General features: G+C 67.5%; 114 protein-coding genes, 2 tRNA genes and 1 pseudogene (1 of these 117 running past the window's edge). 62 read left to right on the top strand and 55 right to left on the bottom strand.

What is annotated here, in order from left to right; all coding sequences use genetic code 11:
• The 4 genes from LZK98_RS09310 to LZK98_RS09295 all read left to right on the top strand — a co-directional run.
• Positions 1-354: the 3' portion of an 8'-apo-carotenoid 13,14-cleaving dioxygenase gene (locus tag LZK98_RS09310; RefSeq protein WP_233786264.1), read on the top strand. The gene continues 1,077 nt to the left of window position 1, outside the view; only the last 354 of its 1,431 coding nucleotides appear in the window; its start codon lies beyond the left edge, outside the window; the stop codon is at positions 352-354.
• Positions 355-1,470: 1,116 nt separating this feature from the next.
• A complete protein-coding gene (locus LZK98_RS09305; RefSeq protein WP_233786543.1) occupies positions 1,471-2,841 on the top strand; it encodes a class II 3-deoxy-7-phosphoheptulonate synthase in 1,371 nt (456 codons plus the stop codon).
• Between the two features lie 173 nt (positions 2,842-3,014).
• Positions 3,015-8,486 (top strand): autotransporter outer membrane beta-barrel domain-containing protein, encoded by a 5,472-nt coding sequence (locus LZK98_RS09300; protein WP_233786263.1) that lies wholly within the window; start codon positions 3,015-3,017, stop codon positions 8,484-8,486.
• 131 nt (positions 8,487-8,617) lie between these two features.
• The gene (locus tag LZK98_RS09295; RefSeq protein WP_406694184.1) at positions 8,618-9,118 is read left to right on the top strand and encodes a group III truncated hemoglobin; all 501 of its coding nucleotides are present in this window, start codon (positions 8,618-8,620) and stop codon (positions 9,116-9,118) included.
• A gap of 26 nt (positions 9,119-9,144) precedes the next feature.
• On the opposite strand, the gene LZK98_RS09290 is transcribed toward LZK98_RS09295, so the two are convergent.
• Positions 9,145-9,474 carry a hypothetical protein gene (locus LZK98_RS09290; RefSeq protein WP_233786261.1) on the bottom strand — a complete coding sequence of 110 codons (330 nt, stop codon included), beginning with the start codon at positions 9,472-9,474 and terminating at the stop codon, positions 9,145-9,147.
• 107 nt (positions 9,475-9,581) lie between these two features.
• Between LZK98_RS09290 and LZK98_RS09285 the strand changes: the two genes are divergently transcribed.
• The 4 genes from LZK98_RS09285 to LZK98_RS09270 are packed head-to-tail and all read left to right on the top strand — an operon-like array spanning position 9,582 to position 13,535.
• Complete coding sequence (locus LZK98_RS09285; protein ID WP_233786260.1) at positions 9,582-10,991, top strand: circularly permuted type 2 ATP-grasp protein; 1,410 nt, start codon at positions 9,582-9,584, stop codon at positions 10,989-10,991.
• 1 nt (position 10,992) lies between these two features.
• Positions 10,993-11,928 (top strand): alpha-E domain-containing protein, encoded by a 936-nt coding sequence (locus LZK98_RS09280; protein WP_233786259.1) that lies wholly within the window; start codon positions 10,993-10,995, stop codon positions 11,926-11,928.
• A 1-nt stretch (position 11,929) separates the two neighbouring features.
• Positions 11,930-12,772, top strand: a complete 843-nt coding sequence (locus tag LZK98_RS09275) for a transglutaminase family protein (protein WP_233786258.1) — start codon at positions 11,930-11,932, stop codon at positions 12,770-12,772.
• 19 nt (positions 12,773-12,791) lie between these two features.
• On the top strand, positions 12,792-13,535 hold the full coding sequence (locus LZK98_RS09270) for a peptidase (protein ID WP_233786256.1): 744 nt from the start codon (positions 12,792-12,794) through the stop codon (positions 13,533-13,535).
• A gap of 87 nt (positions 13,536-13,622) precedes the next feature.
• On the opposite strand, the gene pdxR is transcribed toward LZK98_RS09270, so the two are convergent.
• The gene (pdxR, locus tag LZK98_RS09265; RefSeq protein WP_233786254.1) at positions 13,623-15,005 is read right to left on the bottom strand and encodes a MocR-like pyridoxine biosynthesis transcription factor PdxR; all 1,383 of its coding nucleotides are present in this window, start codon (positions 15,003-15,005) and stop codon (positions 13,623-13,625) included.
• Positions 15,006-15,116: 111 nt separating this feature from the next.
• Here pdxR and LZK98_RS09260 point away from each other — a divergent pair, with 111 nt between their 5' ends.
• From LZK98_RS09260 to LZK98_RS09245, 4 genes and pseudogenes are all read left to right on the top strand, one after another.
• Entirely contained in the window at positions 15,117-16,295 is a 1,179-nt protein-coding gene (locus LZK98_RS09260; RefSeq protein WP_233786252.1) for an MFS transporter, read from the top strand.
• A gap of 187 nt (positions 16,296-16,482) precedes the next feature.
• Positions 16,483-17,982, top strand: a complete 1,500-nt coding sequence (locus LZK98_RS09255; RefSeq protein WP_233786250.1) for a glycoside hydrolase family 30 protein — start codon at positions 16,483-16,485, stop codon at positions 17,980-17,982.
• A gap of 154 nt (positions 17,983-18,136) precedes the next feature.
• Positions 18,137-20,923: a TonB-dependent receptor gene (locus tag LZK98_RS09250; RefSeq protein ID WP_233786248.1), complete on the top strand. Its 2,787-nt coding sequence runs from the start codon at positions 18,137-18,139 to the stop codon at positions 20,921-20,923.
• 10 nt (positions 20,924-20,933) lie between these two features.
• Positions 20,934-21,201: pseudogene (locus tag LZK98_RS09245) on the top strand (arsenical resistance protein ArsH); the annotation flags it as partial.
• 350 nt (positions 21,202-21,551) lie between these two features.
• Here LZK98_RS09245 and LZK98_RS09240 read toward each other — a convergent pair.
• Entirely contained in the window at positions 21,552-22,388 is an 837-nt protein-coding gene (locus tag LZK98_RS09240; RefSeq protein ID WP_233786246.1) for a hypothetical protein, read from the bottom strand.
• Positions 22,339-22,647, bottom strand: a complete 309-nt coding sequence (locus LZK98_RS09235; RefSeq protein ID WP_233786244.1) for a hypothetical protein — start codon at positions 22,645-22,647, stop codon at positions 22,339-22,341. The genes LZK98_RS09240 and LZK98_RS09235 overlap by 50 nt, the downstream gene beginning before the upstream one ends.
• Positions 22,648-23,076: 429 nt before the next feature.
• On the opposite strand from LZK98_RS09235, the gene LZK98_RS09230 reads away from it, so the two are divergent.
• The 3 genes from LZK98_RS09230 (at position 23,077) to LZK98_RS09220 (ending at position 24,337) form a co-directional block, all read left to right on the top strand.
• On the top strand, positions 23,077-23,271 hold the full coding sequence (locus tag LZK98_RS09230) for a hypothetical protein (protein WP_233786242.1): 195 nt from the start codon (positions 23,077-23,079) through the stop codon (positions 23,269-23,271).
• 12 nt (positions 23,272-23,283) lie between these two features.
• The gene (locus LZK98_RS09225; RefSeq protein ID WP_233786240.1) at positions 23,284-23,433 is read left to right on the top strand and encodes a hypothetical protein; all 150 of its coding nucleotides are present in this window, start codon (positions 23,284-23,286) and stop codon (positions 23,431-23,433) included.
• Positions 23,434-23,686: 253 nt separating this feature from the next.
• Complete coding sequence (locus tag LZK98_RS09220) at positions 23,687-24,337, top strand: PilZ domain-containing protein (RefSeq protein WP_233786238.1); 651 nt, start codon at positions 23,687-23,689, stop codon at positions 24,335-24,337.
• Positions 24,338-24,424: 87 nt separating this feature from the next.
• On the opposite strand, the gene LZK98_RS09215 is transcribed toward LZK98_RS09220, so the two are convergent.
• The 4 genes from LZK98_RS09215 to LZK98_RS09200 form a co-directional block, all read right to left on the bottom strand.
• Positions 24,425-24,763, bottom strand: coding sequence for a hypothetical protein (locus LZK98_RS09215; protein ID WP_233786236.1), 339 nt, complete (start codon positions 24,761-24,763; stop codon positions 24,425-24,427).
• Positions 24,764-25,250: 487 nt separating this feature from the next.
• Positions 25,251-25,326: transfer RNA gene (locus tag LZK98_RS09210), tRNA-Glu, on the bottom strand.
• Positions 25,327-25,370: 44 nt separating this feature from the next.
• Entirely contained in the window at positions 25,371-26,834 is a 1,464-nt protein-coding gene (locus LZK98_RS09205) for a CehA/McbA family metallohydrolase (RefSeq protein ID WP_233786234.1), read from the bottom strand.
• Positions 26,834-29,293, bottom strand: coding sequence for a TonB-dependent receptor (locus tag LZK98_RS09200; RefSeq protein WP_233786232.1), 2,460 nt, complete (start codon positions 29,291-29,293; stop codon positions 26,834-26,836). The genes LZK98_RS09205 and LZK98_RS09200 overlap by 1 nt, the downstream gene beginning before the upstream one ends.
• Positions 29,294-29,560: 267 nt before the next feature.
• On the opposite strand from LZK98_RS09200, the gene LZK98_RS09195 reads away from it, so the two are divergent.
• From LZK98_RS09195 to dcd, 3 genes are all read left to right on the top strand, one after another.
• Complete coding sequence (locus LZK98_RS09195; protein ID WP_233786231.1) at positions 29,561-30,043, top strand: UPF0262 family protein; 483 nt, start codon at positions 29,561-29,563, stop codon at positions 30,041-30,043.
• On the top strand, positions 30,043-30,483 hold the full coding sequence (locus LZK98_RS09190; RefSeq protein WP_233786230.1) for a cytidine deaminase: 441 nt from the start codon (positions 30,043-30,045) through the stop codon (positions 30,481-30,483). The genes LZK98_RS09195 and LZK98_RS09190 overlap by 1 nt, the downstream gene beginning before the upstream one ends.
• 62 nt (positions 30,484-30,545) lie before the next feature.
• On the top strand, positions 30,546-31,100 hold the full coding sequence (gene dcd / locus LZK98_RS09185; RefSeq protein WP_233786229.1) for a dCTP deaminase: 555 nt from the start codon (positions 30,546-30,548) through the stop codon (positions 31,098-31,100).
• Between the two features lie 6 nt (positions 31,101-31,106).
• Here the strand turns inward: dcd and LZK98_RS09180 are convergent, their stop codons facing one another.
• The 7 genes from LZK98_RS09180 to LZK98_RS09150 all read right to left on the bottom strand — a co-directional run bounded on the left by LZK98_RS09180 (position 31,107) and on the right by LZK98_RS09150 (position 36,312).
• Positions 31,107-32,351 carry a S41 family peptidase gene (locus LZK98_RS09180; RefSeq protein WP_233786228.1) on the bottom strand — a complete coding sequence of 415 codons (1,245 nt, stop codon included), beginning with the start codon at positions 32,349-32,351 and terminating at the stop codon, positions 31,107-31,109.
• 119 nt (positions 32,352-32,470) lie between these two features.
• Positions 32,471-32,950 (bottom strand): MarR family winged helix-turn-helix transcriptional regulator, encoded by a 480-nt coding sequence (locus LZK98_RS09175; RefSeq protein WP_233786227.1) that lies wholly within the window; start codon positions 32,948-32,950, stop codon positions 32,471-32,473.
• 247 nt (positions 32,951-33,197) lie between these two features.
• Positions 33,198-33,563: a tetratricopeptide repeat protein gene (locus LZK98_RS09170; protein ID WP_233786226.1), complete on the bottom strand. Its 366-nt coding sequence runs from the start codon at positions 33,561-33,563 to the stop codon at positions 33,198-33,200.
• A gap of 161 nt (positions 33,564-33,724) precedes the next feature.
• Positions 33,725-34,150: an ExbD/TolR family protein gene (locus LZK98_RS09165; protein ID WP_233786225.1), complete on the bottom strand. Its 426-nt coding sequence runs from the start codon at positions 34,148-34,150 to the stop codon at positions 33,725-33,727.
• A gap of 30 nt (positions 34,151-34,180) precedes the next feature.
• A complete protein-coding gene (locus LZK98_RS09160; protein WP_233786224.1) occupies positions 34,181-34,660 on the bottom strand; it encodes an ExbD/TolR family protein in 480 nt (159 codons plus the stop codon).
• Between the two features lie 94 nt (positions 34,661-34,754).
• Positions 34,755-35,558: a MotA/TolQ/ExbB proton channel family protein gene (locus LZK98_RS09155; protein WP_233786223.1), complete on the bottom strand. Its 804-nt coding sequence runs from the start codon at positions 35,556-35,558 to the stop codon at positions 34,755-34,757.
• A gap of 79 nt (positions 35,559-35,637) precedes the next feature.
• On the bottom strand, positions 35,638-36,312 hold the full coding sequence (locus LZK98_RS09150) for an energy transducer TonB (protein ID WP_233786222.1): 675 nt from the start codon (positions 36,310-36,312) through the stop codon (positions 35,638-35,640).
• 224 nt (positions 36,313-36,536) lie between these two features.
• Here LZK98_RS09150 and LZK98_RS09145 point away from each other — a divergent pair, with 224 nt between their 5' ends.
• Positions 36,537-37,376, top strand: coding sequence for a hypothetical protein (locus LZK98_RS09145; protein ID WP_406694094.1), 840 nt, complete (start codon positions 36,537-36,539; stop codon positions 37,374-37,376).
• A gap of 3 nt (positions 37,377-37,379) precedes the next feature.
• Here the strand turns inward: LZK98_RS09145 and LZK98_RS09140 are convergent, their stop codons facing one another.
• Together LZK98_RS09140 and LZK98_RS09135 are read right to left on the bottom strand one after the other, a co-directional pair.
• Positions 37,380-38,120, bottom strand: a complete 741-nt coding sequence (locus LZK98_RS09140) for an SDR family oxidoreductase (RefSeq protein WP_233786220.1) — start codon at positions 38,118-38,120, stop codon at positions 37,380-37,382.
• Positions 38,120-38,491 (bottom strand): dihydroneopterin aldolase, encoded by a 372-nt coding sequence (locus LZK98_RS09135; protein ID WP_233786219.1) that lies wholly within the window; start codon positions 38,489-38,491, stop codon positions 38,120-38,122. The genes LZK98_RS09140 and LZK98_RS09135 overlap by 1 nt, the downstream gene beginning before the upstream one ends.
• An 80-nt stretch (positions 38,492-38,571) precedes the next feature.
• On the opposite strand from LZK98_RS09135, the gene LZK98_RS09130 reads away from it, so the two are divergent.
• The 4 genes from LZK98_RS09130 to LZK98_RS09115 are packed head-to-tail and all read left to right on the top strand — an operon-like array spanning position 38,572 to position 41,469.
• Positions 38,572-39,087 carry a GNAT family N-acetyltransferase gene (locus tag LZK98_RS09130; protein ID WP_233786218.1) on the top strand — a complete coding sequence of 172 codons (516 nt, stop codon included), beginning with the start codon at positions 38,572-38,574 and terminating at the stop codon, positions 39,085-39,087.
• Positions 39,088-39,125: 38 nt separating this feature from the next.
• A complete protein-coding gene (locus LZK98_RS09125) occupies positions 39,126-39,689 on the top strand; it encodes a DUF1285 domain-containing protein (protein ID WP_233786216.1) in 564 nt (187 codons plus the stop codon).
• Entirely contained in the window at positions 39,686-40,282 is a 597-nt protein-coding gene (locus LZK98_RS09120) for a CoA pyrophosphatase (RefSeq protein WP_233786214.1), read from the top strand. The genes LZK98_RS09125 and LZK98_RS09120 overlap by 4 nt, the downstream gene beginning before the upstream one ends.
• Positions 40,276-41,469, top strand: coding sequence for a CCA tRNA nucleotidyltransferase (locus LZK98_RS09115; protein ID WP_233786212.1), 1,194 nt, complete (start codon positions 40,276-40,278; stop codon positions 41,467-41,469). The genes LZK98_RS09120 and LZK98_RS09115 overlap by 7 nt, the downstream gene beginning before the upstream one ends.
• On the opposite strand, the gene LZK98_RS09110 is transcribed toward LZK98_RS09115, so the two are convergent.
• From LZK98_RS09110 to LZK98_RS09100, 3 genes are all read right to left on the bottom strand, one after another.
• A complete protein-coding gene (locus LZK98_RS09110; RefSeq protein WP_406694091.1) occupies positions 41,439-43,154 on the bottom strand; it encodes a putative bifunctional diguanylate cyclase/phosphodiesterase in 1,716 nt (571 codons plus the stop codon). The two genes, LZK98_RS09115 and LZK98_RS09110, sit on opposite strands and share 31 nt — an antisense overlap.
• Before the next feature lie 64 nt (positions 43,155-43,218).
• Entirely contained in the window at positions 43,219-45,456 is a 2,238-nt protein-coding gene (gene parC, locus LZK98_RS09105; RefSeq protein WP_233786210.1) for a DNA topoisomerase IV subunit A, read from the bottom strand.
• Positions 45,457-45,503: 47 nt separating this feature from the next.
• Positions 45,504-46,430, bottom strand: coding sequence for a LysR substrate-binding domain-containing protein (locus LZK98_RS09100; protein WP_233786208.1), 927 nt, complete (start codon positions 46,428-46,430; stop codon positions 45,504-45,506).
• Positions 46,431-46,545: 115 nt separating this feature from the next.
• Here LZK98_RS09100 and LZK98_RS09095 point away from each other — a divergent pair, with 115 nt between their 5' ends.
• Positions 46,546-46,860, top strand: a complete 315-nt coding sequence (locus LZK98_RS09095) for a UrcA family protein (RefSeq protein WP_233786206.1) — start codon at positions 46,546-46,548, stop codon at positions 46,858-46,860.
• Positions 46,861-46,957: 97 nt separating this feature from the next.
• On the opposite strand, the gene LZK98_RS09090 is transcribed toward LZK98_RS09095, so the two are convergent.
• Both LZK98_RS09090 and gcvA read right to left on the bottom strand, forming a co-directional pair.
• A complete protein-coding gene (locus LZK98_RS09090; protein ID WP_233786204.1) occupies positions 46,958-47,389 on the bottom strand; it encodes a nuclear transport factor 2 family protein in 432 nt (143 codons plus the stop codon).
• A 59-nt stretch (positions 47,390-47,448) separates the two neighbouring features.
• Entirely contained in the window at positions 47,449-48,363 is a 915-nt protein-coding gene (gcvA, locus tag LZK98_RS09085) for a transcriptional regulator GcvA (RefSeq protein WP_233786541.1), read from the bottom strand.
• Positions 48,364-48,481: 118 nt separating this feature from the next.
• On the opposite strand from gcvA, the gene LZK98_RS09080 reads away from it, so the two are divergent.
• On the top strand, positions 48,482-48,646 hold the full coding sequence (locus LZK98_RS09080; RefSeq protein WP_233786202.1) for a hypothetical protein: 165 nt from the start codon (positions 48,482-48,484) through the stop codon (positions 48,644-48,646).
• 82 nt (positions 48,647-48,728) lie between these two features.
• Positions 48,729-49,562, top strand: coding sequence for an alpha/beta hydrolase family protein (locus LZK98_RS09075; RefSeq protein WP_233786200.1), 834 nt, complete (start codon positions 48,729-48,731; stop codon positions 49,560-49,562).
• Between the two features lie 7 nt (positions 49,563-49,569).
• On the opposite strand, the gene LZK98_RS09070 is transcribed toward LZK98_RS09075, so the two are convergent.
• Genes LZK98_RS09070 through LZK98_RS09055 form a run of 4 tightly spaced genes read right to left on the bottom strand, consistent with a single transcriptional unit; the run spans position 49,570 to position 54,276 of the window.
• Positions 49,570-51,111 carry a DHA2 family efflux MFS transporter permease subunit gene (locus tag LZK98_RS09070; RefSeq protein WP_233786198.1) on the bottom strand — a complete coding sequence of 514 codons (1,542 nt, stop codon included), beginning with the start codon at positions 51,109-51,111 and terminating at the stop codon, positions 49,570-49,572.
• A complete protein-coding gene (locus tag LZK98_RS09065) occupies positions 51,108-52,361 on the bottom strand; it encodes an HlyD family secretion protein (protein WP_233786196.1) in 1,254 nt (417 codons plus the stop codon). Before LZK98_RS09065 ends, LZK98_RS09070 begins: the two co-directional genes overlap by 4 nt.
• The gene (locus LZK98_RS09060; RefSeq protein WP_233786194.1) at positions 52,358-53,791 is read right to left on the bottom strand and encodes an efflux transporter outer membrane subunit; all 1,434 of its coding nucleotides are present in this window, start codon (positions 53,789-53,791) and stop codon (positions 52,358-52,360) included. The genes LZK98_RS09065 and LZK98_RS09060 overlap by 4 nt, the downstream gene beginning before the upstream one ends.
• Complete coding sequence (locus tag LZK98_RS09055) at positions 53,788-54,276, bottom strand: MarR family winged helix-turn-helix transcriptional regulator (protein ID WP_233786192.1); 489 nt, start codon at positions 54,274-54,276, stop codon at positions 53,788-53,790. The genes LZK98_RS09060 and LZK98_RS09055 overlap by 4 nt, the downstream gene beginning before the upstream one ends.
• 193 nt (positions 54,277-54,469) lie before the next feature.
• Here LZK98_RS09055 and LZK98_RS09050 point away from each other — a divergent pair, with 193 nt between their 5' ends.
• Positions 54,470-54,994: a gamma carbonic anhydrase family protein gene (locus LZK98_RS09050; protein WP_233786190.1), complete on the top strand. Its 525-nt coding sequence runs from the start codon at positions 54,470-54,472 to the stop codon at positions 54,992-54,994.
• A gap of 111 nt (positions 54,995-55,105) precedes the next feature.
• Here LZK98_RS09050 and LZK98_RS09045 read toward each other — a convergent pair whose 3' ends face one another.
• Positions 55,106-57,691 (bottom strand): M1 family metallopeptidase, encoded by a 2,586-nt coding sequence (locus tag LZK98_RS09045; protein ID WP_233786188.1) that lies wholly within the window; start codon positions 57,689-57,691, stop codon positions 55,106-55,108.
• Positions 57,692-57,831: 140 nt separating this feature from the next.
• Here LZK98_RS09045 and LZK98_RS09040 point away from each other — a divergent pair, with 140 nt between their 5' ends.
• Entirely contained in the window at positions 57,832-58,785 is a 954-nt protein-coding gene (locus LZK98_RS09040; protein ID WP_233786186.1) for an NAD(P)H-dependent flavin oxidoreductase, read from the top strand.
• Between the two features lie 122 nt (positions 58,786-58,907).
• Here the strand turns inward: LZK98_RS09040 and LZK98_RS09035 are convergent, their stop codons facing one another.
• Positions 58,908-59,363 (bottom strand): DUF1465 family protein, encoded by a 456-nt coding sequence (locus LZK98_RS09035; RefSeq protein WP_233786184.1) that lies wholly within the window; start codon positions 59,361-59,363, stop codon positions 58,908-58,910.
• An 85-nt stretch (positions 59,364-59,448) separates the two neighbouring features.
• Entirely contained in the window at positions 59,449-59,646 is a 198-nt protein-coding gene (locus LZK98_RS09030; protein ID WP_233786182.1) for a DUF465 domain-containing protein, read from the bottom strand.
• A 140-nt stretch (positions 59,647-59,786) separates the two neighbouring features.
• On the opposite strand from LZK98_RS09030, the gene LZK98_RS09025 reads away from it, so the two are divergent.
• Entirely contained in the window at positions 59,787-59,942 is a 156-nt protein-coding gene (locus LZK98_RS09025) for a YdcH family protein (RefSeq protein WP_233786181.1), read from the top strand.
• A gap of 8 nt (positions 59,943-59,950) precedes the next feature.
• Here the strand turns inward: LZK98_RS09025 and LZK98_RS09020 are convergent, their stop codons facing one another.
• Together LZK98_RS09020 and dksA are read right to left on the bottom strand one after the other, a co-directional pair.
• Entirely contained in the window at positions 59,951-60,316 is a 366-nt protein-coding gene (locus LZK98_RS09020; RefSeq protein WP_233786179.1) for a PilZ domain-containing protein, read from the bottom strand.
• Positions 60,317-60,398: 82 nt separating this feature from the next.
• Entirely contained in the window at positions 60,399-60,866 is a 468-nt protein-coding gene (gene dksA / locus LZK98_RS09015; RefSeq protein ID WP_233786177.1) for an RNA polymerase-binding protein DksA, read from the bottom strand.
• A gap of 398 nt (positions 60,867-61,264) precedes the next feature.
• Here dksA and LZK98_RS09010 point away from each other — a divergent pair, with 398 nt between their 5' ends.
• Complete coding sequence (locus LZK98_RS09010; RefSeq protein WP_233786175.1) at positions 61,265-62,305, top strand: PEP-CTERM sorting domain-containing protein; 1,041 nt, start codon at positions 61,265-61,267, stop codon at positions 62,303-62,305.
• 15 nt (positions 62,306-62,320) lie between these two features.
• Here the strand turns inward: LZK98_RS09010 and LZK98_RS09005 are convergent, their stop codons facing one another.
• Entirely contained in the window at positions 62,321-62,833 is a 513-nt protein-coding gene (locus tag LZK98_RS09005; RefSeq protein WP_233786173.1) for a host attachment family protein, read from the bottom strand.
• 89 nt (positions 62,834-62,922) lie between these two features.
• Between LZK98_RS09005 and serS the strand changes: the two genes are divergently transcribed.
• From serS to LZK98_RS08980, 5 genes are all read left to right on the top strand, one after another.
• Positions 62,923-64,203 (top strand): serine--tRNA ligase, encoded by a 1,281-nt coding sequence (gene serS, locus LZK98_RS09000; protein ID WP_233786171.1) that lies wholly within the window; start codon positions 62,923-62,925, stop codon positions 64,201-64,203.
• 8 nt (positions 64,204-64,211) lie between these two features.
• A complete protein-coding gene (locus LZK98_RS08995) occupies positions 64,212-64,556 on the top strand; it encodes a DMT family protein (protein WP_233786169.1) in 345 nt (114 codons plus the stop codon).
• A gap of 36 nt (positions 64,557-64,592) precedes the next feature.
• Entirely contained in the window at positions 64,593-65,924 is a 1,332-nt protein-coding gene (gene rimO, locus LZK98_RS08990) for a 30S ribosomal protein S12 methylthiotransferase RimO (protein WP_233786167.1), read from the top strand.
• Between the two features lie 51 nt (positions 65,925-65,975).
• Entirely contained in the window at positions 65,976-66,911 is a 936-nt protein-coding gene (locus LZK98_RS08985) for a hypothetical protein (protein WP_233786166.1), read from the top strand.
• A 103-nt stretch (positions 66,912-67,014) separates the two neighbouring features.
• Complete coding sequence (locus LZK98_RS08980; protein ID WP_233786164.1) at positions 67,015-67,374, top strand: YbaN family protein; 360 nt, start codon at positions 67,015-67,017, stop codon at positions 67,372-67,374.
• 9 nt (positions 67,375-67,383) lie between these two features.
• On the opposite strand, the gene LZK98_RS08975 is transcribed toward LZK98_RS08980, so the two are convergent.
• Both LZK98_RS08975 and tpiA read right to left on the bottom strand, forming a co-directional pair.
• Positions 67,384-67,578: a hypothetical protein gene (locus LZK98_RS08975; RefSeq protein WP_233786162.1), complete on the bottom strand. Its 195-nt coding sequence runs from the start codon at positions 67,576-67,578 to the stop codon at positions 67,384-67,386.
• Between the two features lie 266 nt (positions 67,579-67,844).
• Positions 67,845-68,594, bottom strand: a complete 750-nt coding sequence (gene tpiA / locus LZK98_RS08970) for a triose-phosphate isomerase (RefSeq protein ID WP_233786160.1) — start codon at positions 68,592-68,594, stop codon at positions 67,845-67,847.
• A gap of 100 nt (positions 68,595-68,694) precedes the next feature.
• Here tpiA and LZK98_RS08965 point away from each other — a divergent pair, with 100 nt between their 5' ends.
• Positions 68,695-70,662 carry a SurA N-terminal domain-containing protein gene (locus LZK98_RS08965; RefSeq protein WP_233786158.1) on the top strand — a complete coding sequence of 656 codons (1,968 nt, stop codon included), beginning with the start codon at positions 68,695-68,697 and terminating at the stop codon, positions 70,660-70,662.
• A gap of 1 nt (position 70,663) precedes the next feature.
• Positions 70,664-72,151 carry an anthranilate synthase component I gene (gene trpE / locus LZK98_RS08960; protein WP_406694083.1) on the top strand — a complete coding sequence of 496 codons (1,488 nt, stop codon included), beginning with the start codon at positions 70,664-70,666 and terminating at the stop codon, positions 72,149-72,151.
• A 116-nt stretch (positions 72,152-72,267) separates the two neighbouring features.
• Here trpE and LZK98_RS08955 read toward each other — a convergent pair whose 3' ends face one another.
• Complete coding sequence (locus tag LZK98_RS08955; RefSeq protein ID WP_233786156.1) at positions 72,268-72,720, bottom strand: hypothetical protein; 453 nt, start codon at positions 72,718-72,720, stop codon at positions 72,268-72,270.
• 79 nt (positions 72,721-72,799) lie between these two features.
• On the opposite strand from LZK98_RS08955, the gene LZK98_RS08950 reads away from it, so the two are divergent.
• Genes LZK98_RS08950 through moaC form a run of 4 tightly spaced genes read left to right on the top strand, consistent with a single transcriptional unit; the run spans position 72,800 to position 75,637 of the window.
• On the top strand, positions 72,800-73,384 hold the full coding sequence (locus LZK98_RS08950; protein ID WP_233786154.1) for an anthranilate synthase component II: 585 nt from the start codon (positions 72,800-72,802) through the stop codon (positions 73,382-73,384).
• The gene (gene trpD / locus LZK98_RS08945; protein WP_233786152.1) at positions 73,381-74,376 is read left to right on the top strand and encodes an anthranilate phosphoribosyltransferase; all 996 of its coding nucleotides are present in this window, start codon (positions 73,381-73,383) and stop codon (positions 74,374-74,376) included. The genes LZK98_RS08950 and trpD overlap by 4 nt, the downstream gene beginning before the upstream one ends.
• Entirely contained in the window at positions 74,373-75,158 is a 786-nt protein-coding gene (gene trpC, locus LZK98_RS08940) for an indole-3-glycerol phosphate synthase TrpC (RefSeq protein ID WP_233786150.1), read from the top strand. The genes trpD and trpC overlap by 4 nt, the downstream gene beginning before the upstream one ends.
• On the top strand, positions 75,155-75,637 hold the full coding sequence (moaC, locus tag LZK98_RS08935) for a cyclic pyranopterin monophosphate synthase MoaC (protein WP_233786148.1): 483 nt from the start codon (positions 75,155-75,157) through the stop codon (positions 75,635-75,637). Before trpC ends, moaC begins: the two co-directional genes overlap by 4 nt.
• A 123-nt stretch (positions 75,638-75,760) precedes the next feature.
• On the opposite strand, the gene LZK98_RS08930 is transcribed toward moaC, so the two are convergent.
• Entirely contained in the window at positions 75,761-76,216 is a 456-nt protein-coding gene (locus LZK98_RS08930; RefSeq protein WP_233786146.1) for a VOC family protein, read from the bottom strand.
• A gap of 238 nt (positions 76,217-76,454) precedes the next feature.
• On the opposite strand from LZK98_RS08930, the gene LZK98_RS08925 reads away from it, so the two are divergent.
• Positions 76,455-77,015: a hypothetical protein gene (locus tag LZK98_RS08925; protein ID WP_233786144.1), complete on the top strand. Its 561-nt coding sequence runs from the start codon at positions 76,455-76,457 to the stop codon at positions 77,013-77,015.
• A 75-nt stretch (positions 77,016-77,090) separates the two neighbouring features.
• Here the strand turns inward: LZK98_RS08925 and LZK98_RS08920 are convergent, their stop codons facing one another.
• Positions 77,091-77,498 carry a DUF3597 family protein gene (locus tag LZK98_RS08920; RefSeq protein WP_233786143.1) on the bottom strand — a complete coding sequence of 136 codons (408 nt, stop codon included), beginning with the start codon at positions 77,496-77,498 and terminating at the stop codon, positions 77,091-77,093.
• Positions 77,499-77,635: 137 nt separating this feature from the next.
• Here LZK98_RS08920 and LZK98_RS08915 point away from each other — a divergent pair, with 137 nt between their 5' ends.
• Positions 77,636-78,193, top strand: coding sequence for a DUF4142 domain-containing protein (locus LZK98_RS08915; protein ID WP_233786142.1), 558 nt, complete (start codon positions 77,636-77,638; stop codon positions 78,191-78,193).
• Positions 78,194-78,242: 49 nt separating this feature from the next.
• On the opposite strand, the gene LZK98_RS08910 is transcribed toward LZK98_RS08915, so the two are convergent.
• A tRNA-Ser gene (locus LZK98_RS08910) sits at positions 78,243-78,332 on the bottom strand.
• A gap of 133 nt (positions 78,333-78,465) precedes the next feature.
• On the opposite strand from LZK98_RS08910, the gene hspQ reads away from it, so the two are divergent.
• The 14 genes from hspQ to lptG all read left to right on the top strand — a co-directional run bounded on the left by hspQ (position 78,466) and on the right by lptG (position 92,816).
• A complete protein-coding gene (gene hspQ, locus LZK98_RS08905; protein WP_233786141.1) occupies positions 78,466-78,846 on the top strand; it encodes a heat shock protein HspQ in 381 nt (126 codons plus the stop codon).
• Between the two features lie 172 nt (positions 78,847-79,018).
• Positions 79,019-81,448 carry a TonB-dependent receptor plug domain-containing protein gene (locus LZK98_RS08900; protein ID WP_233786140.1) on the top strand — a complete coding sequence of 810 codons (2,430 nt, stop codon included), beginning with the start codon at positions 79,019-79,021 and terminating at the stop codon, positions 81,446-81,448.
• A gap of 134 nt (positions 81,449-81,582) precedes the next feature.
• Entirely contained in the window at positions 81,583-81,966 is a 384-nt protein-coding gene (rplU, locus tag LZK98_RS08895) for a 50S ribosomal protein L21 (protein ID WP_233786139.1), read from the top strand.
• Between the two features lie 24 nt (positions 81,967-81,990).
• Positions 81,991-82,260 (top strand): 50S ribosomal protein L27, encoded by a 270-nt coding sequence (gene rpmA, locus LZK98_RS08890; RefSeq protein WP_233786138.1) that lies wholly within the window; start codon positions 81,991-81,993, stop codon positions 82,258-82,260.
• A 145-nt stretch (positions 82,261-82,405) separates the two neighbouring features.
• Positions 82,406-82,960: a GNAT family N-acetyltransferase gene (locus LZK98_RS08885; protein ID WP_233786137.1), complete on the top strand. Its 555-nt coding sequence runs from the start codon at positions 82,406-82,408 to the stop codon at positions 82,958-82,960.
• Positions 82,961-83,138: 178 nt separating this feature from the next.
• The gene (locus tag LZK98_RS08880; RefSeq protein WP_233786135.1) at positions 83,139-83,717 is read left to right on the top strand and encodes a TetR/AcrR family transcriptional regulator; all 579 of its coding nucleotides are present in this window, start codon (positions 83,139-83,141) and stop codon (positions 83,715-83,717) included.
• Between the two features lie 7 nt (positions 83,718-83,724).
• A complete protein-coding gene (gene obgE / locus LZK98_RS08875; protein ID WP_233786133.1) occupies positions 83,725-84,777 on the top strand; it encodes a GTPase ObgE in 1,053 nt (350 codons plus the stop codon).
• Entirely contained in the window at positions 84,762-85,889 is a 1,128-nt protein-coding gene (proB, locus tag LZK98_RS08870; RefSeq protein WP_233786132.1) for a glutamate 5-kinase, read from the top strand. Before obgE ends, proB begins: the two co-directional genes overlap by 16 nt.
• On the top strand, positions 85,886-86,785 hold the full coding sequence (locus LZK98_RS08865) for an NAD(P)H-binding protein (protein ID WP_233786130.1): 900 nt from the start codon (positions 85,886-85,888) through the stop codon (positions 86,783-86,785). The genes proB and LZK98_RS08865 overlap by 4 nt, the downstream gene beginning before the upstream one ends.
• 68 nt (positions 86,786-86,853) lie before the next feature.
• Positions 86,854-87,099, top strand: a complete 246-nt coding sequence (locus LZK98_RS08860) for an acyl carrier protein (protein WP_233786128.1) — start codon at positions 86,854-86,856, stop codon at positions 87,097-87,099.
• Positions 87,100-87,148: 49 nt separating this feature from the next.
• Positions 87,149-88,363 carry a serine palmitoyltransferase gene (spt, locus tag LZK98_RS08855; protein ID WP_406694181.1) on the top strand — a complete coding sequence of 405 codons (1,215 nt, stop codon included), beginning with the start codon at positions 87,149-87,151 and terminating at the stop codon, positions 88,361-88,363.
• Positions 88,364-88,418: 55 nt separating this feature from the next.
• Entirely contained in the window at positions 88,419-90,395 is a 1,977-nt protein-coding gene (locus tag LZK98_RS08850; protein ID WP_233786126.1) for an ATP-binding protein, read from the top strand.
• A 124-nt stretch (positions 90,396-90,519) separates the two neighbouring features.
• On the top strand, positions 90,520-91,719 hold the full coding sequence (lptF, locus tag LZK98_RS08845; protein ID WP_233786124.1) for an LPS export ABC transporter permease LptF: 1,200 nt from the start codon (positions 90,520-90,522) through the stop codon (positions 91,717-91,719).
• A 5-nt stretch (positions 91,720-91,724) separates the two neighbouring features.
• Positions 91,725-92,816, top strand: a complete 1,092-nt coding sequence (gene lptG / locus LZK98_RS08840) for an LPS export ABC transporter permease LptG (protein WP_233786538.1) — start codon at positions 91,725-91,727, stop codon at positions 92,814-92,816.
• A gap of 92 nt (positions 92,817-92,908) precedes the next feature.
• Here lptG and LZK98_RS08835 read toward each other — a convergent pair whose 3' ends face one another.
• Entirely contained in the window at positions 92,909-94,018 is a 1,110-nt protein-coding gene (locus LZK98_RS08835; protein WP_233786123.1) for a fatty acid desaturase family protein, read from the bottom strand.
• 121 nt (positions 94,019-94,139) lie between these two features.
• Here LZK98_RS08835 and LZK98_RS08830 point away from each other — a divergent pair, with 121 nt between their 5' ends.
• Positions 94,140-95,291, top strand: a complete 1,152-nt coding sequence (locus tag LZK98_RS08830; RefSeq protein ID WP_233786121.1) for a GNAT family N-acetyltransferase — start codon at positions 94,140-94,142, stop codon at positions 95,289-95,291.
• Between the two features lie 36 nt (positions 95,292-95,327).
• On the opposite strand, the gene LZK98_RS08825 is transcribed toward LZK98_RS08830, so the two are convergent.
• The 7 genes from LZK98_RS08825 to LZK98_RS08795 all read right to left on the bottom strand — a co-directional run bounded on the left by LZK98_RS08825 (position 95,328) and on the right by LZK98_RS08795 (position 102,212).
• On the bottom strand, positions 95,328-95,606 hold the full coding sequence (locus tag LZK98_RS08825; RefSeq protein ID WP_233786119.1) for a hypothetical protein: 279 nt from the start codon (positions 95,604-95,606) through the stop codon (positions 95,328-95,330).
• A gap of 204 nt (positions 95,607-95,810) precedes the next feature.
• Entirely contained in the window at positions 95,811-96,584 is a 774-nt protein-coding gene (xth, locus tag LZK98_RS08820; protein ID WP_233786117.1) for an exodeoxyribonuclease III, read from the bottom strand.
• 10 nt (positions 96,585-96,594) lie between these two features.
• The gene (gene erpA / locus LZK98_RS08815) at positions 96,595-96,936 is read right to left on the bottom strand and encodes an iron-sulfur cluster insertion protein ErpA (RefSeq protein ID WP_233786115.1); all 342 of its coding nucleotides are present in this window, start codon (positions 96,934-96,936) and stop codon (positions 96,595-96,597) included.
• A gap of 47 nt (positions 96,937-96,983) precedes the next feature.
• Positions 96,984-98,177 (bottom strand): M23 family metallopeptidase, encoded by a 1,194-nt coding sequence (locus tag LZK98_RS08810; RefSeq protein WP_233786113.1) that lies wholly within the window; start codon positions 98,175-98,177, stop codon positions 96,984-96,986.
• 113 nt (positions 98,178-98,290) lie between these two features.
• Positions 98,291-99,085 (bottom strand): ferritin-like domain-containing protein, encoded by a 795-nt coding sequence (locus LZK98_RS08805; protein ID WP_233786111.1) that lies wholly within the window; start codon positions 99,083-99,085, stop codon positions 98,291-98,293.
• A complete protein-coding gene (locus LZK98_RS08800; RefSeq protein WP_233786110.1) occupies positions 99,082-99,543 on the bottom strand; it encodes a peroxiredoxin in 462 nt (153 codons plus the stop codon). Before LZK98_RS08800 ends, LZK98_RS08805 begins: the two co-directional genes overlap by 4 nt.
• Complete coding sequence (locus LZK98_RS08795) at positions 99,543-102,212, bottom strand: bifunctional [glutamine synthetase] adenylyltransferase/[glutamine synthetase]-adenylyl-L-tyrosine phosphorylase (protein ID WP_233786108.1); 2,670 nt, start codon at positions 102,210-102,212, stop codon at positions 99,543-99,545. Before LZK98_RS08795 ends, LZK98_RS08800 begins: the two co-directional genes overlap by 1 nt.
• A 79-nt stretch (positions 102,213-102,291) precedes the next feature.
• Between LZK98_RS08795 and LZK98_RS08790 the strand changes: the two genes are divergently transcribed.
• Positions 102,292-102,474 (top strand): hypothetical protein, encoded by a 183-nt coding sequence (locus LZK98_RS08790; RefSeq protein ID WP_233786106.1) that lies wholly within the window; start codon positions 102,292-102,294, stop codon positions 102,472-102,474.
• On the opposite strand, the gene LZK98_RS08785 is transcribed toward LZK98_RS08790, so the two are convergent.
• The 3 genes from LZK98_RS08785 to LZK98_RS08775 form a co-directional block, all read right to left on the bottom strand.
• The gene (locus tag LZK98_RS08785; protein ID WP_233786105.1) at positions 102,458-103,093 is read right to left on the bottom strand and encodes a sigma-70 family RNA polymerase sigma factor; all 636 of its coding nucleotides are present in this window, start codon (positions 103,091-103,093) and stop codon (positions 102,458-102,460) included. The two genes, LZK98_RS08790 and LZK98_RS08785, sit on opposite strands and share 17 nt — an antisense overlap.
• 78 nt (positions 103,094-103,171) lie before the next feature.
• Entirely contained in the window at positions 103,172-103,318 is a 147-nt protein-coding gene (locus tag LZK98_RS08780) for a hypothetical protein (protein WP_233786104.1), read from the bottom strand.
• 43 nt (positions 103,319-103,361) lie between these two features.
• Positions 103,362-104,162: a response regulator gene (locus LZK98_RS08775; RefSeq protein WP_233786103.1), complete on the bottom strand. Its 801-nt coding sequence runs from the start codon at positions 104,160-104,162 to the stop codon at positions 103,362-103,364.
• 239 nt (positions 104,163-104,401) lie between these two features.
• Here LZK98_RS08775 and LZK98_RS08770 point away from each other — a divergent pair, with 239 nt between their 5' ends.
• The 3 genes from LZK98_RS08770 (at position 104,402) to LZK98_RS08760 (ending at position 106,564) form a co-directional block, all read left to right on the top strand.
• A complete protein-coding gene (locus LZK98_RS08770; RefSeq protein WP_233786102.1) occupies positions 104,402-104,569 on the top strand; it encodes a NepR family anti-sigma factor in 168 nt (55 codons plus the stop codon).
• A gap of 10 nt (positions 104,570-104,579) precedes the next feature.
• Positions 104,580-106,151, top strand: coding sequence for a sensor histidine kinase (locus LZK98_RS08765; RefSeq protein WP_233786101.1), 1,572 nt, complete (start codon positions 104,580-104,582; stop codon positions 106,149-106,151).
• A gap of 278 nt (positions 106,152-106,429) precedes the next feature.
• Positions 106,430-106,564 carry an entericidin A/B family lipoprotein gene (locus tag LZK98_RS08760; RefSeq protein ID WP_233786100.1) on the top strand — a complete coding sequence of 45 codons (135 nt, stop codon included), beginning with the start codon at positions 106,430-106,432 and terminating at the stop codon, positions 106,562-106,564.
• A 39-nt stretch (positions 106,565-106,603) separates the two neighbouring features.
• Here the strand turns inward: LZK98_RS08760 and tatC are convergent, their stop codons facing one another.
• Genes tatC through nagZ form a run of 6 tightly spaced genes read right to left on the bottom strand, consistent with a single transcriptional unit; the run spans position 106,604 to position 110,413 of the window.
• Positions 106,604-107,383, bottom strand: a complete 780-nt coding sequence (gene tatC, locus LZK98_RS08755) for a twin-arginine translocase subunit TatC (protein WP_233786099.1) — start codon at positions 107,381-107,383, stop codon at positions 106,604-106,606.
• Positions 107,380-107,778, bottom strand: coding sequence for a Sec-independent protein translocase protein TatB (tatB, locus tag LZK98_RS08750; protein ID WP_233786097.1), 399 nt, complete (start codon positions 107,776-107,778; stop codon positions 107,380-107,382). Before tatB ends, tatC begins: the two co-directional genes overlap by 4 nt.
• A 58-nt stretch (positions 107,779-107,836) precedes the next feature.
• The gene (locus LZK98_RS08745; RefSeq protein WP_233786096.1) at positions 107,837-108,061 is read right to left on the bottom strand and encodes a twin-arginine translocase TatA/TatE family subunit; all 225 of its coding nucleotides are present in this window, start codon (positions 108,059-108,061) and stop codon (positions 107,837-107,839) included.
• 28 nt (positions 108,062-108,089) lie between these two features.
• Positions 108,090-108,665, bottom strand: coding sequence for an SMC-Scp complex subunit ScpB (scpB, locus tag LZK98_RS08740; RefSeq protein WP_233786094.1), 576 nt, complete (start codon positions 108,663-108,665; stop codon positions 108,090-108,092).
• Positions 108,662-109,390: a segregation and condensation protein A gene (locus LZK98_RS08735; RefSeq protein ID WP_233786092.1), complete on the bottom strand. Its 729-nt coding sequence runs from the start codon at positions 109,388-109,390 to the stop codon at positions 108,662-108,664. The genes scpB and LZK98_RS08735 overlap by 4 nt, the downstream gene beginning before the upstream one ends.
• 18 nt (positions 109,391-109,408) lie before the next feature.
• On the bottom strand, positions 109,409-110,413 hold the full coding sequence (gene nagZ, locus LZK98_RS08730; RefSeq protein ID WP_233786091.1) for a beta-N-acetylhexosaminidase: 1,005 nt from the start codon (positions 110,411-110,413) through the stop codon (positions 109,409-109,411).
• Between the last annotated feature and the right edge of the window lie 121 nt (positions 110,414-110,534).

Genomic DNA, 110,534 nt, shown 5'->3' with positions numbered 1-110,534 from the left:
GACGAACGCCGCTTCGGCCGGCGCTATCGCTACGCCTATACGCTGGGCGTGCCGCAAAGCTCGGAAGGGTTCATCGGCGATACGCGGCTCTACAAGCACGATCTCGATGCCGGCACGCGCCAGACGCATGATTTCGGTGAAGGCCGCTACCCGGGCGAGTTCGTGTTCGTCCCAGCTTCTGCCGAGGCGGCGGAGGACGAAGGCTGGCTGATCGGCCTGGTGGTCGACCTTCCGAACGAAACGACCGACCTCGTCATCCTCGATGCGCAGGATTTCGAGAAAGAACCGCAGGCCAGCATCCGCGTCCCCCACCGCGTTCCACCAGGCTTCCACGGCAATTGGGTGGCGAGCTAGCAAACACTGTCCCTCTCCCTCTGAGAGAGGGAAGGCGGGAGGGTGAGGGTGACCAGGGCCTGATCCATCCGGCGTGAAGCAGCTGTTCCCCGGCGAAGGCCGGGCCCAGCTGCAAGCGGTTCGAGACTGGCCCCCGGCCTTCGCCGGGGAACAGATTCAAACTGGCTGAATTCCACTCTAGGGCGATCGACATTCAGATCGGCGGAAAGCGCAGCCCCTTTTATCCTCCCCCGCCAGGGGGAGGTGGCACGCGAAGCGTGACGGAGGGGGAGGAAGCACGCCGATAGTTTGTCGCCATCCTCCCCCTCGTCAGTCCCCGCCTTCGCGGGGACTGACACCTCCCCCTGGCGGGGGAGGATTGAACGTCGATCCGACTCTAGGCCAGCGAGGGCGCCCTCACCCTCCCTCGGCTCCGCCCAAGCGGGTCTCTCCCTATCCGGCAAGGCGCCTCGGGAAGGGGCTTGCAATGTAGGATTTCCCCTGCTCGTTTGACGCGCTCCGGCACCTCACGGCCGGCCGCTCTTTGATCCCGTTCATCCCGACAATCGCCGGAGGCAACGCCCTCTCGACGTCAAGGGCGCAGGTGCCGCGCACCTGTCGCTCAGCCGTCGCGCCGACGTCGCCTACATGGAGCTGAGATGGCGCGCATGTGTGACCCAACTGTCGCGTCGGCGTCGCGCCAGTGTCGCGTTGGTGGCGCATCGGCGGCGCGCTGGTGTCGCGTCCGTGTCGCATCCCTGCGGCGTTCCTGCCGCGTTGCCGTCGCGTTCCCTCGGAGCCGCTCGCAACACCGCGTCCCGCGTCAATTTAGTCAACATTTCTCCGGCGCCAGCGTTCGCCTTACCCAGTCCGGGAAATTTTCCTTGCACCTCATTACCCCATCGGGGTAAGCGCGCCGGCATGACGACTCTCGCCGGTGCCAAGATCCGCCGCTTCCGCGAAGACCGCGGCCTCACCCGGGCCGCGTTCGGCGCCTGGTATGATTCGCCGGGCAGCACCGTCCAGGGCTGGGAGGAAGACGGCAAGCGCGCCAGTCCCAAGATCGTCAACCAGATCGCCGCCAACGGCATCGCCGATCACGCCGACTGGTTCGTGAGCGTGACGCAGGAGAATGACATGGCCCAATGGTCCCCCGACAGCTGGACGGCGCACGAGGCGCGCCAGCTTCCGATCTATCCCGACCAGGCGGCGCTTGATGCCGTGACCGGCCAGCTTGCCAGCTATCCGCCGCTGGTGTTCGCGGGCGAGGCGCGCAACCTCACCGCCGACCTGGCGGACGTGGCCGCCGGCCGCGCCTTCCTGCTCCAGGGTGGCGACTGCGCGGAGAGCTTCGCCGAGTTCCATCCGAACAACATCCGCGACACCTTCCGCGTCATCCTGCAGATGGCGGTGGTGCTGACCTTCGCCTCCAAGCTGCCGATCGTGAAGGTCGGCCGCATGGCGGGCCAGTTCGCCAAGCCGCGTTCGGCCGACACCGAAGTGCAGGACGGCGTCGAGCTGCCCAGCTACCGCGGCGACAACGTCAACGACATCGCCTTCACGCCGGAGGCGCGCACACCCGATCCGCAGCGGCTGATCCAGGGCTATCTCCAGTCGGCGGCGACGCTCAACCTGCTGCGCGCCTTCTCGACCGGCGGCTATGCCGACCTCCATCAGGTCCATCGCTGGACGCACGACTTCATGGGCCGCAGCCCCTGGGCGCAGCGCTATTCGGAAATGGCCGACCGCATCGGCGAGGCGCTCGAGTTCATGGCCGCCTGCGGCATCGATTCGGAACGCGTGCCGCAGCTCGCCGCGACCAACTTCTACACCAGCCACGAAGCGCTGCTGCTTCCCTATGAGCAGGCGCTCACCCGGCAGGATTCGCTGACCGGGGACTGGTACGACACCAGCGCGCACTTCCTGTGGATCGGCGACCGCACCCGCTTCGAGGGCTCGGCGCACGTCGAGTTCCTGCGCGGCATCGGCAATCCGATCGGCGTGAAATGCGGCCCCAGCCTGGAGCCGGACGTGCTGCTGAAGCTGCTCGACACGCTCAACCCGTCGCGCACGCCGGGGCGGATCACGCTGATCACCCGCTACGGCCACGACAAGATCGAGGCCGGGCTGCCGAAGCTCGTCCGCGCGGTGCAGCGTGAAGGCCATCCGGTGGTGTGGAGCTGCGACCCGATGCACGGCAACACGATCAAGGCGGCGACCGGCTACAAGACCCGCCCGTTCGAGCGCATCCTCGCCGAAGTGCGCGGCTTCTTCGCGGTGCACCGCGCCGAGGGCAGCTTCGCCGGCGGCATCCATGCCGAGATGACCGGGCAGAACGTCACCGAGTGCACCGGCGGCGCGGTGGCGGTGACCGAACAGGGCCTCGCCGACCGCTACCATACCCACTGCGATCCGCGCCTCAACGCGGGCCAGAGCCTGGAGCTGGCATTCCTGCTGGCGGAGATGCTGAACGCGGAGCTCTCGGAGCGAAGACAGGCGGCCGCCTGAGAATAGTCGGAAGCTCTCACGGCCACGTTACGGCGGCTTAATACAAGTGGTTAGGATGATCCGCCCGCAAGCCGATAAACTTCCTAGAATTATTTGTTGCGTCCTGTGCAATCCGAAATCATAACCTAGCCAAAAGGGGGGGGGTGAACTTGGTGCTTTGAGGAGGAGCATCCATGCGCACCCGCCTGTATCCCGTTCTCTTGCGTCCGAGGCTTGCCTCTTCGCTCTGGCTCGCGAGCGCCAGCCTGACGGCCATTGCGCTGTCTTCCACCCAGGCCCGGGCGGACTGCACGCCGGCGCCGACGGCGGGCAACGACGTGATCACCTGCACCGCGGCGGCGCCCAATCCTTCGACGCCGCCGGCCAACCTTCAGGCGGGCGACGACACGATCAACCTCCAGGGCGGAACGCTCAACGGCTCCATCACCGGCTCCACCGGTAACGACACCTTCAACCTGACCGGCGCCGCGGTGAACGGCACCTTGTTCGGCGGCGAGGATTCCGGCTCCACCAGCGATGACATCTTCAACCTGAGCGCCGGATCGGCCGGCGACGGCACAGAGGCGATCGTCGGCGAGCGCGGCAACGACACGATCAACATCGGCGGGACGGTCGTGCTCAACGGCCGCGTCTCGGGCAGCCAGGGCGCCGATGTCATCACCATGACCGGCGGCACGGTGAACGGCAACATCGCCGGGGAAGGCCAGACCTTCTTCCCGGGCACCGGCGCAAGCGATGCCGATACGATCACGCTGAGCGGCGGCACCGTCACCGGATCGGTGAGCGGCAACGACGGCAACGACAGCATCACGCTCGACGGCGCGACGGTGAACGGGACGCTGACCGGCGACGCCGGCGACGATGTGATCGCGGTGCAGTCCGGCTCGACCGCGGGCGTCTCCGGCGGCGACGGCGCCGACCAGATCACCGTCTCCGGCGGCAGCGCCGGGGCGCTCAACGGCGGCGTCGGCAACGACCAGTTCACCATCACCGGCGGCACGGTCGCGAGCGTCACCGATGCGGTCGGCAACAACACGCTGACGCTGCCCGCGGGCAGCACGGGCGTGATCACGGGCAACGTCGGCTTCGGCGATGGCCGCGATACCATCACCATGGCCGGCGGCGAGATCCAGGGCACGGTCAGCCAGGGCAATGGCATCGACACGCTGAACCTGTCCGGCGGCACCATCAACGAGGTCTTCCAGGGCGGCGATCTCGACCAGGCGAACATCTCCGGCGGGCGCATCATCAACGGGCTCAGCGACGGCGATTTCGTGACGATCACCGGCGGACGGATCGGCTTCGTCGACATGAACATCGCCAACAATGTCGTCACCATGTCGGGCGGTCAGATCGACGGCGACCTCAGCGCCAGCTTCCAGAACGATACGCTCAACCTCTCGGGCGGCACGATCGGCGGGAGCGTCAACTTCGGGCGCGGCGCCAATGTCATCAACATGACCGGCGGCGCGATCGCCGGCACGATCAACACCGGCGACGGCATCGACACCTATACGATCAGCGGCGGTTCGACCGCCGGGGTCAATGCCGGTGCGGGCAACGACGTGATCGGCCTCTCCGGCACCGGAAGCGCCGGCTTCCTCAACGGCGAGGCCGGGGCGGACGCCATCACTGTCTCCGGCGGCACGGTGACCACGGTGGACGGCGGCGCGGACGACGACGCCATTACCATCAGCGGTGGCACGGTCACCACCGCGCTCGGCGGCGCCGGCAACGATGCGCTGGCCGTCTCGGGCGGTACGGCGGCGACGCTCGACGGCGGCGACGGCAACGATGCCTATACCGTGTCGGGCGGCAGCGTGACGGCGATCACCGACCTGCTCGGCAACAGCACATTGACCATGCCGGCAGGCGGCACCGGCACGATCGCCGACGTCACCTTTGGCGCCGGCACCGACAGTATCGACGTCGCCGGCGGCCAGATCACCGGCACCGCCAGCCTCGGCGACGGCGTCGATACCTATACCCAATCGGGCGGCACCGTCGCGACGGTCTCGCTCGGCGCCGGTGCGGACGTCGCGACGGTCTCTGGCGGTACGCTCGCCAGCCTCGGCGGCGACGATGGCGACGACCAGCTCGCCGTCAGCGGCGGTACGGTCACCGATGTCCTCGGCGGGCTCGGCAATGATGCGCTGACGGTCTCCGGCGGCGCGGTGACGACGCTCGACGGCGGCGACGGCGATGACGCCTATACCGTTTCCGGCGGCACCGTTGCCGATATCACCGATCTTGCCGGCAACAACAGCCTGACCATGCCGGCGGGCGGTACCGGCTCGATCACCGACGTGACCTTCGGCGCAGGCACCGACAGCATTAACGTCGCCAGCGGCCAGATCACCGGCACCGCCAGCCTCGGCGACGGGATCGACACCTACACCCAATCGGGTGGCGCCGTTGCCACGGTCTCGCTCGGTGCAGGCGACGATACGGCGACCATCTCCGGCGGCACACTCACGGCCATCAACGGAGGCGACGGCAACGATCAATATACCGTCTCCGGAGGCACCGTCGGCACCTTCACGGACCTGGCGGGCAACAACACGCTGACGCTGCCCGCAGGCGGTACGGGTACGATCACGGGCAACGTCACCTTCGGCGCGGGCGTCGATACGGTGAACGTCGCCTCGGGCCAGATCCAGGGATCGGTGATCCAGGGCGACGGCGAGGATGTGCTGACCGTGTCGGGCGGCGAGATCAACGAGGTCTTCCAGGGCGGCGGGCTCGACACCGCCACCATCTCGGGCGGGCGGATCGTCAACGGCCTGGAGGATGGCGATTTCGTGACGATCACCGGCGGGCGGATCGGCTTCGTCGACATGAACATCGCCAACAACGTCGTCACCATGTCGGGCGGGCAGATCGACGGCGACCTGCTGGCCAGTTTCCAGAACGACACGCTGAATCTTTCCGGCGGCACGATCGGCGGCAACGTCAACTTCGGGCGCGGCGCCAATGTGATCAACATGACGGGCGGTACGGTCGTCGGCACCATCACCACCGGCGACGGTGTCGACACCTACACCGTCTCGGGCGGCTCGACGGCCGGCATCAACGCCGGCGCCGGCAACGACAGCATCGCGCTGTCAGGCGCGGGCAGCGTGGGCATGATCAACGCGGGTGACGGCGACGATGCCTTCAGCTGGACCGGCGGGACGCTCGGCAGCTTCAATGGCGGCATCGGCAGTGACACCGCACTGGTCACCGGCGGGGCGGACCTCTCGCAGCTGACTCTGCTCGACGGCGGCGACGATGCGAGCGCTGCCGACGGCTGGGTCGACGTGCTGACCTTCCAGGGCGTCTCGGCGAGCCTGCCGACCCTCACCAACTGGGAGCAGACCAACCTCACCCAGAACACCCACATCGCCATCACGCCTGGCGGTGCCGATTTCGGCGACGGCAACGTCTCGATCGACGAGACGTCGAGCGTGACGGGCGGCACGGACGCCGGCGGCGAAGTGCACGTCGGCGGCGACCTCGACAACGCCGGCGAGGTCGTGAGCGAGGCGCCGGTCGACGTGGTCGTGGACGGCAATCTCGACAACAGCGGCACGATCGATCCGGGCGGCGGCAGCCTCACCGTCGATGGCGAGACCCAGAACAGCGGCACGATCACCTCGGAAACCCCGGTCGATATCGCCACCGGCAGCCTGGACAACAGCGGCACCATCGACCTGCCGAGCGGCGGCACGATCACCGTCACGGACGACGTCGTGAACACCGCGGACATCACCGCCGATGCCCCGACCGTGATCGACATCGGCGGCGACCTCAACAACAGCGGCACGATCGACCCGAGCGGCGGCAGCCTCGCCGTCGACGGCGCAATCGAGAACAGCGGTACGATCACCTCGGAGACGCCGGTCGACATCGCGGCGGGCTCGCTCGACAACAGCGGCACCGTTGATCTCGCTGGCGGCGGCACGATCGACGTCACCAACGATGTCGTGAACACCGACGAGATCAAGACCGAGGCGCCTGTCGCCATCGACATCGGCGGCAATCTCGACAATCGCGGCACCACCGATATCGGCGGAGGCGGCACCGTCGACGTCGGCGGCAACCTCACCAACGGCGGCGACCTAATCGTCTCGGACGGCGGGACCGCCATCACCGTCGACGGCAACGTCGTCAACGACGGCACCATCGATCTCAACGGCCCCGGCAACACGCTCGACGTCGGCGGCAACCTCACCAACAACGACACGATCGACGTGACCGACAGCGACGCGGTGGTCACCGTCGACGGCACGCTCACCAATCAGGGCGTCATCGCCGGAGGTGGCGGCGCCGCGGTGATCGATACCGGCCAGGGCCTGGTCAACAACGGCACCATCGACTTGACCGGCGGCGGTGCGGGCGACAGCCTGACCATCGTCGGGAACGTGACCGGCAACGGCACGGTCCTCGTCGATACCGACATCAGCGCCACCGGCGGCACCGCCGACACGGTGACAGTCGAAGGCACGCTCGGCGGCACGGTCGATACCGCGATCAACAATATTGGCGGACCGATCACCTCGCCGCCGCAGGAAGGCTCCGGCGCGACGATCATCACGGCGACGGGCGGCTCCAACGCCACCTTCACCCTCAACGAGCCGTTCGGTTATGCCGCGATCGGCCCGTGGCGGTACGAGCTGGCCCAAAACGGCGGCGAGGTCCGGCTGGCGCCGCGCTTCGACGAGGAGGACGGAGCCCCCCTCGCCGCGTTCACGCCTTCCGCGGCCGGCGCCACCGTCGCGCCGGAGGCAGTGCTCGGGATCACCGACATGCTGCTCCCCCACATCCGCGAGCGCGAAGGCCAGGCGCTGATCTCCAGCCACGGCCTCAGCGGCTGGATGCGGATCGAGGGAAGCCGCAGCCAACTCGACGGAAAGGATTATCGCGTCGGCTATCGCCAGCGCACCGGCATCGCCCAGATCGGCTTCGGCGTCGCTGAGCCCTCGTCCAATGGCGACATGCTGATGATCGGCGGCACGGCCGGATTGGCCCGCGGCGACTGGCATCCGCGCCTGCGTAGCGCCCGTGCCGATCTTGATGTCGATGGCTACGCCTTCGGCCTCTACGCGACCTGGTTCGAGAAGGCCGACCAATCGGGCGGCTGGTACGTCGACTTCGTGACCCAGATGGGCATATTCGATTTCGATCTCAAAATCCCGGCGGCGCGCATCGCCAAATATGACGGGAACAGCCTCGCCGGGTCGCTGGAGGTCGGCTATATCCTGCAGGCGGGCGGCTGGCGGATCGAGCCCAAGGCGCGCTTCACCTATCTCTCCAGCGACGTTGATGGCTTCCTGGGCGCGGACGGCCTGCAGGCGCAGGCCAACCGGAACGACCGTTACCGCGGTCGGCTCGCGGTGCGCGCATCGAGCGACATGCCGATGGGGAACATGGTGCTGACGCCCGCCGTGACCCTGGGCGTGTCCTACGACCTCAAGCGCGACCGCGGCGTGCTCGCCGGGTTCGACAGCCTCGAAGCCAACAGCCCGCGCACGGTGGCGGAGGGCTCCGCTGGCGTCAGCCTGCGCCTCGGCAACGGCTCGATGCTCTTCGCCGAAGGTCAGGGACGGCTCGGAAGCGACTATTGGCAGGCAGGCGTGCGGGGCGGCGTCAGCTTCCGCTGGTAGCCAGCTTGCCGATTGGAGCGGCGCGGCGAGGACGCGCCGCTCCCGAACGCGCCATCGCAGCCAAAACCGCTCCAGCGGTGGAAATTCTTCGCGCCCCACCCTACCATGTGTCTGTGAGCGAAGAATTTTCCCTGGAAACCGACGACATCACCGAAGAGCGGTTGAAGGCGCTGGTCGAGCGTTTCTACGATCGCGTGCGCCAGGACCCGCTGATCGGTCCGGTGTTCAACGACGCGATCGAGGATTGGCCGGAGCACCTCGAAAAGCTCCAGGCATTCTGGTCGTCAGTGATGCTGTCGAGCGGCCGCTACAAGGGCCGCCCGCTGCCGGTTCACGCCAGGCACGGCGAGAGGATCTCGGCCGCCTCGTTCGACCGCTGGCTCACGCTCTGGCGTGAAACGACCGAGCAGATGATGCCGCCGTGCGCGGCCGCGGCCATGCAGGAAAAGGCCGCGCGCATCGCCGAGAGCCTATCGCTAGGCATCGCTTTTTGCGCGGGGCGAAGGGACCGGGCTGCTTCATGTCCGCCAGTAATCGATGGAAACTCGCCGCCGATCATTGCGATGTCCCAATCGGCCGCCGAGAAACCGCGGCATTTCAAGGTAGTGCTCCCTACAGGAGGCACCGTATGACATTGATAAACAAATAGAGATTTTCTTCATTGAACGTGGTGCCATCGGGAGCACCATTGGATATCTTCGTATGGTATCGCTCCGAGCTGGGAGGGGATCGGCGCGGTGCCGATCGCGGTGGCGATGCCCTGGCGCATCTCGCGCCGGTCGACGCTCATCTGCCGGTCGAGCTGGGCCAGCGCGCGCGGCCCGAAATCGGAGAGCGCAAGATTGCCCGATGCGTCCGAGGTCACATAGCGCAGATCGCCCGATTGCGCTGCCCGATCACCGCGACCGACTGAACTTCCGGCAGGCGAACCGGGCGCCGGATCGCTGTGAGGGCACGAAGTCGCCTGTGACCAAACTTTCGGATCCATCAGCGGAGGCCTGAGCGTCCGATCTCGAAGGTTGAGAGAAGGGCACCAATTAGCTCTTGCGTATTCCGTTGTGCAGCGCATCATTGCGGTGCGGCGACGGAGGGCGGATGGGCTTTTTCGAGATGACCGATCGGTCGGGTGCGGTGCGGTCCTGCTACGCTCAGGTCCAGCGCTGGGTCGACGAGGTCGGCATCGACGGGCTCCAATTGCGCCTTAAAGAGGCCGAGACGATCTTCCGGCGCATCGGCATCACCTTCGCGGTTTATGGAGAAGGCGGCGACCCGGAGCGGCTGATTCCGTTCGACCTGCTGCCGCGGATTTTCTCGGCTGCGGAATGGCGCGTGCTCGACCGCGGTATCCGGCAGCGGGCGCGGGCGCTCAACGCGTTCCTGTACGACGTCTATCACCGCGGCGAGATCATCCGCGCGGGAGTCGTGCCGGGCGAGCTCGTGTATCGGAATCGCGCGTTCGAGCCGGAAATGATCGGCTTCGACCCGCCGGGACGCGTCTACAGCCATATCGTCGGCATCGACATCATCCGCACCGACGAGGACGGCTTCCAGGTGCTGGAGGACAATTGCCGCACGCCCTCCGGCGTCAGCTACATGCTCGAGAATCGCGAGATCATGCAGCGCATGTTCCCCGAGCTGTTCGCGTCGACCCGTGTAGCCCCGGTCGACTCCTACCCCAACGACCTGCTCGCGACGCTCAAGGAAGTGGCCCCGGCAGGCGCCGGCAGCGATCCGACGGTGGTCGTGCTGACGCCGGGCTCGTTCAACTCGGCCTATTACGAGCACAGCTTCCTCGCCGACCTGATGGGCGTCGAGCTGGTCGAGCCAATGGACCTCTATGTCGACGACGACAAGGTGTGGATGAAGACCACCCACGGTCCGAAGCGCGTCGACGTGATCTATCGGCGGATCGACGACGACTTCATCGATCCCCTCACCTTCCGGCCCGATTCCATGCTCGGCGTGGCCGGCCTGTTCGGCGCCTATCGCGCGGGCGGCGTCACCCTGTGCTCGGCACCCGGCGCAGGCATTGCCGACGACAAGGCGATCTATCTGTTCGTGCCGGACATGATCCGCTTCTACCTTTCCGAAGCGCCGATCCTGCAGAACGTGCCGACCTGGCGGTGCGCGCTGCCCGACGAATGCGCCTATGTGGTCGAGCATCTCCACGAACTTGTCGCCAAGGAGGTGCACGGCTCGGGCGGCTACGGCATGTTGATCGGCCCGAAGGCGACCCGGGCGGAGATCGCCGCCTATGCCGAGCGGATCCGGGCCGCCCCCGCCGACTTCATCGCCCAGCCGACGCTGGACCTTTCGACCGCCCCGGTGCTGGGCACGAGGGAGATCGTCGGACGTCATGTCGACTTCCGGCCCTATTGCCTGGTCGGCAAGCGGATGCGCCTCGCCCCGGGCGGGCTGACGCGCGTGGCGCTGACCGAGGGGTCGCTCGTCGTCAATTCATCGCAGGGCGGCGGCGTCAAGGACACCTGGGTGCTGGACGACTGACATGCTGAGCCGCACCGCCGAGAACATCTTCTGGATGGCCCGCTACATCGAGCGGGCGGAAAGCACGGCGCGGCTGATCCAGATGGGGCAGCGCATGGCGATCCTGCCCGGACCGATCCACCGCGAGGAATGGCGATCGGTGCTGCGCGTGACCGGATGCGACGGCCTGATCGAGGGCGACCGCCCAGTAGCGGAGGCCGACATCGTCCATCTGCTGCTGCTCGATGAAGGCAACCCGTCATCGATCCGCGCCTGCCTGCAGCGCGCCCGCAACAACGGCCGCGCCGTGCGCACCGCGCTCACGCAGGATATGTGGGAGGCACTCAACGAGGACTGGCGGCGGCTGGAGCACTACGATCTCGCGCGGGCCCGTCGCGATCTCGCCGAGCTGATCGATTGGGTGAAGACCCGGGCGTCCACGTTCCGCGGCGCGGTCGAGACGGGGCAGCTGCGCAACGAAGGCCATGATTTCCTGCGCATCGGCGGCGCGCTCGAGCGCGCGGAGATGACGCTCCGGCTGCTCGACGTGAAATATTATGTGCTGCTGCCCGAGACCGCAGTCGTCGGCGGCGTGCGCGATCATTATCAGTGGACGTCGGTCCTGCACGCCTTGTCGGCGGCGCGCGCCTATCATCACGTCTATGGCGGCGGCGACTATACCCCCTGGCGGATCGCGGACCTGTTGTTCCTCAATCCGCAATTCCCGCGGTCGGTGTCGTTCTGCTTCGGCCAGATCGGATGGCATCTCGAACGGCTCGCGCGCGCACATGGCCGGCGCAGCGCCGCGCATGACACCGCGGCGACCATGCTGTCCGAACTGCACGGCCGCGAGAGCGGTGAGATTTTCGAGGGCGGCCTGCACGAATTCGTCCAGACCGCCCTCGCCGTCACCAACCGGCTGTCGCGCGAGATCGCGCAGGCCTATCACTTCGCCTGACATGCTGCTCGTCGTCCGCCACCTGACCCATATGCGCTATCTCGAAGGCGCGGCCGGCCTGGCGCTGCGGCTCAGACTATTTCCGCAGAGCTTCGAGGGCCAGCGGGTTACGGACTGGCATGTCGAGGTCGACGGCGAGGAGATCGCGCCCTCGATCGTCGGCGGCTATGGCGAGCGTTTCGCGCAGTGGCTGAGCCCGGGACACCGCGACCAGCTGGAGATCGTCGCCCATGGCTGCATCGAGACCGAGGACAAGGCCGGCATCGTCCAGGGGCTGCGCCATGCGTGCCCGCCGGCGATCTTCCTCCGCGACACGCCGTTGACGGCGGCGGATGGGGCGATCACCGCGCTCGGCGACGGCTTGAGCCAAGGGGCGGACGTGCTCGCCGGCCTCCACGCGCTGAGCGCCCGCGTAAGGGACGCACTGCCCTATCGCGGCGGCATCACCGACAGCGGGACATCGGCCGCCGCCGCGCTCGCCGGTGGCGGCGGCGTGTGCCAGGATCACGCGCATATCTTCATCGCCGCGGCGCGGGCCCGGGGAGTGCCGGCACGATATGTCGCGGGCTATCTGCTGGCCGGCGACGAAACGGACCAGCAGTTCGAGACGCACGCCTGGACCGAAGCGTTCGTCGAGAATCTCGGCTGGATCGGCTTCGACGTGACGAACGGTATCTGCCCGACCGAGCGGTACGTCCGGCTGTGCACGGGGCTTGACGCCCGCGATGCCGCGCCCGTACGCGGGATCGTGACCGGCGGCGGGCCGGGCACCGTCTCCGCCGATGTCCGCATCGCTCGCGGCGAGGGCGACATCGCAGCGATCCAGCAGCAACAGCAGCAATGAGCCGGGGGCCCCACATCACATGACCTATTGCGTCGCGGTGCGGGTCGCCGAGGGGCTCGTGCTGCTGTCGGACACGCGGACCAATGCCGGCGTCGACAACATCTCGCGATTCTCCAAGATGTTCATCTGGGAGGCCGCGGACGAGCGCGCGATCGGCATGATGACCTCCGGCAATCTGTCGATCACCCAGGGCGTCATCAACCGGATCAACACGGCGATCGAGAAATCGGGCGAGGACGCCTCGGTCGAGACGATCCTCAATGCCGACAGCATGTACCGCGTCGCGGAACTGGTCGGCGAGGCGATGCAGGGACTGCAGGACCGCTATCGCAGCTCGATCCAGGCGGAGGGCTCGGGCGCCGACGCGACGATCCTCGTCGCCGGCCAGTGCAAGGGCGGGCAGCACCGCCTGTTCATGGTCTATTCGGCGGGCAATTTCGTCGAGGCGACCGAGGATACCCCCTATTTCCAGATCGGCGAGCACAAGTACGGCAAGCCGATCCTCGATCGCGTTCTCTCGATCGAGATGCCGCTCGACGAGGTGGTGAAGGCGGCCTGCGTATCGATGGATTCGACATTGCGCTCGAACCTGTCGGTCGGGATGCCGCTCGACCTGGCCGTGATGCGCCGGGACAGCCTGGCGTTCGACACGCGGGAGCGGATCGAGGCCGACGATCCGCGCTTCCTGGCCATCTCACAGCATTGGGGCGAGGCACTCCGCAAGGCGTTCAAGGGCCTGCCGGAGATCGGTTCGAGCGCTTAGACGTTGACCCACAAACGGTACTCGGTCCGAACGGCAATATAACGGCGCAAATCAGCTCTCCCGCTCGAGAGTAAATGCCATCAGCGGTTATCTGCTATGCCCTCGACCGCCTAGGATAACCTCGCTCAGTATCCGGATGCTGTGATCGATGCCGCTCTCCGATATTCGACCATAGCCGAGAAACAGTCTGCGTGGACCGGCTGCGGTGTCGCTGTAGCGTCGGAGTCCTTCGGCCGCGAGGCCTCGGCGCAGCAATGCCGCGAGGATCGCCGTCTCTCCGTTCGCATCGATCTTCTCCGGCAGCCGCACCGTGACGTGCAGACCGGCGGCCGCGCCTTCCACTTCGAGCCCGGGCAAGGCATCCTCGAGCCGCGACAGCAGGTGATTGCGGCGATCGCGGTATAGACGCCGCATCCTGCGCAAATGGCGGTCATAGCCGCCCGAAACGATCAGATCCGCAAGCGCATCCTGGTCGATACGCGGAGGGCCTTCGCTCCAGCGGCGCAGCTCCGTATTCATCAGGCCGACGAAGCCGGGCGGGACGACGAGCCATCCGAGACGCAAGGCCGGCGCCAGGGTCTTGCTGGCGGTGCCGGCATAGACGATCCGATCCGGTGCCAGTCCCTGAAGTGCGCCGACCGGCGCCTGATCGTATCGGAACTCGGCGTCGTAATCATCCTCGAGTGCCAGCGCATCCCGATCGCGCAGCCATCGAACGAGATACTGGCGTCGGCCGGCGCTGAGAACGCCGCCGATCGGAAACTGATGCGCCGGCGTGACGAAAGCCGCCTCGGCGTCCGAGCTCGCCAGCGCCTCGACCTGCATCCCCTGCGGGTCGACCGGCACCGGGATGCGGGAGAGGCCGGCCTTGTCCACGGCGATCCAGTCGCTGTAGCTCGGATCCTCGACCGCGAGACGGCGAATGCCGCGCGCGTGGAACGCCGCACAAACCAGCGCGCGCGCCTCGGCAAATCCGCTGGTGATGAAGATACGCGACGGATCGGCGATCACACCACGCACCCGTCCGAGATAGTCCGCCAGCGCGCGGCGTAGGAGCGGGCTGCCGCGCAGGTCGCCATAACCAAGGTCGTTTGCCGAAAGGTCGCGGAGCACCGTCCGGATCGCGCTAACCCATGCCTTGCGCGGGAACAGAGTGACATCGGGCATTGCAGGCCGGTGATCGAAACGGATGGGATCACCCGTCGATGGCGGCGGAGGCTCTGTTATGGGCGCACCGCTGCCGTCGGCAATCACCACCGGCCGGGCCCCCTGCCGAAGAGCAAGATAGCCCTCAGCGGCGAGCTGGGCATAGGCGTCGACGACGAGCGGGCGAGAAATACCCAGCTGTGCGGCGAGCGCGCGCGTCGAGGGAAGGCGAACGCCGCTGCGGAGCGCACCCGAGCGGATTGCCTCGAGCAGGCGCCGCCGGAGCTGCGATCCGAGGCTCTCGGCTGCACCGCGGTCGAGCACCAGTGGTAGGTCAGGCGTTAAACTGGTCAATGATTTTCAATCTACACTGGTCATGTTTGCAGATCCAGTAGCACGATAAACACGACCTCCACAGTCACGCTGGAGAGGAAAATGGCGACGATCCCCCTGGAGGCACCGGTTCCAGCCGGCCGTGCAGAACCCCTTCTCACACGATCCATGCTTGCATTGTCCGGTCTGATGCTGGCGGCGATGAGCGGCTTCTATCTGCTGCTTTCGGCCGTTCCCGCACATAGTGCCACCCTCGACGGCGACTTCGCAGCAGGGCTGGCGACGAGCGTGCTCATGGCGACGACGATCGCGGGAGAGCTCTACGCCCCCCGCATCATTTCCCGGCTCGACCGCAAGACTGCGATGATGGTGGCATTGCTAGTACTGGCGGTTCCCGCCCCGGCAAGCTTCTCGGAGAGCCTGGTGCTGGTACTGCTGAGCTGCGCGGCACGGGGGCTCGGGCTTGGCGTCCTGCTAGTGGCGGCATGCGGTCTCGCTGCGGCGCTCGCGCCGCCGACCCGGCGCGCAGAAGCCATGGGCGTCTACGGGCTGGCCTCGGCAATCCCCGCGATCCTGTGCGTACCGCTCGGCCCCTGGGTGCTGGCGCAACTCGGACCCGGCGCGATCGGCGTGGTCGCGGCCGCAGTGACCCTGCCTGGTCTTGCCTGCCTCGTCGCGCTGCCCCGCCATGGCAATCAGCCCGAACAAGCGCCTCACTCACACCGCCTGCCGCAGTTGCGCGGCGCGGCCTGGCCAGCGGTCGCGATCGCGCTGAGCGCGATCGTCATCGGTGCCACCATCACTTTCCTGCCGCTGGCGCACAAGGAGATAGGCACCGGCACAATCGTGCTTGCCCTGCTGCTGCAGGGGCTGGGCTCGGCGGTCGCCCGCTGGGCGTCGGGACGGCCGGTCGATCGCCACGGCCCACAAGGGGCGATGACGATCGGCCTCGCCCTTGCGGTAGGCGCGATTGTGGTGCTCGCCTTCGAAGGCAGCACCGCAGTGCTCGCCGGCGTGACGCTCAGCGGTGTCGCATTCGGTATCGTACAGACGGCGAGCCTCGCACAACTGCTTGATCGTACCCCTGCGGGCCAGGCCGATGGCGCGAGCGCTCTGTGGAATGCCGCCTATGACGCCGGACTCGGGATGGGCGGCTTCGTCCTCGGAGCTCTCGCCACCACCTCGGGCTATGCCGCCGCCTTCGCGATCACCGGCGGTGGAATCGCGGTGGTCGCCTTGCTCGTCCTCCAGCTTTTCGAAGCGCCGAGAGCGGCCTGCTGAGGCGCCCCTTTCTGTACGGAGGCGCCGGCGCACTGCTCAACCCTGCATCGCACCTTTCGGAACCAGCATTGGTGTTTCCTTGGGGGATAAACGTGCCTACCGTCGCCGGGTTCAGAAACCAGCAAGGGGTGAGCTGCCGGATGAGCGCGGGCACGCTGTCGAACACCGGGAAAGCGAGGCTTGGGGTGTGTGGCGCACGCGTGCCGCAGCCGGCATGATCCCGCTGGCACTGCTTGCCGCGCTGATGCTCCCGCTCCCGGCCGCGGCGCAGCAGCCTCCCCCGACGGCCGAGGCGGAGGTCGTGATTACGATCCGGCCCGCGGTCGAACGGCCCGGAACCGAGTTCGAGGGCTGGGGTACCGCGCTTGCCTGGTTCGCCCATGTGACCGGCGGCTGGCCGGAGGCCGACCGCGCCCGGCTCGCCGACCTCTTCTATGGCCCGGACGGGCTCGGCTGGACGATCGCGCGCTACAATATCGGCGGCGGCAATGCGGCGGCGACGCCGCCCTATCTGCGCGTCGGCGCCGCGGTGCCCGGCTTCTGGCGTCAGTCGGCGAGCGGGAGCGGCAAGGATTGGTGGCGGCCCGACCATCCGGCGATGTGGGACTGGTCGCAGGACGCCAACCAGCGCTGGTGGCTCGACGCGGTCCGCGAACGGGTGAAGGCGCCAATCTTCGAGGCCTTCTCCAACTCGCCGCCATGGTTTATGACGGTGAGCGGCCGCGTCTCGGGCGCGGAGAAGGCGACCGACGACAATCTGCGCCCCGGTCAGGAGAGGGCGTTCGCCGCCTATCTGGCGCGCGTCGTCGACGAATTGCAGCGCCGGCACGGCATCGCCTTCCGTACGCTCTCGCCGTTCAACGAGCCCAACACCGACTATTGGTACGCCGCTAACACGCAGGAGGGCACCCACTGGAGCCCGGAGCGCCAGGCTAAGATGATCGATGCTGCGGACGCGGCGCTGAAGGCGCGCCGCCTCGCCACGCGCATCGCCGCCCCGGACGAGACCAATTCACATCTGTTCGTCGAGGATTGGGCGGCCTATCCGCCGGCGACACGCGCGCGGATCGGGCAGCTCAACGTCCACAGCTACGGCTCCGTCCACCAGACCGCTGTGCGCGATATCGCCCGCACCTCCGGCATCCGGCTGTGGATGAGCGAGAACGACACGCCGCTGCCCAAGGACCCGGAGGACTTCGACGGGATCGCCTCGGCGCTCGCCCTCGCCGAGCACATCGTCGAGGATCTAAAGCGGCTGGAGCCCGGGGCCTGGGTGTTCTGGCAGGCGGTCGAGACCTTGAGCGCACGCGACGGCAAGCCGGGAAGCAATTGGGGCCTCGTCAAGGCGGACCTCGGCGCGCCCGCCACGGGGTCGCATATGCTCTACGTCACGCGGAAATATTGGGCGATGGCGCAGTTCAGCCGCTATATCCGGCCGGGATACCGGCTGGTCGCGATCGACGATCCCGACACCGCCGGCGCGCTCTCACCCGACGGGCGGACGCTGGTGCTGATCCACGTCAACGGCGGACTTTCACCGCGCCGGCTCGATGCGGCCCTGTCGGGCAACTGGAGCGCCGAGACGATCGTCACCGATGCCAGCCGCCGCGCGGAGCGGATCGCCGCCGGTGAAGCATTGCGCGCGCCGCCGCGCTCGATCGCGACCTTCCTCCTCCGCCGCCGCTGATGCATCGTTCGCGTTCGGCCGTTCCTGCCGCGCGATCAGGCGACTATCCGAACCTGATTTGAAATCTTTTGTCGGACAATAATTCCTGCGATAAAGTCGGACAAATAAGACATATGTGTCCACGGCTGACGCGTACCAAGGAGGAGGCTGCCCGATGAAAGTGGTTTGCGTTCGTTATCTGCTCGGTGCGTCCGTTGCCGCGTTGGGGATCGCCGTCGCGCAGCCGGTGCTCGCGCAGGACCAGAGCGGTGCGCCCGGCGCCGCGGAACCGACCGGCGATATCGTCGTCACCGGCGTCCGGGCGAGCCTCAGCTCGGCGCAGGCGATCAAGCGCAACGCCGACCAGATCGTCGATTCGGTCCAGGCACAGGACATCGGCAAGCTTCCCGACGCCAACACCACCGAGGCGCTGCAGCGCATCACCGGCGTGCAGATCCAGCGCCGCTACGGCGAAGGCGCCACCGACTTCGACCACCGCACTCAGCCTGCGATCACGGTTCGCGGCCTGACCCAGGTGCAGAATTTCCTTGACGGGCGGGCGGTCTATTCAGCTTCGGGCGGCCGCGCCTTCGACCTCGAGGGCGTCCCGCCGGAACTGCTGGCCGGCATCGACGTCTACAAGAATGCCCCCGCCAACATCATCGAGGGCGGCGTCGGCGGCGCGGTGAACCTGCGCACGCGCAAACCGTTCGATTCGCCCGGCCAGGTCATGAGCGTCACCGTGCGGGGCAACTATTACGACCGCGTCGACAAGTTCGGCGGCAGCATCTCGGGCCTCTACAGCAACCGCTTCGAGACCGGGATCGGCGAGATCGGCATCCTGGTGAACGCAGTCTACAGCAAGAGCCAGTATCGCCAGGACGGCCTGCTCGCCGGTCCGTTCGCGGAGATCGAGCCCGGATCGATCGCGGGGGCGCCGGCCAACGCGCAGGTCCCCTATGGCTTCGAGATCTACGACGACAAGGGCGACCGCAAGCGCTTCGGCATGGCGGCCGCACTGCAATGGCAGGCAAGCGACAACCTGCTCGTGACCGCGCAGTACCAGGGCAACAAATACTGGTTCAACCGCACCGGCGCCTATTATTACGACTACAACAACCGCACGAACGTCAAGGACGCGCAGGGCAACATCACCAGCTACGGAACCGCCCCTCTCCCGGGCGCGGCCTTCGAGTTCAATGACGAGGGCTATGCGACCAAGGGCTCGCTGCAGCACCAGACGTTCGAGACCGGCCGCTACGACCAGCAGCTGTGGAGCGCGAGCCAGAATTACACGCTGAACCTGGCGTGGCAGGCGACCGACCGGATCAAGATCAACGTCGATGCCCAGTATCTGAAGTCATATTACAACGCCGACCGCAACGGGCACGTGCTGTCGCTCTACAGCGAGTCCGGGCAGACCGGCCTTACCGCACCGCATCCGAGCATCGTCGATTTCGACCTGACAGGAAAATATCCGCGGTGGAACGTGCGCGACCCCGCGGTGCTCACCAATCCGGCCAACTACACCACGCCCTATATCGCCGACGCGCTCCAGCGGAACGACGCCGACACGCTCGCGTTCGCCTATGACGTGGAATATGACGTCGGCGGCGGTTTCCTGTCCAAGCTGCGCGGCGGCCTGCGTTATGCCGACAGCAGCGTCGACCTGCGCGGGACGTGGCACGGCGTCTGCGTGACGTCGCTCGGCGCCGATCCGAGCTGCTCGGCGCCGGCCGGAACCCCGCTCGTGCCGCTGACGCAGAATCCGGAGCTGTCGATGCCGGGACCGTCGAAGAACTGGTTCGACGGCAAGACCGTTCCGGGCGGCCTGCTCTATCCGGCGTTCCCCAAAGGCGACGGCGTGTGGGAGCAGACCAAGGCGCTCTATGCGCTGCTCGGCGCGCAGACCCAGGACTATTTCCGGCCCAATGATCTCAACAGCCAGACCGAGAAGACGTATACCGCCTGGGGCGTCGCCGATTATGCCTTCGAGCTCGGCGGCATCCGCTTCGACGGCGGCGCCGGCGTGCGCCTGGTGAAGACCAAGGCGACGTCGATCGGCACCCAGTTCAACACGGACGGCACGCTTGCGCCGATTGCCGTGGACAACAGCTATACGCGGGCTCTGCCGAGCTTCAATCTGCGCGCGAAGCTCACCGACAGCTTCCAGATGCGCTTTGCCTATTCGAAAGGACTGGCGCGGCCCAATTTCGACCAGCTTTCGACCAACGTCACGCTCAATCCGCCCAACGGCACCAATCCGCGGCCGACCGCGAATTCGGGCAATCCTTATCTGAAGCCGATTGAATCGGATAATTTCGACGTGACGGCGGAATGGTATTTCTCATCCAGCGGATCGCTCACCGCCGGCCTGTTCTACAAGAAGGTCAAGGGCTTCCTTGCCGGAGGTATCGTTCCCAGAACCTTCAATGGGATCACCTACGACGTGAGCACGACTGTCAACTCGGGCGACGGCGAGGTGAAGGGCGCCGAGATCGGCTATCAGCAGTTCTTCGACTTCCTGCCCGGCGTGCTGAGCGGCCTCGGTCTCCAGGCCAACTACACCTATGTCGACAGCAGCGTCACCAATCCGTTCGCGACGCCGGGATCGAACATCCCCGAGCAGGTGCCGCTCGAGAAGCTGTCGAAGCACAGCTACAACGTCATCGGCCTGTACGAGAAGGGCCCGGTCACCGCGCGCGTCGCCTGGAGCTGGCGCTCGAGCTACCTCGACCAGACGACCGGCAGCGGCGCCAACGGCATTCCGCAATATGCCAGGCCCTATGCTTCGCTGGATGCGTCGCTGAGCTTCGACATCACCAAGCATGTCGCGGTGTCGGTCGACGCGGTGAACCTCAACAACCGGATGAACGTGCTCTACATCGGCACGCCGGCCGCACCGCTGCAGTATCAGCTCAACGACCGCCGCTTCGGCATCTCGCTGCGGGCGACCTATTGATCGTCGAGAGCGGCTGCTCGCGCGGTGGATGCGGATGTTCACCTCCCCAACCGGTCGAGTGTCGCAAAGGCGTTCCAGGAGTTCGACGAGAACGGCCGCATGAAGCCGTCGAGCTATTATGATCGCATCGTCGACGTGATAGAGGAGCTGGTGCGTTCACCGTGCTGCTCAGCCCGCACGCCGACCAGCTCGTCGATCGCTATTCCGAGCGCAAATTGGCGAAGACCGTCGTCGATCCGACCAAGGACCTGTCGAGCATCGCAATGTGCCGAAGCTGAGGCGGCGCGATCTCAGCCCGATAGTCGATCGCGCCGAACAAGTCGGTCGGGCGTTAGGTGTGGCGAAACTCGACTAACATCGTCGACCCTATCTCTGACTCTCCCCCGGTGACGATGGCGCAGCAGTCCACTTTGACGAAACGCCGGCGCTGCTCGATTGATTGCGGCCGAGTTCGGCCCGGCTTGAGCGATCCGGCTCCCGCTCGGCGCTATGATGGTGCAGCCTTTGGTAGTCACCCAGGGAGGAAACCCTCCTTGCATCGGCGCGGGCAGTCCGAATGTCTCTTCCGCGGCGGAGGCGGCATGGAGGAAAACTTGTTCCCGCGCAGAACTTACTCTGGCCTCCTTGATCACTGCCAAAAGCAGGAACGGCGTCCCCAGCCGCGCATCGCGTTGAGCCGACGGAGATCTTCAGCAGTTCGAGGCCCGCCATTGTAGGAGATCAGGACCCTCCTCCTGCTAAGGAAACTCTCCGAAAAGACGATCGCCTCTGCTTCAGGGTTGGCGGCGCAATCCGGGCTCTGACTCGAAATGGGCTGGTCGGCCATGCGGTCGAACCAGGCGAAGAAATCGCTGTCGACACCCGCGTTCCGCAGCATCGCATTCTGACGGGCGACGTCCCTCTCGAGCTTCTTTCGCCACTCCCGCGCCAATCGATCGAAATCCGCCCCGGGGTTGGCAGCGAGGAATTTCTCCCTGTCGTTCTCGAACTTCTCGGCAAGGGTAAGGGATGCGCCGCCGTGAAAGGCAACAACTGCGTCATCGAGGATGATCCGTCTTCGCGCGGGCAGGAAGATGCTGTTCGCGCAGCCCGAGCCACAGAGGGTGTGGACCACGACTGTCACATCCCGGCCCGCGAGCGCGTCGGAGACGTCCAGACTCTCCGAGATTCCTCCGCCCTGCGACCTGACAACGATCAATACCGGCCTGTTCGCCGGGACAGGTTTAAGGGCGGCAGTCAGCGCAGCCGATCCAGTCGAATCGATGAGACCGTCGAAGCAGAAGGATCCCCTGGACGTTTTCAGCACCGCGGGATCGGAGCCGGACGTTCGGCTGGCAAACCACGCCGAGCAGGCTCGAACGACGGTCGATATCTCGTTCGGTAATCCGGTCGAGCCTTGCTCATGGATGGGGCGTTCAGCGGCTATGAAATTGGCGATCAAGACGAGGATGATTGCATAGAACATAGCGGCTCCCCGATTGACCAGCCGGCGGCATCATTCTTGAAATCCTCTCCTGGCGCCAGCCAGCAATTCTGGGTGAGCGCCGTGCCCGCAATCCTTCTCTCCCGGCGCGGCGGCGGGCTACCGCTCCGATTACGACCTCCTGATCATCGTCAATCACCAGCGCATCGTTGATGGCGATTTCTGGTGGAAAACCGACAGATATTTCGTCGATCTCCTTATTCGCAACGTCGTGAAACTGCCTGTCAAAATCATCGTTCATTCGCGGCAGCACTTCAACAGCTCGCTCGCCGATGGTCGCTACTTCTTCGTCGATGTCGCACGTGATGGCATCGCTTTTGTCTCAGGATGACGGCAAGCCGTTCCCCAAGCCGCGACCGAAGACTTCGGAACGTGAGCTCGTGCTCGCACGGGAGTATTTCGAGAAATGGCATCCCGACGCCGGGGAGCTTTACGATGATTAGGTAGCGAACTTGCGGAAGACAGGATTCAAGAAGGCAGCATTCGAGTCACATCAATGCGTCGAACAACTGTACCATACCACACTTTTGGTGACGACGCTTTATACTCCTCATGTCCATAACGTAGGATATCTGCGGGACCAAGCGGCCAAGATCGACCGCCGATTCCTATGTCTGGCCCGAGGATACGCATTGGCAACGCCGCGTTCAATTTGCTGAAGGAGGCATATGTGAAGGCGCGCTACTCAAAGCATTACAGCATCACGGGCGAGCAATTGCATTGGCTCGGCGATCTGGCGCAGGAACTCGCGCGCTTGGTGGAGACTGTATGCAAGGAGCGGATCGGCGAACTCGAACAAATTGCGAGCGGCGGTATGCAGGAGGATCGAGGCGATGAAGGAGGTGGCCTCGTCGCCCGAGGCTGATAGGTTGGATCGATGAAATCAGGGCTCGACCATCTTCCGGAGCAGAAGCGGCAGGAGATCGATCGCATCCTGCAGATCATCTTCGAGGAGTTCGAGGATGCCCTGAGCCTTGCCAGCCAGGAATGGAAAACCGGCGGACGCATCCTCAAGATCATCCTCTAGGGTCCTCATACAGCTTGCACCGGTCCGCAGACAGGATGGGGTGACGCCAGCATCCGCCTGCGGAACGCTTCGTCGCGAATGATTCCATAATTCTCGACGCGACCGATTACCACGAGATCCGCATAACTCACGTCCTCGACCTTAGGAGGGACGAACATCCTGCATTCGCCTACGCCGATGACATTCCGGCGTTGTATCGCACATGTGCGAAGGCGAAATCAGACTTCCAAGATACTGAGTCGGAGACAGTTTCGTGGACGATCATCAACCAGACGGCGAGGATAAACGACGGGCGCCGCGGGCGGCATTGTTTCTCGCTGCCTCGATTGAGGGAGGAGGAACGAGAAGCACCGTCCGCATCCGAAACTTGTCGGAGACGGGCGCTCTCCTGGAAGGTCCTGCGTTCCCCCCGGTTGGGACCATCATAACCCTCACGCGGCAAGAGCTGCAGGTTGAGGCCAAAGTGGTATGGATTGCAGCCCCGCGCTGCGGCGTGGAGTTCCGTGGGCGGATATTTGTTCTGGATTGGATCGCCGGCAAGCGAGGGGCGACGCCCGCCGGGCAAGCCAGAGTCGACGCGATCCAGACCGCGGCGCGCATCGGCACGCCTCTGGCTGAACTCGCCGAGACGAGCAGGAACAGCGAGTATGTCCAGGAAGGCCTCGACGAGCGACTGGCGCGGGAAGTCTCCTACGTTCGGCGCCTTCTTGAAGACGTAAGCTCTCAACTGATCCGAGATCCGGCAATCCTCAACCGGCACGCTCCTATGCTACAAAACTTTGACATTGCCGATCAGATGCTCGGCCATCTGGCGAGAGTCCTGATCGCGCCCGACCGGGAGGCGGCTATCCGAGCGATCGGAATCGCGGAGATGCAATCCAGGCTGCTCGGCAAATCGATGTGAATCGCCGCGGCCGCTCCACATCGATCTTTGGAGGGTGGCGGGCAGGCGATCAAACCACTGAGCGCCCGTCGCTCTCATGTCTAAAGCTCAGCTCGCTTGATGATGCCTTTCCAGCGCTCGCTGGTAACCCGTCTTCGTCGTCTCCTGCATGACGCGCGAAAGGAGATCCCGCCCTCGCTTTTCGACCTCCTCAAGATCGGCGACGGTGAACGACTTCATCTCGTTCTTGAACCAGGCCACCGTTTCATCGGCGTTGATGTCGGTCTCGCTGGGCCGCTTCGGGAAAGAGCGGCATACGCTCGGCCGGAAAATGAAGTACGCCCGTTTTCGCGGCGCTTTATCCGCCCCGAGCGGTGCCATGTAGCTGTACGACGACATTTTTTGCGCGCCGATCGCGGCCTCTCGGCGGACGATCGTAAACGCCAATGATTATCGCTCGACGGGTCACTCGGGTAATCACTCGGCGCGGCGGCGGCGCCGAGAAGAGCCGGGTTGCGACGCGAAACAATCAGCTGAAGCTTGTCCTCACCGCAATAACGTAGCGCCCCGGAGCCGCCCCGGCAGAACTTGCCTTGAACGAAAGGGATGGAAACCTTGTTGCGGCAACCGAGCGACACGAACGTAGTTGGGAAGGCGCTTGCGGTGTGGCCCTCGCCCAGATCGGCGATCGAGATTGTCGGGCGCTTCTGCGAGCTCCAATTCGACGGCTCCGTCGCGAAGACTGAGATGTTGCGCGCGACCTCGCGCCGAAACGATTGCGGCCAGTCCTCGACACGGCCAGCTGTTGTCTTGAGCGTTGTGTTCGCGGTTGCTTCGAAGCGCGCGACAGCCTAGCGGATCGTCTCCGGCGCTCCCGGCCCGATCGGGTCGATACCTCGTTCGATCGCCAGCACCGCTAAGTCATTGATTTTATTGGTGACCCCTACGGGAATCGAACCCGTGTTTCAGCCGTGAAAGGGCCGCGTCCTAGACCGCTAGACGAAGGGGCCACGTTGCCGTGGTGGCGGGGCACTAGGCAAAGCGCTCCTCCGGGTCAAGCCGGGCAGCGCAGGTAGATCGGATTGCCGATCAGGGCCGGCTTGCCCGAGGACAGCACCACGTTGACGCTCACCCAGCCGCATGGCTGTGCCGGGCCGAGCATCAGCGTAGTGTGCTGGTCGGCGCTCGTCACCGGCGTGCGGGCGCTCTGGACGGGTGTGCCGTTGGTGATGAGCTCGATCGCGCCGCCCTGCGTGCCGACAACGTGGACTGCGAGGGTCACCGTCCCCGTTGGCTTCAGCTCGCCGCCCATCACAGCGCGCTGGCTGCCCGTGCTGGCCTCGACCTCCAGCAGCCGGTCGCGCGTGCCCTCGACGTCGATGAAGACGTTGCCGGCGCGGATGCCGTCCTGGATGCCGCGGAGCGAGAGCTCGCGGGCATGCACCACCGTGGTCGGGCGGCCGATCCGCGTCCGCTCCGGCGGCGCGTCGGCATCGTGGTTGTCGCTGCCGCCGATGCCGGTCAGGCGATGACCCTCGTTGAGTCGCGCATACCAGAAGCCGGTCCCGGCCAGCGGCCCCGTCGCGGTATCGGCATTGATCGCCTCGATCGCGGTGATGCCCGACCAGTCGGTATCCCAGGTCCAGCCGCAGCCCATGCACGCCTCGCCAGTGGGGAGCGCGGGATGGTTGACCGATATGATCGCGCCGGCCGCCGCGACCGACCGCTCCAGCGCGCGGGCATCGGGCACCGCCGGCGTGCCGACGCGGAAATCGACGAAGCGCGACGGCCCGAAGATGTTGGCATGGCCGCGGAAGGTGGTGATCTCGACTCCCGGGATCAGCAGCAGCTTGTCGAACCAGGGCTGGAGCTCGCGGAGACCGTCGAAGTGCGAAACCGTGTTGTGGTCGGTGACGGCGATGAAATCGAGCCCGGCCGCTGCCGCCGCCTCGACGGTGCGGTAGAGCGGGCACGGCACGCGCTTGCCGGTTTGGCTGGTGCAGCTTCCGTCGCTGTTGGCGTCGTGCATGTGGAGGTCGCCGCGGTACCAGCCCTCCCCCGCCCGGATCGGCGGATCGGCGATCGCTGCGGTGGCGTTGGCAGCGCCCTTGCGATTGAAGAAGATGTCGACGGTATAAGCGCTGCTGCTTCCCTGGCGCGCATTGGGGACACCCATCAGCACGCGCCAGCGGCCCGGCGTCACCGGGCCCGGGAGGTAGCCGGGCGTCGCGTCGCTCGCGCTGATCGTGAAGCGGTCGCGCCTACCGCCGCTCCAGCCGCGGAAGCCGTCGGGGCCGAGCACGCCGAGATCGATCACCGTCTTGTTCGACCTGTCGTAGGCGAGCGCGACGGTGATCCGCTCGACGCCCGCGGGAACGTCGAACGGCACCTCCTTGTAATGCTGCGCATCCTCGCCAGTGACAGTGCCGGTGACGTGGACGTCGGCCTTGGGCGCCTCCTCGGCCGCCGCGGGCAGTGCCGCGGCAAGCGCGAGGAGCAGCGCGAGCATCGTCCGCATCAGAAGGCGAAATCCACGGCGAAGCGGAAGTTCCGTCCCACGATCGGCCGGCCGATGAACAGGAGGTCGTTGGCCTGGCCGCTGGTCAGTTCGCCGGCACGCGGATTGCCCTCGGTGAGGCCGAGCGCGTTGGTGAGATTGTCGCCATAGGCCCATAGCGAAATCTGCGGCGTCACGTTGAAGCGGACGCTGGCGTTGAGCACGGTATAGGCCGGCAGCTTCGAGGTGTTGGCGGCGTCGGCATAGCGCTTGGTATAATGCTCGACGTCGAGCTGTGCGCGGATGCGGTCGCCCCACAGGGTCACCGCCGGCGTCGCCCTCAACGCGAGCCGCGGCACGCGCAGCAGCTGGTTGCCCGAATAGTCGCGGTCGACGATGGTCTGCTGGCCGTTGACGGTCGTAACCTCGCCGAAGCGCAGGTTGCGGAAGGTCGGGTCCTGCCAGGTCGCGTTGAGCGTGAAGTCGAACCACCTGACCGGCCGCACCGTGCCCTCGAACTCGACGCCGTAGGAACGGGTATCAGTATAGATGGTCTGCGTGACGAACTTCAGCGTCGTGGGATCGAGGAAGGTGTTGCCGATCGAATAGGAGTCGAAATCGGTGAGGAACCCCGTCGCATAGACGCTGAGCAGCGGCGTCGCATATTTGATCCCCGCCTCCCACATCTTGATGCCTTGTGTCACCGGCATTGCGCTCGCGTTGGTAATGAAGCTGCCGACGCTGGGCAGGCGGAAGGTCGAGGTATAGCGGGCGAACACCCCGGCGGTGCGGCCGAACTGCCAGTCGGCGCCGAGCGTCCACCCGACACGATCGAAGCTGCGGTCGAACGGCTTGAACACGCCGTCGCCGGTCAGCACCGCGTCGTCGGCGAAGGTGGTCGGATCGCCCAGGTTGACCGCTTTCTGGCCCTCCTGCGAACCCTTGGTGTTCACCTTCTCCCAGCGGATGCCGCCGTCGATGCGCAGCGCCGAAGTCACCTGCCACTCGTCCGAGCCGTAGATGGCGAAGGTGTCCTGCGATCCGGAACCGTTGGCGAACTCCGATCCATAGGTGAGGACGCCGTTCTGCGTCGCGGTGCCGAGCACGTTGCCGCTCCCATCGAGCGCGACCAGGTCGAGCAGGCGCGAATTGCCCGACACGTCCTGCAGCGTCACGGCGGAGTAGCGTTTGAACGTCTCGTCGATGTGCGCATAATAGACGCCGAGCGCGACATTGTGCGTCATCGAGCCCATCTGGAACTCGTGCGTCAGGCGCAGGTCGTCGAGGAACTCGCTCTCGTCGACGGTTACCGGCCGGGCGGCATTGACGAACACGTCGCCATTGCCGTTCTGGTTGGCGATGTCGAACACCTGGCCGGTGTCCGTATACCGGAGCTGAAGCGTGGCCATCGTCGGGAAGGCGGCGGCGAGCGCCTTCTGATTGGTGGTATTGCCGAGATAGCTGGCGAGATAGTTCGTCGCCGTCGCGACCGAGGCCGGATAGACGCCATTCCGCACCGTGTTCGAATCGCGGTAGCGGGCGTTGTTGGTGATCTTCCAGCCGTCGGCGAACTCCCATTCGCCCAGCGCCGAATATTGATCGAGCCGGATCCGCGAGCCGTCGGTATTGTTGAAGAACACTGGCCCGTTGGCGCTCTTCAGCGTCATGAACGCGGTCGCGCGGCTAGCGGTGGTGTCATAGTGCGGATCGAAGCCGGCTATGCCAACGATGTCGCCGTCGGCGTCCTTGGTCAGCGGGATGCCGGTGTAGAATATCGCATTGTCGGAAAGATGCTTGTAGCTGACCGCGATGCGCCCGCCGTCGAAGTTCTTGGCGAGATCGGCGCGGATCTGCCCGCCCTTGTTGCCGGTATAGCCCGGATCGCGCACGCCCTGCTCGTTGCGGTAGAAGCCGCCGATATCGAAGGTCCAGCCGTTGCCGAGCGGCGCGCCAACCCAGCCGTCGAAGCGATAGAGATCGGCGGTCGGACCGTAGAGCACGCGGGCATGACCGGACAGCTCGTCGCCCGGCCGCCGCGTGATGTAGTTGACCACGCCGCCCGGTGCGTTGGAGTAGAAGACCGACGACGGGCCGCCGCGCACCACTTCGATGCGGTCGATCGATTCGTCGCTGCGGAACGCCTGGTCGGCGTTGAGATAGCCGAGCGCCGGATCGTGCTGCACCGGCAGGCCGTCCTCGAGCAGGTTGATCGAGCCGAAGCCGTCGACAGGAATGCCGCGCGCGCGGACGTTGCCGCTGCCCTCGCCGCCCGACGCCTCAACCCAGAAGCCGGGGACCGACTTCAGCGTCTCGGTCACGCTCGACGCCGCACGCGAGCGCAGCGCGTCGTTGCTCAGCGTAGTGATCGCATAGCTGGTCTCGAGCTTGGTCCGCTCGCCCGCGCCGGCGCGGCCGGTGACGACGATGTCTTCGCCGCTCTCGTTCTGCGACTCGGTGTCGGCGGTGGAGGTCTGGGCCATGGCTGCGGTGCTGCACGTGGCAGCAAGAACGATGAGCAACGATTTGACGAAAGTACGATTTACCACGGTGCTGAACCCCCAATCCCTTGCCGTCGGATGCGGCATGGCTGGGCGGCTAGGCGCGGCAGGTTACGAGTTTGCGGCAGTGCAGCGACGGTTTGGTTACCGTGGCGTCACCTTATCGTCATGTCGGCAACGTCCGGCCACGAACCGCGGCTCATGCCGGAAATATTGCTATCGGGGTCCCAACCCTCCTAATCCGCCAGCATGGCGGACCCCCGCATCATCGGCGTCGAGCTAGACGAGCGCACCATCCTCTGGCGCTCGGCCGACGTCGAGCAGGAGCGGCGGATCGCGATCTTCGACCTGCTCGAGGAGAATCATTTCGCGCCCCAGCGCAAGCACCCCGACGACTATGCCGGGCCCTACCGCATCAAGCTCAGCGTCGAGGAGGGCCGGCTCGCGATCGCGATCCATCGCGAGGACGGCAGCCATCTGGAGACGCTGGTGCTCGCGCTCGGCCGCTTCCGCCGGCCGATCAAGGACTATTTCGCGATCTGCGACAGCTATTACGACGCGATCCGCAACGCGAGCCCGGCGCAGATCGAGACGATCGACATGGCTCGGCGCGGCATCCACAACCAGGCCGCCGAACTGCTGATGGAGCGGCTGGAGGGCAAGATCGAGGTCGATTTCGACACCGCAAGACGGCTGTTCACGCTGATCTGCGTGCTCCATATCCGCGGCTGATGACGACAATCGACGCCCCCGCCCTGATCGCCGCCGCCCGCGAGGCAGCGCGGAACGCCCACGCACCCTATTCCCGCTTCGCCGTGGGCGCAGCGGTGCTGCTCACCGACGGATCGGTGGTGACGGGTGCCAATTTCGAGAATGCGAGCTACGGCCTGTCGCTCTGTGCCGAGACGGTGGCGCTGGCGACGGTGAACAGCCTCGGCAGGCTGCGCGACGTGGTCGCGATCGGCGTGATCGGAGGCCGCATCGGTCATGCCGACTCCTCGCCGGTCAGCCCCTGCGGCCGCTGCCGTCAGGTCATCAACGAAGCGGCTCAGCTGAGCGGGCGCGACATCCCCGTCTTCTGCGCGGGCGCGGAAGGCGACGGCATCGCCACCTACCGGCTTTCGGAGCTTCTGCCCCTCGCCTTCGGGCCCAAGGACCTGGGTTTCGTCTGACGCGCCGGACAATCACCGCGCTCTTCTTGCCCGCCCTTCGACTGTTCGCCTAGACGTGCCGGATGTCCATCCTATCCGACCGCTGGATTCGCGAGCAGGCCCTCAATCACGGCATGATCGAGCCGTTCGTGGAGGCGCAGCGGCGCGAAGGCTGCATCAGCTACGGCCTCTCCTCCTACGGCTATGACGCGCGCGTGGCGGACGAGTTCAAGATCTTCACCAACGTCGATTCGGCGACGGTCGATCCCAAGGATTTCGCCGCCAACAGCTTCGTCGACCGCCAGACCGACGTCTGCATCATCCCGCCCAACAGCTTCGCCCTCGCCCGCACCGTCGAATATTTCCGGGTGCCGCGCGACGTGCTGGTGATCTGCCTCGGCAAGTCGACCTATGCCCGCTGCGGCATCATCGTGAACGTGACCCCGCTCGAGCCCGAATGGGAAGGGCATGTCACGCTCGAATTCTCGAACACCACACCGCTCCCGGCCAAGATCTATGCCAACGAAGGCGCCTGCCAGTTCCTGTTCCTCAAGGGCGACCAGCCCTGCGAGACCAGCTATGCCGACCGCGCCGGCAAATATATGGGCCAGCGCGGAGTGACGCTGCCGCGGCTGTAGACGGGGCTATCGCCGTTCCAACCGGATCGGCGCGGGCTGATCGATCAAATATTGTTCCATGACGTCGCCGGTCAGCCGTAGGCGCAGGCGGTCGTCGAATCCCTCGACGGCGAACAGGCCGTCCGCAGTCAAAGGGATCAGCCGGGCGGCCTTGCCGTCGCGCCGTACGAAGTTGAGCGCCCCATCCTGCCACGTCACACGCCGGTCGCCATACAGTCCGGCCATCGCCCGCAACTTCGCGGCCGGGATCGTCACGGGATGCAGCCGCGCCTCGATGCCGACGCGCGCCCATTCCCAGTCGGCGCGGTCGGCCGGATCGGCATCGGCACGCTTGGCGAGTGCCGCCAGCGCCAGCGATTGCGCGATATCGGGCGCCTGCTCGGGATCGACCGCGACGTCAGGCGGTACGCCCGTGCCTTCCCAGCTCGATTTGGATACCGGATGGACGGGACGGCCGAACGAGCAGCTCAGCATGAATCCCGGTGCGATCGGCGAGAAGCCGTTGTTGTTCGCCGCGCCGGCGGTGGTCGTGCCGATCAGCGTGCCGAGCCGGAACTGCTGCACGTCGTAGGCGAAGGCTTCCGCTCCGGAACCGACACGGCCGTCGATCAGCACGTAGAGCGGCTTCCCCTTGAGCCGGCCGGCCGGCAGATATTCGAGCGTCCGGGACTGGATCGGTTCCTGACCCGCCTGGAGGAAGGTGATGTCGAGCGTATCGCCATCCATGAAATGGCTGAGCAGATAGCGCACCGCCGCATGCGACCCGCCGCCGTTGCCGCGCAGGTCGATGATCACCGCATCGCCGCCGCGCAGGAACCGCATCGCGCCGTCATAGGCGGCGCCGCTCTCGTCATTGACCCATTGGAAGCCGGCGATCCGCAGATAGCGGATGTTTCCAGGCAGAATCTTCATCTCCGTGAGGCCGTGGTAGTCGCGCCGTGCCTCGCGGGCCCAAAGCGCCTCGAGCTCGGGACTGTCCTTGCCGTCGTTGGCGGGCTTGCCGGCTGCAGCATATTGGGCGGGAGCGAAATTCAGATACATGTGCCGATCACCGCTGGCTTCGCGCAGATCGGCGGTCACGCGTTCGGCGAAGATCGACGGATCGCCGACATTGTAGCGTCCCGACGCCAGGCCCTCGTCGAGGCGCGCGACGATCGTCGGCACCCGGTCGGGAAAGACATAGCGGTTGCGGATTACCGTCGAGATTTCGGCGATCGCCGCTGTCCGTTGCTCAGCGGTCAGTGCAGCCACAGCGTCGCCGCGTGCCACCGCTACAGGCGCGGCGCGCTGAGCGGAAACAGATACTGGAACGAAAGCGGCAAGGATCGCGAAGGCCATAGCAGAACCGGGGTACATGCGGGCGTTGCCTTTCAATCATGGGAAACAGGTTCGACGGCCGCGGCCTTGAGCCGTTCGGCGAATGGCCTTCGTTCCAGCAGGTCGAGCGCTCTTGCCAGGACGTCCGGGAGTGAAAGGCCCAATTCCTGGTCCAGCGTCCGCGCCGCCGCCTCCGTCGTAGTCCAGATCTGATCGAGCTGCGGAACGATGCGTTCGGCAAGCGGGGTGAGCGCGACGATACGTTCGCGCGCGTCGTCGCCGGCTCTCAGCGTGACCAGTCCGCGCTCCGCCATCTGATTCACCGTCTGCCCGGCCGCCGAATGGGTGACACAGGCGTGCTCGGACAAAGCCCGAATCGTCGCCGGCCCGTGCCGGATCAGCGCGCGGACGATGGGCGTGTAGCGCGGCCGATAATCCAGGCCGGCATCGACGTAGGATTGCTCCACGGCGCCGTCGAGCTCCTCAATCAGGCGACGCAGCAGGGTTCCGAGGGTGGCGGCCCGGCTCGACATGGTAAGGATATAAAAGCGCTTGTATATTCTCCCAATAGCAGAAATGCGTCGAGGGTCCTTCTCAGGCGTCGCCCTGCAGATGGCCCCTCAATTCCTCCAGTTCCGACAGCGCGTCAGAAACTCGCTTCGAGGGGAACGCCGAGGTTTCAGTCCACACCAGGAGAGGAATGCAGACGCCCGCGCTTTCCAGCGCGGGCGTCACGATTGAGCCGATGCCGGCAATCTCTTGCCTGCGTGGCCGGCGATCTCAGTTCCTTGCGATGTGCGTCCGGACGTCCAGTTGACGCAGGCCGGTTTCGGCGATCGCATGGGCGCTGGCAGTCCGCTCAGCAGAAAGGTCCATCAGCACGTCCTCGTTGGCCAGCACCTGCTGGTAGAGCGCGCGCGCCTCATTCGCGCGGTCGGTCTGTGCGTAGACCGCGGCGAGGTTGAGCAGAATCTCGGGTCGGTTGGGGAAGATGCGGCGCTCGGCGATCAGCCGGCGCTCGGCTTTGGCATAGTCGCCGCGCTCAATTGCCTGCGCGGCCAAAGGATCGGTGCGGGTCTGCGCCGGCGCCGCCTGAGCCGCGGCCGCCAGCGACGCGACAAGGATGGTTGCAACAACCTTGTTCATCATGAAGGCTCCTCTCATCGTTACGATTAGGTGTCAGTTTTATGACACTCATGTTTCAATACGATGAAGGAGCTGTGACGTCAAAAGAAAAGGGCGGCCGAAGCCGCCCTTTATGAGACCATCATCTGTCCCAGCTGCCCGCGCGAAGCGGGCCGCGATCGTCAGAAGTCGCCGCGATACTGCTCGTTGCCGACGAAGCCGAGCTTGGTGACGTTGGCGCGCTTGATGATCGCCAACACCTGATCAACCTTCTCGTACCGCGCCTGGGCATCGGGCTGGAAATGCAGCTCGGGCTCCGGGCTCATCGCCGTGGTGCGCTCGAGATACTGTGCCAGCGTCACCTCGTCGATCGGCGTACCGTTCCAGAACACGTTGCCGGTCACGTCGATCGACACCTTGTTCTTGTCCGGCTCGATCGGCGGCTTGGGCGCGTTCGAGTTCTGCGGCAGGTCGACCTTCACCGCGTGCGTCTGCACCGGGATGGTGATGATGAACATGATGAGGAGCACGAGCATGACGTCGATCAACGGCGTCGTGTTCATCTCCATCATCGGCTCGCCGTCGTCGCGGCCACCACTCATTGCCATTTCAAACTACTCCTTGGCCGTGCCGTCGCGTCAGCGGTCGAGCGTCTTGACCGAGCCGGCCGGCGGCTCGGAGATGAAGCCGACCTTGGCGAAGCCCGCCATCTGCATCGTGTAGACCGTGCCGCCGATGCAGCGATACGGCGTGTTGACGTCACCGCGGATGTGCACCTCGGGGATGTCGTCCGGCTTCAGGTTCGCACCGAGCTTGTCGACCACGCCCTTGAGCTTGGCGACGCCGCGCTCAAGCAGCTCCTCGTGGTTGACCTTGGTCATGTTCCAAAAGACCTCGCACCCATCCGGGCCGCCCTTGACCGAGAGCGCGACGTTCTCGGGCTTAGTTTGGGTGGGTTCGAAAGGTACCTTGGGCAGCTCCAACTTGACCGTCTGGATCACGACCGGAACCGCGATCAGGAAGATGATCAGAAGCACCAGCATCACGTCGACGAGCGGCGTGGTGTTGATGTCCGACATCGGGGTTTCGTCGCTGCTACCCCCTACGCTCATCGCCATAGCGAGCTAATCCTATCCTCAAATTCACATCCGACGCGTTGATCGGCGCCGGTCAATCGATGGGGCCGCGGCGAACCGCGGCCCCGATAGTCCCTTACGCGCGGGTCTGGCCGGCCGTCGTCGTGCCGGTGGTCGCCGCCGGCTTCGCCGGAGCAGCAGCCTTGGCCGGAGCCGCCTTCGCCGCCGCCGTGGTCGGACGCACCGCACCGTTCGAGGCGAGGAAGCCGAGCACGTCGTTCGAGAAGGCCGACAGGTCCTCCGAGATGCTCTTGTTGCGGCGCTGCAGCCAGTTGTAGGCAAGCACCGCCGGCACGGCGACCGCGAGACCGAGCGCGGTCATGATCAGCGCCTCACCGACCGGACCGGCAACCGCGTCGATCGACGCCTGGCCCATCGCGCCGATCTTGATCAGCGCGCGGTAGATGCCGATGACGGTACCGAACAGACCGATGAACGGCGCGGTCGCACCCACCGTCGCGAGGAACGCGAGGCCGGTGCCGAGCTTCGAGTTGATCGCCGCTTCCGAGCGGGCGAGCGAACCGTGCAGCCAGTCATGCGCCTCGACCGGATCGGTCAGGCGGCCGTGCTGCTCCTGCGCCGCGAGGCCGTCGTCGACGATCTGGCGATAGGCCGAGTTCTTCTCAAGCTTGGCTGCGCCCTCGCGCAGCGAGTTGCTCGACCAGAAGCTCTGGCGGATGCGCTTCGCCTGGTTGATGATCTTCTGCTGCTCGAACAGCTTGGTGAACATGATGTAGAAACTGACGATCGACATCAGCACCAGGATGCCGAAGACGGTCTGCGCAATGATGCCGCCCTGCTGGAGCGCGGGGATCAGGCCGTACGGGTTTTCGCCGCCGTGAGCCGGGGCCGCACCTGCGGCGAGGATGGTGGTCAGCATTGGTCGGTCTTTCCTCTGACGATTTGATTTCAACAAAAGCTCGGCGTCCCGGGCGGGGCCCGGCGACGCCGATGGTTAGTTATTCCTCGAGCTGCCAGCGCACGCCCGGGATAGTGGCGGTCGAGACGATCGGGTTGCCCGCATCGTCCTGCGCCGGCTTGTAGCGGCCGCGCCGCTTGGCGAGACTGCAGGTGGTGGCGTCGAGCTCGGAATTGCCGCTCGACGAAGTCACACGGCAGTCGGTGACCTTGCCATCGGTACCGATGGTCAGTGAAACCGTGACGCGCCCCTCGGCACCCGCACGACGCGCACCCGCAGGATAATCGTCGTTCGAGAACCACGAGCCGGGATTGCCCCTCGGCGTCGCCTTGGCGGCGAGCTTCGGCGGCGGCGGCGGCGGCGGTGCGGGCGGTGCCGGTGGTGCAGCGATCGGCGCCGGCGTATAGGTCGGCGGCGGCGTCGTCACCGCGGTGATCGTCACCGGCGGCGGCGTGTTGGTCTGCACGATCGGCGGCGGCGTCACGACCGGCGGCGGCTGCATCGGCTGATCCGGCGGCGGCGGCGGCGGCGGCACCTCTTCGGGCGGGGGTGGCGGTTCCTCTACCTCGAAGGTCTTCAGATTCTCCTGAGCCTTCTTGATGTACTGGTAGGCGAGGCCCGTCACGAAGGCATATCCGAGCGCAACGTGAATCAGCGCGACGATGATCAGCGCTACCACACGGCTGCCGCTCATATTCCGGTCAGCGTAAGCCATTCAGCAACGAAACTCCCTCATGACTGACAATGGTGAACCCGACATGGTCCTTATGTCGTTGCCCACCTTCTGCCTTGACTGTTGTATCCCTGCGGCAGCGGCCGAGTCTCTATCGTGGGCCTCGGGATGACGCAAACGCTTTGTCGAGCGCAATAAACTTACCAGCGCCTCGCGACAGAATTATTTCTGTATCAAAGCTGCACCTTCGCGTAACCCGTAATGCCATGAAGTGCCTGTCTTCCGCGATTCCCGCGGCCCTCGCCCTCTTCGCCACATTTGCCCCATATCCGGCGCAAACCGCACAGATCGTGGCAGAAACGGGGCAAGCTGCGCCGTCCTATGCCGCCATCGCCGACCGCCTGACGGCCTCGCCGATCGTGATCGATGCGGTCGTTCGCGACGCGATCCGGTTGAAGGACGCCGCCGCGGCCAATACCGAAGCAGGACGGATCAGATATTATGTACAAGCCGATGTCCAGTCCCTGATTCGCGCCCCGTCGGCGATACCGACGCGCATTTCCTACCTGGCCGACGTTCCGACCGATTCGCGCGGCAAGCCGCCCAAGCTCAAGAAGCTGCGTGTGCTGCTGTTCGCCCGGCCGGTCCCGAATCGGCCCGGCGAGATCCAGCTGACCGATCCGGACGCCCAGCAGCCGTGGACTCCTGCGCTCGACGCGCTCGTCCGCCGTATCGTGAAGGACCTTGTCGCTCCGGATGCGCCGCCGGTGATCACCGGCGTCGGCAATGCCTTCCATGTTCCCGGCACGCTGCCCGGCGAGGGCGAGACGCAGATCTTCCTGCTCACGCCCAACGGACGGCCGGTGTCGCTCAACGTGCTGCGCCGGCCCGGTGAGCAGCCGCGCTGGGCCGTGGCACTGTCGGAGATCGTCGACGAAGCCGCGGGCCCGCCCGCCAAGGACACGCTACTATGGTATCGACTCGCCTGCGGCCTGCCGCCGACGCTGCCCGACCGGGCGCTGGCCTCGATGGAGGAAGCCGACGCGGCGGCGGCGCGTGAGGATTATGACTTCGTGCTGAAGGCGCTGGGGCCCTGCGGCCGCTGACTGTCAGCGGCCGAGGTGGACAAAGTCGCGCCCCCAGCTCCTGAGGTGGGCGCCGGCATCGACGAAGATCACCTGGCCGGTCACTGAATCCGCGGTCGCCAGCCAAGCGACGGCGTCTGCCACCGCTTCGGGCGCGGGCAGATGGGCGAGCGGCATCATCGCGGCGAGCCGGTCGAGCTGGGCTGCATCATATTCCGGAGTCGGAATGGTCAGCCCCGGTGCGACGCCGTTGACCCGGACGCGCGGGGCCAACGCCGCCGCCAGCGTGCGAGTCGCTTCAGCCAGCGCCTGCTTGGACAATGTATAGGTGAGTTGGTCGACGGGAGGTTGGGCGATTCGCTGGTCGAGGATGTTGACCACGACCCGCCCGCCGAGCCTGGCCACCCCGTGCGCGAGAGCATAGGGAGCGGCGAGATTGACGCGCAGGTGGTCGAGGAGATCATCGTAGCCGCCGCTCCCCTCCCCCACCGCCTCGAAACGCGAGGCGCTATTGACGAGCAGGTCGGCCGGACGTCGGAAATGGCGCGCTACTTCCTCCGGCAGCGCCTCGACAGCGCGCGAATCGGTAAGGTCGGCGGCGAAGATGTGGTGATCGACGCCCGCGAGCCGCTCCTCCAGCCATGGCTCGGGCTCGGGATCATGGCCGGCGTGGAGCGCGAGGTCGTATCCCGCATCCGCCAACCGCGCGGCGATGTGCGCGCCCAGCCGCCGGCAGCTTCCGGTGACGAGCGCGAGCGGGCGCATCAGCGCCGGTGCCTCACCAGCGTGATGCCGATCGATTCGCCGCGCTCGGCGATCGCCAGCTTGATGATTTTCACCTCGACCCGCCGCACGCGCCTGTCCTGCAGGAACAGGGTCTCCACGATATGGTCGGCGACGCCCTCGATCAGCTTGAAGTGTACGCCTTCCGGCAACGCCCGCGTCGTCGCGTCGCGCAGGTCGATATAGCTTTTCGACGCCGACAGCGGCGTGTCCGGCGCGAAATGGGGCGGACAATCGATCTCCACATCGAGCGAGATGCGGAGCGGCTGCGGCAGGTGAGTCTCTTCGGAATAGATGCCGGTCAGCACCTGGACCTCGAGATCGTGCACCTGAAGAGTGAGGCTGTCGTTCATGGGTGATGCGCCGATAGCAGATCGGCGCGCGCACGAAAGCCTTGCGCTGCCGTCCGATGGCGCTAATGCGCGCGCCCTTCATGACCATCATCCCGCTCTCGACCATTGCGCCCGACGCCATCGAAGCGCTGCTCGACCGCGCCTTCGGGCCCAATCGCCGCGCGAAGACGGCCTATCGCGTGCGCGAGGGACTGGAGGTGATTCCCGAGCTGAGCTTCGCGATGCTGGACGAGGCGGACGCCTTTGTTGCCAGCATCCAATGCTGGCCGGTGGCTTTGGCCTGCGACGACGGCCCGCGCGTGGCGATGGTGATGGTCGGCCCGATCGCGGTGGAACCGACGATCCAGGGCGGCGGGCTCGGCCAGCGCATCACCCGCCACGCCCTTACCGCAGCCGATGCCGGCAGCGGCGAGGGCTGGGACAAGCTGATGTTGGTCGGCGACCCCGAATATTATGCGCGCTTCTTCGGCTTTTCCGCCGAACGCACCGGCCGCTGGCGCCTGCCCGGCCCATGGGAGCCCCGCCGCCTGCTCGCGCGCGGCCCTGTCCCCGACTGCGCCGGGATGATCGAACCGCGGCTGCCGGTAGTCGTCTGAGGGTTTACCGGCGCCGCGCTCCTGCTAACGCTGCCGCGATGCCGATGGAGCCGCCGCCCGACCTCGCTTCGCTGAGCCTCGCCGAGATCGCCGACCTCGCCGCGCGACGGAAGCTTCCGCCGGTCGAGCAGTGGAATCCCGGCCATTGCGGCGACAGCGAGATGCGGATCGCGCGTGACGGCACCTGGTATCACCAGGGCTCGCCGATCGGGCGAGCGGCGATGGTGCGGCTGTTCTCGACCATCCTCAGGCGCGAGCCGGATGGCGGCTATGTGCTGGTGACACCGGTCGAGAAGCTCGACATCGCAGTCGAGGATGCGCCGTTCGTCGCGGTCGAGCTGAAGGCCGAGGGACGCGGGCGCGACATGCGCCTCGCCTTCCGCCTCAACACGGACGAGCTCGTCGCCGCCGGTCCCGAGCATCCGTTGCGTTTTGAAGCGCATGACGAGGGTCCCCGTCCCTATCTCCACGTCCGCGGCGGGCTGGAGGCGCTGGTGGCGCGGCCGGTCTATTACGAGCTGGCGGAGATCGCGCTGGCCGGGGACGCCGATCCGCCCGGCCTGTGGAGCGACGGCGCCTTTTTCCCGCTGGAGCCGGTATGACCCTGGTCGAGCGGCTGACGGCCGCGCTGGAGGCGGGCAACCGCATGATGCCCGAGCTGCTGACCGGCGATCTGGGGGGGCTGGAGCTCGACCAGGCACCGCGTCATGCCGAGGCGGCAGTGCTGATCGCGGTCACCGACCGGCCGGAGCCGGGCGTGATCCTTACCCAGCGCACCGAGACGCTGCGTCGCCACGCCGGCCAGGTCGCCTTCCCCGGCGGCCGGATCGATCCCGGCGACGACGGCCCGGTCGCCGCGGCGCTGCGCGAGGCGGAGGAGGAGATCGCGCTGTCTCCTCGATCGGTGACGGTGATCGGTCCGGTCGACCGCTATCGCACCGTTACCGGTTATGAAGTGACGCCCGTGCTCGGCGTGGTCGCGCCGGACCTGCCACTCGTTGCCGCCGAGGCGGAGGTCGCCGACGTGTTCGAAGTCCCCCTCGCCTTCCTGCTCGATCCCGCCAACCAGCACGAGACCAGCCAGGTCTGGCAGGGGCGCGAGCGGCATTATTATCAGATCGACTGGAACGGTCGCCGCATCTGGGGCGCGACCGCGGCGATGCTGGTCAATTTGTCGCGGCGGTTGGCATGGTGACGCTGCCGGATGCGGAATGGCGCGATCGCGCCGGGCTCGACCGCCTTGCCGAGGTGCTCGGCGCCGGCGAAGGCATGGCGCGCTTCGTCGGCGGCGCGGTGCGCGACGCATTGCTGGGGATACCGGTCGCGGACCTCGACGTCGCCACCCGTCACGCGCCGGCGACGGTGATCGATCTCCTCCGCCGCGCCGGAATCAAGGCGGTGCCGACCGGCATCGATCACGGCACCGTCACCGCGGTGATCGAGAGCGGCCCGGTCGAGGTGACGACACTGCGCCGCGACGTCTCGACCGACGGACGCCGCGCGACCGTCGCCTTCACCGACGACTGGCGCGAGGATGCGGCGCGGCGCGATTTCACCATCAACGCGCTCTACGCCGATCCCGCGACCGGCGAGGTGTTCGACTATTTCGGCGGGCTCGCCGATCTGGAGGCGCGCCGCATCCGTTTCATCGGCGATCCGCTCCAGCGCATTGCCGAGGATCACCTGCGCATCCTGCGCTTCTTCCGCTTCCTCGCCCGCTTCGGTGATGCGCCCGATGCGGCCGGGCTGGAGGCCTGCGCTGCGCGCGCCAATGACCTGATGGCGCTGTCGCGTGAACGCATCCGCGACGAGTTGCTCAAGCTGCTTGCCGCGCGCGACGCGGTGCGGGTCGTGCGGCTGATGCTGGATCGCGGCATATTGAAGCCGGTGCTGCCGGAGATCGTCTCGGCCGACCGGCTGGAGGCGCTGGCCTCACGCGAAGATGCCGCCGGCATCACGCCGGCGCCCCTCCGCCGTCTGGTCGCACTGCTGCCCGCCGAGGCGGTCGAGGAGGTCGGGGCGCGGCTCAAGCTCTCCAATGCCGAGCGCAAGCGGATCGTCTCTGCCGCGCAGCCGGCCGGCGACCGCGGCGTGTATGAACTTGCCTACCGCCTCGGCACCGAAGGGGCGGTCGACCGGCTGCTGCTGTCGGACCGTCCGGTCGAGGAGGTGTGCACCGCCGCCGCCTGGAGCCCGCCGGCGCTGCCGATCACCGGCGGAGCGCTGGTCGCGCGCGGACTGCGCCGCGGGCCGGAGGTCGCCCGCGTGCTGCGCGAGATCGAGAACCGCTGGATCGCCGAGGACTTCCCCGATGCGGCACGGGTCGACGTGATCGCCGAAGAAGCGGTCGCTCAGGCGCTGCGCTCGGCGAGCAGCGCGTAGGCCGCGTCCTTCTCGAGCGGCCGCGAATAGAGATAGCCCTGGCCGTAGCAGCAGCCGAGCGCGGCAAGCGTCTGGGCGAGTTCATTGCTCTCGATGCCCTCCGCCGTCGTGCGCATCCCGAGCGCCTGAGCGAGGCTCAGGATCGCGCGGACGATCGCCACCTTGTCGCGATCGGCGAGCATCCCGGTCACGAAGCTGCGATCGATCTTGAGCACGTCGATCGGCAGCTTCTGGAGATAAGCGAGGTTGGAATAGCCAGTGCCGAAATCGTCCATGGCTAGCGTGGTGCCGAGCCCCTTCAGCGCATGCATCGTGGCGGCGATCCGGTCGGGATCGCTGACGATCGCGCTTTCGGTGAGCTCGAGCGTCATCCGCTCGCCCGCAACGCCGTGACCGTCGAGCGCCGCCTGCACCATCGGCGCCACCTGGTCGCGCTGGAGCTGGATCGCCGACAGGTTGACCGCAACGTTGACCCGGCAATGACCACCGGCGGCGCGGTCCCATTCGGCGAGTGTACGGGCCGCCTCGCCCATCGCCCAGCGGCCGAGCGGCACGATCAGGCCGGATTCCTCGGCGACCGGAATGAAATCGGACGGCTTCACCTCGGTTCCGTCGCGCAATGTCCAGCGCGCCAGCGATTCGAACGACACGATCCGCCCGCTCGCCAGGTCGCAGATCGGCTGGAAGCTCAGGCGAAGCTCCCCATTCTCGACCGCGCGGCGCAGTTCGGTCTCGATGCTGAACTGGGTGCGGACGATGTCGAACGCCGAATCCTGATAGATTTCGGTGCGTCCCGTCTTCTTCGCGCGCTTCACCGCGAACTGGGCGTGGCGGATCAGGTCCTCCGACTCGGCAAGCTCGTCATGGCCGAGCGCGATGCCGATCGCACAGTCGATATGGATCTCGAAATCGGAGAGGCGGAACGGCGCCGACAGCGCGGCATGGATGCGGGCGGCGACCTGGAGCGCATCGCGGGCTCCGTCGTCGACCGCGATCAGGATGCCGAACTCATCGCCGCCGATCCGCGCGAGCATGTCGCTGCCCCGCAGCGCGCCCTTGATCCGCCGCGCGACCGAGATCAGCAGCTCGTCGCCGGCCAGGCTGCCCATGCAGGCGTTGACGCGGCTGAAGCGGTCGAGATTGACGATCATCACCGCATGTCCGGCGCGCGTCTCCTCGGTAATGCGGCTCTCGAGCTCGTCGCCGAAGCCGCCGCGGTTGGGCAGGCCGGTGAGGCTGTCCGACAGCATCTCGCGCCGGAGGCTGGTTTCGGTGCGCTGCTCACCGGTCTGGTCAACGAGGCTCACCAGGCAGCGCTTGACGTGACGGAGTGCCGCGCGGCGCGCGATCATCACGCGGAAATAGCGCGCATCGATCGCCTCGCCGAACTGCCACGCGAATTCGAGATGCGTCTCGTCGGATTCGAGGAACTGGAGGATTCGCGCCCCAAGCAGGCGGATCACCGGCGACTGCTCAGCCGTCGCGCCGAGGCCGGCTCTGCGGAAGGCACGATTGACCGCCTCGAAGGCAAAGGCGCCATCGACCCACTCCACCACGGCGGCGGGAATGGGCATCAGGTCGATGATCGCAGCGCTCGTCCGCGGCCCGACCTGCGGAACATCGTCGGCAACCGCGAGCGGCGCCGGAGCGAGCGTGGTGATCGGGCGCGCCTTACGAAAGATCATCGCGCCCCCCTGTTAGGGGCGATTGGTTAAAAGCGGCTGAAAACGAAAGTCATTTCCGTAAAGATCAGAAGCGGTTGTCGCGGGGGAAGCCAGTTGGCGGCATCCGTCCCGCCGCGCCGCGTGCCGCACGCCATTGCGTCAGATCGGTTTCAGTACGTGTCCGCCCGCCATCGCCGCCCATCGTCCAGCTGAGGCCGGCAGCGAAGCGGAAGGTGGTGACGTCCGACAGACCGCCGTCGCGGTAGCGCTGGAGCTGCACCCCCTGCCCGCGCGCCAGCTCGGCCACTTCGGCGAGCGGGAACACCAGCAGCTTGCGGTTGTCGCCGACCACGCCGACATAGTCGTCTTCCGGTCCGACCGGGCGCACCACCTTGAGCTTGGCCCCGGCGCGGGGCGTCACCACCGTTTTGCCCTTGCGGGTCTCAGCGATCGTGTCGGCCGCCTTCACCACGAAGCCGCGTCCGTCGCTCGCGGCGACCAGCAGCTTCTCGGCGCGCGTGGCGGGAAGCAGCGCGACGATCCCCGCATCGCCGTCGAGGTCGATCATCAGCCGCACCGGCTCGCCGAACCCGCGCCCGCCGGGCAGCTTGTCGGCAGCGAGCGTATAGAAGCGCCCGCTGTCGGCCGCGAGCAGCAGCTTGTCCGTGGTCTGGGCATGGAAAGCGAGGAACGGCCCATCGCCCTCGCGGAACTTGAGCGCGTCGGCGGAGGCGAGCTCGACATGCCCCTTCATCGCGCGGACCCAGCCGCGCTGGGAGAGGATCACGGTGATCGGCTCGCGTTCGATCATCGCCTCCAGCGGGATGTCGCGCGCCGGCGCGGCTTCCTCGATCGTGGTGCGGCGCGCGCCGAGCGCGGTCTCGGGGCTATAGCGCTCGCGGAGCTTGGCGAGGTCGCGCTTCATGCGCGTGCGCTGGCGGGCGTCGGACGACAGCAGCAGCTCGAGCTCGCCCCGTTCCTTGTCGAGTGTATCTCGCTCGCCGCGAATCTGCATCTCCTCGAGGCGGCGCAGGCTGCGCAGGCGCATGTTGAGGATCGCCTCCGCCTGGCGGTCGGTGAGGCCGAACTCGGCGATCATCACCGGCTTGGGCTCGTCCTCGGTGCGGATGATCTCGATCACGCGATCGAGGTTCAGATAGGCGATGAGGTAGCCGTCGAGCAGCTCGATCCGGTCGGCGATCTTGCCGAGCCGATGCTCCGAGCGGCGGCGCAGCACGATGAAGCAATGCTCGACCCAGCTCTGCAACGCCTCCGACAGGCTCATCACCCGCGGCGTGCGGCGCGCGTCCAGCACGTTGAGGTTGAGCGGCACGCGCACCTCGAGGTCGGAGAGACGATAGAGGCTCTCCGCCAGCGTATCCGGATCGACAGTGCGCGCGCGCGGCTCCAGGACGATGCGCACCGCCTCGTCGGATTCGTCGCGCACGTCGGCGAGGATCGGCAGCTTCTTCTCGTTGATGAGCGCAGCGATGCCCTCGATCAGCTTGCCCTTCTGCACGCCGTAGGGGATCTCGCTGACAACGAGCTGCCACCCGCCCCCCTTCTCGCGCTCGATCGTGGTGCGGGCGCGGACGCGGAAGCTGCCGCGGCCGGTGGCATAGGCCTCGGCGATCGCCGCTTGGCTGTCGACGCAGATGCCGCCGGTCGGGAAGTCCGGCCCCTTCACATAGTCCAGGACGTTGGCGTGGCGGTTGTCGATCAGCGCGACCGCTGCGTCGATCAGCTCGGCGGCGTTGTGCGGCGGGATGCTGGTCGCCATGCCGACCGCGATGCCCTGCGCGCCGTTGGCGAGCAGGTTGGGGAACAGGCCCGGGAACAGCTCCGGCTCCAGCTCCTCGCCGTTGTAGGTCGGGCGGAAGTCGACGGCGTCCTCATCGAGGCCGTCCATCAGATCGATCGCGACCTGGGTCAGGCGGGCTTCGGTGTAGCGATAGGCAGCGGCGTTATCGCCGTCGATGTTGCCGAAATTGCCCTGCCCGTCGACCAGCGGGTAACGGGTGGCGAAGGTCTGCGCGAGGCGGACCATCGCGTCGTAGACGGAACCCTCACCATGGGGATGATATTTGCCGATCACGTCGCCGACCACGCGCGCGCATTTCTTGTAGCCGGCGTCGGGGTCGAGCCGCAGCAGCCGCATCGCCCAAAGCAGGCGCCGGTGGACCGGCTTCAGCCCGTCGCGGACATCCGGCAGCGACCGCGCGGTGATCGTCGACAGCGCGTAGACGAGGTAGCGATCGGACAGGGCGCTGTCGAAGGGGGCATCGACGATCTGATTGAAGGGGTCCTGGAAATCGGTGGCCATCGCCGTCGACTAGCAGCCCGCCCGCGCGGTGGCGAGCCCGGGAAAGCTCACGGCGCGTCGAGCGGGACCAAGATGCCCATCGGATCGTCGCCCGCCGCCTCTCGTACCGCATCGAGCAGCCAATCGCGAAACGCGCGGACCTTCGTCAGATTGCGCTTGCCCTCGGGATAGAGCAGCCAAAAGCCGTTGCGATAGTTGGCGATATGGGCGAACGGCTGGACGAGCAGTCCGGCGTCGATCGCCTGCTGAAACATGGGCGGGCTCAGAATCGCGACGCCATGGCCGGCGATCGCGGCGCTGCCGTCCAGCACCTGCGAACCGAAGCGGACCCCGGAATGGGTGCGGCTGTCGAGCGTCACGTCCTCCAGCGTCTCGAACCATAAGTCCCACCAATCATCCTCGGGCGAGATGCGCGGCACATCGAACAGGTCCGACGGCCGCTCCAGCCGATGGCGCGCGAGAAACGCAGGGCTGGCCAGCGGCGTCACCGGCATGCGCATCAGGAAATGCGAAGCCAGTCCGGGCCAGGGCGCGGGAGCGCCGCGGATGGCGACGTCGAATTCGCTGGCGGCCAGCTCGACCAGCTCGTCCGAGATGTGCAGCCGTACCGCGAGATCGGGATGCTCCAGCTGAAAGTTGCCGAGCCGGCCGGCCAGCCAGTTGGTCGCGATCGTGCGCGGCGCGGTGATCGACAGCACCGCCGCATTCTCCGAGCGCGCGACCGCGAACGCCTCGCCGAGCGCGGTGAAGGCGCCCGTCACCTGCGGCGCGATCCGGCGGCCGAGGTCGGTCAGCGCCATGCCGCGCCCGCGACGCGTGAAGAGCGGCGCGCCCAGCCGCTCCTCGAGCACCTTCATCTGATAGCTGACCGCCGCCTGCGTCATGCCCAGCTCCTCCGCGGCGCGGCTGAAGTTCTCGTGGCGCGCGGCCGCCTCGAACACGCGGACGGCGGCGAGCGGCGGCAGGTTGTGCATCGATGAAATATAAGATCAACTTGTATTTCACGTCCAACGCTTTGTTGGTTCTCACTGCGGCGATGGGGCACATGCTGGGGCGCAGTCCAGCCACTGCTCAGCAAAGGAAACCGCCATGTTCAGACTGATCCTGCCGGCGATGCTCGTACTCGCCAGCTCCCCCTTCCCCGCTGTCGCGCAAGGTGCGCAGCGCGATGCCCATGTCGCCTATCGCGATCTCGATCTCGCCACACCCGCCGGCGTTACCGAGCTCGACCGTCGGATCAAACGGGCGATCAAGGCGATGTGCCCAGCCGACGATAGCGCCGAGCTGGCGCGCAAGGCGATCGTCAAACGCTGCCATCGAGTCCTTACGGCTGCCGTCGCCGGCCAGCGCGCCCAGGCGATCGCGAGCGCGGCGCGCTCGGGACCGGTTGTAGCGGCACGTTGATCGGGATGCTCGCCAGGGCGAGAGCGCCGGCGCGCTCTCGCCCATCAAAATTGCAAGCTGTGCTGATATCTTCCAGCGTGAGGCCCGCCATCCGGCGTCAGGTGATGCCGTGCTTCCTCAGAAGCGCCTGTTCATCGCCCGACACCCAGCCGAAAACCTTTGGCTCGCCGTCCAGCTTCTGGACGAAATAGTGAACATCGAAATCGATCGCGACGTCCGGCCGATCCTCGCGAGCATAGATGGCCGTCCAGGCGACATGGGCGACGCAGTGATGGCCGTCCATCGGAGAGACGCGGACATTGCGTATCCGCATATCCTTCGTCCCGATCGCCCGATAGCGCGCATAGCCTTGCGCCATGACCTCCTTGAGCCGGTCGTCATTCTTTCCGGCCATCACTCCGGCGGGCGAGGCCGCTATGAACTCCGGCGCATAGAGTGCCGCAACCGCATCCATGTCGATGTCGCCGCCGAGGGCCCGATTGAACGCGCTCTCGTATCGCGCGAAGAGCTTCCTTACGCTCGCTTCCATCCTCTGCTCCCCCACGTGCCGCCATGCCGTGGTTCGGCAATTACGATCGGGGCCATGCTTTAGATGCGTGCCACCACCGTCGTCGGCGGGTTCGCATTGGCGAGCTCGCGGATCAGCCATTCGCGGAAACGCTTGATCTTGGGCACGCTGCGACGATGCTCCGGAAACACCAGCCAATAGGCATAACCCCGCGTCGAGACCTGGTCGAACAATCGCACCAGCCGCCCCTCGGCAAGGTCATGCCGCCAGAAGAAGGGTGTCAGCATCGCTACCCCCTGCCCCGCCATTGCGGCATGACCTTCGTGCGCCTGGGAATCGAGGCGGACGCCGGGGCGCGGCAGACTGTCCGGCACTTCCACCCCGGCTTCACGTAGCCAATAGGGCCACCAGGGATCGTGCGGGCTGATCAGCGGGAGCCGCAGCAGGTCGCACGCCTCGATCCGGCCGCCGTGCTTGGCAAGGAAATCGGGATTGCACATCGGCGTGAAGTCGATCGGCAGCAGCTTCTCCTCGTGCAGTCCTTCCCAGCCGCCGCGGCCGGCGCGGATCGCGACATCGGTCTCGTCGGCGGCGAAATCGACCAGCGCATCGCTGGTGAGCAGCCGCACCGCCATGTCGGGATGCGCCATCTGGAAGCCACCGAGCCGCCACGCCAGCCAGGTGTTGGCGAAAGTATTGGACGTGGAGATCGTCAGCAGCGCCTCGTCCTCGGCGCGGATGCCGGCGAAGGCGGCATCGAGCGCGTCGAAGGCGCGCGTAACCTGCGGGATCGCGCGGCGGCCGGCGTCCGTCAGCACCACCCGTTTCTTCTCGCGCCGGAACAGCGGTACGCCGAGCCGCTCCTCGAGCAGCTTGATCTGATAGCTGACCGCGGCCTGGGTCATGCCCAACTCATTGGCAGCACTTGTGAAATTCTCATGCCGTGCTGCAGCCTCGAATACGCGAACGGCAGAGAGCGGCGGAAGCTGGCGCATGAAGCGCATCATAAGTGCTGCTTATCATCTCTGTCCAATGATTTGTTGGCATTTTGTTCCCCAGCGGCGCAATTGAGATCGTGCAACGTCACCCCCTCGAAGACATGGAGTACGGATCATGCGCGACGATTTCCTGACCTCCGGCTGGGCCGACCATCGCGGCGGCCTGATCGATGGGCTCCACAAGCTGTTCGTGCTGACGCGACAGAGCTTCGACCGGCTCAACGCCTATCAGTTCGACGCTCCCTGGCGCCGCGAGCAGAGCAGGCACCGGCCGGCGTAACAATCTTGAACGGGTCCCTCGCAGGCGGCGGGGATGGGGTGCGGTTCCGTAGCCCCGCCCCCGCCGCTATCACGCCCGGACCATGACCTATCTCACCTGGCCGGACCTCACCGGCCGCCCCCGCCCGGAACCCGACGCGACCGTCGCCTATGGGCCGGACCGGATGCAGAAGGTCGACGTGTGGCTGCCGCAGGGCCGCGGCCCCTTCTCGACCGTGCTGATGGTGCACGGCGGCTGCTGGACCACCTCGATCGCCGATCGCAAACTGATGAACTGGATCGCAGGGGACCTGCGCGACCACGGCATGGCGGTGTGGAACATCGACTATCGCGGCGTCGACCGCGATGGCGGCGGCTATCCCGGCACCTTTCTGGATGCAGGCGCGGCCGCGGATCGGCTTCGTCTCGATGCAGCCGGCTTCGATCTCGACACGCGACGCATCGTCGCCGTCGGCCATTCGGCAGGCGGCCATCTCGCCCTATGGCTGGCGGCGCGGCCGAAGCTGCCGGCGAGCAGTCCGCTGGCAGCGCCCGACCCGATCCGCATCGATCATGTGATCGCGCTCGGCGCGCTTCCGGACCTCGAACTCACCGCTGCTCGACCCGATAACGGCTGCGGTGTCGAGGTGATCGGCGAACTGGTCGGGGCTCCGACGGCCGCGCGGCCGGACGTCTATGCCGACACCTCGATCCCGCGCCTGCTGCCGATCGGGGTGCCGCATGACCTGGTCAACGGCAACCAGGACCGGATCGTCCCGTTCGACTTCGCCACCCGCTATCTCGACAACGCCCGCCGCGCTGGCGACCAGGTGTCGCTGAACGCCGTCGACCGCACCGGCCACGTCGAGCTGATCGCTCCCGAAAGCCGTGCATGGGCGCTGGCGCGAGGGCTGATCGAGGCGGCGCTCCGGCGCTGAGCCTCGATCAATCCGCCGCCACCGTATGCTGGCTCGGCGCCGGCTTACGGGTGATCCAGATCACGCCGATCATCGCCAGCGTCAGCCAGCCGCAGATCCAGAACAGCTCGAGCGACGAGAGCAGGTAGGATTGGTTGACGATCTGCCGCATCACCGATCCCGCCGCCTGAAGCGGGCTCATGCCGGTCGCCTGGAGTTGCTCCACCGTCTGGCGGTAGACCGGCGAATAATCGTTGCCGACCTCGGTCAGCCGCGTTTGGTGCAGCGCCTCGCGCCGGTCCCAATAGGTGGTGGTGAGCGATGCTGCGAAGCTGCCCGCCGTGATGCGCGCGAAGTTCGAGATACCGCTCGCCGACGGCACCCGCTCCGGCGGCAGGCCATCGAGCGAGATGGTGACAAGCGGCACGAAGAACATGCTCATCGCCAGCCCCTGCAGCAGCAGCGGCATCGTCAGCGTCCAGAAGCTGGCGTCGGGGGTGTATTGCGAGCGCATGAAATAGGAGATGCCGAACGCCAGGAAGGCGCCCGTCGCCAGCCAGCGTGCGTCCACCCTCAGCCGCGCGATGAAAGGCGTCGCGATCACCGCGACGATGCCGCTCGGCGCGGCGACGAAGCCCGCCCAGGTCGCGGTGTAGCCCATCTGCGTCTGCAGCCACAGCGGCAGCAGCAGGTTGTTGGCGAAGAACAGCGCATAGCCGAGGCAGAGTGCCAGCGTGCCGAAGGCGAAGTTGCGCCGCCGGAACAGGCTGAGGTCGACCGCCGGGGCGCGGTCGGTCGCCTCCCAGATCGCCCAGGCGACGAAGCCGATCGCGGCGAAAATGGTGAGTACGACGATCAACTGGTTGTGGAACCAGTCGCGGTCCTTGCCGAGGTCGAGCATCGTCTGCAGGCTGAACACCCAGAAGGCGAGCAGCAGCAGCCCGACCGTGTCGATCGGCAGCTTGCGCGTCGGCGTCTCGCGGGTCGAGAGCGAGCGCCAGGTGATGCCCGCGGCGATGATCCCGACGGGGACGTTGATCAGGAAGATCCAGCCCCAGTGGTAGTTGTCGGAGATATAGCCGCCCAGCACCGGCCCCAGCACCGGCGCGACCAGCGTCGTCATCGACCAGATCGCCAGCGCGGTGCCGCGCTTGTGATGCGGGAAGATCGCGATCAGAAGCGCCTGACTGCCTGGGATCATCGGCCCGGAGACCGCGCCCTGCAGGACACGGAAGGCGATCAGCGACGGCAGGCTCCAGGCAATGCCGCACAGGAGCGAGGCGATGGTGAACAGGATCACCGAAGCGGTGAAGGTCCTCACCACCCCGAAACGCTGCATCAGCCAGCCGGTCAGCGGCACCGTCACGCCGTTCGCCACGGCGAAGGAGGTGATCACCCAGGTACCGTTGTCGGTCGAGACGCCGAGATTGCCGGCGATCGTCGGGAGCGACACGTTGGCGATGGTCGAATCGAGCACCTGCATGAAGGTGCCCAGCGCCAGCGCAATCGAGGTCACCCCCAGCGCCGCGCCGCGGAGCGGCGGCGGCTCTGCGCGCGCCGCGTCGCTCACCGTCCGCGTCCCAGATTCTCGGCGATGATGCGGCGGATGCGCGCCTCGACCTCGGGACCGCCGTCGAGGCTCTGCTGCACGCCGCCAGCGGGCGGGGCGGCGCCGGCGACCAGCGGGCCGGAGCGGTTGCTGGTATCGACCTCGGCATTGACCGACAGGCCGACGCGGAGCGGATGCTGGCGCAGTTCCTTCGGATCGAGCGCGATGCGCACCGGCACGCGCTGGACGATCTTGATCCAGTTGCCCGAGGCGTTCTGCGGTGGCAGCAGCGAGAAGGCGTTGCCGCTGCCCGCGCCGAGGCCGAGCACCTTGCCGTGGAAAGTCACGTCCTTGCCATAGACATCGGCGTGGATGACGGCCGGCTGACCGACACGCAGGTGCTGGAGCTGCGTCTCGCGGAAGTTGGCGTCGACCCACAGGCTGTCGAGCGGCACCACCGCCATCAACGGCGTGCCGGCCGCGACCTTCTGGCCGAGCTGGACGGTACGCTGGGCGATCACGCCGGAGACCGGCGCCGTGATCCGCATATGGCTGCTGTTGATCGCCGCCTGGCGCAGGTCGGCGATCGCCGCGAGCACCTGCGGGTTGTTGGCGAGCGTCGTGCCGGCGACCGTGCTCGCCGCCTGCGCCTGCTTGGCGCGGGCGAGGTTGAGCGCGGCACGCGCGGTGGTGACCGCGTCGGCGGCGTGGCTCAGCTCCTCGCCCGAGACCGCGCCGTCGGCGGCGGCGCCCCTGCGGCGGGCATAGTCGTTGAGCGCCTTGGAGAGATCGGCCTGGGCCTGGGCGATCTCCGCCCCCGCCTCGTCGACCTGCGCGGTGTTCGAGCGCACCGCGCGCACCGCCCGGCCGAGCGCGGCCTCGGCGGCGGCGAGCTGGACGTCGGTGGTGGCGGGGTCGAGATCGATCAGAGGCTGGCCCTGCGTCACCGCCTGGGTGTTGTCGGCGTGGAGCGCGAGCACGGTGCCGCCGTCGCGCGCCGTCACCGCGACGATGTTGCCGCCGACATAGGCGTCGTCGGTCTCCTCGCTCGGCGGCGCGGTGAGCTCCATGACGCCGTAGATGATCGCGCCGATCAGGATCACCGCGCCCAGGATCAGGAACCCGATCCGGCGGGCACGCGACTTGGCCGGCGGAGGCGGCGGTGCGGGAGGCGCTGACTGCGGCATGACGTCCTCGATTTCTTCGCGGGGGTCGATCGGCTCGACGGTCTCGGCCCGGTTCTTCCAGTCGACGGGGCTGTTGTCGGTCATGAGTGCTTGTCCGAAGCAGGGGCCGCGGCGAGCGGCCGGTTGGGATCGAAGCCGCCGCCCAGGGCGGCGATCAGCTGGATGCGGCGGGTGAGCGCGTCGGCCTGGAGCCCGACCAGCGCCTGCTCCGCCTCGAGCAGGCGGAAGCCCGATTCGATCGCGTCGAGCCGCGAGCCGAGACCGGTGGAGACGCGCACCTGGTCGAGCCGCGCCGTCTCGCGCAGGCCGGTCAGGACGCGACGCTGGTCGGCGAGATCCTGGTCGGCCGAGCGCACCTGCGTCACCGCATCGGCCGCCTCGCGCACCGCCCCGACGACCGCACCGTTGTAGCTGGCGACCGCGCCGTCGAGATCGGCAGTGGCGCCGCGATATTGCGCCTTGAGCTTGCCGCCCTCGAAGATCGGCAGATGGATCGCCGGCCCGGCGCCATAGGTGCGCGAGCCGAAGTCGACCGCATTGCCGAGCCCGAGCGCCGCGATGCCGGCGAGCGCGGTGATGCTGACGTTGGGCAGGAAGTCGGTCCGCGCCACCTGCCGCCCCGCCGCCGCTGCATCGATCCGCGCCTGGCCGGCGAGCAGGTCCGGCCGGCGGCCGAGCAGATCGGCGGGGAGGACATCCGGCACCGTCGGCGGCGTATCGAGCGCGAGCGTCGGCGTGGTGATCTGGGGGTAGAAATCCGCTCCCCGGCCGACCAGCGCTGCGAGTGCGTGGACGAGCAGCTCGCGCTGCGCCTGCGCCCGGGTGCGGGCCTGCTCGGCCTCGGCGAGCAGCGTCTCGGCCTGCCTGAGCTCGAACTGGCTGGCGAGCTGGTTCCGGATGCGCGACTGGACGTAGCGCAGCGCCTGCTGGCGCGTCGTCACGAAGCCGTCGGCGACCTGGATCAGCCGCTCCGCCCGCGCCAGCCCGACATAAGTCTCCGCGATCGAGGTGGCGATCGTAAGGCGAGCCGCAGCCGCGTCGAGCCGCGCGGCATCGGCGCTGGCGCGGGCCTGGGCGACCATCGCGCGCTGGCGTCCGAACAGATCGAGGTTCCAGTTGAGGTTGGCCTGGACCGTCGAAACCCAACGAGTGCTGCCGCCGTAGGGCGGCGGGATGATGTAGTTCTCCGAAAAGCGCTGGAGCTGGGTCTGGCCGTCGACGGTGACCTGCGGCAGCTCGTCCGCCCGCCGCACCGACACCGCCGCCTCGGCCGCGCGGACGCGGGCGAGCGCGCTCTCCAGCGTCGGGCTGCCGGACAGGCCCATCCCGACCAGCCGGTCAAGCTGCGGATCGCCAAACGCGGTCCACCACTCCGAATCGATCGCCGCCGTGCCGCTGTCGAGGCCGAGCGTGCCCGCCTCGACCTTCGCCACCTGCGGCGGATCGTGCGGCACGCTCGCGCATCCCGCGAGCAGCAGCGCCGTCAGCGCCGCAATTCCGATCGCGCGCGTCATTCCACCGCCTCCCTGACCTGCGCCAGACTGCCGCTGACCCGCTCGGCCGCGGTCACCAGCTTGAGCAGCAGCTCGACGAGCGTATCGACCTCTTCCTGGGTGAAGTCGGTGAGCACTTCGTTCCATGCCGGCACGACCAGCTCGTGGAGCTTCTCCACGATGTCCCGGCCTTCGGGCGTGATTGCCAGCCGCACGACGCGACGGTCGTCGGTGCCGCGATCGCGCGTCAACAGGCCGCGCACCTCCAGCGCATCGATCATGCGCGTCGTCGCGCCCGTGGTGATGCCGAGCTCGCGCGCCAACTCGCCGGCGTTACCGACCGCGCCGTCGCGCACGACCTTGAGCGCGACCCACTGCAGGAAACTGACGCCGTGAGCTTCGTCGAACTTCGATCCGACATAGCTCGCCATGATCTTGTCGATCCGGCGGATCATCCGCCCCGGCGCCCGATTGGTCGCGCAGTCTTCGATTTTGAGAACGGCCATTTATCTCACCGTGCATTATCTGCGCAGGCAGATATATCCGAGGCAGGTTTCGTCAAGGCTCATTTTGCGATGCAGCATGCAGAATTATTGCAAGGCGTGATTCTTCAATGACTTGGTTCACGAAAAAATTTTTACCTGCCGAGACGGCGCAGTTAGAGGAGCCCGTCCGAGGCTATCAAACAGGGGAGTCGCTATGCCGCTCTACGAATTCGACGGTCAGCAGCCACAACTCGCCGCCGGAGCCTGGGTTGCGCCGAGCGCCGACCTGATCGGCGACGTCCGGCTTGGCGAGCAGGCGAGCGTATGGTTCGGCGCGGCGATCCGGGGCGACAACACGCCGATCCTGATTGGCGCGCGCAGCAATGTGCAGGAGGGCGCGGTGCTCCACTCCGATCCCGGCGCGCCGCTCACCATCGGCGAGGATGTGACGGTCGGGCACAAGGCGGTGCTGCACGGCTGCACCATCGGCGCGCGCGCGCTGATCGGCATGGGTGCGATCGTCCTCAACCGCGCGGTGATCGGCGAGGATTGCATCGTCGGCGCCGGCGCGCTGGTGACCGAGGGGAAGGAATTCCCCGCCGGCCACCTCATCATCGGCTCCCCTGCCCGTGCCGTCCGCCCTCTGGACGACACGGCGAAGGCGGTGCTGCTCGCCTCGGCGCGCATCTATGTTCAGAAGGCCGGCGAATATGCCGCCGGCCTGCGGCGGGTTGGGTAACCGGCACCTCCTTGAACCGTCATCCCGGCGAAGGTCGGGATCTCAGGCCGTATCGGACTCTCGCAGGAGATCCCGGCTTTCGCCGGGATGACATGGAGGAAGGGACGCCGCTCAGCCCCCAACCCACGCCGTCACCGCCGGCCGCAGGCGGTCGGCGTAGGCCGCACGGTTCCTGATCGACGTCACCGTCCGCTTCGCCGGCCCGCGCGACGCTTCGGGCAGGTTCTTCGCCGCCCAGGCCTCCACCTTGACGATCGTCGCCGGGTCGTTGGAACCGCTGGCGAGGCTGACGATGAAGGACGAGCGCGTGCTGGTCTCCAGCAAACCGTTCACCAGGTCCGTATTCGCCGCGGCGAAATCGAACGCGAGCTCGGGGTGGTTGTCGGCGATCGCGGACAGCAGATCGGCACGCTGCGGAGCCGTGAACTCGGTCGCCTTGACCAGATCGAGCGCGCGCCGCGCCAGCGCCTCGTCACGGACCAGCCCCAGCAGACCGATATAGCCGTTGCGCACGACCGGCGAGGTCTCTGCCCGGGTCATCGCCAGCAGCGTCTCCCATTCGGCCGGCGTCGCGTTCTGCGCATAGGTGCGCAGGATCGGGCGGCGGATCGCCGGCGGGATCGCGTCCGGGTTGGCCTTGAGCTTGGCGACGTAGCTGCGCGCCGCCGCCAGCACGTCGGGATCGCCGATATTGCCGAGCGCCCCGACCAGAGCCTCGCGCAGGTTGGTGACGAGCGGGCTGTCGCCGGCACGTGGCTCGAGCCCGAAGCGCTTCAGGGCGGGGCTCAGCACGTCGAGCGCCTTGGCTTGATAGCGCTGCTCGAGCGGCGTGCCGTCATAGAGGTCGCCGACGCGGCCGAGCTGACCGACGACCATCGTCCACACCAGCGGATCGGCATCGGGCTTCACCGCGCCCAGCGTCTCGAACCAGCGGGCGAGATCCTGGTCGCCCGACATGCCGAGCGCGAGGTCGTCGCCGAGCGTGCCGACCTGGTCACCAACGGCGAGGCTGGCGAAATCGCGGACGATCGCCGCATGGCTCGCTGCGTCGTAGCGGGTGCGGTAATAGCCGCGCTTGCCCGGGTTCACGACCAGCGTGCCGCAGCCTTGCGCGCTCGCCGACTGCGCCGATGGGCCCTGCGCCGTCGTGCTCGTCGCCGCGCCTCCGGCCACCGCGAACGTGACCGGCACGCGCCAGGTCGTCGCCGCCTTCGACGCTTCGTCGAGCCCGAAGCGGATCTGGCTGAAGCTGACGTTGGTCCGGCCGCCCGCGCAGCTCGCCGAATTGACCGTCACCAGCGGCACGCCGCCCTGGAGCGTGAAGTCGTGCATCATCGGCGCGATGTCGCGGCCCGCCGCCGCCGACACCTCGGCCCACAGCTGGTCGGTCACCGTGTTCGAATATTTGTACTTGGCCATGTAGCGGCGCACGCCCTCGCGGAAGGCATCGGCGCCCACCACGGATTCGAGCATGTTGATGACTTCCTGGCCCTTTTGATAGGTGATCGCATCGAAGGCCTCGCCGATCTGATCGACAGTCTCGACCTTGCGGATGATCGGGTGCGTCGTCGCCACCGCGTCGAGCCGCATCGCGGCCTCGCGGTCGCTGCCGACCGCCGCGGCGGCGAGGTTCCACTGCGGATTGAGGTCGCCGGTCGCCTTGCCCTCCATCCACGAGGCGAAGCCCTCGTTCAGCCACAGGTCGTCCCACCAGCGCATGGTGACGAGGTCGCCGAACCACTGGTGCGCCATCTCGTGCGCCACCACCGTGTAGATGCGCTGCTGGCTGCTGACGCTCGCGCGCTTGGCGTCGAACAGCAGCTCGGGCTCGAAGTAGAAGATCGCGCCCCAATTCTCCATCGCGCCGAAGAACTGGCTGCTCCCCGGCCCCGCGATCATGTCGAGCTTGGGCAGCGGATAGGGCTGGCCGAAATAGTCGTTGTAATAGGTGAGCAGCTTCTTCGCCGCATCGAGTGCATAGTCGCCCTGGTCGGCCACGCCGCGGCGGGTGATCACGCCGATTTCGGTCTTGCCCGACATCACCGTCTTGCGCTCGACATTGCCCATGCCGAGGTAGAGCAGGTAGCTCGACATCACCGGCGTTTCGGCGAAGCTGTAGAGCTGCTTGCCGCCCTCCTTGGTGATCGAAGCGGCCGGCATGTTCGAGAAGGCGAGCTGTCCGGCCGGCGCCACCGCCGTCAGCTTGAACTTCGCCTTGAACGACGGCTCGTCGAACATCGGCGCGAAGCGGCGTGCGTCGGGCGCCTCGAACTGCGTCGCCAGCATCCGCTGCTTGGTGCCGTCGTCGTCGGTGTAGTCGATCGCGAACAGGCCGGCGGCGGAGGTGTTGATCTTGCCGCTCCAGGCGAAGCTCAGCTTGTGGCGGCCGACGGTCGCGGGCTTCGGCAGCGTCACGGTCAGCGTCTGCGCATTCTCGTCGACCGTCGCCTTCGCCGCGACTCCGTCGAAGCTCGCCTTGGTGACATCCAGCTCGGCGGCGTTGAGCACGATCGTGTTCGTCGCCTCCTTCACGTCGATGTCGACCGTCTCGGTGCCGGCGAAGGTCATCGCCGGCGCGTTCGGCTCGACGCGGATGTCATAGGCGAGCGGCATGACGGTGCGGGGCAGCTGGCTCGCGGCGAGCGCGGGCGTGGAAACGGTGAAGAGCAGGACGGCAGCAGCGGCGGAAGACTTCATTCGGATGCCTTTCGGGATACACTATAACGCGCCCCCTGCGCCGTTTTGCCGTTCCGTGCAATTCCTGTCCGGCCTGTCCGGAATCGGACAGTTTCCGCATGGCTGGACTATGGTTTCGGTTGCGCTATGAAACTGGACCGATGGCCCTGCCCCCGATCTTCGACCGCTTGCGGCTTCCCGTCATCGGCTCGCCGCTGTTCATCGTCTCCGGTCCCGATCTGGTGATCGCCCAGTGCAAGGCGGGGATCGTTGGCTCCTTCCCCGCCCTCAACGCGCGGCCGCAGTCGCTGCTCGACGAATGGCTTCATCGGATCACCGAGGAGCTCGCGGCGTGGAACCGGGACAATCCCGATCGGCCGGCCGCGCCGTTCGCGGTCAATCAGATCGTCCATCGCTCCAACGACCGGCTGGAGGTCGACGTCGCGACCTGCGCCAAATGGCAGGTGCCGATCGTCATCACCTCGCTGGGCGCGCGCGAAGAGCTCAATACCGCGGTCCACAGCTGGGGCGGGATCACGCTTCACGACGTCATCAACGACCAGTTCGCGCACAAGGCGATCGAGAAGGGCGCGAACGGGCTGATCGCGGTGTGCGCCGGCGCCGGCGGCCATGCCGGGCGGCTCAACCCCTTCGCCTTCGTGCAGGAGATCCGCGAATGGTTCGGCGGGCCGCTGGTGCTGTCGGGCGCGATCGCCAACGGCGGCGCGATCCTGGCGGCCGAGGCGTGCGGCGCCGACCTCGCCTATATCGGCTCGCCCTTCATCGCCACCGATGAGGCGAACGCGGTCGATGCCTACAAGCAGGCGATCGTCGACGGCCACGCGTCCGACATCGTCTATTCCAACCTGTTCACCGGCGTGCACGGCAACTACCTGCGCGGCTCGATCGCCGCGGCAGGGCTCGACCCGGACAATCTGCCCGAGGGCGATCTCAAGACGATGAACTTCGGCGGCAACCAGGCCAAGGCCTGGCGCGACATCTGGGGATCGGGCCAGGGAATCGGCGCAGTCCACGAGATCGAGCCGGTGGCGGCGCGCGTCGACCGTCTCGAAGCGGAATATCGCGCCGCCAAGGCACGGATCGCCGCGCTCTAACCTCCCTCCCCGTTCGCCCTGAGCTTGTCGAAGGGCCGTCCTTCCTTCTCCGGCGTCCGGAAGAAGGACGATGCTTCGACAAGCTCAGCGCGAACGGTGATTTTTGCCCTTAATCCGGATCGTCAGAACGACAGCGCCAGCCGGTCGATCATCGCCCGCGCGGGGCTGACCGTCAGCGGCGGCTCGCCCTGGGCGCGGTCGAGGCGGGCGACGCGGCGGTGGAGGTCGATGCTCGCCGTGATCAGCACCCGCGCCGCGTCGGGCATGACGTCGATCACCTGCGCCTCGCTCTCGGGCGCCTCGCCGAGTCGGCGTGAGGGATCGAGCGCGTCCTTCGGCTTGAGCTCGCCGACCTGCACCGCGCGCTGGGTGAGCAGCCAGGCGATGACGTGCATCAGCCGCGTCGTCACCTTCATCGACTCGCACGAGAACACCACCCGCGAGAAGGCATCGAGCGACTCGCGGTCGCCGCGGCCGACCTCGTCGAAATAGCCCCGCGCCTCGTCGGCGAGCAGCATCGATTCGACATAGAGCGAATCGATCAGCCGTCGGTGGAGATGCGCGTGTTCGCCTGTCATGCCGGAGAACGTGCCATGAACCGCCGAAAAGCAAAAGGATTCAATGGGGGTATCCGTCGCGAAACTTCCCGATTCGGCGCGGCGCTCAAGCGATGATGTCGGGGATGAGCTGGTCCTCGAGCAGCGCGATCTCGTCGCGCAGGCGCAGCTTGCGCCGCTTGAGTCGCGCGATCTGGAGCTGATCGGGCGCCGGACTCGCGGCCAGCGCGGCGATGGCATCGTCGAGGTCGCGATGCTCGACCCTCAGAAGCTCGATTCGCCGCCGGATCTCGGCCTCGTCCACGCGCTCCCAAGCCCCCTTTCGATCGCCCCGCCACGCAAAAATGCACGGGCTATCGATCGCACCGAAATTGCCCCGCGACAAGCGCATCAAACAGTGATTTACTCACTGATCCCGCAACCCCTTGCAGGAGGACAACATCCATGCAGACTGCGCATATTTCGGCGCTTGAGGCCAAGCACGCCTCGCTCGATCGCAAGATCGCCGATGAGCAGGCGCGTCCCTTGCCTGACCGGATGATGATTGCGGAGCTCAAACGCCGCAAACTGCGCGTGAAGGAGGAACTGACGCTCCTCTAGGGAGTGTCTCAGCGCCCCGTGTAACCGGTCGGCGGCGTCGGCCGCCGTCCGGTCCCGACCGGCTTGCGCGCAGCCTTGGGATCGACCGGCTTCTCGAACGCCACGCCGATGCGTCCGTCGGTCGCCCAGGCGATGCGGCCGCGCACCCAGCCGAGGCCGCGCACCTCGATCTCCAGCGGATCGTTGACGTCGACGTGACCGGCATATTCGGCCATCAGCCCGCCCGCCGAAAGGTTGCGCACCCGCACCTGCACCGGCTCGTCGAGCCCTGCCATCCGCAGGTTCGCCGCGAGCAACAGGCTGTCACGGCCGCCACTGCGCTGCGAATCGCCCGACGCGGCAGACATCAGCGAATCATACGAAAGTTGGTCCATCGATCATCGGTCCAGAAAGGCAGGCCACGGCTTACACCATGGATCGCCTTCCAAAGCGTTAACCGAGCCGTTTCGGCCCTTATTAGTCGTCGCGCGAGACGCGCTCGTTGCGCTCGTGGCGCTCCTGCGCCTCGACCGTCATCGTCGCGATCGGCCGCGCTTCCAACCGGGCGAGCGAGATCGGCTCGCCGGTGACCTCGCAATAGCCGTACTCGCCCTCATCGATCCGGCGCAGCGCCGCGTCGATCTTGGCGATCAGCTTGCGCTGGCGGTCGCGGGTCCTGAGCTCGATCGACCAGTCGGTCTCGCTGGTGGCGCGATCGGCGAGATCGGCCTCACGCAGCGAGTCGGTCTGGAGCTGAGACAGCGTCCCCTGCGCCTCGCGATAGATCGCGTCCTTCCAGGCATTGAGCTTTGCGCGGAAATATTCCTGCTGCCGCGGGTTCATGAACGGCTCGTCGGCGCTCGGCCGATAGCCGTCGGTACTTTCGTCGTTTGCCGGAACGCGCCAGGCCTCGAAGTCGCCCGACGGATCAAGAACAGTGGCCATCCCCAACTCTCCACACCGGCTTTCCCCGGCCCGAGACCGTCCCGGGAGACCGCCTTTTCCCTGCGTGGCCTATAGGGAAAGCCGCAGCCCTCCACAAGCGAGCCGATCATTCTTTCCACAGCTCTATTTCGCCGGAGATTGCGAGGCGCTGAACGGAGCTGGCGACGGATGTTGAGGAACGGCCGGGAAACGCCCTGTCCGCCGTGCCAAGTCGCCGAAAATGTCCCCGAACAGAACATTAACCATGATCTCCAGCGGCGCCTCGTATGATTTTTGCAATTCGGGACCGTAACTATGGTTAATGCCGTTGCACTTAACGCTTTGTTCTGCACTTCATTCGCATGGCGCAACGGATAGCTGCACGATGCAGCGGCCGCGCTGAACGGAAGAGTGGGACGATGTCGGTACGGATGGCTCTCGCGAAATTGTGCGCCTGCGCCGCGGGCGGCGCGCTGATCGGCGGCGGTGCGGTGCATGTCGCCGAGCAGGCGCAAGCCCAGCGCATCTATTCGAGCAAGGTCGCCAAGCCGCGAGTCGCGACGAAGCGCGTCGTGCGCAAGGTCCGCGTCGCCTCACGCCCGGTGTGCCGGGCGGTGGCGGGAGCCAAGGTCACCCGCAGCTACGTCGGCACCGGCGCGTCGCGGCGGCTGCGCTGCGTCGTCACCCGCACCACGACCACCACCACGCCGGCGGTGGTGATGACCGCGCAGGGCGCGCCGATCCCGCTGCCCCCACCCTATACCGGATCGAGCGGCGAGATGCCGATCGTCGCAGGCGGCGGCGGTGGCGGTGGCGGCGCCGTGCTCGGCGGCGGCGGTTTCGGGGGCTTCGGCGGCGGTTTCTTCGCCGGTGGCTTCTTCGGCGGCGGTGGCGGCGGTTCAGGCGGGGTGGTCATCTCGTCGACCTCGTCCTCGACCGGCGGCTCGACCTCCACTTCGACCGGCGGTTCGTCGACGTCGACAGGCGGCTCGTCCACCTCAACCTCGAGCGGTGGCTCGTCCTCCTCGACGTCGAGCGGTGGTTCCTCGTCATCGACGTCGAGCGGCAACGTGAGCTCGACGTCGTCCTCGGGCAACGTCAGCTCGACTTCGTCGTCGAGCGGCGACGTCTCGTCCTCGACTTCGTCCAGTTCGAGCGGCGACGTGTCCTCGTCGACATCGTCCTCAACCTCATCCTCGTCATCGGGCGATGTCTCGTCGTCGACCTCGACCTCATCGTCGACGTCCAGCTCGACCTCCTCCTCGACGAGCAGCGGCTGGTCGTCCAACGGCGGCTGGAGCTCGAACGGCGGCCATCACGGCAGCAGCACCAGCAGCTCGAGCAGCGGCAACCCGACGTCGGTGCCGGCGCCGCCGATGGTCCTGCTGTTCGGCGGCGCCGCAGCGGCGCTGGTCGCCCGCAAGCGCTTCGCCAAGAAGGGGGCAGCCGCGAAGGACTGAGCTGCGCCGCCGCCGTTATTCGGCGGCGGTCAGTGCCTGCTCGATCTGCGGCACGGTATGGCCAGTCAGATCCTTGCTGATCTCCGCCGCCAGCCGGTCGCTGACTTCCTTGTGATAGTGTTTCCTAAGTTCCCCCAATGTCTTGGGCGGCGCGACGATGATCAGCGACTCGAAATCGTTGCGCAGTGCACGTTCCTTGAGCAGCGCCGCGGTCTCCGCCGCGAAGCGGTCCTCCTCGAGCTGGTGGAAGTCGACCTCCTCCATGCTGCCGCGCGAGGGGGCGAACTGGGCGCCGCCGCCGCGGGCGTGCATCGATCCGTTCCGCGCCACCGCGGGCGCGCCGGGACCCGACTGAGTGGAGGAGGCGCGGCCGGCGGCGTCGGTCTTCTGCTCGCCGTCCCTGGGATTGGGTTTCACCTCGTGGTGCTCGACCTGCAGGTTGATGCGACCTGCGTCGCCTTCGTTCCTCAGCACCAGCATCTTGCGACCGTCGGCGACGACGACCACCGCGTCGTGCGGAACTCGCATGGGCATCTCCTCTCTTTCGTTGCCGCAAACCAACGCCCCGGTTCCGCCGGGGTTGCGCCGTTCACCGCCCCCCGCCATAGCCCCGCCCCATGCACGACATCCGCCTGATCCGCGATGACCCCGCCGCCTTCGACGCCGCGCTCGCCCGGCGCGGGCTGGAGCCCCAGGCTGCCGGCCTCGCCGCGCTCGACGAACGCCGCCGCGCGCTGATCACCGAGATCCAGGCGGGCCAGGCACGCCGCAACGAAGCCTCCAAGGCGATCGGCGCGGCCAAGGCGCAGAAGGACGAAGCGACGGCGCAGGCGCTGATGGCGGAGGTAGCGGCCCTCAAGGAGCGGCTGCCCGCGCTCGAAGACGAGGAGCAGCAGGTCGGGCACGAGCTCACTACCCGCCTCGCCTCGATCCCCAACCTGCCGTTGCCCGACGTGCCCGAAGGCGCCGACGAGAACGACAATGCGCTGGAGAAGACGGTCGGCGAACCGCCGGCCTTCGCCTTCGAGGCGAAAGAGCATGATGCGCTCGGCCCTGCGCTCGGGCTCGACTTCGAGACGGGCGTGGCGCTCGCCGGCGCGCGATTCACGCTGCTGCGCGGGCCCGCTGCCAGGCTCCACCGCGCGCTCGGCCAGTTCATGCTCGACACGCTGACGCGCGGGCACGGCTATGAGGAGGTCGTGCCGCCGCTGCTGGTGCGCGACGAGGCGGTCTACGGCACCGGCCAGCTCCCCAAATTCGCCGAGGACCTGTTCAGAACCACCGACGGTCGCTGGCTGATCCCGACCGCCGAGGTAAGCCTGACCAACATCGTCCGCGAGCAGATCCTTCCCGAGGAGGAGCTGCCGCTGCGCTTCGCCGCACTCACCCCCTGCTTCCGCTCGGAGGCGGGCGCCGCCGGGCGCGACACGCGCGGCTATATCCGGCAGCATCAGTTCGAGAAGGCGGAGATGGTCTCCATCACCACCCCCGAACAGTCCGAGGCGGAGCATGAGCGCATGACCGCCGCCGCCGAGGACATATTGACCCGGCTCGGCCTCCCCTTCCGCCGCATGAAGCTGTGCACCGGCGACATGGGCTTCTCGGCGGCGCGCACCTACGATCTCGAAGTGTGGTTGCCCGGCCAGGCGCGCTATCGCGAGATCTCGAGCTGCTCGACCTGCACCGACTTCCAGGCGCGCCGCATGAATGCGCGCTGCCGGCCGGCCGGCGAGAAGGCGACGCGCTTCGTCCATACGCTCAACGGCTCGGGACTGGCGGTCGGGCGCACGCTGGTCGCGGTGATCGAGAACTATCAGCAGCAGGACGGCGCGGTCGCGGTGCCGGAGGCGCTCCAACCGTATCTGCGCGGCCTCAACCGGCTCGAACCGGGCGCCTGAGCCGGCCGATGGTTGAGCGCATCGCCCCGATCCTGATGCTGCTCGCCTCGAACGTGTTCATGACGTTCGCCTGGTACGGGCACCTGCGCTTCAAGGCGCAGCCGCTCGCGATCGTGATCGTGGCGAGCTGGGGGATTGCCTTCTTCGAATATTGCCTTGCGGTCCCCGCCAACCGCTTCGGCAGCGCCGTCTATTCGACCGCCCAGCTCAAGGCGATGCAGGAGGTGATCACCCTCACCGTCTTCGCGATCTTCTCGGTCCTCTGGCTGGGCGAGCGCTTCACCGTCAATCATGCCGTCGGCTTCGCCCTCATCGCACTGGGTGCATGGTTCGTGTTCCGGGGACCGCTCTAGCTTTTTGCGCATAATTCACTATGTGCGCGCCCACTCATGGCAACCCAACTCCCTCGACCGCCCCGCGTGGGCATGGTGTCGCTCGGCTGTCCCAAGAACCTGGTCGACAGCGAGCGCATCCTCACCAAACTGCGCGCTGACGGCTATGCGATGTCGCAGGACTATGCCGGCGCCGACGTGGTGCTGGTCAACACCTGCGGTTTCCTCGACAGCGCCAAGGAGGAGAGCCTGGAGGCGATCGGCGAGGCGATCGCCGAGAACGGCCGCGTCATCGTCACCGGCTGCTTCGGCAAGGAGGCCGAGGTCATCCGCGAGCGCTTCCCGGGCGTGCTCGCGATCACCGGCGCCCATGAATATGAGCAGGTCGTCGAGGCGGTGCACGAAGCGGCGCCCGCCGTCCCCTCCCCCTATCTCGACCTGGTGCCGGAGGCGGGGCTCAAGCTCACGCCGCGCCACTACAGCTATCTGAAGATCTCCGAGGGCTGCAACCACCGCTGCGCCTTCTGCATCATCCCGAGCCTGCGCGGCGATCTCGTCAGCCGTCGTCCGGACGCGATCCTGCGCGAGGCCGAGAAGCTGGTCGCCGCCGGCACCAAAGAGTTGCTGGTGATCAGCCAGGACACCTCGGCCTATGGCGTCGACATCCGCCACCAGCCCCGCATGTGGAAGGGCGAGGAGGTGCGCGCGCACATGACCGATCTCGCCCGCGAGCTGGGCAGGATCGCGCCCTGGGTGCGACTCCACTATGTCTATCCCTATCCGCACGTCGACCACGTCATCCCGCTGATGGCCGAGGGGCTGGTGCTCCCCTATCTCGACATCCCGTTCCAGCACGCGAGCGAGAACGTGCTGCGCGCGATGAAGCGCCCGGCCAACAACGCCAAGGTGCTGGAGCGCATCCGCAACTGGCGGACGATCGCGCCGGACATCGCGATCCGCTCGACCTTCGTGGTGGGCTTTCCCGGCGAGACCGAGGCGGACTTCCAGTTCCTGCTCGACTGGCTCGACGAGGCACAGCTCGACCGCGTCGGCGCGTTCCGCTTCGAGCCGGTCGAGGGCGCCAGCGCCAATGCCCTGCCCGATCCGGTGCCGGAGGAGGTCAAGGAGGAGCGCTACGTCCGGATCATGGCGAAGACCGCGGCGATCTCCGCCGCCAAGCTCCAGGCAAAGGTCGGCCGCACGCTCGACGTGATCATCGACGAGGTGGGCGAGGACGGCGCCACCGGCCGCTCCAAGGCGGACGCACCCGAGATCGACGGTCAGGTGTTCCTGCGCGATGCCGGCCACCTCGCCGCGGGCGACATCGTCCGCGTGACGATCGAGGACGCCGACGAGCATGATCTTTATGGGGTGCCGGTAACCGCCTAAGCTCCTATCCGTTGCCCGAAGGGGGCTCACGCGAACGGGGGTAGCATGGGCATGAGGTCGCTGATCGCGCTGGCGACCTTGTCCCTGGTCGGCGCCGGTCCCTCCGACATCGCCGTCGCCCGTGTCGATCCGCTCATCGTCGAGGACGACGACTTTGCTCGCCACCGCGACCCGGCCGAATGGCGCGGGCTCGAGGCGAGCCGCATCACCTTCACCGAAGAACGCGCGAGCTGGCGGTTATGGCGGATCGCCGATCCAGCGCGGCCGCAGGGGCCGCTGTGGTTCGTGCCGCACGACAACGAGAACGCGGGGTTCGAGGCGGCGCTGGCCGCGGTCCGCAGATATGGCGGTACGCTGATCGCGGTCGATTCGGGCATCGCCGGGCAGCGCGACGGACAGCGGCTCAACCGCGCGGTCACGATCGGGCAGCCGATCGATCCCAACCGCAACTTCCACGACGGCCTGCCGCGCTATCCCTCGCAGGTGCTGGCAGCGGTCGCGAAGGGCGCTTGGCCGATTATCGCGCTCCACACCAACGCCCGGGGTTACGACCCCACCGACTCGACCTGCCCGCCCGAGGGCGACACGTCCGGCAGCGGCATCATCTCGATCCGCTACTGCGACGCGACGCTCCGCCCGAGCCCATCGCAAGGCCGCGCCTATCCGTTCGACGATGACGATACGGTCGCCTTCGCCACCTATCTCGCCACCCAGACGGAAAGCGACGCCTTCTGCAACGACGCGATGCTCGCCGCCGACTTCAACGTGGTGCACGAGCGGGTCGTCAACAGCGACGGATCGCTGTCCAACTATGCCGTGCTTCACCGCCTCGACTATCTCAATTTCGAGACGCAGGACCGCGGACTCGATCCCGCCGAGCTGGCCAAGGCCCGCGACCGGCTGCTGTGGATGATCGACCGCGCGATGGTCATGTGCGCGGGGGCGGAACGGCGGCCGAGCCCCCTCCCCGCCTTGACGTTCCGCTGATAGGTTCAAGTCAGTGCCGAGGGAGACAATCGCGTGAACGAGTGGACCGGACGCGATGCAGTCGCCTGAACGGGAGCCTCCGCGTTCCGGCGTCTCACGTCCCATGTGGCTCGCGCTGGGCTGGCTGTTCACGGCGCTCGGCTTCATCGGCGCGCTGCTGCCGCTGATGCCGACGACGATCTTCCTGATCCTGGCGGCCGGCTGCTTCGCCCGCTCTTCGCCGCGGCTGGAGCGGTGGCTGCTCACGCATCCCCGCTTCGGCCCGACCCTCCGGGCCTGGCGCGAGGACGGGGCGATCGGTCCGCGCGCGAAGGCGATGGCGTGCGGCGGGATCGCGCTCGGCTATGCGCTGTTCTGGTGGGGCGCGCGACCGAGCCTGACGGTCGACTTGGTCGTCGCCGGAGTGATGGCCGCCTGCGCCGCATTCATCCTCAGCCGGCCCGCGCCCAGGCCGGTGGAATGAAGGACAGCGTCAGCCGCGGGCGCGGCGCCGGACGGGCGGGTTCAGCGGCTGCGGCGTCTCGCCGCGCTCCAGTGCCGCGGCGCGTTCGGAGAACTCCACCGCCAGCTCCTCGAGCCCTTGCCGCGTCTTCTCATCGCCGGCCGCCCTGGCCAGACGGAGGCATTTGAGGGCCTGCTCATGCAGGAACAGGATTTCGGGAAGCATGTGGCGCAGACTCGGCTCGTTCGACGCGTCAGAGCGTGGAACCAGCCGATCTGGCAAGTAAACTCCTGTAAAATCTAACGTCCAGTCGCCTAAGGCCGATCAACGTTCAAATCCTCCCCCGCCAGGGGAGGTGTCAGTCCGCGCGAAAGCGGGGGCTGACGGAGGGGGAGGACGACGACTCACTATCGGCTTGCTTCCTCCCCCTCCGTCACGCTTCGCGTGCCACCTCCCCCTGGCGGGGGAGGATTGAATAGGGTCGCACCGCACTATCCGATCCGCGCCGCCGCCTCGATGATCGGCACGAACTTGGCGGCGGTCAGGCTGGCGCCGCCGACCAGCGCGCCGTCGACGTCGCTGGTGCGCATGATCGCCTCGGCATTGTCGCCGATCACCGAGCCGCCGTAGAGGATGCGGATGCGGTCCGCCGCGTCGCCGACCATCATCCGCATCTTGGCGCGCGCGATCGCGTGGATGGCGGCGATCTCGTCCAGCGTCGGCGTGCGGCCGGTGCCGATCGCCCAGCGCGGCTCATAGGCGAGCGTCAGCCAGTCGCCGTCGGCGTTCTCGGGCAGCGACTTCTCGATCTGCGCCTGCACCACGCGCTCGGCGCGGCCGGCGTCGCGCTCCGCCTCGGTCTCGCCGCAGCACAGGATCACGCGGAGGCCCTGGCGATACGCCGCCGCGGCCTTGGCCCAGGCGTCGTGGCTGGTCTCGGCATGGTCGGCGCGTCGTTCCGAATGGCCGACGATCGTGAAGATGCCGCCGGCTTCCCTCACCATCGCGGCCGAGATGTTGCCGGTGTGCGCGCCTCTGTCATTGGCGTGGACGTCCTGCGCGCCGATGGCGAGGCCGGGCTGGCGCTCCGCGGCGAAGTGGATCAGCGTCGCCGGCACCGCCACCGCCACGTCCACCGCCGGCGCCGCCTTCGCCGCCGCGGCGATCGTGTCGAGCTCGGCGAGGCTCGCGCGGTCGCCGTGCATCTTCCAGTTCCCCGCCACCAGCTTGCGCCGCGTCATATGTCCTCCCTCGCCTTGTGCCATCTCCGATAGCGCCGCGGCGCGCGCAGACAAGCTTGATGGCGCCCGCCCACGCCCGTAAAGCGTCGCGTTCCCATCATTGCGCAAGGCCGCCATGCTCACCTTCTTCCGCCGCATCATCTATTCGCGCTTCGGCGTGATCATCACGCTGGGTGTGCTGGCGATCATCGCGCTCGCCTTTGCGGCGGGCGACATCACCGGGCTGCGCGGCAACAATCAGAGCTCGCTGCTCGGCGGCGGCGTGGCCGAGGTCGGCAAGGTCAAGATCGGCGAGGCGGAGCTGCGCTCGCGCGTCAACGTCGCGCTCGACGGCTATCGTCAGCAGCAGCCGACGCTCGACATGGCGACGTTCGTCAACGGCGGCGGGTTTGACGCGGTGCTCGGACGCATGATCGACGGCCTGGCGCTGCAGGAATTCGCCCGCTCGATCGGCCTTGGGATGAGCAAGAAGGCGGTCGACGGCGAGATCGCCAGCATCCCGGCCTTCCAGGGTCCCGACGGCAAGTTCAGCCAGCAGGCCTATGACAACATCCTGCGCCAGCAGCGCCTCACCGACCAGCAGATCCGCGAGGACATCGTCCGCGAGGCGCTGGCCCGCCAGCTGCTCGCGCCGACGATGGGCGCTTCGCAGATCCCCGAGCAGCTCGCGCTGCCCTATGCTTCGCTGCTGCTCGAGCGGCGGCAGGGGACGATCGGCTTCATCCCGGTCTCGGCGATCGATTTCGGCGCGCCGCCGCCCGATGCCGAGCTCCAGACCTATTACACCCGCAACCGCGGCCGCTACACGCTCGGCGAGCGCCGGGTCGCGCGCTACGCGATCGTACGCGCGGCCGACGTCGCCGCCAATGCCAAGCCGACCGAGGCGGAGATCGCCGCCGCCTACAAGAGCCAGGCCGCCCGCTTCGCCGCGTCGGAGAAGCGCAGCATCACCCAGGTGGTGGTGCTCGACCAGGCCGGCGCCAACGCGATCGCGGCCAAGGTCAAGGCGGGCACTTCGATCGACGCCGCCGCCCGCGCCGCGGGCCTTGAGCCCAGCAAGTTCACCGGTCTCGACAAGGCCGCGCTCGCCCGCCAGACCGCACCGGCGGTGGCCGATGCCGCCTTCGCCGCGGCCAAGGGCACGGTGATCGGGCCGGTGCGCTCGCCGCTCGGCTGGCACGTCGCCAAGGTGGATAATGTCGAGGCGGTGCCTGCCAAGTCGCTCGAGCAGGCGCGTCCGGAGCTTACCGCCGAGCTTACCAAGACCAAGACAGCCGAAGCGCTCGCCAAGGTCCACGACAGCATCGACGATGCGATCGGCGAGAGCGCGACCTTCGACGAGATCATGGCCGACGCCAAGCTGAAGGGCGAGGCGACCAAGCCGCTGCTCGCCACCGGCGTCGATCCCGATGCGGCGCCCGGCACCAATCCCGATCCGCTGATCGCGCGGATCGTCGGCGCGGCCTTCACCGCCGAGCCGGGCGACGCGCCGCAGCTCGTGCAGATCGACGCCGACGGCAGCTTCGCGGTGGTGGGCGTGGGTCAGGTGGCCCCGGCCGCACCGCGCCCGCTGGCGCAGATCAAGCCGCAGGTGCTGCGCGACTTCGCCATCGATCGCGCGCTCAAGACCGCGCGCGAGCAGGCGGTGCAGGTGGTCGCCAAGGCGGGCAAGGGCTCGCCGCTCGCGCAGGCGCTGGCCGAGACCAAGCTGAAGGTGCCGGCGCCACGGCCGCTCGACATTTCGCGCGCCCAGCTCGCCGCGCAGCGCGCGCAGCTGCCGCCGCCGGTCGCGCTGCTGTTCTCGATGCGCGCCAAGACCGCGAAGATGGTCGAGGCACCCAACCGCGAGGGCTGGTTCGTGGTCTATCTCGACCAGATCCACGAGGGGAACGCCAAGGGCAACAAGGCGGTGATCGACCAGACCCGCGCCGGGCTCGGCAGCGTCTCCGGCCGCGAGCTGGCGGAGCAGTTTACCGCCGCCGTGCGCGCGAAGGTCGGGGTCAAGCGCAACGACGGCGCGATCGCCAAGGTGCGCGGCGAGCTCGTCGGCGGGGCGGGCGCGCAATAAGGTGATCGAGGGCGTTGCCGAAGCGCGCGCGGCGCTCGCCGCGGGGCGGCCCGCACTGGTGTGGCGCCGGCAGGTCGCCGATACCGAGACGCCGGTCGCGGCGGCGCTCAAGCTGATCGAGCCGGGGCGCGGCGACTTCCTGCTCGAGTCGGTCGAGGGGGGATCGGTGCGCGGGCGGCACAGCCTGATCGGGCTGGCGCCGGACCTGGTGTTCCGCGCGCGGGGCGATGCTGCCGAGGTCAACCCGAGCTGGCTCACCGATCGCGATGCTTTCGTGCCGGCCGCGGAGCCGGCGCTGGCGGCGCTGCGCAAGCTGGTCGCCGAGTGCCGGATGGAGGTGCCGCCGGAGCTGCCGCGCGCGCTCGCCTGTCTGGTCGGCTATTTCGGCTACGAGACCGTCGGTCTCGTCGAGCGCCTGCCGCGCGCGCCGACGAGCCCGCTCGACCTGCCCGACATGATCTTCGTGCGGCCGACGGTGCTGCTGGTGTTCGACCGGCTCGCCGATGCGCTGTTCCTGGTCGCGCCGGTATGGCCGGGCGGATCGGTCGAGGCCGCGGTGGAGCGCCTGGATGCCACGGCCGCGCGGCTTGCCGCGGCACAGCTGCCCCCGCCGGTGCGCGCCGACCACGCGGCGGTGGAGCCGATGCCGGTGCTGCCGGAGGGGCGCTATCGCGAGATGGTGCTGCGGGCGAAGGACTATATCGTCGCCGGCGATATCTTTCAGGTGGTGCTCGCCCAGCGCTTCTCCGCGCCGTTCGCGTTGCCGCCGTTCGAGCTCTACCGATCGCTGAGGCGGGTGAACCCGTCGCCCTTCCTCTATCATCTCGACCTGCCCGGCTTCGCGCTGATCGGCTCGAGCCCCGAGATCTTGGTGCGCGTGCGCGACGGCGAGGTGACGATCCGCCCGATCGCGGGAACTCGCCCGCGCGGCCGCACTGCGGCGGAGGACGAGGCGAACCGCGAGAGCCTGCTCGCCGATCCCAAGGAACGGGCCGAGCACCTCATGCTGCTCGACCTCGGCCGCAACGACGTGGGCCGCGTCGCCACGGCGGGGTCGGTCAAGGTGACCGAGAGCTACGGCATCGAATTCTACAGCCATGTCATGCACATCGTCTCGAACGTGATCGGCGGGCTGCGGTCCGACCGTGACGCGCTGGACGCGCTGTTCGCGGGCTTTCCCGCCGGCACGGTCAGCGGCGCACCCAAGGTGCGCGCTTGCGAGATCATCGCTGAGCTCGAGCCCGAGACGCGGGGCGCCTATGCCGGCGGCGTCGGCTATTTCTCGCCGGACGGCAGCATGGACAGCTGCATCGTGCTGCGGACCGCGGTGGTGAAGGATGGCATGATGCACGTCCAGGCCGGCGCCGGCATCGTCGCCGACAGCGACCCGGCTTACGAGCAGCGCGAATGTGAGGCCAAGGCCGGCGCCCTCATCGCCGCCGCGCGCGAGGCAGTGGCGCGGGCGGGCGAAGCGGGGTTCGGGCAGTAGGTCCCGTCCGGATGAAATGAATCGTGCTCCTGCGAAAGCAGGAGCCCTGGATCACAGGCGACTCGCTTGCGGCCTAAGCTCCTGCTTTCGCAGGAGCACTGGCATTGCGTTAGCGGTCAATCCTCCGGGTCGATCTGCTGACCGTTCTTCTTCGCCGCCTGTTCGGCCGCCCAGGCCTGCAGCATCTTCATCGTGCAGCCGGTCTGGCCGTTGGTGCCGATCGTCGAGCAGCTGTTCGGCAGCACCTTGCGGCCGTCCTCCATCGCGCGGTCGGCCTTGACCGCCCAGGAGGTGCTCGGTGCGGTCTGCTTGGGCCGGTCGCGGAGCTGCTTGGGGATGCGATAGGGCTCGTCGAGGGTCGAGCAGACCACGATCTCCTCCGCGGTCGAGCGCGGGCACGTCTGGCCCGCGGTGAGCGTCACGCTGCGCACGCGCTTCACCTCGCCGCCTTGCGAGTCGGTCTCGGGCTGATTCTGGGCCTGCGTCTGAGCCGGGGCCGGGGCCTGCGCCTGGTCCTGGGGCAGCGCCGGAGCGGCAGCGAGCAGCGCGGCGATCAGCGGAACGATCATTCGGGGAGACTCCTCAGGCTTTCAACGCCCCAAGCACAGCGCTTGTTGCGCTCTCCTGAACGGCGGCTATGGCGAAATCATGATCCTGGTCGTCGACAATTACGACAGCTTCACCTGGAACCTGGTCCATTATCTGATGGAGCTGGGGGTCGAGGTGGAGGTCGTCCGCAACGATGCGCTGAGCGCGGCGGATGCGCTCGCGACCGGTGCGAGCGGCATCCTGCTCTCGCCGGGGCCGTGCACGCCCAATGAGGCGGGCATCTGCCTCGACGTCGTCGCAGCCTGCGCCGAAGCGCGCAGGCCGCTGCTCGGCGTGTGCCTGGGGCACCAGGCGATCGGCCAGCATTTCGGCGGCAAGGTGGTGCGCGGCGGGCTGATGCACGGCAAGACCTCGCCGGTGCGCCATGACGGGACCGGCGTGTTCGCGGGGATTCCGTCGCCGTTCACCGCGACGCGCTATCACTCACTGATCGTCGAGGAGATGCCGGAGACGCTGATCGTCAACGCCACCGCCGACGACGCGAGCGTGATGGGCCTGCGTCACCGCGACCTGCCGATCCACGGCGTCCAGTTCCACCCGGAGAGCATCGCCACCGAGCACGGTCACGCCCTGCTCGCCAATTTCGTCGCGATGACCGGCGACAATCGCAGGGCGGCGGCGTGACCACCTTCGCCCGCCTGCCCGACCCCATGACGCCGCTCAGCCACGAGTCGGCCGCGCAGGCCTTCGCCGATATCCTCGACGGCCGCACCAGCGAGGAGGCGATCGCCGCCTTCCTGATCGGCCTCACGGAGCGCGGCGAGACCTCGATCGAGATCGCCGAGGCCGCGCGGGCGCTGCGCGAGCGGCTGATCCCCATCGACGCCCCCGAAGGCGCGATCGACGTGTGCGGCACCGGCGGCGACGGCCATCACACGCTCAACGTCTCGACCGCGGTCAGCCTGGTGGTGGCGGCGTGCGGCGTGCCGGTCGCAAAGCACGGTAATCGCGCCGCCTCATCCAAGGCCGGCGCCGCCGACACGCTGGAAGCGCTCGGCCTCGACATGGAGCGCGCCGGCGCCATAGCCGAGGCGACGCTGCGCGATCTCGGCATCTGCTTCCTGTTCGCCGCCAACCACCATCCTGCGATGCGCCGCATCCAGCCGATCCGCCAGCGCATCGGCCGGCGCACCATCTTCAACCTGATGGGCCCGCTCGCCAATCCGGCGCACGTCACGCGCCAGCTGCTCGGCATCGCGCGGCCGGACTATGCGCCGGTCTATGCCGAGGCGCTCGCCAGCCTCGGTACGATCAGCGCAGCGGTGGTGTCCGGCGAGGAAGGGCTCGACGAGCTCTCCGGCGCCGGCCCCAGCATCGTGCTCCGCGTCGGCTGCCCCGCCCTCCCCGACCGCATCGTCCCCGAGGACGCCGGTCTCGCTCGCTCGCCGCTCAGCGAGATCCGCGGCGGCGATCCGGAATACAATGCGCTGGCGCTGCGCCGCCTGCTCAAGGGCGAGCCGAGCGCCTATCGCGACGCGGTGGTGCTCAATGCCGCCGCTGCCCTTGTGATCGCGGATCAGGCCGCCGACCTCAAGGAGGGCGCGGCCACGGCCGCCGCCGCGATCGACACCCAAGCGGCCGAAAAGCTCCTCGACGCCTGGATCGCCTACGCATGAGCACGATGCTCGACACGATCCTCGCGACCAAGGCGGAGGAGGTCGCCGCGCGCCGCCGCGCGACGCCGGTCGCCGATCTGCACGCCATGGCACTGGCCCAGACCCCGCCACGCGGCTTTCGGGCCGCGCTCGATGCGAAGGCGGCGGGCGGCTACGGCCTGATCGCCGAAATCAAGAAGGCTTCGCCGTCCAAGGGATTGATTCGCGCGGATTTCGACCCGCCATCCCATGCCCGTGCCTATGAGGCGGGCGGCGCCGCCTGCCTGTCGGTTCTGACCGATGCATCCTATTTCCAGGGGCATGAGGACTATCTGATCGCCGCGCGTGCCGCCTGCGCGCTGCCGGTGATCCGCAAGGACTTCATGATCGATCCCTGGCAGGTGCTCGAGGCGCGGGCGATCGGCGCCGACGCGATCCTGATCATCGTCGCCGCGCTCGACGATGGACCGATGACCGAGATCGAGGACGCTGCCATAAGCCTTGGCATGGACGTGCTGGTCGAAGTGCATGACGAGACGGAGCTGGACCGCGCGCTTCGCCTCCGATCGCGGCTGATCGGCGTGAATAACCGCAATCTCAAGGACTTTACCGTCGATTTCGCACGTACTTATGAGCTCGTCGGCCGCGCGCCCGCGGATTGCACCTTCGTCGCGGAGAGCGGTCTCACTACCCGCGCCGATCTCGACGCGATGGCCGGGCACGGCGTCCGCTGCTTCCTGATCGGCGAGGCGCTGATGCGCCAGCAGGACGTCGAGGCGGCGACGCGGGCGCTGGTGGGATGAGCGACCTCACGCACCTCGACGAAAGCGGCGCCGCCCGGATGGTCGACGTCGCCGGCAAGCCCATCACCACCCGCCGGGCGGTGGCGATGGGCCGCATTACCATGTCCGCAGAGGCCGCCGCGGCGATCCGTGAGGGAAGCGTCAAGAAAGGCGATGTCCTGGCGACGGCCCGTGTCGCCGGGATCATGGCCGCGAAGCGGACGGCGGAGCTGATCCCACTCTGCCACCCGCTGCCGCTGACCAGCGTCGCGATCGACCTCGACGTCGGCGACACCCAGGTCACCGCCACCGCCACCGCCGCGACCGATGCGAAGACCGGCGTCGAGATGGAGGCGCTGACCGCCGTCACCGTCGCGCTGCTGACGATCTACGATATGGCCAAGGCGCTCGACAAAGCCATGACGATCGACGGTGTGCGGCTGATCGAGAAGACCGGCGGCAAGTCCGGCGACTGGCACGCGAATGGCTCCGGCCGCTAGAGTTTCATTCATCATGCATGAAGCAGCTGTTCCCCGGCAAAGGCCGGGGCCCAGTCTCGAACCGCTCGCAACTGGGCCCCGGCCTTCGCCGGGGAACAGATTCAATCTGGACCGAATCTGATCCTAGCCGGCCCATCCGCCTTGCGACGGGCTCCAGTCGGCCGCGGGAACGGTGTTGACCATCCAGGGCACACCGAACTTGTCCACAAAAGAGCCATAACCCGGCGACCAGAAGGTCTCGCCGAACGGCATGACGGTGTGGCCGCCCTCCGACAGGGCATCGAACCAGCGCTGCGCCTCGGCCTTGTCCTCGGTGTGCAGGGTCACGTCGAAACCGTTCTTGGGCTTGTCGACGTTGGGCGCCCATTGGACGTCCATGTCCGCTCCCATGATGGACTGATCGCCGACATCCAGCCAGCAATGCATCAGCCAATCCTTGTATTTGGCGTCGACCGGCATGTCCGGCGGGCCGTCGCCATAGGGATAGGCAGCAGTGATCTTGCCGCCCAGGACTCTGGCATAGAATTCGAACGCCTCGCGGCACTGGCCCTGAAAGCTCAGGCTGGTCACGATCTTCATGATGGCCTCTCCTTCGTCGTAGGGACACCGTCCCACCCGTCCCTTTCCCGGTCAAGCTGCGTGCAACCTGCATAGTCGCGATCAATGACCGTATGAGGTCGCCGGCCGGTGCCGGCGCCGCGCCTTCAGCCGCAGGTCGGAATCAACAGGGCGCGCTCTTCCCACGGATGAACAGATTGCGGTTCACATTCAAAATGATGCGGAGTCTAGTCGTGGCGGTGTGAGCAAGGAAAGACGCGTGACCAGTCCAGCCGCCGCAGCTTCAATCAGCGGATCGATCAGTTCGGCCATGCCCGACGAAATGCAGACGCTGCGAAGCGGATTGGAACTGACGAGAGCGAGCCAGTTGACCCTGCTTCGGCTTCAGCTCGCCCTCTACAAATCGAACCGCCGCGCCGCGATGCAGGCGCTCGACAACCTGCTCGACATCGATGCGGAAATGGAGGGCCTCGCGGCAAGGCTGAGCGACGCCCCGACCCATCTGGCGGAAGACGCGGCTCTTTCCGGCTTCATCGGACTCCAGAAAGCGGCGATCGCTGCCGAAAAACACGCCCTGACCGGTGGTGATCTGCGGCGCGACGCCAGGGCAATCGCGGCCTCCGCCCCTGGCGATTGGGAGAGCGGCGCCGATGTGCCGGCACAGCCATTGTTTTCCGATGACGAAGCGGAGAGCGACGAACGGACGGGTGGCGGACGCTGGATATATGCTCTTGTCGCCGTAATCGTCATTGTCCTCGGTTGCGGATTGATAGCCTATCTGTGGCCAACATTGTCCGCCACCCTCGCATCATCACTCTGAGGAGTCGCTAAACCGAGGCTTTCGTCGCCTGGATGAGGCGCTCAGTGGCCGTTCAGAGCCTTCCGCCGCGTGCGCTCAATTGCGAAGCGTGTCCGGAACGACGCCGCCATTTTCGGCAAGCTTGGCCATGACCGCCCGGTGCAGCGCGATGTTCTGCTCGGCGCTTCCGTCTTCGCCGGCACGGACGTTGAGCTCGTCCGCCAGCTGCTTGCGCGCAGCGAGGCTCGAATCGAGATCGAGCAGCTTCAGCAGATCGACGATCGAGCTTTGGTAATTGCCGCCACCACCCTTCATCTCGGCCATCGCGGAGAGTACCGCGCCGACATCGACCTGATCGGCAGCAGGTGCGGCAGCCGGCGCCGGATTGGCGGCGGGCGCCTGCGCGGCCGGCGCGGAGGGGGCCGGCGATGCGCTCGCGGGCGCTGCCGACGCCGCCGGCCGTTGCCCGAAGATCTTGCCCATGATGCTGCCGAAAATGCTCATCCGTGCCTCCCATTCTGGTTCTGCTGGTCTGGTTCGAGGGCCTAAACGCCGCGACTCGCCAAAAGGTTCTTGCGGAACGACGCGGTCCCGAGGACGTTCAGGCTCGGGCATTATACCCCATGATCAGGGAGGATTATATGCGCGGAATTCGTTGGTTGGCACTGGGCGCCTCTGCCCTGGCACTGGCAGCCTGTGGTCAAAAGACCGAGACGAGCACGAACCTGACCACCGACACGGTCGTCAGCAACGATGCCTCCACGCCGGCGGCGGCGCCGGGCCAGGCGTTCGCCAACACCGCCGCGGCGAGCGATGCGTTCGAGATCGCGACGTCCGAGCTCGCCGCCAACCAGGCGCAGTCGGCCACGATCAAGAAATTCGCCGCTCAGATGATCACCGCCCACACCGATTCGACGGCGAAGCTCAAGGCGGCGGCAAGCACCGTCTCGCCAGCCTTGACCCCGGATCCCACGCTCACCGCCGAGCAGCAGCAGACGCTCGATTCGCTGAAGGCACTCAAGGGCGCCGAATTCGACAAGGCCTATGCGTCGGCGCAGGTCGACGCCCACCAGAAGGCGCTCGACGGCCTCAAAACCTATTCGGCGAGCGGCGACGTCCCCCAACTCAAGGATTTCGCCACCAAGCTCGTCCCGATCGTCACGGCCCATCTCAATATGGCGAAGTCGCTCAAGGCCTGATCGAGCATGGGCTTCGCCGGGAAGGCGACGGCGGGCTGGGGATAGCGAATGGCGGAGAGGGAGGGATTCGAACCCTCGGAACCCTTGCGGGCTCAACGGTTTTCGAGACCGCCCCGATCGACCACTCCGGCACCTCTCCGCATGAGAACTGGCGCGCCACGGTGGCTTTGAGGAAGCCACCGCCGGTCGTTGGAGCCGGGGCGCTTAGCGAAGAACCTCGGCGGCCGCAAGCGCTCGCTTGTGCGGGAGCGAAAGCGCATTAGATTATTGCCATGACTCACCTTCCCACCCGCACCGAAGCCTTCGATCCCGGCGTGCCGATGCCGCCGATCGCGAGCGCGCGCTTCACGATCGGCGAGGTGGTGCGCCACCGCATGTTCGACTTCCGCGGTGTGATCTTCGACGTCGATCCCGTCTTCGCCAACAGCGAGGAATGGTATGAGGCGATCCCCGAGGACATCCGCCCGCGCAAGGACCAACCCTTCTACCACTTGCTCGCCGAGAACGCCGACTCGAACTACATCGCCTATGTGAGCCAGCAGAACCTGGTCCCTGACGACAGCGACGAACCGGTCGACCATCCGGCGATCAGCGGCCTGTTCGACCGGCTGGTCGACGGCCGATACCGATTGCGGCGCGAACACCGGCATTGACGAGCGGCGGGTCCTTCCCCGGCCCGCCTCCCGCCCGGCCAGCCTCGCCGCCCCCAAGTTTTTCTTGTGCGGTGCAGCGGAGCCGCCCCCGCTACGAATCTTGCAGAAGCGTGACAAGACACGCTCGCGCGCCGGTATCGGCGCATCGCAGGAAACATATCGGGGTAGGGACATGATTCACTCGCGTACCGCGCTCGCGCTCACCGCCTCCATCATCGCGCTGGCCGGCCAGGCCGCTCATGCGCAGCAGACGACGCCGGCGGAAAGCGCGCCTGCGCCACAGGCCGGTCCGGAAGAGGCCCAGTCGCCCGCAGCGGGAGACATCGTCGTCACCGGCACCCGCGTCGCGGGGCGCTCCAAGCTCGACACGGCATCGCCCGTCGACGTGCTGAGCGCGAACAGCCTGCGCCAGCAGGGCACGACCGAGCTCGGTGCCTCGCTGGCGACGGTGGCGCCTTCGATCGACTTCCCGCGCCCTTCGGCCGTCGACGGCACCGACGCGATCCGGCCCGCCACGCTGCGCGGCCTTTCGCCCGACCAGACGCTGGTCCTCGTCAACGGCGTGCGTTCGCACACCGCAGCGCTGCTCAACATCAACGGCTCCGTCGGCCGCGGTTCGGCGGCGACCGACCTCAACACCATCCCGACGGTCGCGCTCGACAGGATCGAGGTGCTTCGCGACGGCGCATCGGCGCAATATGGCTCCGACGCCATCGCCGGTGTGGTCAACGTCCGGCTGCGGGAGGCCCGCTCGGGCGGCGGCGTTTCCGCGACCTATGGCTTCTACGACACTGACATCGACACTGCCCGCGGCCACCGGTCGGTGACTGGCGAGCACACGCTGAGCGTCTCGGGCTGGCAGGGCGTCGGCTTCGGCGAGGACGGCTTCCTGACCGTGTCCGGCGAGTATCTCGAGCGCCAGCCGACCAACCGCGCCGACTATGATCCGCGCGTCACGCCGAACCGGGTCACCGGCCGCTTCGGCGATCCGCAGGTGCGTCAGTACAGCATCTGGGCCAACGCCGGCACCACCATCGCCGGCGACTGGAAGCTCTACGGCTGGTTCGGCTATCAGGACCGTGACACGCGCAGCGCCGCCTTCCCGCGCCTGCCGAGCGCGTCGGGAGCCTTCGTGCCGACGCTCTATCCCAACGGCTTTCTGCCGCTCATCAACACCAAGTCGACCGACGTGAACTCGGCGATCGGCGTCAAGGGCAGCCTCGGCGACTGGAACGTCGACGTGAACGTCAGCTACGGCCGCAACAAGATCGGCTTCCGCACGCTCAATTCGGCGAACTACAGCTATGGCGATGCCTCGCAGACCGATTTCTCGGACGGGGCGCTGATCTACGACCAGCTCGTCGGCGGGATCGACGTGACGCGCGAGTTCCCGGTGTTCCGGTCGCTCAACGTCGCCTTCGGCATCGAAGGGCGGCGCGAAGGCTTCAAGATCACGCCGGGCGAGCCGGCATCCTATAATTCAGGGCCGGCCTTCCCGCTCGCGCAGCCGGGTGCGCAGGGCTTCGTCGGCTTCTCGCCGATCAATGCGATCGAGAAGCACCGGCAGAACGGATCGATCTACCTCGACCTCGAGGCGCAGGTCACCGACAAGCTGCTGATCGGTCTCGCTGGCCGCGGCGAGGATTATTCCGACTTCGGCACCACTGCGACCGGCAAGGTCTCGATCCGCTACGACTTCGCTCCATGGTTCGCGCTGCGCGGCACGGCCTCGACCGGCTTCCGCGCGCCGGCGCTGCAGCAGCAGTATTTCACCTCGGTCGCCTCGGTGATCCAGAACGGGGCGCCGCTGCTGACCGGGCTCTATCCCTCGACCTCGCCCGTGGGCGCGGCGCTGGGCGGGCTGCCGCTCGAGCCCGAGAAGTCGACCAACTTCTCCGTCGGCACGGTGATCCGCAGCGGCGGCTTCGACCTCACCGTCGACGGCTATTACATCAAGATCCGCGACCAGATCGGCCTGTCGGAGAACATCCAGGCCAGCTTCAGCCCTGAAGTCGCGGCGATCCTCGCGCCGTTCGGCGTGCAGGCGGCGCGCTTCTTCATCAACGGTCTCGCCTCGACCACGCAGGGCATCGACGTGGTGGCGCACTACCGGCTGCGCTCGGCGGGCGCCGGCACCTTCGACTTCACCGTCGCGGGCAACGTCAACACAATCGACGTGACCCGCGTGCCGACCTCGACCGCGGTGCTCGACCCCGCCCCGACCCTGTTCGCCCGCAGCCGCATCCTGACGCTGGAACAGGGCACGCCGGGCGAGAAGGTGACGGGATCGCTCGACTGGTCGCTCGACCGGATCGGCGCGACGGCGCGCGTGACCTATTACGGCAACGTCAACCAGCCGGGCACGGCGGCCGACGGTTCGGCCGACATCTTCACCGGGCGGCACGTCATCACCGACCTCGAGCTACGCTACCAGGCAGCCAAGGGCGCCCAGATCGCGCTCGGCGTCAGCAACCTGTTCGACGTCTATCCCGATGCGACCGCCGCCGCGCTCAACTCGACCGGCGTGGTCGGCTTTCCCTATTATTCGCCGTTCGGGTTCAACGGGCGCTATCTCTATGCCCGCGCCGGCCTGAACTGGTGATCGCCCGATCCCGAACGGCATGGGAATTATGCCGTTCGGGAGTTGACAGAAACCCTCGTCTGCCTTAGCTGCGCGCCTTCTCCCGCCGGGCGTGCTCGCGCGGGCACATGCAATTTGAAAGAGAAGCAAGGCCCATGTTCGCAGTCGTGCGCACGGGCGGCAAGCAGTATCGCGTTGCCGCTGGAGACAAGATCGTCGTCGAGAAGATCGACGGCGAGGCCGGCGCGTCGGTGACGCTCGGCGACGTGCTGCTCGCGGGCGAGGGCTCCGAGCTCAAGCCGACCGACGGCCTGACCGTCGCCGCCGAGATCGTCGCCCAGGCCAAGGGCGAGAAGGTGGTGATCTTCAAGAAGCGCCGCCGTCACAACTATCGCCGCAAGGCCGGCCACCGCCAGCAGCACACGATCCTGAAGATCGTGTCGATCGGCGCCGTCGAGAAGAAGGCGAAGGCCGCGCCGAAGAAGAAGGCGGAAGAGGCCCCGGCCGCGGACGACGCGGCTGCGGCGGCCCAGGCGTAAGACTTAGAAGCGAGAGTATAGGCAATGGCACATAAGAAAGCAGGCGGCTCTTCGCGCAACGGTCGTGATTCGGCCGGCCGCCGTCTTGGCGTGAAGAAGTTCGGTGGCGAGGCTGTCGTCGCCGGCAACATCATCGTGCGCCAGCGCGGCACCAAATATTATCCGGGCACGAACGTGGGCATGGGCAAGGACCACACCCTCTTCGCGCTCGTCGACGGCCGCGTCGCGTTCAAGGACGGCAAGCTTGGCCGCAAGTTCTGCACCGTCGAGATGATTCCGGCAGCGGCCGAATAACGGGCAACCATCCGGGTTGCCCACCAGGGCGACCCGGGTTCCACATCGGAACCAGCACAAGGGAGACGGGTCGCCCCGGCTCCCTTTTTTCTTGCTCCCTCACACCGATCGCGCCGCCCGCGCGATGACGACGAGGAGAGTGCCGATGTTCGCGAGAACCCCGAGACTGACGCTGCGGCCCGGCTGGGCGGAGGACGCCCCTGCCCTCGCCCGTGCCGCGGCCCATGAGAGCGTGGCGACGAAGCTGTCGCGCCTGCCCTGGCCGTACACCCAGGCGGATGCCGAGGCATGGCTGACGATGGAACGCGGGGACGACGACGTCTTCTGCCTCATCCTCGCCCATGAGGGCGGCGAGCAGCCCCGGCTGGTCGGCGCTATCGGTCTGCATCCGGCGGAAGAAGGGGCGCATGAGATCGGCTATTGGCTGACGCCCGATGCCTGGGGCCGCGGTTATGCGACCGAAGCGGGCAAGGCGATGCTGGGGATCGCGCGCTACGGGCTCGGGGTGCGGCGCCTCGTTTCCGGCCATTTCGTCGACAACCCCGCCTCGGGCCGGGTGCTGCGCAAGCTCGGCTTCCGGGCCACCGGCCGGATCGAGCGGCGCGAGTGCCGGGCGCGCGGTACGCGCGTGCCGACGGCCACCTACACGCTCGACCTCGCTGCCGAGGACGAGCGACCGGTCATGTGCATGGCGGCGTAAATCAAGCTCCTCCCCGGCACGGGGAGGGGGACCGCGCCTGAAGGGCGTGGTGGAGGGAACCCTCCACTAGCGACACCGCCTGAGGCGGGCCCCCTCCACCATTCGCTGACGCGAATGGTCCCCCTCCCCGTGCCGGGGAGGATTTTAATTCCAATCACTTCCTCCTACAGCCTCACTTATGCTCGCCACCCGCAAACGCCTCTCCCCCGAAGAATCGCGCGACGCCGCGCTCGACGCCGCGCGTGCGCTGCTGGTCGAGCAGGGGCCGCAGGCGGTGACGCTCAAGGCCGTGGCCGCGCGCATCGGCCGCACCCACGCCAATCTCCTCCATCATTTCGGTTCGGCTGCCGGGCTGCAGCGCGCGCTGATCGAGCGGATGGCCGACTTCATCACCACCACGATCCGCGAGGCAGTGTTCCGCGCACGCGAGGGCGACCACAACCCGCGCGAGGTGGTCGATCTCGCCTTCGACGCCTTCGGCCAGGGCGGCGGCGGCGCGCTGGCGAGCTGGATGATCCTGTCGGGCAACGAGGACGCGCTCGATCCGATCCTCACCGCGATCCACGACCTGGTCGAGGAGCTCTCGCAGGATCATTCCAAGGAGGAACGGCCGATCCAGGACGAGACGCTCCAGCTCGTGCTGATGGCGCTCGGCGATGCGCTGCTCGGCGGGCCGATGGCGCGCTCGCTCGGCGTTCCCCGCGAGCGCGCCCGCGAGATCGCGCGCGCCGCGCTCATGCACGACGAACAGGACTGAGCGCGCGATGCATTTCCTCGATCAGGCCAAGATCTACGTCCGCTCGGGCGCCGGCGGCCCCGGCGCGGTCAGCTTCCGGCGGGAGAAGTTCATCGAATACGGCGGTCCCGACGGCGGCGACGGCGGCAAGGGCGGCGACATCGTGTTCGAGGCGGTGGCCGGCCTCAACACGCTGATCGACTTTCGCTACACGCAGCATTTCCGCGCCCCACGCGGCAAGGGTGGCGCCGGCTCCAACCGGACCGGCGCGGGCGGCAAGGACCTCGTCATCAAGGTACCGGTCGGCACGCAGATCCTGGCCGACGACGAGGAACGTACACTGCTGCTCGACATGACCCGCGTCGGCCAGCGCGAGGTGTTCCTGAAGGGCGGCGACGGCGGCCGCGGCAACATGAGCTACAAGAGCTCGACCAACCGCGCCCCGCGCCAGCACGGCACCGGCTGGCCCGGCGAGGAAGCGTGGGTGTGGCTGCGGCTCAAGCTGCTCGCCGACGCAGGGCTGGTGGGCCTGCCCAATGCGGGCAAGTCGACCTTCATCAACGCGGTGTCCAACGCCAAGGCCAAGGTCGGCGAATATGCCTTCACAACCACCCGGCCGCAGCTGGGCGTGGTGACGCACAAGGGCCGCGAGTTCGTGCTTGCCGACATCCCGGGCCTGATCGAGGGCGCGGCCGAGGGTGCCGGGATCGGCGACCGCTTCCTTGGGCATATTGAGCGCTGTCGGGTACTGCTCCACCTTGTGGATGCCCATGGGGATAACCCTGTGGATGCCTATCGCATCGTCCGTCAGGAGCTCGAAGCCTATGGCGCCGATCTGACCGGCAAGCCCGAGGTGATCGCGCTTAACAAATGCGACCTGCTCGACGGGGAGCTGACAGAGGCGCTGTCCGCCGAGCTGGCCGAGGCGAGCGGCGCCGAGGTGCTGCCGATCTCCGGCGCGACCGGCGTAGGCGTCGAGGCGGTGCTCGACCGGCTGATCGAGGCGATCGGTCCGGGCGAGCCCAGCCCTGTGCCCGAGCAGGACGAAGGCGAGGACGAGGTGGAATGGTCGCCGATCTAGCGGCGTCGCGCTTCTCCCCCGCCGCCTGTCCGCGCCTGATCGTCAAGATCGGATCGGCGCTGCTCGTCGATCCCTCCGGTGCGATCCGCAGCGCTTGGTTGGCCGGTATCGCCGCAGCCATTGCCGAGCGCGCTGCGGCCGGGCAGCAGGTCGCGATCGTCTCGTCCGGCGCGATCGCGCTGGGGGCGCGGCGGCTCAAGCTGCCGAAGGGCGGCCGCGCCAGCCTGGAGGATGCGCAAGCAGCGGCCGCGACCGGGCAGATCGCGCTCTCTTCGGCCTGGGCCGAAGCGTTCGGAGCGCACGGGCTCACCGCTGCGCAGATGTTGGTGACGCTCGACGACCTCGAGGATCGCCGCCGCTATCTCAACGTCGCGGCGACGCTTGGGCGGCTGCTCAAGCTCGGCGTGGTGCCGGTCATCAACGAGAACGACAGCGTCGCGACTGAGGAGATCCGGTTCGGCGACAACGATCGGCTCGCTGCGCGTGCCGGCGCAGCGGCGGGGGCGAGCGGCGTGGTGCTGCTGTCCGACGTCGATGGCCTCTACGACCGTGACCCGCGCGAGCCCGGCGCGGTGCATATCCCGCTGGTCGAGCGCATCGACCGGCGCATCGTCGCAATGGCGGGCTCAGATTCTGCTTCGGGCATGGGCTCCGGCGGCATGGCATCGAAGGTGCAGGCGGCGCGCATCGCTACCGCCGCGGGCGCGCATCTCGCGATCGTCTCCGGCCAGGCGGAGCGGCCGCTCGATGCGCTCGACGGTGGGCGCTGCACCATATTCCTGGCCGAGAAGGCGGCGCCGGCGCGCAAGGCATGGCTCGCCGGGGGTCTCACCGCCAAGGGCGCGATCTACGTCGATGCCGGCGCGGCCAAGGCGCTCGGGCAGGGCCGCAGCCTGCTCGCCGCCGGCGCGACGCGGATCGAGGGCAAGTTCGCGCGCGGCGACCTCGTTACCATCGCCGGGCCGGAGGGAACGATCGCGCGCGGTCTCTCCGAATATGATGCCGCCGACGCCTCCCGCATTGCCGGCAAGCGCAGCGACGAACATGCCGTGATCCTCGGCTATGCACCGCGTTCGGCGCTGGTCCATCGCAGCAACATGGCGCTGGTATGAAGCTCGCCGTCACCGGCGGCACCGGCTTCGTCGGCGGACATCTGCTCCGCCTGGCGACCGACGCGGGCCACGAGGTCCGCGCCCTCACCCGCCGGCCGCAAACCGAGCGCGCAGGCATCACCTGGATCGCAGGCACGCTGAACGATGAGGCGGCACTTGCTCGACTGGCCGAGGGCACCGATGCGGTGATCCACGTCGCAGGCGTGGTCAACGCTCCCGATCGCGACGGCTTCATCGCAGGCAACATCGAGGGCACGCGCAAGATGCTCGCCGCAGCCGAGCGCGCGGGCGTTCGCCGGTTCGTCCATGTCTCCTCGCTCGCCGCACGCGAGCCGCACCTCTCCGTCTACGGCTGGTCCAAGGCCGAAGCCGAAAGGCTCGTCACCGCCTCCCCCCTCGCCTGGAGCGTCGTCTGCCCGCCTGCGATCTATGGCCCCGGCGACATGGAGATGCTCGAACTGTTCCGCCTAGCGAAGCGCGGTCTCGCGCTGCTGCCGCCGGGCGGGCAGCTGTCAGTGATCGAGGCGAGCGACCTCGCTCGCCTGCTCCTCGCGCTCGCCGCCACCGACGAGCGCCTCAGCCTCGACGCCGACGACGGCAAGCCCGGCGGCTGGAGCCACAAAGAGTTCGCCCGAGCGATCGGCGACGCCGTCGGCCGCCGCGTCGCGACCTTTGCCCTGCCCCGCCCGATCCTGATGGCGGGCGCGCAGCTCGACCGGCTGATCCGCGGCAAGCGCGCGAAACTCACCCCCGATCGCGTCGCCTATTTCTGCCATCAGGACTGGGTGATCGATCCCGCCCGCCGTCCGCCCGCGCAGCTCTGGCAGCCGCAGGTGTCGACGCCGGAGGGTCTCGCCGCCACCGCTGCCGCCTATCGCGCGGCGGGGCTGCTGTGATCCCGCCGCAGGCGCGACAAGCTTCAGCCCCATTTGCCTGCCACTCCGCACCGAACTAAGGACCGGCCATGAGCGACCGCAACCAGATTTTCGAGACCGTCAAGGCGCAGATCGAACCCTTCAACAAGAAGGGCGTCACCTTGACCGAGAGCACCACCTTCCAGGGCGACCTCGAGTGGGACAGCCTGACCGTGATGGACTTCGTCGCGGCGATCGAGGACGAGTTCGACATCATCATCACGATGAACATGCAGGCCGAGATCGAGACGGTCGGCCAGCTCGTCGACGCCGTCGCCAAGCTCAAGGACGCGTGACGTGACCGAAGCCGCCGCCACTGCCGACGCTTTGCCCGAGAACCCGCCGGTGATCGCGCCCGAGCGTGACCTCTTCTCCAAGTTCGACCCGCTGATCGCCGAGCGCGAGGCGCTGCTGGCGAGCGGCGTGCGCGATCCCTTCGCGATCGTGATGGACGAGGTGAAGTCCCCCACCCTCGCCGTGATCAAGGGCAAGGAGACGATCCTGCTCGGCACCTACAACTACATGGGGATGACCTTCGACCCCGACGTGGTGCAGGCGGGCAAGGATGCGCTCGACAATTTCGGCGCGGGTACCACCGGCAGCCGCGTGCTCAACGGCACCTATCAGGGCCACAAGGAGGTCGAGGAGGCGCTGAAGGAATTCTACGGCACCGAGCACGCCATGGTGTTCTCGACCGGCTATCAGGCCAATCTCGGGATGATCTCGACGCTCGCCGGCAAGGGCGAATACATCATCCTCGACGCCGACAGCCATGCGTCGATCTACGACGGCTGCGCGATGGGCAATGCCGAGGTCGTCCGCTTCCGCCACAATTCGGTCGAGGATCTCGACAAGCGGCTCGGCCGCCTGCCCGCGGAGGCCGGCAAGCTGGTGGTGCTGGAGGGCGTCTACTCGATGCTCGGCGACATCGCCCCGCTGCCGGAGATGGTCGCCGTCGCCAAGAAGCACGGCGCGATGATCCTGTGCGACGAGGCGCACGGCATGGGCTTCTTCGGCCCCAACGGGCGCGGCGTCTATGAGGAGCTGGGCTGCGAGGGCGACATCGACTTCGTCGTCGGCACCTTCTCCAAGTCGGTCGGCACGGTCGGCGGCTTCTGCGTCTCCAACCATCCCAAGTTCGAGGTGCTGCGCCTCGTCTGCCGGCCCTATGTCTTCACCGCCTCACTGCCGCCGTCGGTTGTGGCGACCGCGGCGACCTCGATCCGCAAGCTCATGCACGCCGGCAACAAGCGCGCGCATCTGTGGGAGAACTCCCGCCGGCTCCACACCGGCCTTCGCGAGATGGGCTTCACGCTCGGCACCGATACGCCGCAGTCGGCGATCATCGCGGTGATCCTGCGCGATCAGGACCAGGCGGTGCGGATGTGGCAGGCGCTGCTGGAAGGCGGCCTCTACGTCAACATGGCGCGCCCGCCCGCGACGCCGGCCGGGACCTATCTGCTGCGCTGCTCGCTCTGCGCCGAGCACACGTCCGAACAGGTCGAGACCATTCTCGGCATGTTCCGCGCCGCCGGACAGGCGGTCGGCGTCATCAATTGATCGCCTGAAAGCGGCACTTTGCCCCGCCCTTCCGGGCATGTAAGATAGCGGTGGGATGACCGAACGGGCCGCAACCGGGGGCGCGGGCCTGCTACACGCGCATTGGCGGGCGATCATGATGCTGGTCGCCGCGCTGTTGAGCGCTGGCGTGCTCATTGCCCTGATCGTCGCGCTGACCAGCGCCAACCGCGAGCGCGACGCAGCGCTGCGCGCGCAGTCGCACAGCTATGAGGTGATGATCCTCACCCGCAGCCTGTCGGGCAAGATGGCGCGGGCGGAGGCGGCGCTCGGCCGTTTCGTCATCAGCGGCGACCGCACGCTCGGCCAGCTCTTCTCCGACGAATGGGTCCAGGCCGGCGCGCAGATCGACCGGCTCGACCGCATCACCAACGACAATCCGACCCAGCAGGGCCGCGTGTTCGCGCTGCGCCAGGCCTATCGCGAGCGCAGCGACCAGCTGTCGCTGATCGCGCTGTCGACCAGCTACAAGAAGAACAACCAGGCGCTCGCGCTCTATTACGAGGCGCGCAACAGCCCCTCGCTCACGCGTATCGACACGCTGCTCGACGGCTTCATCACCACCGAGCGCGGCGTGCTCGACGCGCGCACCGCCGCGGCGACGCTCAAGATCGAGCAGTCGAACTTCGCCGCCAAGATCTTCGCGGCGTTCGGCGTGCTGCTGGTGCTGGCGACGATTGGGTTCGGCTGGCTGGCGATGCGCTCGTCCGAGGAGCGCGCCCGCGCCGCCGCCGAGGCCGAGGCCGAACGGATGCGCGCCGGCCAGCTCGAAGCCGCGGTCCAGGTCGCGACGCACGAGCTCCACGCCGAGGCCCGCGAGCGCGAAGCCGCCGAGACCAAGCTCCGCCAGATGCAGAAGCTGGAAGCGGTCGGCCAGCTCACCGGCGGCATCGCCCATGATTTCAACAATATGCTGGCGGTCGTTCTCGGCGGAATCGAGCTGGCGCGGCGGCGCTTCCTCGAAGGCGGCAAGGGCAAGGACGTCATCCGCCACCTCGACAGCGCCGAGGAGGGTGCCAGCCGCGCGTCCGCGCTCACCAGCCGCCTGCTCGCCTTCGCCCGCGCCGAGCCGCTGCTGCCGCGCGCGGTCGATCCGGCGACGCTGATCCACGACATGTCCGACCTGCTCGACCGCACGCTCGGCGACGGCGTCCAGGTCGACGCGAGCGGCGTCGCGTCGATCTGGAACGTGTGGGTCGATCGCGACGGGCTCGAAAATGCGATCCTCAATCTCGCAGTCAACGCGCGCGACGCGATGGAGGGCCGCGGCCGGCTGACCATCGCCACCGCCACCGCCGCGCTCGCCCAGAACGAAGTGGGGAAATGCGCGGCGGGCGACTATGTCGCGATCAGCATCCGCGACACCGGCTGCGGCATGGCGCCGGAGGTGCTCGAGCGCGTGTTCGAGCCCTTCTTCACCACCAAGCCGATCGGCAAGGGCACCGGCCTCGGCCTCAGCCAGGTGTTCGGCTTCGCGCGGCAGTCGCACGGCGACGTGGCGATCGCGTCGACGCCGGGCGAGGGCACCATCGTCACCATCTACCTGCCCCGCGACACCTCGGCGGAGGTGAGCCTCTCCGCTGCCGTACCTGCAGCCGCGGACGAGCCGGTGAGCTCGCCCGGACAGCTCGACATATTGGTGATCGAGGATGACCGGCGCCTGCTTGCCGCCACCGTCGAGCTGCTGCGCGAGCTCGGCCACCGCCCAGTCGCGTGCAGCGATCCGGCGGCGGCGCACGTCGTCGCCGATGGGATGGCATCGATCGACCTGGTCATCTCCGACGTGCTGATGCCGGGGAAGACGGGTCCCGAGCTCGTCGCCGAGCTGACCGCCGACATTCCCGACATCGCGGTGCTCTACGTCACCGGCTATGCGGGCGATGAGCGCGAGGCGACGGGGTTCGGGGACTATGAGGTGCTGCGCAAGCCCTTCACCCTCGCCGCCCTCGCCCGCGCGATCGAGACCGCCACCGCCGGCCGCACCATCCCGCCGCCCGCGATCGCGGCGGAGTAGAGTCGGTTTCGGCGGCACCGGCCAGCGAAGCTGAAAACGACTCCAACTTTCCTTTTGCGCGCCAGCCCCACGCCTCTATAGCCTCTCCAGCCCAGTTCTCCCCGGAAGCCTGTCGCCGCCAAGCATGACCTCGATCGATCGCTATCTCGCGCGGCTGATCGCGGTGCCGCTGTTCTCGACGCTGGTGATCGCGGCGATGCTGCTGGTGCTCGACCGCATGCTGCGCCTGTTCGACTTCGTCGCGACCCAGGGCGGGCCGGTGAGCGTGGTGTGGAAGATGCTCGCCAATCTGCTGCCGGAGTATCTCGGGCTCGGCATCCCGATCGGGCTGATGCTCGGCATCCTGCTCGCCTTCCGCCGCATCGCCACCACGTCGGAGCTCGACGTGCTGCGCGCGGTGGGGATGAGCTACACGCGGCTGCTGCGCGTGCCCTATATGTACGCGATCGCGCTGGCCCTGGTGAACCTGGCGATCGTCGGCTTCGTCCAGCCCTATGCACGCTACGCCTATGAGGGGCTGCGGTTCGAGCTGCGCTCGGGGGCGCTCGGTGCGTCGATCAAGGTCGGCGAGTTCACCAACTTCCCGAACAACATCACGGTCCGCATCGAGGACAGCAAGGACGGCGGCCGCGAGCTGTCCGGCATCTTCGTCTACAGCAAGCTCAAGGACGGCAGCTCCTACGCCGTCACCGCGGAAAAGGGCCAGTTCCTGCGCACCGAGGATATGGAATCGATCGTGTTCCGCCTCACCAACGGCACGCTCGTCCAGCACACGAAGGATTCGCCGGTTCCGCGCGTGCTGACCTTCAGCTCGCACAGCATCCCGATCGCATTGCCCAAATACGGCAGCTTCCGCGGCCGCGGCGGCCGCAATCTCGAGCTCACCCTGCCCGAGCTCGCGCGCATCGGTGCCGATGTCCGCGCGCCGGAGGAGCTGCGCGATACCAGCCGCGCTGCCTTCCACTTCCGCCTGGCGGAGGTCGCGACGATGTTCCTGCTGCCGCTGCTGGCCGTGGCGCTCGGCATCCCGCCCAAGCGGTCGACCTCGTCGCTGGGCGTGTTCCTGTCGATCGTGATGCTGGTCAGCTATCACAAGATCAACGAATATGGTGAAGCCCTGGGCGGCCTCGGGCGGTTCGATCCGCGGCTCGCGCTGTGGGGTCCGTTCGCGCTGTTCGCCGCGCTAGTGCTGTGGATGTACTATACCGTCGCCCATGTGCCGGGCGGGCAGCCGATCGGCGTGCTCGAGCGCGGCTTCTCGAAGCTCACGGCAGCGATCGTACGGCGCCTGCCCGGGCGGCGCCGGCGGGAGGCGCAGGCATGAGCAACATGCCCAGCTTCTTCCCGTCACGCACGGTCACGCTCTATATGGCGCGACTGTTCCTGACACGCACCTTGTCGATCCTGCTCGCCCTCGTGCTGGTGCTGCAGGCGCTCGATCTCCTGTCCGAGACCGGCGACATCCTCGCCTATCCAGGCAATGGGCAGGCGCAGATCTGGCACTACGTCAGCCTGCGCGTACCCCAGATCATTGCCCAGTTCCTGCCCTTCGCGGTGCTGCTCGGCACGATCATCACCTTGTCGACGCTCAATCAGAATTCTGAGGTGATCGCGCTCAAGGCCTCGGGCCTGTCGGCACATCAGGTGCTGGCGCCGCTGATCGTCGCCAGCATAGCGGTCGCCGCCGTCTCGTTCGCCTTCAACGACCGTGTCGTGAGCCGCGCCAGCGCGACGCTCGACCAGTGGCAGCGCGTCAATTACGGGCCGCTGCCGATCGAACGCGGCGAGCGCAGCAACGTCTGGGTGCGCGCCGACGACAGCCTCATTCAGGTCCAGCAGGTCCGCGGCAAGGGCGATGCGGTGCAGCTTGCCGGGATCGCCGCCTATCAGCGCAGCGGCGGATCGCTTACCGCGATCATCACCGCCGACAGCGGCCGGCGCGAGGGCAAGGGCTGGCGGATCGAGAATGCCCGCCGCTTCGATGTCGCACAGGGCACGATCACACCGCTCGGCAGCCTCCACGTCGGTGACGGCGTGCGGCCGGATCAGTTCACGCTGGCCAACATCAACGCCGACGGCATGTCGTTCGGCGCGCTGTCGTCGGCGATCGGTGACCTCAGGGCAGCCGGGCGGCCGACCAAGGCGCTCGAGGGCGCGCTGTGGCACAAGCTGTCCGGACCGCTCTCGTCGGTGCTGATGCCGCTGCTGGCGGCGGTGGCGGCGTTCGGTGTCGCGCGCTCGGGCAAGCTCTTCATCCGCGCCGTGATCGGCATGGCGTTGGGCTTCGCCTATTTCGTCGCCGACAATTTCGCGCTGGCGATGGGCAACCTCGGCGCCTATCCGCCTTTCCTCGCCGCCTGGGCACCGTTCCTGCTGTTCCTGCTGGTCGGCGAGGCGGTGCTGGTCAGGACGGAGGAATAAGCTCTTCTATGTCATCCCGGCGGAAGCCGGGATCTCATGCGGAGGCGCGATACGGCAGGAGATCCCGGCTTTCGCCGGGATGACGGATAAGCTCAGCGCCGCCCGACGACGGCGAAGGTGCTGCGCACCAGCCGCTCGAGTAGCCCCGGCAGGCCGCGGTAATTGGCCTTGTGATAGGGCGACTGCGGATCGAGCGCGGCCGACAGGCGGCGGTGCGCCTCACCGAGGGCGTGATAGGGCAGCCCCGGCAGCAGGTGATGCAGCGCATGGTAGCGCAGGCCGACCGGCGCCCACAGGAACGGCAGCAGCGCCGGCGGCGGCACGTTGACCGAATCGAGGAACTGCGCGGTCACGCTCATCGGCTCGCCGTCATTCTCCCAAAGATGGGCGACGAGCGTGCGGACCTGGTTGATCACCATCACCGCGGAGATCACCGCGAGGACGATCAGGAAGGCGCGGAGCGGTAGCACGCCGGTCGCCGTGGCGGTCATCAGCGCGATCGCCCAGACGCTGGTCGCTGCTTCCAGCCGGTGCCATAGCATCTTCGCGTCGCCCTCGGGCGCGCGGCGCTCGAACGAGGGATTGATCGCCAGCGCCGAATAGCGGGCGACCACGAGCGCACGCAGGCGCGGGAACAGCACCGACAGCGGCGACAGCACGCCCCAGCGGATCAGGAAACCGACCGGCGCCAGCGCCGACACCAACACGAACAGCGGCACCGTCCACGGCTTCATCAGCGCGAGCGGCAGATATTCGGGATCCTCAGCCGTGCCGTAGCGGGTGCGGGCGTGGTGGAGGTTGTGGACGCCCTCGTACATGAACGACGGCGCCATCAGCGGAATGCCGACCAACAGGTTCCAGCCCAGCCGGAAGCCGGGCAGCGCCGAATGCTTGATATGGCTGACCTCATGGATGAAGCTCGCCGCGCGATAGAGCGCGAGCACCGCCACCACGCCGGCGACGATCGCCCAGCCCGTCGACGGCGACAGGATCGCGCCGGCCAGCGCGGCATAACCGACCAGCGCGGAGGCGAGCATGTCGGTCCAATAGACCGCTGGCTTGGGCCGGTTGAGGTCGCGCGAAAGCTCCGCCGCCGTGCGCAGCAGCGTCTTGTCGTCGGGCACGCGGACCGAGCGCGCCGGAGCGGCCGCCTTGGGCGAGGGCGCAGCGGACGCACGGTCGAGGGTGATCGAGCTATTCATCGCCTGGGGCATTGCCTTTAGATAGTGGCTATATGTGGGCAACAACAGGGGCGGCTTGACAGCGGGGCGCCGACGCAGGACTTCACGGGCCCTTCGCAACCTAGCTCCGGCGGCTCCAGCAATGTCCTCGCTCACCATCCGGCCGGTCACGACAAAGGCCGACCGCAAGACCTTCGTCGACCTGCCCTTCCGCCTCTATGCCGACGATCCCAACTGGGTGCCGCCGCTCAAGTCCGAGGCGCTGGGCCTGATCACGCCCGAGAAGAACGGCTGGTTCAGCCATGCCAAGGCGCAGCTCTTCCTCGCCGAGCTGGACGGGCGCGTCGTCGGCCGCATCTCGGCGCACATCGACACGCTAGCGCTCGAGCAGCCGCCCGAGCAGGGCTTCGGCCCCGGCGTCGGCCAATGGGGCCTGTTCGATGCCGAGAATGAGGAGATCGGCCGCGCCCTCATCGCGCGCGCCGAGGAATGGCTGCGCGAACAGGGCATGAAACGCGCGCTCGGTCCCATCTCCATGTCGATCTGGGAGGAGCCCGGCCTGCTGATCGAGGGCTACGATCATCCCCCGACGGTGATGATGGGCCACGCCAAGCCCGAATATCGCGGCTGGATCGAAGGCGCCGGCTATCAGCCGGTCAAGCAGCTCCTCACCTATGAGCTCGACATCACGCAGGGCTTCCCGCCGATCGTCGAACGGATCATCAAGTCCGGCGAGCGCAACGAGCGCATCCGCGTCCGCGAGGTCGACAAGTCGAAGTTCGAGGAGGAAGCCGCGATCATCCTCGACATCCTCAACGATGCCTGGGCGGACAATTGGGGCTTCGTCCCGCTGACCCCGCCCGAGATCAAGGATGTCGGCGTCAAGCTGAAGCCGATCGTGTTCAACGACCTGATCCGCATCGCCGAGCTCGACGGCCGCCCGGTCGCGTTCATGATCACCCTCCCCGACCTCAACGAGGCGATCAAGCCGCTGAACGGCAACCTGTTCCCGTTCGGTTGGGCGAAGCTGCTGCTGTGGCTGCGCCGGCCGCGCGTGCGCACGATGCGCGTGCCGCTGATGGGCGTCGTCAAGGAGCTGCAATCGTCGCGGATGGCGAGCCAGCTCGCCTTCATGATGATCGAATATATCCGCCGCGCGTCGGTTACGCGCTACGGCGCGAGCCGCGGCGAGATCGGCTGGATCCTCGACGACAATCAGGGGATGCGTTCGATCGCCGAGACGATCGAGAGCAAGGTCAACAAGGTTTACCAAGTCTACGGCAAGGACCTGTGACGGCCGGCGGGCTGGCGAGACGCCGCCGGCTGCCCATCACTTCTTCGCGGCCAGTGGGTCGAACCCCTCCTTGGCGATCCATTGCTCGCGCGTGAGGCATTTGCGGTACGTCAGGATCGATCCGGTGGTTTCCTGCTTCACGCAATAGCGCTGCTCCCGCTTGCTCCCGGCTTGAGCATCGGAGGTGGAGACAGACGCCGGTGCCGAGGCGGGCGTTGCAGCGTCCAGCATCTTCGCACCCTGCGTGGCTGGAACAGGGTCCGATACGGTCAGTGCGGTCGCAATCGCAGCAATCAATATGGCGGAATGCAACATCGAAAGTCCTCCCGAACTCGCGGGGCCAAGAGGCGAGCCCGCACGCCAGGATTGTATTATCGACATACAACACTCAAGCGCGCTGACGTGAGCCGCATGCGACGCGGCGCCAACGGCATCGGTGCTGTCTACATCCGTAGTTGGGCAGTTCGTGGGATCGAAGACAGATGTTCAGCGTAGTGGCAGATGACCGCCCAGGCGCCCCTACTGCCGTAGCCTGACCCAGGTCGGTGCGTGATCGCTCGCCTTCTCACGGGCGCGATAATCCTTGTCGACGCCGGCGGAGTGGAAGCGGTCGGCCGCGATCGGGCTGAGCAGCAGGTGGTCGATGCGGAAGCCTGCGTCGCGCTGCCACGCGCCCGCCTGATAATCCCAGAAGGTCCATACGCCGCCGCGTGGATACTGGGTGCGCAGCGCGTCCGTCCACCCTTGCGCCAGCAGCGCGCGATAGCCCTGGCGGCTCTCCGGCTGCATCAGCGCATCCGACTGCATTGCACGCACGGAGAAGACGTCGTCGTCGTTAGGAATGACATTGTAATCGCCCGCAAGCACCACCGGCCGCTCCTCGGCAAGCAGCTCGCGTGCCCGTGCTGCCAGCCGCCCGATCCAGCGTAGCTTGTAGTCGAACTTGGGGCCTGGCACCGGATTCCCGTTGGGGAGATAGATCGAGGCGATCACCACCCCGTTCACCTCGGCTTCGAGGTAACGGCTATGCTCGTCCTCCGGTTCGCCGGCGAGACCGCGGTGGCGCTCGGCCGGGTCGGCGCCCTTCGCCAGCACGGCGACGCCGTTCCAACCCTTTTGTCCATGCCACACGGCGCCGTAGCCGGCGTCGCGGATCTCCTTCTCGGGAAAGCCGTCGTCGGCGGCCTTGAGCTCCTGCAGGCAGACGACGTCCGGCTGCTGCTCGGTCAGATATTCGATCAGGCGCGGGAGCCGCGCCTTGATGCCGTTGACGTTGTAGCTGACGATCTTCAAGCGACGCCGCTCAGACCGAGAAGCTCGAGCCGCAGCCGCAGCCTGAGGCGGCGTTGGGGTTGTTCACGCGGAATGCCGCACCGCCGAGGCTCTCGACGAAATCGACTTCCGCGCCGCGCACGAGATCGAGGCTGATCGCGTCGACCACCAGCCGGACCCCGTCGGTCTCGACGATCATGTCGTCGCTCTCCGGCGCGTCGGCGAGGCCGAAACGGTATTGGAAGCCCGAACACCCGCCCCCTTCGACCGACAGCCGCAGGATCGCGGGCTTGCCCTGGCGTTCGGCGATCGCGGCGACGCGTGCCGCGGCGGCGGATGTCAGTGCGATTTCGGAAGCGGCGAGCGTGGCCATGACGCTCAGATAGGCGACGCTAGCCTCAGCGGCAACCGGCAGTCAGATCAGTTGTTGGTCGCCGGCCCGCCCATCGCGACCTGCTGCCCGTGCGCGGCACGCGCCTGGATCGCGACCAGCGTGCTCGACGGCTGCAGGAAAGGGACCGGATTGACTGCACGGCCGTCGATGCGGACTTCGTAGTGAAGATGGCTTCCCGTCGACCGCCCGGTCGAGCCCATCAGGCCGATGAGCTGACCACGCTTCACGCGGGTGTTGGGCGTGACCAGGATCTTGGACATGTGCCCGTAGCGGGTCTCGATGCCCTTGCCGTGGTTGATCTCGACGAGATTGCCATAACCCGACGCGCGGCCGGCGCGGGCGACGATGCCGTCGGCGGTCGCGTAGATCGGCGTGCCGAGCGGCCCGGGGATGTCGACCCCGGCGTGCATCGCAGCGACGCCGCGGAACGGATCGGAGCGGACGCCGAAGTTGCTGGTGAAGCTCAGGTTCTGCACCGGCTGCATCGACGGGATCGAGATCGCGCCCTGCTCGAGCGTGTCGAGCTTCTTCCAGGTCTGGAACAGCGTCTTGAACTGCGCGTCGGAATCGGCGCTATTGAGCTCCGCCGCCGCCTCGGCGCTGTCGGCCGCCTCGAACGGACCACCCATGCCGCCGCTGACGAAGCGCTCAGGGGCGACGCCAAGGCGGCGCAGGTGACTGGTCGTCATCGCCAGCCGTTCTTCGGTCGCGCGCTGGGCGGCGCGGGCGAGCGCGACCTGGCGTGCCTCGATGCGCTGTAGCGGCGCCAGCACCGTGCCGGTGCCGTGCGAATCGACCGAAACCGGCTGGATGGCGGCGACGAGCTTCTCGGGATCGCCCTTGCCGGAGAGCACCGCCGCGATCAGCGCCTGGCGCTGCTCGACGCGCGCGGCATGGACACGGGTCGCGAGCTTGAGCGCGGCGACATCCGCCTGCATCGCCATCATCTCGGCGCGCATGCGGATCATCCGCGCCTCGGGCGAGGCCGGCGTGCCGGCGATACCGGTGGCAGCGACCGCACCGACCGCGGCCGAGGCGACGCCATAGGCGGAAAAGGCGAGCGTGACGGCGGCGGTGCCGGCGAGCAGCGCCTGCGCGCGGCCGGAGATGCTGAAGCGGCGCAGCGCCTTGCCGTCGTGGAAAATGAAGTCGCGAGTGGTGAACAGCGATCGCACCCGGTCGATGCGGCTCGACAGATTCTGAAAGGTGGTAGCGACCATCGATCCCCGCAACAAAAGAAAGCCCCTCAGGCCGACAGCCCGAATGGCAATTCGTCCGTGTCTCGTGTGGAACCCCCTCCGCACCAAGACGTTGAGACTTGTTGCTCGACCGATCAGCCCTGGGCAATAGGCGCGTAATAATCCCGCGTCAGACCGGCTGAGTCGCGCGCCGAGTCGTTGAACGGAGGCTTCAAGACGCCCCGAAAATACTGAGAAACAAGGCGTTGCCAGGTCGTTTCGGATACGATTCCTTTTTCCGCGCATAGCGATTCGAACCAGCGCGTACCAGCGTGCACATGGCGTACCTCGTCGGTAACAATGCGGCGGAGGATGCGCGCGGTGGCATGGTCGCCGGCCTCCTCGAACCGCACGATTGTCCCCGGTGTCACGTCCAGCCCCCGCGCCTCCAGCACCATCGGCACCACGGCCAGCCGCGCCAGCGGATCATGCGCAGTCGCCTCCGCCGCTTCCCACAGGCCGTCGTGCGCGGGCATTGCGCCATAGCGGCTGCCGAGCGCCTTCAGTCGCCGGTCGAGCAGCGCGAAATGCATCGCCTCGTCGGCGCCAACCCGCATCCAGTCGTCAGTGAAGCCGCGGGGGAAATGCGCCCCGAACCGCCCGACCAGGTCGAAGGCGAGATCGATCGCGACGAACTCGATGTGCGCGAGCGCGTGGATCATGGCGATCCGGCTGCGCTCCGATCCGGCGCGGCCGCGCTTGGGCATGCGGTTGGGCGGCAGCAGCTCGGGCTCCGCGGGCCGCGCCGGGCGATCGGGCATGACGAGGTCGAACGCATGGTCGAGCCGCCCCAGCCGCCAGTCGCGCGCAGCCTTGCGCGCCGCGGCGACTTTGGCGCGCGGATCGGCGGTGAGCAGTACCGCCCGCGCCGCCTCGGCGACGTTGGTCACAGCGCGCGGGCGGCCGCCAGCACCTCGGCGGCATGCCCGGCGACCTTCACCTTGCGCCACGCCCGCGCCAGCGTGCCGTCGGCGCGGAACAGGAAGGTCGAGCGCTCGATTCCCATGAAGCGGCGGCCATACATCGACTTCTCGACCCAGGCACCCAGCGCCTCGATCAACGCGCCGTCCGCGTCGCTGGCAAGCGGCACCGTCAGATCGTATTTCTTCGTGAATTTCACGTGGCTTGCCGGCGTGTCCTTGGAGACGCCGAGAACCTGCACACCGGCCGCCTCGAACTCGGGCATCAGCGCCGTGAAGTCCTGCGCCTCGCGCGTGCAGCCCGTGGTGTCGTCCTTGGGATAGAAATAGAGCACCAGCGGCTTGCCGACGAAGCCGGCGAGCCGCAGCGGTGCGCCGTCGCTGCCGGTCAACTCATGGTCGGGGAGCCGCTCGCCTTCGATCGCCATCACCGTTCTCCGATCACCGAATTCCATGCCGCACGCACGCTCTGCCGGGTGGTCTCCAGCGTTGCAAGCACGGCCGCCCAGTCGGGCAGCGACAAGGCGCGCGCGACCAGCGCCTGGGTCGCGGGCGGCGGCGGCTGGCAATCGGGCGCGACGAGACGCATCGTCACCAGCAGGCGCGTGAGGAAGTCGTGCGCCGCGCGCAGCTCACTCGGCAGATGTCCGGTCTCCACCAACAGGTCGATCGCGCGGCCGAGGTGCGGGTCGAAACCGGTGCGCCGGGTGAGCTGCGCGACATGGACGACGAACTCGAGGTCGACCAGCCCGCCGTCGAGCAGCTTGGCGTCGAGCGGACCTGCCGGCGGCTTGTGGGCGGCCATCTCGGCGCGCATCTTGACGGCGTCGGCGACGATGTCGCGCTCCGGCCGGTCGCCGGCGAGGATGCGGGCGATGATCGCACTCACCTCGGCCCGCGCCTGCGCCGAGCCGAAGATCGGCCGCGCGCGGGTCAGCGCCATATGCTCCCAGGTCCAGGCGGCTTCGCGCTGATAACGGTCGAAGGCGTCGAGCGAGACCACCAGCGGCCCCGACGTGCCGGAAGGGCGCAGGCGCGTGTCGATCTCGTAGAGCGGTCCCGACGCGGTCGGCACCGACAGCGCACCGCTGACGCGCTGGGCGAGACGGTTGTAGTAGAGCACCGCGCCCAGCGGCTTCTCCCCGTCCGATTCCGCCGCGAAATCGCCGGTGAACAGATAGATGAGATCGAGGTCGGAAGCGTGCGTCAGCGCCGCTCCGCCCATCCGCCCCAGCGCCAGGATCACCAGCTCGCTGCCGGGCACGCGGCCGTGGCGGACGGCGAACTCCTCGACGGTGGCGGCGGCAAGCACGTCCACCGCCGCTTCGGCCACGCGGGCATAGCCCGCGGAGACCTGCATCGGATCGCTGGTGCCGGCGACGATCTGGGTGCCGAGCGCGAAGCGGCGCTCCCCGACCACGCGGCGCACGCCGTCGAGCAGGCTCTGGTAATCGTCGCCTGCCTCCCGCGCCGCCATTTCTGCGGCGAGCGCCTCGACCTCTCCGACCGGATCGAGCGCGGAGGTGTCGAGCAGGCCGTCGAGCAGTTCGGCACGCCGCCCGAGCGCATCGGCGAGCGTCGGCGCATAGGCAAGGATGGTGGTGAGCAGTTTGAGCAGCGGCGGCCGCGCCTCGATGAGGTGGAGCACGTTGATCGCCGTCGGGAGCCGCGCGAGGATCGCGTCGAAGCGGATCAGCGAGGCATTGGCGTCGGGCGCCGCTCCCAATGCACGCACCAGCGCCGGCAGCACCGCCTCCAGCGCCGCCTGGGCCGGCCCGCTGCGCAGCGCCGGATAGGTCGCCGACCGCCACGTCGCGATCAGCCGGGCCGCCGCCTCCGGATCGGCGAAACCGGCGGTGGCCAGCGGCTCGACGCCGCCAGGAAGCTGCGGCGCCTCCTCGCCGTCGAGCGCGCCGTAGATGCGCTCGACCCGCTCGACGTGCGGGCGGAGCAGGTTGAGCAGCTCGCCCCCGTCGGCGAGGCCGTGCAGCCGGGCGATGCGATCGAGCCCCTCCGCCGTTTCCGGCAAGGCATGCGTCTGCCGGTCGTCGATCATCTGGACGCGGTGTTCGATCGTCCGCAGCAGCGTATAGGCTTCGGACAGCGCCGCCGCTTCCTCCGGGTCGATCCGCCCCGCCTCCGCGAGCCGCGCCAGCGCATCGCGCGTCGCCGGCGTGCGCAAGGCCGGTTCGCGGCCGCCGTGGATGAGTTGGTGGATCTGGGCGAAGAACTCGACCTCGCGGATGCCGCCGCGCCCGCGCTTCAGGTCGTAGCCAAGCCCGAACTGCTGCCCGCGCACATGATGGTCGCGGATGCGGGCGGAGATGCCGCGGATCTCGCGGATCGCGCCGAAGTCGAGCGCCCGACGCCATACGAATGGGCGGATCGTCGCCAGGAATTCGTCGCCCAGCGTCGCGTCCCCCGCCGCGGCGCGAGCGCGAATGAAGGCGGCACGCTCCCACGGCAACGCCTGCGATTCGTAGTAGGAGATCGCCGCCTCGACCGGCAGCACGATCGGCGTGACCTCCGGCGAGGGCCGCAGGCGCAGGTCGACGCGCAGCACATAGCCGTCGCCGTCGCGCGTCTGCAGCAGCTCGACCACGCGGCGCCCGATCCGCACCGCCGCCTCGCCCGGCTCGTCACGCTCGCGCCGCGGCAGCGTCGCCGGGTCGAACAGCAGGATCGGATCGATGTCGGACGAATAGTTGAGCTCGCGGCTGCCCTGCTTGCCGAGCGCGATCGCGGCGAGCCCCGCCGGCTCGGCACCGGGCACGCGCTCGCGGATCGCCGCGGCAATGGCACTGTCGAGCGCATGATCGGCGAACGCGGTCAACGCCCCGGTGGTGCGGGTCAGATCATAGAGGCCGGCAAGATCACCGATCGCCACGACCAGCGCTAGCCGCCGCCGCTCGAGCCGCAGGCGGCGGCCGACCGGCATGTCGGGATCGTCGATCGCTGCCGCTGCGAGGGGATCGGCAAGCGCCTCCGCCATACCGTCGACCAGCGCTCGCTCCCGCTCGATCAGCCCCGAAAGAAACGGCGATTCCGTCTTAGCGCGGGCAAGCGCCTGCTCGATCCTGTATTCTGAATCCGACATCGATCCGCTTGACGGGCGATCAGTCCGATCAAGTCAAGCAACAAATCCGTACTTTATTTGTTTTAGGCGCATGACTCAGATGCTCGGCAACTCCGCACGTGACGAGGCGACGGTCGTCGAACGGCCGCGCGCGGGCGATGCGATCGGGGTCGCCCTGCGTGAAGCCTATGAGCGCGATTTCGGGATTCCGGACGACCTCGCAGCGCTGCTCAGCCAATTGGATGGCAGCGACCAGGGCAACGGCTTCAGCCGTCGCGGCTGAGCTCGTCGACCTCTCCCATGATCGTGTCCAGCGCCGATTGGCCGTCGGCATCATGCTCGCGCCGTGACGGCAGCTTCCCTTCGCTGAGGATCGATTCGAGCGCCACCCGGCCGCGCGCGACGCGGCTCTTGATCGTGCCCACAGCGACGCCGCAGATCTCCGCTGCTTCCTCATAGGCGAAGCCGCCCGCACCGACCAGAATCAGCGCCTCGCGCTGCGGCTGCGGCAGATGGAGCAGCGCGCGCTGCATGTCGGTGAGCTCGACGTGCCGGTCCTGGCTGGCTGGCGCGGCGAGCAGCCGATCGGCGACTAGGTCGTCCCACTCGCCCTTGAAGCGCGCGCGGCGCATCTGGCTGAGATAGAGGTTGCGCAGGATGATGAAGGTCCAGGCGCGCATGTTGGTGCCCGCCTGGAAGCGCTTGCGTGCCGCCCATGCCTTGAGCAGTGTCTCCTGGACCAGATCGTCGGCGAGGTCGCGGCTACCCGACAGCGAACGCCCGAAGGCGCGCAGATGCGGGATCACCTGCGCGAGTTGCTCCTTGAACTCGGGATCGGACAGGGCGACGTGCGGCGCAGTCGGCTCGGCGGAATCGTCGGCGATGTCGTCACGCTCGGTCATCGTGATCCGTTCTTCAGGTCGCGCTCAACATAGGAGTGCGGGATTAATTTTCGAGAAGTTTGCGAAGGACTTCGCCGCTCAACGGAGGACGAGAACGGCAAAGATCACGATGACGAGGGCAAGCGAGATGCCCAGGATATAGCGGGTCATGTGCGGCGTCGCGCCGGCGCGGGCGCGCTCGGCGTCGACGTGCTGCACTCCGTCTCGGTCGATTTCGTCAGCCATGCCCCCTCAACACCTGAGAACCGTTTTGGCTCCGTAACTTGGCTCAATTTGCCGGCACGGTCGCCTGGTCGAAGAACAGCGCCTGACTGATCGCCGCCTTCACGGTCGAGCGCTGGAACGGCTTGGTGATGAGGAAGGTCGGCTCGGGTCGCTCACCGGTCAACAGCCGTTCGGGGAAGGCGGTGATGAAGATCACCGGCACCTGGAACTCGGCCAGGATGTCCTTGACCGCGTCGATACCCGAACTGTCATCGGCGAGCTGGATGTCGGCGAGCACCAGCCCCGGCCGATCCTCCATCGCCAGCGCCACCGCCTCGTCGCGGGTGACGGCGACGCCGGTCACCTCATGGCCGAGGTCGCGGACGATCGCCTCGATGTCCATGGCGATGATCGGCTCATCCTCGATGATCAGCACGCGGGCGCGGGTCTGCTTCTCGATCTCGGCCAGCGCGTCGGCGACCAGCCCGTCGACCTCCTGCGGCGTCTTGTCGATCAGATAGGCGGCATCCTCGGTGGTGAAGCCCTCCATCGCCGTCAGCAACAGCGCCTGGCGGGAAACCGGCGCGATCCGGGCAAGCCGGGCGCGGGCGATCGCTTCATGGTCGCTTTCCGGCGCCGCGGGCGTGCGGCCGTCGTCGGGGTGAGTCGGGCCCCAGATCGCCTGGAAAATGCGATAGAGTCCCAATCTGGGATCGACGTCGCGCGGAAATTCTTCCGGCGCGGCGACGATCGCTTCCAGCGTGGCGCGAACATAATGGTCGCCCTCGGACTGGCTGCCGGTGAGCGCGCGGGCGTAGCGCCGCAGGAAGGGAAGATGCGGCGCAAGCTGCTGTCCAAGCGACATTTCGGCGTTGTTCTCCGTCGTAAAACCCTGTCGTGCGGGGCCATCCACGCGACAGCTTAAATCTTTCGGCACAAGGGAGAAGGCCCCTCCCCGCATTTTGCACCGCCCTTGGGAACAATCGAAGCGATATTTGGTTTCACGTTCGCCCACGATCGCGTTGTGCGCGGCGGCAATGGCGTTTACCCGATGCCTGAGCCTTTGATGTTCCCCGGCCCTGCCGGGCCCGGAGGGGGGAAGACGTGCGTTCTGAGAAGACCGATTCTGACCCGAAGATGCGAAAGAAGGGAGAGCGGAAGCAGAAGGGAGACGACCGCAGCGTGGGCGAGGCATTGCGCGCGGTCTACCAGGATGCTGTTTCCGAGACGATTCCCGACGAAATGCTCGACCTGTTGAACAAGCTGGGGTAGCCGCCGGCGGATGGACGACGTTACCGGTCTCCCTGAGGGCGACCGCGCATTGCCAGCACTGGCGCGGATGCCGACAGGCGCCAAGCTGTTCCTCATTCTGAGCGCGGCTCTCCTGCCGCTCGCGCTGATCGCGGTGTTCGCCGCGCTCCAGACCACCCGCACCGCCGACGTCGAGAATCGTGCCGCGCTGAGGGTCGCGACCGGCGAGGCGGCGCGCTCGCTCGCGATCGAGCTTGTCGGCGACGCCAATGCGTTGCGATCGGCGGTCGCGGCGATCGAGGCCGATCCGGGCGACACCGCTGTCTGCGCCAGGACGCGCGGCGTGTTCGCCCCCAGCCTTCCCGCCGGCGCCCGCTATGCCGTGATCGACCGCGCGGGACAGCTTCGCTGCGGTGGGCCGATCGAGCGGGAGGCGCCCAAACCCGGCCCCAACGCCGTCGCGGTGCGGCTGCTGCCGGGCGGATTGCTGCTGGGCGTCACCGGCGGCAGCGGTACGGCACGGGCGACCGCCTTCTTCCCGACGGCCTATCTCGCCGACATCGCGCGCCCCAGCGGCTTCCTGCGCGCCTATGGCACCAGGCTGATGCGCGACGAGGATATGCTGGACCTGCGCCAGCTTCCCGGCACCGTGCTGTCCCGGCGCGAGCGGGACGACAGCCCGATCGGGCTCGACCGGCTGGTGCTGCACATGGAGGTCGACAGCGCGCCGATCACCTCGGCGGTGCTGGCGGCGATGCTGCTGCCGATCCTGATGTGGGCGGCGGCGGCGGGGATCGGCTGGTTCGTGGTCGACCGGCTGCTGATCCGCCCGCTCCGCCGGCTGCGCACGCGGGTCGGCGCCTATACGCCGGGCAGCGTGTTCGATCCCGGCGAGTTCGGAGCGATCCCCGCGCACGAGATCCGCGACCTCGGCGACACCTTCGCCGACCTGACCCGCACGATCAGGGATCACGAATCCGATCTCGCCGAGGGACTGACACGTCAGACCAAGCTCACGCGCGAGGTCCATCACCGCGTCAAGAACAACCTCCAGGTCATCACCAGCCTGATCAACTTCCACGCGCGCAGCGCCGTGGATGCCGAGGCGACCGCCGCCTATGCCGCGATCCAGCGCCGCGTCGATGCGCTGGCGGTGGTACACCGTCACCATTTTGCCGAGCTCGAGGAGAATCGCGGGCTCGGGCTCCGGTCGGTGATCAGCGAGCTGGCCGCCAACATCCGCGCGACCGCAAGCGGCCGCAGCCGCGATTTCGGGCTGACGCTGGAGATCGATCCCTATCTCGTCTCGCAGGATACCGCGGTGGCGGTCGCCTTCCTCATCACCGAGCTGGTCGAGATGGCGATGGGCGCGAGTCCGGCGGCACAGCTCCGCATCTCGGTGAAGCCCGGTGAGAACCAGACGCACGCCCTCGTCCGGGTCAGCTCTCCCGCGCTGATCGAGACGGAGGGACTGCGCAAGGCGATCGCAGAACGCTATGGGCGTGTGATCGAAGGGCTGTCCCGCCAGCTGCGCTCCCCCCTCCACCATGAGCCGCTGAGCGGGGCGTTCGAGATCGCGATCGCCATCACCGGGCGTGACTGAGCGGCATCAAAAATTTTTTCGAGAAATGGGAACCGGGGATCACAAGGAGCGTTCTGCGCTTCGGATAGTGACCTTTTGCCCCCCCGCTCTCGCTATCCAAGACATGGGCCCGGAAGCGTCTACCCTCCCCCCCCGGTGACGCTTCCGGGCCTACATCTTTTTCGGCCGTCCTTTCGGCGCATCCCGGTCAATGCTGCGTTCATCGCCTATCGGGAACGATACCGCGCCTTCGGTCGTTTCACCTCCGGACCGATTTCATCACTCATGGAGCGTCTATCATGCGCAAGATCACCGCTGCCCTCGCTCTCGCCGCCACGCTGGCGTTGGGCGCGTGCAACACCGTCGAAGGCGTCGGCCGGGACGTCTCGTCCGCCGGTAACACGGTCGCCAAGACCGCCAACGACGCTAAGTAATTATATGGAAGGGGCCGCGCCGAGTGCGCGGCCCCTTTTTCAGGCCTCGGTAGCCTCGGTGGTTTCGGCCCGCTTGGCCTCGCGGCTTCGCTGGCGCTCGGTGAACCAGATGCCGATCAGCGCGAGCTCGTAGAGCAGCACAAGGGGAATCGCGAGCAGGAGCTGCGAGCCGATGTCCGGCGGCGTCAGCACCGCCGCCAGGCCGAACGCCGCGACGATCGCGTAACGGCGCGCACTCACCAGCTGCTTGCGCGTGACGATGCCGGCCCGCTCGAGCAGCATCAGTACGACGGGCAGCAGGAAGGCGAGCCCGAACGCGAACAGGAACTGCATCACGAACGACAGATAATTGCCGACCGACGGCAGCGCTTCCTGCTGCACGCCGCCGAGATCGCCCTGGTAGCTCAGCAGGAAATGCAGCGCGATCGGGATCGCCATGTAATAGGCGAGCGCCGCGCCGGCGATGAACAGCACCGGGGTCGCGATCAGGAACGGCAGCAGCGCGCGCTTCTCGTTGCGGTAGAGGCCGGGAGCGACGAACTGCCAGAGCTGATTGGCGATCACCGGGAACGAGATCATCATCGCCGCGAAGAAGGCGACCTTCACCTGGACGAAGAACGCCTCGAAGATCTGGGTGAAGATCACCTTGTTCTGGCCTGCGTGCACAAGCGGCTGGACCAGGAAGGCGAAGATCTCACGCGCGAAGTAGAAGCAGGCGCCGAAGCATACCACCAGCGCGACCACGCAGTAGAGCAGGCGCCGGCGCAGCTCGATCAGGTGCTCCAGCAGGGGAGCCTGGGTGTCGTCGATGTCCTTCACGGCAGGGTCTTGTGCGGCTCGCCGAGCGGCAGTTCGGGGGCCTCGGGCGAAGGCTCGGTCGTGATCTCCGGCTTCGGCGTCAGCATCGGCTCGGTCGTCTCATCGGCGGGCGTCGCTTCCGGCTCGACAGGCGCCGGCAGCGCGGGAGTCGTCGAATCGAGCGGATGCTCGCGCATGATCCGCGCGTTCTCCTCCGCCCATTTCTTCTCCATCTCGGCGAGCTCGGCCTCGCGCACCATCGCGTCGAAACCGCTGCGGAACTGGCGGGCGACGCCGCGCGCGCGGCCGACCCAATAGCCGGCGAAGCGCATCGCCTTCGGCAGGTCCTTGGGACCGATGACGAGCAGCGCGACGATCGCGACGAGCAGGAATTCGGAAGGCGCGATGTCGAACATTCAACCGTCCGCGGCGCGCCGACCGGGGCCGGCGCGCTCCAGGCCTAAGAGGGAAAGGTCAGCGCTCCTCGCGGACGCGCTCGGATTCGGAGCGGTACGACGGCTCCGGAGCAGCGCGCTGCCCCTCGATCCGCGTCGGCTCATCTTCCTCCGCCATGCCCTTCTTGAAGTTCTTGATGCCCTTGGCAACGTCACCCATCATGTTCGAGAAGCGACCGCCGCCCAATATGAGGATCGCGACCACGCCGAACACCAGCCAGTGCATCAGGCTGAAACCACCCATCGAAAAATCTCCTTGTGCCGGACCCTATCTAGTCATCCTCGGCGTCCTTTTCCACGGCATTCTCAAGGGCTAGATCAATCGGGTCGAGCAGGCCGGCCGCCTTGAGGTCGTCGATGCCCGGCAGATCGCGGCGGCTGGCGAGGCCGAAGTGGCTCAAAAAGGCCGATGTCGTCGCATAGGTGAGCGGCCGCCCGGGTACCTCGCGGCGGCCGGCGGGGCGCACCCAGCCCGCCTCCATCAGCACGTCGAGCGTGCCCTTGGCGGTCTGTACGCCGCGAATCGCCTCGATCTCGGCGCGGCTGACCGGCTCGTGATAGGCGATGATCGCCAGCGTCTCGATGCCGGCGCGGGTGAGCTTGCGCGGCTCCTCGCGGTCGCGCCGGAGGAGATGGGCGAGATCGGCCGCGGTCTGGAAGTGCCAGCGCCCGCCGCGCTCGACCAGCTCGATGCCGCGGCCGGCATAGGCCCCGGCAAGCGTGTCGAGCGCGCTCGGCACGTCGGCCTCGGCTCCCAGATACAGGCGGATCTCGGCGACGGTCAGTGGCGATTCCGAGGCGAACAGCACCGCCTCGACCGCGCGGACGAGATCGTCGGGCGGGGTCATGCCGGCGCCCTCAAGTAGAGCGGTGCGAACGGGGATTTCTGGCGGAGCTCCACCCTACCCTGTCGCGCCAGCTCCAGCGCGGCGACGAAGCTCGAGGCGAGCGCCGACTTGCGGTAGCTGCCCTCCGCCTCCTCGGGCAGGAAGGTCTCGATCGTCGCCCAGTCGATGGCGGTGCCGATCAGGGTCGAGACGCGCTCGATCGCCTCCTCCAGCGTCATTACGTCGCGTGCTGCGACGACGTGCATCACCGGGCGGGTGCGCGCGCTGACCCGGCCGTAGGCGGCGATCAGGTCGTAGATCTCAACTTCCCAGCGCGCCTTGCGGACGGTGCGCAGCCCCTCCGGCGCCCCACGCAGGAACACGTCGCGACCGAGTCGGTCGCGGGCGAGCAGCCGGCCTCCCGCCTCGCGCATCGCGTTCAGCCGTTCGAGGCGGAGCTGGAGGCGCAGCGCCAGCTCCTCGGGGCTGGGCACCTCCTCGGGATCGCGGGGCAGCAGCAGTGCCGACTTGAGGTAGGCCAGCCACGCCGCCATCACCAGGTAATCGGCGGCGATCTCCAGCTTGAGGTCGCGGGCGGCCTCGATGAAGGCGAGATATTGCTCGACGAGCTGGAGGATCGAGATCGCCTTGAGGTCGACCTTCTGGTTGCGGGCGAGCGCCAGCAGCAGGTCGAGCGGACCTTCCCAGCCGTCGAGGTCGAGCGTCAGCGTGTCGGGGTCGCTCATCCGGTGCAGTAAAGCAGGTCAGGCGAGCGCCAGCAATTCGTCGCGCTTCGCGATCAGCTCGCCGAAGTCGCCGTCGGGCCGCGATACGCTGGCCATGGCGCGGTCGAGGCGGGCGCGGCTCTCGGGGGCGATGTCGCCGAGGCGGTCGGCGATGTCGACCATCTCATCCATGCGGCCCCAGCAGTCGAGGACGATGTCGCAGCCCGCCGCGATCGCCGCCGCTGCCTTCTCGCCGGCGGTGCCGGACAGCGCCTTCATGTCGATGTCGTCGGTCATCAGCAGGCCGTCGAAGCCGATGCGGCCGCGGATGACGTCATGGATCACCGTCGGCGAGAGGGTGGCGGGGTGGTCCGGGTCCCAGGCCTTGAACACGACGTGACAGGTCATGCCCATCGGCGCCGACACGGCGAGCGTGCGGAACGGGCGGATGTCCTCCTCCAGCGCTGTGTCGTCGGCGTTGACCACCGGCAGCTCGTGATGGCTGTCGACCACCGCGCGGCCATGGCCGGGCATGTGCTTGATCACGCCGACCACGCCGGCACGCGCCAGCCCCTCCAGCGTCGCGCGGCCGAGCGCGGCGACCTGCATCGCATCGCCGCCGAAGGCCCGGTCGCCGATCGCCGCCGTCGTCTCCGGGAAGCGGCGGTCGAGCAGCGGCGTGCAGTCGACGGTGATGCCGACCTCGGCCAGCATCAGGCCGAGCGCATGGGCGTTCGACCGCACCGCCTCGATCGCGGACATCGGCGCGGTGTCGTAGAGCGCGTCGAAAGCGGCGGCGGCGGGGAATGCGGGCCATTCGGGCGGCCCCATCCGGGCGACGCGGCCGCCCTCCTGGTCGATCAGAATGGGAAGATCGTCGCGGCCGGCGAGGCTGCGCAGCTCGTCGGTGAGCGCGCGGACCTGGGCGCGGTCGACGGTGTTGCGCTTGAACAGGATATAGCCGGCGGGCTCGGCGGCGGCGAAGAAGGCGCGCTCGTCGGCAGTGAGCGACGGGCCGGACAGGCCGTAGATGACGGGCTTCATGCCGTTTCCCTAGCCGCTCGCGGCGGGCTTGTCGAAGGTCGTCGGGCAGGCGCGAAAAGTGGCGGAAAACCGTCGAAGGTCACGAAAGTCATAGGTAGAAACGGCTCCGTCCGGACGAGGT

The sequence above is a fragment of the Sphingomonas cannabina genome (assembly GCF_021391395.1).
GTDB classification, from domain to species: Bacteria; Pseudomonadota; Alphaproteobacteria; order Sphingomonadales; family Sphingomonadaceae; genus Sphingomonas; species Sphingomonas cannabina.
This window is presented reverse-complemented; position numbering and strand designations above follow the sequence as displayed.

Bases quoted from the DNA above. Each gene is read 5' to 3' on its own strand.
- LZK98_RS09305 (WP_233786543.1), top strand. From the start codon at position 1,471: ATGGCCCAATGGTCCCCCGACAGCTGGACGGCGCACGAGGCGCGCCAG.
- LZK98_RS09300 (WP_233786263.1), top strand. From the start codon at position 3,015: ATGCGCACCCGCCTGTATCCCGTTCTCTTGCGTCCGAGGCTTGCCTCT.
- LZK98_RS09290 (WP_233786261.1), bottom strand. From the start codon at position 9,474: ATGGATCCGAAAGTTTGGTCACAGGCGACTTCGTGCCCTCACAGCGAT.
- LZK98_RS09285 (WP_233786260.1), top strand. From the start codon at position 9,582: ATGGGCTTTTTCGAGATGACCGATCGGTCGGGTGCGGTGCGGTCCTGC.
- LZK98_RS09280 (WP_233786259.1), top strand. From the start codon at position 10,993: ATGCTGAGCCGCACCGCCGAGAACATCTTCTGGATGGCCCGCTACATC.
- LZK98_RS09275 (WP_233786258.1), top strand. From the start codon at position 11,930: ATGCTGCTCGTCGTCCGCCACCTGACCCATATGCGCTATCTCGAAGGC.
- LZK98_RS09270 (WP_233786256.1), top strand. From the start codon at position 12,792: ATGACCTATTGCGTCGCGGTGCGGGTCGCCGAGGGGCTCGTGCTGCTG.
- LZK98_RS09260 (WP_233786252.1), top strand. From the start codon at position 15,117: ATGGCGACGATCCCCCTGGAGGCACCGGTTCCAGCCGGCCGTGCAGAA.
- LZK98_RS09250 (WP_233786248.1), top strand. From the start codon at position 18,137: ATGAAAGTGGTTTGCGTTCGTTATCTGCTCGGTGCGTCCGTTGCCGCG.
- LZK98_RS09240 (WP_233786246.1), bottom strand. From the start codon at position 22,388: ATGTTCTATGCAATCATCCTCGTCTTGATCGCCAATTTCATAGCCGCT.
- LZK98_RS09235 (WP_233786244.1), bottom strand. From the start codon at position 22,647: ATGAACGATGATTTTGACAGGCAGTTTCACGACGTTGCGAATAAGGAG.
- LZK98_RS09225 (WP_233786240.1), top strand. From the start codon at position 23,284: ATGAAATCAGGGCTCGACCATCTTCCGGAGCAGAAGCGGCAGGAGATC.
- LZK98_RS09205 (WP_233786234.1), bottom strand. From the start codon at position 26,834: ATGCGGACGATGCTCGCGCTGCTCCTCGCGCTTGCCGCGGCACTGCCC.
- LZK98_RS09200 (WP_233786232.1), bottom strand. From the start codon at position 29,293: ATGGCCCAGACCTCCACCGCCGACACCGAGTCGCAGAACGAGAGCGGC.
- LZK98_RS09195 (WP_233786231.1), top strand. From the start codon at position 29,561: ATGGCGGACCCCCGCATCATCGGCGTCGAGCTAGACGAGCGCACCATC.
- LZK98_RS09190 (WP_233786230.1), top strand. From the start codon at position 30,043: ATGACGACAATCGACGCCCCCGCCCTGATCGCCGCCGCCCGCGAGGCA.
- dcd (WP_233786229.1), top strand. From the start codon at position 30,546: ATGTCCATCCTATCCGACCGCTGGATTCGCGAGCAGGCCCTCAATCAC.
- LZK98_RS09175 (WP_233786227.1), bottom strand. From the start codon at position 32,950: ATGTCGAGCCGGGCCGCCACCCTCGGAACCCTGCTGCGTCGCCTGATT.
- LZK98_RS09170 (WP_233786226.1), bottom strand. From the start codon at position 33,563: ATGAACAAGGTTGTTGCAACCATCCTTGTCGCGTCGCTGGCGGCCGCG.
- LZK98_RS09165 (WP_233786225.1), bottom strand. From the start codon at position 34,150: ATGGCAATGAGTGGTGGCCGCGACGACGGCGAGCCGATGATGGAGATG.
- LZK98_RS09160 (WP_233786224.1), bottom strand. From the start codon at position 34,660: ATGGCGATGAGCGTAGGGGGTAGCAGCGACGAAACCCCGATGTCGGAC.
- LZK98_RS09155 (WP_233786223.1), bottom strand. From the start codon at position 35,558: ATGCTGACCACCATCCTCGCCGCAGGTGCGGCCCCGGCTCACGGCGGC.
- LZK98_RS09150 (WP_233786222.1), bottom strand. From the start codon at position 36,312: ATGGCTTACGCTGACCGGAATATGAGCGGCAGCCGTGTGGTAGCGCTG.
- LZK98_RS09145 (WP_406694094.1), top strand. From the start codon at position 36,537: ATGAAGTGCCTGTCTTCCGCGATTCCCGCGGCCCTCGCCCTCTTCGCC.
- LZK98_RS09140 (WP_233786220.1), bottom strand. From the start codon at position 38,120: ATGCGCCCGCTCGCGCTCGTCACCGGAAGCTGCCGGCGGCTGGGCGCG.
- LZK98_RS09135 (WP_233786219.1), bottom strand. From the start codon at position 38,491: ATGAACGACAGCCTCACTCTTCAGGTGCACGATCTCGAGGTCCAGGTG.
- LZK98_RS09130 (WP_233786218.1), top strand. From the start codon at position 38,572: ATGACCATCATCCCGCTCTCGACCATTGCGCCCGACGCCATCGAAGCG.
- LZK98_RS09125 (WP_233786216.1), top strand. From the start codon at position 39,126: ATGCCGATGGAGCCGCCGCCCGACCTCGCTTCGCTGAGCCTCGCCGAG.
- LZK98_RS09120 (WP_233786214.1), top strand. From the start codon at position 39,686: ATGACCCTGGTCGAGCGGCTGACGGCCGCGCTGGAGGCGGGCAACCGC.
- LZK98_RS09115 (WP_233786212.1), top strand. From the start codon at position 40,276: ATGGTGACGCTGCCGGATGCGGAATGGCGCGATCGCGCCGGGCTCGAC.
- LZK98_RS09110 (WP_406694091.1), bottom strand. From the start codon at position 43,154: ATGATCTTTCGTAAGGCGCGCCCGATCACCACGCTCGCTCCGGCGCCG.
- parC (WP_233786210.1), bottom strand. From the start codon at position 45,456: ATGGCCACCGATTTCCAGGACCCCTTCAATCAGATCGTCGATGCCCCC.
- LZK98_RS09100 (WP_233786208.1), bottom strand. From the start codon at position 46,430: ATGCACAACCTGCCGCCGCTCGCCGCCGTCCGCGTGTTCGAGGCGGCC.
- LZK98_RS09095 (WP_233786206.1), top strand. From the start codon at position 46,546: ATGTTCAGACTGATCCTGCCGGCGATGCTCGTACTCGCCAGCTCCCCC.
- LZK98_RS09090 (WP_233786204.1), bottom strand. From the start codon at position 47,389: ATGGAAGCGAGCGTAAGGAAGCTCTTCGCGCGATACGAGAGCGCGTTC.
- gcvA (WP_233786541.1), bottom strand. From the start codon at position 48,363: ATGCGCCAGCTTCCGCCGCTCTCTGCCGTTCGCGTATTCGAGGCTGCA.
- LZK98_RS09080 (WP_233786202.1), top strand. From the start codon at position 48,482: ATGCGCGACGATTTCCTGACCTCCGGCTGGGCCGACCATCGCGGCGGC.
- LZK98_RS09075 (WP_233786200.1), top strand. From the start codon at position 48,729: ATGACCTATCTCACCTGGCCGGACCTCACCGGCCGCCCCCGCCCGGAA.
- LZK98_RS09065 (WP_233786196.1), bottom strand. From the start codon at position 52,361: ATGACCGACAACAGCCCCGTCGACTGGAAGAACCGGGCCGAGACCGTC.
- LZK98_RS09060 (WP_233786194.1), bottom strand. From the start codon at position 53,791: ATGACGCGCGCGATCGGAATTGCGGCGCTGACGGCGCTGCTGCTCGCG.
- LZK98_RS09055 (WP_233786192.1), bottom strand. From the start codon at position 54,276: ATGGCCGTTCTCAAAATCGAAGACTGCGCGACCAATCGGGCGCCGGGG.
- LZK98_RS09050 (WP_233786190.1), top strand. From the start codon at position 54,470: ATGCCGCTCTACGAATTCGACGGTCAGCAGCCACAACTCGCCGCCGGA.
- LZK98_RS09045 (WP_233786188.1), bottom strand. From the start codon at position 57,691: ATGAAGTCTTCCGCCGCTGCTGCCGTCCTGCTCTTCACCGTTTCCACG.
- LZK98_RS09040 (WP_233786186.1), top strand. From the start codon at position 57,832: ATGGCCCTGCCCCCGATCTTCGACCGCTTGCGGCTTCCCGTCATCGGC.
- LZK98_RS09035 (WP_233786184.1), bottom strand. From the start codon at position 59,363: ATGACAGGCGAACACGCGCATCTCCACCGACGGCTGATCGATTCGCTC.
- LZK98_RS09025 (WP_233786181.1), top strand. From the start codon at position 59,787: ATGCAGACTGCGCATATTTCGGCGCTTGAGGCCAAGCACGCCTCGCTC.
- LZK98_RS09020 (WP_233786179.1), bottom strand. From the start codon at position 60,316: ATGGACCAACTTTCGTATGATTCGCTGATGTCTGCCGCGTCGGGCGAT.
- dksA (WP_233786177.1), bottom strand. From the start codon at position 60,866: ATGGCCACTGTTCTTGATCCGTCGGGCGACTTCGAGGCCTGGCGCGTT.
- LZK98_RS09010 (WP_233786175.1), top strand. From the start codon at position 61,265: ATGTCGGTACGGATGGCTCTCGCGAAATTGTGCGCCTGCGCCGCGGGC.
- LZK98_RS09005 (WP_233786173.1), bottom strand. From the start codon at position 62,833: ATGCGAGTTCCGCACGACGCGGTGGTCGTCGTCGCCGACGGTCGCAAG.
- serS (WP_233786171.1), top strand. From the start codon at position 62,923: ATGCACGACATCCGCCTGATCCGCGATGACCCCGCCGCCTTCGACGCC.
- LZK98_RS08995 (WP_233786169.1), top strand. From the start codon at position 64,212: ATGGTTGAGCGCATCGCCCCGATCCTGATGCTGCTCGCCTCGAACGTG.
- rimO (WP_233786167.1), top strand. From the start codon at position 64,593: ATGGCAACCCAACTCCCTCGACCGCCCCGCGTGGGCATGGTGTCGCTC.
- LZK98_RS08985 (WP_233786166.1), top strand. From the start codon at position 65,976: ATGAGGTCGCTGATCGCGCTGGCGACCTTGTCCCTGGTCGGCGCCGGT.
- LZK98_RS08980 (WP_233786164.1), top strand. From the start codon at position 67,015: ATGTGGCTCGCGCTGGGCTGGCTGTTCACGGCGCTCGGCTTCATCGGC.
- LZK98_RS08975 (WP_233786162.1), bottom strand. From the start codon at position 67,578: ATGCTTCCCGAAATCCTGTTCCTGCATGAGCAGGCCCTCAAATGCCTC.
- tpiA (WP_233786160.1), bottom strand. From the start codon at position 68,594: ATGACGCGGCGCAAGCTGGTGGCGGGGAACTGGAAGATGCACGGCGAC.
- LZK98_RS08955 (WP_233786156.1), bottom strand. From the start codon at position 72,720: ATGATCGTTCCGCTGATCGCCGCGCTGCTCGCTGCCGCTCCGGCGCTG.
- LZK98_RS08950 (WP_233786154.1), top strand. From the start codon at position 72,800: ATGATCCTGGTCGTCGACAATTACGACAGCTTCACCTGGAACCTGGTC.
- trpC (WP_233786150.1), top strand. From the start codon at position 74,373: ATGAGCACGATGCTCGACACGATCCTCGCGACCAAGGCGGAGGAGGTC.
- moaC (WP_233786148.1), top strand. From the start codon at position 75,155: ATGAGCGACCTCACGCACCTCGACGAAAGCGGCGCCGCCCGGATGGTC.
- LZK98_RS08930 (WP_233786146.1), bottom strand. From the start codon at position 76,216: ATGAAGATCGTGACCAGCCTGAGCTTTCAGGGCCAGTGCCGCGAGGCG.
- LZK98_RS08920 (WP_233786143.1), bottom strand. From the start codon at position 77,498: ATGAGCATTTTCGGCAGCATCATGGGCAAGATCTTCGGGCAACGGCCG.
- LZK98_RS08915 (WP_233786142.1), top strand. From the start codon at position 77,636: ATGCGCGGAATTCGTTGGTTGGCACTGGGCGCCTCTGCCCTGGCACTG.
- hspQ (WP_233786141.1), top strand. From the start codon at position 78,466: ATGACTCACCTTCCCACCCGCACCGAAGCCTTCGATCCCGGCGTGCCG.
- LZK98_RS08900 (WP_233786140.1), top strand. From the start codon at position 79,019: ATGATTCACTCGCGTACCGCGCTCGCGCTCACCGCCTCCATCATCGCG.
- rplU (WP_233786139.1), top strand. From the start codon at position 81,583: ATGTTCGCAGTCGTGCGCACGGGCGGCAAGCAGTATCGCGTTGCCGCT.
- rpmA (WP_233786138.1), top strand. From the start codon at position 81,991: ATGGCACATAAGAAAGCAGGCGGCTCTTCGCGCAACGGTCGTGATTCG.
- LZK98_RS08885 (WP_233786137.1), top strand. From the start codon at position 82,406: ATGTTCGCGAGAACCCCGAGACTGACGCTGCGGCCCGGCTGGGCGGAG.
- LZK98_RS08880 (WP_233786135.1), top strand. From the start codon at position 83,139: ATGCTCGCCACCCGCAAACGCCTCTCCCCCGAAGAATCGCGCGACGCC.
- obgE (WP_233786133.1), top strand. From the start codon at position 83,725: ATGCATTTCCTCGATCAGGCCAAGATCTACGTCCGCTCGGGCGCCGGC.
- proB (WP_233786132.1), top strand. From the start codon at position 84,762: ATGGTCGCCGATCTAGCGGCGTCGCGCTTCTCCCCCGCCGCCTGTCCG.
- LZK98_RS08865 (WP_233786130.1), top strand. From the start codon at position 85,886: ATGAAGCTCGCCGTCACCGGCGGCACCGGCTTCGTCGGCGGACATCTG.
- LZK98_RS08860 (WP_233786128.1), top strand. From the start codon at position 86,854: ATGAGCGACCGCAACCAGATTTTCGAGACCGTCAAGGCGCAGATCGAA.
- LZK98_RS08850 (WP_233786126.1), top strand. From the start codon at position 88,419: ATGACCGAACGGGCCGCAACCGGGGGCGCGGGCCTGCTACACGCGCAT.
- lptF (WP_233786124.1), top strand. From the start codon at position 90,520: ATGACCTCGATCGATCGCTATCTCGCGCGGCTGATCGCGGTGCCGCTG.
- lptG (WP_233786538.1), top strand. From the start codon at position 91,725: ATGCCCAGCTTCTTCCCGTCACGCACGGTCACGCTCTATATGGCGCGA.
- LZK98_RS08835 (WP_233786123.1), bottom strand. From the start codon at position 94,018: ATGAATAGCTCGATCACCCTCGACCGTGCGTCCGCTGCGCCCTCGCCC.
- LZK98_RS08830 (WP_233786121.1), top strand. From the start codon at position 94,140: ATGTCCTCGCTCACCATCCGGCCGGTCACGACAAAGGCCGACCGCAAG.
- LZK98_RS08825 (WP_233786119.1), bottom strand. From the start codon at position 95,606: ATGTTGCATTCCGCCATATTGATTGCTGCGATTGCGACCGCACTGACC.
- erpA (WP_233786115.1), bottom strand. From the start codon at position 96,936: ATGGCCACGCTCGCCGCTTCCGAAATCGCACTGACATCCGCCGCCGCG.
- LZK98_RS08810 (WP_233786113.1), bottom strand. From the start codon at position 98,177: ATGGTCGCTACCACCTTTCAGAATCTGTCGAGCCGCATCGACCGGGTG.
- LZK98_RS08800 (WP_233786110.1), bottom strand. From the start codon at position 99,543: ATGGCGATCGAAGGCGAGCGGCTCCCCGACCATGAGTTGACCGGCAGC.
- LZK98_RS08795 (WP_233786108.1), bottom strand. From the start codon at position 102,212: ATGTCGGATTCAGAATACAGGATCGAGCAGGCGCTTGCCCGCGCTAAG.
- LZK98_RS08790 (WP_233786106.1), top strand. From the start codon at position 102,292: ATGCTCGGCAACTCCGCACGTGACGAGGCGACGGTCGTCGAACGGCCG.
- LZK98_RS08785 (WP_233786105.1), bottom strand. From the start codon at position 103,093: ATGACCGAGCGTGACGACATCGCCGACGATTCCGCCGAGCCGACTGCG.
- LZK98_RS08780 (WP_233786104.1), bottom strand. From the start codon at position 103,318: ATGGCTGACGAAATCGACCGAGACGGAGTGCAGCACGTCGACGCCGAG.
- LZK98_RS08775 (WP_233786103.1), bottom strand. From the start codon at position 104,162: ATGTCGCTTGGACAGCAGCTTGCGCCGCATCTTCCCTTCCTGCGGCGC.
- LZK98_RS08765 (WP_233786101.1), top strand. From the start codon at position 104,580: ATGGACGACGTTACCGGTCTCCCTGAGGGCGACCGCGCATTGCCAGCA.
- LZK98_RS08760 (WP_233786100.1), top strand. From the start codon at position 106,430: ATGCGCAAGATCACCGCTGCCCTCGCTCTCGCCGCCACGCTGGCGTTG.
- tatB (WP_233786097.1), bottom strand. From the start codon at position 107,778: ATGTTCGACATCGCGCCTTCCGAATTCCTGCTCGTCGCGATCGTCGCG.
- LZK98_RS08745 (WP_233786096.1), bottom strand. From the start codon at position 108,061: ATGGGTGGTTTCAGCCTGATGCACTGGCTGGTGTTCGGCGTGGTCGCG.
- scpB (WP_233786094.1), bottom strand. From the start codon at position 108,665: ATGACCCCGCCCGACGATCTCGTCCGCGCGGTCGAGGCGGTGCTGTTC.
- LZK98_RS08735 (WP_233786092.1), bottom strand. From the start codon at position 109,390: ATGAGCGACCCCGACACGCTGACGCTCGACCTCGACGGCTGGGAAGGT.
- nagZ (WP_233786091.1), bottom strand. From the start codon at position 110,413: ATGAAGCCCGTCATCTACGGCCTGTCCGGCCCGTCGCTCACTGCCGAC.